Source organism: Streptomyces sp. NPDC058796 (assembly GCF_042745235.1).
Lineage (GTDB): Bacteria > Actinomycetota > Actinomycetes > Streptomycetales > Streptomycetaceae > Streptomyces.
The window spans coordinates 228,186-341,329 of sequence record NZ_JBHYOP010000004.1 but is presented as its reverse complement, the minus strand read 5'-3'; the positions used below and the strand labels follow the sequence as shown (position 1 = coordinate 341,329).

Sequence of the window (113,144 nt, the reverse complement as noted above, 5' to 3'; positions counted from 1 at the left end):
CGGGAGCAGATCGCCGCGGCCGGTGCCTCCGCGCTCTCCCTCAACGCGATCGCCAAGCGGATGGGGATGAGCGGGCCCGCGCTCTACCGCTACTTCGCCGGCCGCGACGAGCTGATCACCGAACTCGTCACGGACGCCTACCGGAGCCTCGCCGACACCTTCCGCCAGGCCGCCGCCTCCGGCGCCGACCTGGCCGGGCTGGCGCACGCCATGCGCGCGTGGGCGCTCGCCGACCCCCAGCGGTACTTCCTGGTCTTCGGCACCCCCGTGCCGGGCTACCACGCGCCCGCCGACGTCACCCGGATCGCCTCCGAGACCATGGCCGTGATCCTCGACGCCTGCGCCGCGTTGCCGTACGACGGGGACGGGGGCGGCGAGGGGGCGACGGCGTTCGACGCGCACCTCGAAGGCCACCGGCAGTGGACGGACGGGCATCCGGCTCCGCCCGCGGCCCTGCACCGGGCGCTGTCCTTCTGGACCCGGCTGCACGGCGTGCTGTCCCTGGAGCTGGCCGGTCACTTCACCGGCATGTCCTTCGACCCGGCGCTCCTGTTCGCGGCCGAACTGGACGACCTGACGGCACGCTGACCGCGGGCCGGTCGCGCCCCTAACGTGGAGTCATGACGACTCCTGCTGACGTGCACGACGTACGCGACCCCGAGCGCCCCGGGCGGCTGCTGGCCATCGAGCGGGACGAACTGGTCCCGCTGCTGCGGTCCCGGACGGACGGTGACTTCGCGCTGCCGGTGGCCGCGTGTCCCGGCTGGACCGTGCGGGACGTGCTGGCGCACTGCTCCTCCGCGCTGATGCGGGCGGTGGAGAAGCGCTTCGAGGACGGCGTCTTCTCGCCCGAGTCCAACGACCGCGACATCGCCGAACGCGCCGACTGGCCCAACGCCCGGGTCATCGACGAGCTGGAACGCGGCATGACCGAGGCCGGTCCGGTGATCGGCCGCGCGGGCGGCGCCCTGGACCTGCTGGCTCTCGGCGAGTGGGTGCACGCGGGTGACGTACGGGTGGCCCTCGGCGAGCCGGGGGCGTACGCGGGGCGCGGGCTGACCGAGGCGCTGGCGCTGCTGGGCACGCTCACCCGCGACCGCGGCCACGTGCCGCTGCACGCCGACCTCGACGACGTCGACGAGCCGCTGAAGCTGGGCGGCGTGAGCGGTGAGCGGCCGCCGGGACGGTTCATCGGGGACGCGCCGACGCTGGTGCGGCTGTACGCGGGCCGGGCGGTCGAGGACGGCAACGGCTACGAGCTGGCCGGGGTGGAGGCGGAGGAGCTGAACCTGTTCCGGCGGCTGGACGGCTGAGCCGCTGACCGGCCGGGCGGCGCCGGGCGGCGGCGTGGGGGAGCCCTGGCCCGTCTGCGGGGCGTAGTCTGGATTGGACTAGACCTGTAGCAGGCCGACGAATGGGGTCCCATGAGCAAGCGTGCAGTCCTGGAGGTGATCGCCCTCGACGTCGAGGACGCGGTCGCCGCCCAGGCCGGAGGCGCGGATCGCCTCGAACTGGTCACCGACATAGCGGCCGACGGGCTCACCCCGTCGGCCGGGACCGTCGCCGCGATCCGCGCCGCCGTCGACATCGACCTGCGGGTGATGCTGCGGCTGGCGGACGGCTTCGCGGCCGGGGACGTCGAGCGGCTGGTCGGGGTCGCCGGGCGGATGCGGGAGGCCGGGGCGACGGAGTTCGTGCTCGGGTTCCTCGACGCGGACGGTGACGTCGATCTCCCGGCGGTGGAGCGGGTCGCCGCCGTGCTGGAGGGATGCCGGTGGACCTTCCACCGCGCGATCGACCGCGCCGCGAACCGGGACGCCCTGCGCAAGCAGCTCGCGGACTTCCCCGGGCTGGACACGTACCTGACGGCCGGTGCGGCCGGCGGGGTGGACGACGGGCTGACCGTGCTGCTGGCGGAGGCGCGGCGGCGGGGGGAACCGGGGTACGAGCAGCAGCTCCTGGTGGGCGGCGGGCTGCGGCTGGAGCACGTGCCGGGGCTGCTGGACGCGGGGATCGACGGCTTCCACATCGGCGGGGCAGCGCGGCCCTCCGGGTGGGGCGGGCCGGTTTCCGCGGAGGCGGTCGGGGAGTGGCGGCGGGCGCTGGGGGGCTGAGCGGTGGGTTAGTCGGTGCGGGTGCGTTGGTGCTTGCGGGGGGCAGCCCGGCGTGGCGGGGCGCCGCTGCGCCCACCCGTGCCGCCCCAGCGGCACGACTGCCCGCAGCTACCGCAGCTGCGGCGGCAGGTCCGCCCCGTGGGTCACGATCAGGCCCGACACCGCGCGGGTCAGGCAGACGTACAGCCGCCGCAGACCCGTCCGTTCGTCCGGTTCGCCGTCGACCACCGCCCTCGGCTCGTCCAGGATCACGTAGTCGTACTCCAGGCCCTTGGCCAGCGAGGCCGGGACCAGGGTCAGACGGGTGGAGCGAGTGGTCTCCTCGCCGGGGCCGACGAAGCCGATGCCCGCCGACCCGAGGGCCGCCGCCAGCTCCGGCACCCGCGCGTCGGCGGCGATCAGGCCCACCGAACCCTCCCGCTCCAGCAGCTCGGCGCAGGCCTTCACCACGTCCGCCGTACCGGCGTCCGTCCCCCGGACGTCGAAGAATCCCGGGTTCTCACGGATCGAGGCCACCGGCGTCAGCCCCGGCGCGATGTGCGGCAGCAGCCGGGACGCGTACGCGATCACGTCCGTCGGCACGCGGAAACCGGCCGTCAGCTCCTCGACCACCGCCCCGTCCTTGCCCAGGTGGGCCAGTGCCTCGGCCCAGCTGCGGGTCGCCCACGCAGTCGTGCCCTGCGCCAGGTCGCCCAGGACGGTCACCGAGCCGGTGGAGCAGCGCCGGCCCACCGCGCGGTACTGCATGGGGGAGAGGTCCTGCGCCTCGTCGAGGACGACGTGCCCGAGGGAGTGGGTGCGCTCGATCAGGTCAGTGGCCTCGTCGATCAGCACGGCGTCGGCGGGTGACCACCTGGCGGACTTCACCGAGCGGGCCGGCTTCACCCACAGCACGGCCTTCTGCTCCTCCTCGGTGAGGACGCCGTCCGCGTGCTGGGCGAGGAAGTCCGCGTCGGTCAGCAGGCGCAGGACGAGCTTGGCGGGATCGACCTGCGGCCAGACGGTCTTCACCATCGCCTTCACGGCGGCGTTGCGCGCCACCGCGTTCTGCACCCGGTCGTCCGGCGCCTCGCCCGCCCGCTCCATCTGCACCAGCACGGCGTGCGCGACGCGCTGCGGAAGGGCCTCGCGGGCGGCGCCGTAGCGGATGTCGCGGGCGAGCAGCTCGCGGACGATCTCCTCCAGTTCGTACGCCGTGACCCGCCAGCGCCGCGAGCCGCGCACCACGACGACGCCCTCGGTGGGCAGGGTGACGTGCGAGTACAGGGCGCGCCGCAGCACCTGCGCCATCCGCGCGTCACCCTTGATCACCGCCGTCGCCGCCTCGTCGCTGCCGCGCACCTCGACGTGGGCCACCAGGTCGTCGACCGTGGCCTGGCGGACCGTCAGCTCGCCCAGCGCCGGGAGGACCTGCTCGATGTAGTGCAGGAAGGAGCGGTTCGGGCCGATGACGAGGGTGCCCGTGCGGGCCAGGCGCTCGCGGTGGGCGTAGAGGAGGTAGGCGACCCGGTGCAGGCCCACGGCGGTCTTACCGGTGCCCGGGCCGCCCTGCACGCAGACCGACCCGGACAGCCCGGCGCGCACGATCTCGTCCTGCTCGGGCTGGATGGTCGCCACGATGTCCCGCATCGGGCCGACGCGGGGCCGCTCGATCTCCTGCTGGAGCAGCTTGCTGGTGGTCTCGGCCTCGGCGGGGTCCGACAGGTGCTCGTCCTCGTACGCCGTGAGGTCGCCGCCGGTGTAGCCGAAACGGCGGCGCAGGGCGACGTCCAGCGGGTTCTTCTTCGACGCCTGGTAGAACGGCTGGGAGACCGGCGCCCGCCAGTCGATCACCATCGGGTCGCCGTCGGCGTCGTGCACGTGCCGCCGTCCCACGTAGAAGCGCTCGCCGTCCGCGCCCTCCGCCTGGTCGGCGCCGGGGGAGTGCAGGTAGTCGAGGCGGCCGAAGAACAGCGGGGTCTCGCTGAGGTCGGCCAGCGCCTTGATGCGCTCCTCGATCTGGCTCTCCAGCACGGCGGCGTTGACCCAGTTCGCGGTGACGTCGGTGATGTCGAGGGACTCGACGTCCTCCCGCATGGCGCGCAGGGCGGAGCGCGAGGCGGCGAGGTGGGCGCGCTCTTTGGCGAGGGGGTCGTCGTGGACGGGCGTGGACAAGGGGGTGCCTCCGGATGACCTGCGGTACGGCCTGCGATGGTGGGCGCGGTTTCCGCGCGCGGTGGGCCGGCCGGTTTCCGTCCGGTCGGCGGCACTCCGTGGGGAGGCGGGCAAGAGCGGAGATTCTAGGGGAGCGGCCGGGATACGGGCCAACGGTTTTCCCGCCCCCTAGGGGATCGCGTACTCCGCTCCGGGGGACGCGCTCCCCCCTCGGTCGTAGCGCGGGACGCCGGGGATTGGGCCCGCAGACCGATGCCGGCCGGGGGTGGGCAGTCGCACCATGGAGACATGAGCGCAGCAACCATCTCCCCCGCCCCGGCACCGGGCCGCGCGTCCGGTGCCACGCCCGTGGCCGGCAGCCACCGGCACCGGCTCGGCGACGCCGTGCGCGCCGTGCGGGTGTTCGCCGGTGCCGCCTTCGACGTCGTCATCCTCGGCGAGTACGGCGAGGAGGCCGGCGTCCGCCGCCGCTGAGACCGAGTACGAGGGTCAGTTCAGGATCTCGTCCGCGTCCATGATCCGGTAGGCGTAGCCCTGTTCCGCCAGGAAGCGCTGGCGGTGGGCGGCGAAGTCCTGGTCGAGGGTGTCGCGGGCGACGACCGAGTAGAAATGCGCCTGGTGGCCGTCGGCCTTCGGCCGCAGCACCCGGCCCAGGCGCTGCGCCTCCTCCTGCCGGGAGCCGAAGGTGCCCGACACCTGGATCGCGACCGTCGCCTCCGGCAGGTCGATCGAGAAGTTCGCGACCTTCGACACGACGAGGACGCTGATCTCGCCCTGCCGGAAGGACTCGAAGAGCTTCTCCCGCTGGGCGTTGGACGTGTCGCCCTTGATGACCGGCGCGCCCAGGTGCTCGCCCAGCTCGTCGAGCTGGTCGATGTACTGGCCGATGACGAGGATCTGCTGCCCGGCGAAGCGCCGCACGATCGCCTCCGTCACCTTGCGCTTGGTGTCGGTCGTCGCGCAGAAGCGGTACTTCTCCTCCGCCTCGGCGGTGGCGTACGCGAGCCGCTCGGAGTCGGTGAGGTTGACCCGGACCTCCACGCAGTCGGCGGGCGCGATGTAGCCCTGCGCCTCGATCTCCTTCCAGGGCGCGTCGAAACGCTTGGGCCCGATGAGGGAGAACACGTCCGACTCGCGGCCGTCCTCGCGGACGAGGGTCGCGGTCAGACCGAGGCGGCGGCGGGCCTGGAGGTCCGCGGTGAACTTGAAGACCGGCGCCGGCAGCAGGTGCACCTCGTCGTAGACGATCAGCCCCCAGTCGCGGGAGTCGAACAGCTCCAGGTGCGGGTAGACGCCCTTCCGCCGCGTCGTCAGCACCTGGTACGTGGCGATGGTGACCGGCCGGATCTCCTTCTTCGTGCCGCTGTACTCGCCGATCTCGTCCTCGGTCAGCGAGGTGCGCTTGACCAGCTCGTGCTTCCACTGCCGGGCGGAGACCGTGTTGGTGACCAGGATCAGCGTCGTCGACTTCGCCTGCGCCATCGAGCCGGCGCCGACCAGCGTCTTGCCCGCGCCGCAGGGGAGGACGACGACACCACTGCCGCCGTGCCAGAAGTTCTCCACCGCCTGCTTCTGGTACGGGCGCAGCGCCCAGCCGTCCTCGGCCAGCTCGATCGGGTGCGCCTCGCCGTCGACGTACCCGGCGAGGTCCTCGGCGGGCCAGCCCAGCTTCAGCAGCGTCTGCTTGATCTGGCCGCGCTCGGAGGGGTGCACGGCCACCGTGTCGGGGTCGATGCGGGCGCCCACCAGCGGCGCGATCCGCTTCGACTTCAGGACCTCCTCCAGCACCGGCCGGTCGGTGGTCGTCAGGACCAGGCCGTGCGCCGGGTGCTTGGAGAGGGTGAGGCGGCCGTAGCGGTCCATCGTCTCGGCGATGTCGACGAGCAACGCGTGCGGCACCGGGTAGCGGCTGTGCTCGACGAGCGCGTCGACGACCTGCTCGGCGTCGTGGCCCGCGGCCCGGGCGTTCCACAGGCCCAGCGGGGTCACCCGGTAGGTGTGGATGTGCTCCGGCGCCCGCTCCAGTTCGGCGAAGGGCGCGATGGCCCGACGGCATTCGCCGGCCTGCTCGTGGTCGACCTCGAGGAGCAGGGTCTTGTCGGACTGGACGATCAGCGGACCATTCACGGGCGGCACCCTTTCGCGTGCGTACGGCCGACAGCGGCTCGGCCAACAGTCCAGTGTGCCTGATCGTCCCGGCGGGCTACCGCAGAGCGATGTTGTTGATCAGCGGGCCCTCGACCGTGACCCCCTCGGTGACCAGGGACCCCACAGTGGTGGCCGGCAGCGGCAGCGGCAGGGCGGCGGCCTTGGGGGCGAGGGCGCCGAACAGTGCGGCGGCGGTGATCAGGGCGGCGACGGAGACGGCCACGGCGGAACGGGCGGCGCGGTCCGGATCGGGGAGCTTGGAGCGCATGACGTGCCTTTCGGGAGGTGGGAGGCCGGGGGAAGCGGGCCGGGACCGGGGGGCTGGGACCCGGCCCGCCGTCAGGGGGCGTGAACGCGGACTTCAGCGAGCGGTCAGAGGGTCAGGCCTCCACCCAGGTCGATGCCGACCGCGGCGGCCTCGGCGGCGAACGCCGCGACCATCGCGGCGGTGGAGGTCAGGACGGTGGCGACTCGACGAACGGCACGCATCGGGTGATTCCTTTCGGTTCGGTGTTCAGGACACCCGGTGGCTGCCCGACCGCCGAAAAGTCGATGCGGATTATGAAAAAAGCTCCCTCTCAGGTGCTAATCACCCGGCGTGGCGTGCATGATCCGGCCCGTACCCCCGAAAGAGGGGCGCGTACGAGGGCGGCGGAGGGGCGCGTCAGGGCGCGTCGTCGGCCAGTTCGGCCACGCCCGTGATCCGGTGCAGCGGGTACGTGCGCACCTCGTCCGCCGTGTGGTCGTACGCCGTCACGAAGCCGCCCTCCACCCGGATCGGGGCGATGACGCGCTGGCTGGCGGCGCCCTCCGCGTTCACGTAGCCGATCCACAGCGCCTCGCCGGTCAGCACCGCCGCCTGCACGGTGGCGAGGGTCTCGGCGGCACTCGTGCGGGGCAGCTCGCCGCCCGCAGCCGGGCCGCCGCCCGCGCCCTCTCCGGCGCCCGGCTTGCGCGGGGCCGTGGAGGCGAGGTCGCCGGCCCGGATGGCGCGCACCGCGGCCGTCAGGAGGGTGTCGTCGGGCACCGGCGGACCGTCCGGGACCGGATGGGGCGCGGTACGGGGCGGGGTGCGGTGGGCGTCGGCACGGGCGATCAGCACGTCACCGGCGGCGGACTCCGCGGCCGGCGCGAACCCCATCGAACGCAGCCCCTCCAGCAGCGCCGACGGATCGGCCTGCGCGGCCAGCACGGTCGGCGCGAGACGGCGCAGGCCCAGGCCGGCGGCCCGCTTGTCGGCGAGGATCTCGTCCAGCGTCGCGTCGTCGTCGCAGCGCACGTACGCCGAGGCCGCGCCGACCCGCAGCCGCCCGTGCCGCCGGGCCACGTCGTCGATCAGGTACGTCAGCGGCTGCGGAACCGGCGTGCGGGAGTGCCGGGCCAGGAAGGCGTGCAGGTCGGCGGCGCTCTGCCCGGCGTCCAGCGCGCGCCGTACCGAACCCGGCGTGAACCGGTAGACGGTCGCCCCGCCCTTCGACTCCACGTCCGCGAGCACCCCCAGCACGTCGGCCAGCTCCCGCTCCAGCGGCCCCGGCGCCACCGCCGTCAGGTCGGCCTGGAGCAGCACGTGGTCCAGCGGCTCGGGCAGCAGCGGCGCGAGCAGCCGCGCGGCGGCCGCGGTGGCTGCGGCCTGCTCGGCGGGGTTCGCGGGGGCGGGCACGGGGGCCGTGCGGTGGTGGTGGACGGGAAGCTTGTCGCCGGGGCCCTCGGACTCGGGCTCCGCCGCCGGGTGGTGCGCGGGCTCGGGCGCGCCGATCAGCGCCCGGCCGGGTGCCGCGAGCGCGCCGCGCCCGGTGACGCCCAGCAGCTCGGCCTCGGACAGGGTCCACCGGGCGAGCCGGCCGCGCAGGTCGTCGTCCCGCTGCTGGGGCCCGCGCAGGGGGCGTTCCCAGCGCAGCCGGGCCAGCACCGACTCCTCGTCGGGCGAGGCGCCCTCGGGCAGCCCCGCCAGCAGGGCCAGCACCCGGTGCCGTACCTCCGGCGCCGCCGAACGGTCCAGGTTCGGGCCCAGCGCCGAGAGCGTGCGGTCCTTCGCGTCCCGCCCGCCGACCACGCCCGGCGTCCGGGTCGCCGTCAGCCACGACTCGGCCAGCAGCGCCCACCGCTCGGCCGGCGGCAGCTCGCGCCACTCGTCGTACGCCGGCGTCGCCGCGTACCGCTCGTCCGCCTCGCCGTCGGAGGCGATCAGCCCGGCCGCGTAGGCCAGTTCCACCCAGAAGGCGGCCACCGGCTCGGGCACGTCCAGGGCGACGGCCGTCCGCTTCAGGTCGCGCACGCTCAGCCCGCCGGCCCGCAGCACCGCCGGGCCGCCCTCGTCCCACTCCTTCAGCAGCTCGTCGACGGTGGCCAGTGCCGCCAGCGCCTGTCCGGCCGCGGTGGCGTCCACAACCTGTGGACGGTGCGTGGCCGCGGCCTCCACCGGCGGCGGCACCGGCTCGGGCGTCCGGTGCGCCCGCCCCGCGCGCAGGTGCAGGGCGACCTCGCGGGGCAGGACGACGGTGCCGGGCGCGGTCGGCAGCAGCAGGCCCCGGTCCAGCAGCGCCCGCAGGTGGGCCGCCGGATCGTGGGTGACCTGCCCGTACGGCGGGCCCCACATCAGCCGCTCCAGCACCTCCCGGGACTCCCCGGGCAGGGCGGCCAGCAGCGCCGCCATCCGCTCCCGGTCGGTGAACAGCTCGCCGAGCGCGGACACGGCGGAGACGGAGTCGTGGGTCGAGGCCAGCCCCGCCGCGGTGAGGATCTCCTGGATCCGCCCCGGCGACATCCCCGCGGTCGCCTCCCGCACGGTCGGCCCGAGACCCGTCGGGGACGGGTGCTGCGGGGACGGCGCGAGCAGCTCGCGGGCGGTGCGCACCAGCCGCAGCCGGTCGTCGGCGCCCCACACCAGCGCCTGCTCGCGCAGCAGCGCCACGGACCGGGGCAGGGCGGCGGTGACGGCCGGGTCGCCCTCGTCACCGGCCATGAGCCGCAGCAGCTCCTCGTACGGCGCCGGGTCCGCCGCCACGGCCAGCGCCTCGGCCGTCTGCAGCGCGAACCGGTCCAGCCGCTCCAGGGCGCGTACGACCGAGGCGCGGGTGCCGGCGCGGGTGGCGAGCTGCGTGAGGTCCGTGGGGACGGGGGTGACGAGGTCGGGACGGCTGCGCAGGAGGGCGGCCAGCGAGACGTCGTCCCTGACGCGGAGCGCCTCCGCGAGGGAGCGGGGGGCCGCGGACTTCTCCTCGGTGCTCATCCGGCCCACGGTAGCGGGTGGGTACGACGGCGGGGCGGTGCGTGCGCCGGTGACGTGCGCGGGGGTACCCGCCGGGCGGGCGGGGATTGGGTACCGTCGTCCGACGGGGCACCACAACACACCGGCCCGGAGGGGTTCGTGGGGATCGAGAGCGACCAGGTCGTCTTCGAGTATCTGAGCCGCGTCGGCGACGTGGCCCAGCAGCGGCAGCTGCCGTCGGCCACCCGCATGCGGCTGGTGTCCGAGCTGCGGGGTGAGATCGACAAGAGCCGGGCGAAGGCGGTCGTGGACAGTCCCGCCGCCGTCCGCCGCATCCTGGACCGGCTCGGCAGCCCCGACGACGTCGTGGACGCGGCGGGCGGCGCGAGCGGTGTCCGCCGCCCGCCGGTGCCGCCGCCGACCGCCGTGCCCGAACAGCCGGACGGCGGGCCGCGCGAGAAGGAGAAGCGCAGGGGCCTGCGCCGCGCCGTCCCCCGTCCCGCCGCACCCGAGGCCGCCCCAGCCCCCTCCCCGGCGTCCGCCGCCTCCCCGCCGCACCTGGCGGGCGCCCACGAGCTGGGCGACAGCGCGGCCCAGCGCGACTGGTGGCGGGTGGACAGCGGCCCGTACGGGGGCATCGGCGACCAGGTGCCCGGGTTCGTCGGCGGGGTGGAGATCCCGGACCTGCTCAAGCCACCGCCGACGGAGCGGGACGAGGCCGAGCGGAAGGAACGGGAGCGGCGGGCCGCCGAGAAGGCCGAAGCGGCCGGGGCGGTGGGGGAGGCCGCCGAGCCGGCCGCCGCGCAGGCTGCGGCGTCCCGTCGCCGCAGTCTGCCCCGCCTGTGGCCCGAGGGCGGCTGGAACAACCCGCTGCTGCTCCTGGCCGCCGCCCTGCTGATCGGCGGCGCCGTCATGGGCAGCCTGGTCCCGCTCGGCCTGGGCTGGCTGATCGCCTACCTCTCCCGGCGCCTCACCCCCGCCCAGTCGAAGTGGGCGGTACTCGGCCTGCCCGGCACGGTCGCCGCCGCCGGTGTCGTCTGGCTGTGGGGCCGCACGGAGGGCCGCTGGGGCGACCCCATCGCCGAGGGCCACATGAACGAGGCGGTCACCGAGACCTGGCCCTGGGTCCTGCGCACCGCGGCCGTGGCCACGGCCCTGTACCTCCTGTGGCGAGCCCGCCGGCCACGGGGCTGACCGGGGCTCCGCCCCTGGAGCCCGGCTCGGCCTCGGCCTCGGACCTGATCCCAGGCCTGGCCTCGGGCCTCGGGCCCGGCCGAGGACCCCGGACCCTGGCCCCGTCCCCCGAATCCCGCCCCGCCACCGTCCGCCCGGCACAATGGAGCCCATGGCCTCCACCACCCGCCCCGCGTCCGCGCCCACCGTCGGCTTCGACCTCGACATGACGCTGATCGACTCGCGCCCCGGCATCCGCGCCTGCTACGTGGCGCTGACCGAGCGGACCGGGACGTACGTCGACGCCGACCTGGCCGTCACGCGGCTCGGGCCGCCGCTGGTGGAGGAGCTGGCGCACTGGTTTCCGGCCGAGGAGATCGAGGCCGTCGCCGACCTGTACCGGGAGATGTACCCGACGTACGCCGTCGCCGCCACGCCCGCGCTGCCCGGCGCCCGCGAAGCCGTCGCCGCCGTGCGCGAGGCGGGCGGGCGGGCGATCGTCGTCACCGCCAAGTACGAGCCCAACGCCAAGCTGCACCTGGCCCACCTGGGCATAGAGCCGGACGCCGTGATCGGCGACCTGTGGGCCGAGCAGAAGGCCGTCGCCCTGCGCGAGCACGCCGCGGACGTGTACGTCGGCGACCACCTCGGCGACGTGCGCGGCGCCCGTGCCGCCGGAGCCCGCTCCGTGGCGGTGGCCAGCGGCCCGTGCGGTGCCGAGGAGCTGCGGGAGGCCGGCGCCGACGTGGTCCTCGGTGACCTGACCGAGTTCCCGGAGTGGCTCGCGGACTACTGCGGCGCCGGCTCCGGCGGGGTGGACGCCGCGCGGGCCTGACGCCGGCCCGCCGCGATCGACTGGAAGACACCCGCCCCGGCGATGAGGAAGCCGACCCCCATCAGCATGCTCAGCACGAACATGTAGGTGGGAAAGGGCGTCGTGCCCAGCAGCAGCGGGGCCACCGTGACCAGAGTGGCCACGGTGCCGACGAAGAAGACGATCGCACCGGCGCGGATCAGTCGGTCACCGGGCGCGGCGGAATTCGTTCGGGTTTTGTCACGCACCCGACCAGGGTAGTTCCCAGCCCTGAGGAACAGCCGGGGGACGTCTTGTCACCGGCTGGAAGAGCATTAGCCTGGGTACCGGCGGGTCGGAGGACCCGCCCAAGTGCTATCAAGAGCCGTTTCCGAGCAGTTTTTCCGACGAGTACGAGGACGAGGACAGACGTGCCTACCGGCAAGGTCAAGTGGTTCAACAGCGAGAAGGGCTTCGGCTTCCTCTCCCGCGACGACGGCGGCGACGTCTTCGTGCATTCCTCGGTCCTCCCCGCCGGAGTCGAGGCACTGAAGCCGGGGCAGCGAGTCGAGTTCGGTGTGGTCGCCGGGCAGCGCGGCGACCAGGCACTCTCCCTCACCCTGCTGGACCCGGCCCCGTCGGTCGCGGCCGCCCAGCGCAAGAAGCCCGACGAGCTGGCGTCGATCGTCCAGGACCTGACGACGCTCCTGGAGAACATCACCCCGATGCTGGAGCGCGGCCGCTACCCCGACAAGACCGCCGGCAAGAAGATCGCCGGTCTGCTGCGCGCGGTCGCCGACCAGCTCGACGTCTGACCGCCACGCCGCTACGGGAACGCCAGCGCGTCCGGGCCGAGGGCCGGTACCAGTCCCTCGGCCGCCGCGCGGGTCAGCAGACCCCGGACCGCCGCGTAGCCGTCCTCGCCGAGGTCGGCCGTGAACTCGTTGACGTACAGCCCGATGTGCTGGTCGGCGACGGCCGGGTCCATCTCCTGCGCGTGCTCCATGACGTACGGCCGGGACGCCTCAGGGTCGTCCCAGGCCGCGCGGACCGAGGCGCGCACGGAGTCGGCCAGCCGGGTCAGCGCCGCCTCGCCCAGCGACCGCTTGGCGATGATCGCGCCGAGCGGGATCGGCAGCCCGGTGGTCCGCTCCCAGTGCTCGCCCATGTCGGCGAGCTTGTGCAGCCCGTAGTTCCGGTACGTGAAGCGCGCCTCGTGGATCACGAGTCCCGCGTCGATCTTCCCGTCCCGCACGGCCGGCATGATCTCGTGGAACGGCATGACCACGATCTCGCCGACCCCGCCGGGCACGGTGTCGGCCGCCCACAGGCGGAAGAGCAGGTAGGCGGTGGAGGTCTCGCTCGGCACGGCGACCGTGCGGCCCCTCAGGTCCGCGTCCGCGTTCCGCGTCAGCACCAGCGGCCCGCAGCCCCGGCCCAGCGCGCCGCCGCAGGGCAGCAGGGCGTACTCGCCGAGGACGTACGGCAGTACGGCGTAGGACACCTTCAGCACGTCGAACTCGCCGCGCTCGGCCATGCCGTTGGTGATGTCGATGTCCGCGAAGGTCACGTCGAGGGCGGGGGCGCCCGGGACGCGGCCGTGGGCGAGGGCGTCGAAGACGAAGGTGTCGTTCGGGCAGGGGGAGTACGCGATCCGCAAGGGCCCGGTCGGCTCGGCGGGCACGGTCTCAGTCGTCATGTGGGTTCCAACTCGTGAGGACGGGGGCGAGCTTCCCGAAGGCGTCCGTCAGGGCCGCCAGCGCGTCGCCGATGCGCCAGGCGGCGCGGTCGCGCGGGCCGACCGGGTTGGACACCGCGCGCAGCTCCAGCACGGGCACGCCGTGCGCGGCGGCGGCCTCGGCGACGCCGAAGCCCTCCATCGCCTCGGCCAGGGCGCGCGGGTGGCGGGCGCGCAGCAGCGCGGCGCGTTCGGCGGTGCCGGTGACGGTGGACCCGGTCAGGACGGTGCCGGCGCGGGCACCGGTCGCGGCGGCGACGGCGGCGACGAGGCCGGCGGGCGGGAAGTGGGTGACGGTGCCGAAGCCGAGTTCGGTCACCGGCAGGAATCCGTCGGCGGTCTCGGCGCCCAGGTCGGCGGCGGTGATCTCGTCGGCGACGACGAGGGAGCCGACGGGCGCCTGGGGCGCGAAGCCGCCGCCGATGCCGGCCGAGACGACCAGGGCGTAGGGGGCGCCGTCGAGGGCCGCAGCGGTCAGGGCGGCGGCGGTGGAGGCGGCGGCGAGGGCGGGGCCGACGCCGGCCGCGAGGAGGTCCGGGCCGTGCGGCGGCCGGTGCAGGGTGGCCCCGGGGCGGGGCACCTCCGTGCCGGCCCCCGGGAACGCCCGGGCCACCGCGTCCCGTTCGACGGGGACCGCGGTGGCCACGAGGACGCGTACGGAGGACGTGGTCAGTCGTCCTTCTTCAGCCGGAAGGACCACAGACCGGTGGCCTCCTCGCTGTCGACCTTGCCGTCGCCGACCTTGAGGGTGACGAGCGTCGAGTCGCCCTGGGCGCCGTACTGGGCGTTGAAGAACACGCTGGCCGGAACCGTGCGGTAGGTGTTGGACGTGTCGTTGATCAGCTGCTGACCGTTCATCAGGATCGTCCAGCGCTGGTCCGCGATCTCCGGGTCCACACCGAAGCGCACGGTCTCGTCGGGGTTGACCGAGATGGACTCGACGTCGTCCTTCTCCAGGCACTTCTGGATCTCGGCGGTCTCCAGGGTCTTGCCCTCGCCGCCACAGGTGGCCTCGGAGCTGACCGAGTCACTGCCGACCGTGACCGTGGCCATGGGCGTCGGCTGGTCGCAGGCGGACAGCAGGAGCAGTCCGGCGGATACGGCGCCGGCGGCGGCGACGGCGCGGCGGCGTCGCACAGCGGATTGCAACGTGGTCATGGTGCGAAGGCTATACGGCGCCCCCGGCCCGCCCCCCACCTGGGTACGGCGTGGCGTGATCACGCCACCCGGGTCGTGCCACCCCGGTCAGGTCTCGCGTCACGCCACCCTCGGCCGGCCCGCTCCCTTGTGCCGGGCCGAGTCGATCAGCCCCCGTACGGTCGTCAGCCACCCGGCGGCGACGATCGCCGCCGCCACCGCGAGGCCCAACGTGCCGTTGAGCGGCAGCACGATGCCGACCGCGCCGCCCAGCACCCAGGAGACCTGGAGCAGCGTCTCCGAGCGCGCGAACGCCGAGGTGCGCACCTGCTCCGGGACGTCCCGCTGGATCAGCGCGTCCAGCGACAGCTTGGCCAGTGCCTGCGCGAACCCGGCGACCGCCGCCAGGCACGCGACCAGCACGGTGCTGAAGAACACCGCCGCCGTGATCCCGGCGCCCAGCACCACGGCGACGACGGTCACGATGATGATCTCCGGCGCCCGCGAGCGCAGCCACGCCCCGACCGCCGTGCCCAGCGCGTTGCCCGCGCCCGCCGCGACGCCCACGATGCCCAGCGACACGGCCGCGCTCTGCCCGGACAGCGGATGCACCCGCAGCAGGAAGGCCAGGAAGAAGATCAGGAACCCGGACAGGCAGCGGATCGCCGCGTTGGCGGCCAGCGCGTGCGTCACCGCCGGGCCCACCGTGCGAAGCCCGGGACGTTTGACGGGCTTGCGGTGCGGGCCGTGCAGGTGCCGTTCGTCGGCGGCGAGCAGCGCCCGGTCCTCGCCCCGTGCCGAGTCCACCTTCGGCGGCAGCGTGAAGGACAGCACCGTCCCCGCCACGAAGATCACGAAGGCGCCGTACAGCGGCCAGCGCGGTCCGATCGCCTGCAGTCCCGCCGCGATCGGCGCGGCCACGCCGGTGGCGAGCAGCCCGCACAGGGTCACTCTCGAGTTCGCCTTCACCAGGGAGAACCGCGGCGGCAGCAGCCGCGGCACCACCGCACTTCTGACCACGCCGTACGCCTTCGAGGCGACCAGCACGCCGAGCGCCGCCGGATACATCTCGATGCTGCCGCCGATCACCGCCCCGGACAGCACCAGCGCGAGCAGCGCCCGCGCGCCCATCGCGGCCGCCATCGCCGCGCGCCGGCCGTGCGGCAGGCGGTCCAGGAGCGGGCCGATCACCGGGGCGAGGAGCGTGAACGGGGCCATGGTGATGGCCAGGTAGAGCGCGACCCGCCCGCGCGCCTCGTCGGTCGGCACGGAGAAGAAGACGGTGGAGGCGAGGGCGACGGTGATCATCACGTCGCCGGCGCCGTTCACGCCGTGCAGTTCGATCAGCTTGCCGAGGCCGGACTCGCCGGCGCCGTGCGCGTGCGTCGCCTTGCGGATGCCGCGCGCCGTTCCGGTCACCGGCAGGCGCAGCGCCCGCCCGACCGCACGGAACCGGGAGCCGGGACCGCGCCCCCGGCTCCCGCCCTTGAACTCCGTCCGTGCGGCTGCCACCCCGTCATAGTGCCCCGAGAGCCGGGGCTGTAGCGTCCATACGGCACGTATGGCGGCCATCGAGTCGGGCGACGCCGGTCCCGCGGGCGGGCCGGGAGCACCGGGGATCGGGCGGCCGTACCCCGCCGAAGCTGCCGTCGGTGTAGGCCCAGCGCACATGAGCAGGTAGCGTGCGTAGCGCGCCGTGGCGAACGCTCTCGGCCGCGCGCCGTACGGCCATCCCGCAGAATGGATGACGTAGGTGCGCCCGAGCGCGATCGGGCGCGGACGTCGACGCGGTCCACAGGTCCGCTCCGTCCGCCCCTCGCAGGCAGTGGCGCACTCGTGAGACGGCGTATGGAGAGAAGCGATACCTGTGAGCGCAGCGACAACGCGAAGCCGCACCCCTGACCGCCTGTGCGCCGAGGCCGTCGACCTCGCCCGCGCCGCAGCCGAGGAGGCCGCCGCCCCCGGCGTCGTCGGCGAGCACGAGGGGATGGTGTCGGAGGGCGACCGGGTCGTCACCCACTACTTCGCCTGCAAGGAGCTCGGCTACCGCGGCTGGCGCTGGGCCGTCACCGTCGCCCGCGCCTCGCGCGCCAAGATCGTCACGGTGGACGAGGCGGTGCTGCTGCCCGGACCGGACGCCCTCCTCGCCCCCGAGTGGGTGCCGTGGAGCGAGCGGCTGCGCCCCGGCGACATGGGCCCCGGCGACCTGCTGCCCACCGACGCGGACGACCTGAGGCTGGAGCCCGGCTGGACCGGTGAGGACGAGCCGCCGCCGAACTCCGCCGTCTCCCACGAGATGGCCGACCTGGTGGAGGCGGAGGACGCGGAGCTGACCGCCGGACCGCCCGCCGAACTGTCGGCCGTCCCGGCCCGCGGCACGATCTCCGCGGTCGCCGAGGAACTGGGCCTGCGCCGCTCCCGGGTGCTGTCCCGGTACGGGCTGCACGTCGCCGCCGACCGCTGGGAGGAGGCCTTCGGGCCGAAGACCCCGATGGCCCAGGCGGCCCCCGCGGCCTGCGTGAGCTGCGGCTTCCTCGCCCGCATCGGCGGCTCGCTGGGGCAGGCCTTCGGGGTGTGCGCCAACGAGTTCTCCCCGGCCGACGGGCGGGTCGTGTCGCTGGCCTACGGGTGCGGCGGGCACTCGGAGGCGGCGGTGATGCCGAAGCCGCCGCGGGTGGCTCCGCCGGTGATCGACGAGACACGGGTCGACCCGTTTCCGCTGCGGCCGGCGGCGGACTCCGGGTCGGTGTCCGTGGCCGAGGACGAGGCGGCGGATCTCGGGCACTCGTAGCTGCGGCGCGGGCCGCGTCCACGGGTGAGCGGATGAGGTGTGTCGTGGCTCGCGGCGGTACCTTCGTGGTCCGTCGATGAGGAGAGTCACCGTGAGCATGTTCGTGCGGCCTGCCGCCGAGGGCGCCGATCCGTTCGGTACGGCACGTCTGCGGCGCGGGGTGCTGGACGCCTGGGCGACCAGTCCGGCCCGGTTCCGTGAGGACGCCAACGCGGAGGAGGACCTCGTCCTCGGCGGCTACCGCGACCGGCTCGTCGTCGAGCTGGCGCAGAACGCCGCCGACGCCGCCGCCCGCGCGGGCGTGCCCGGACGGCTCCGGCTCACCCTGCGCGACGGCGTCCTCGTCGCCGCCAACACCGGCGCCCCGCTGGACGCGGCCGGCGTCGAGTCGCTGTCCACGCTGCGCGCCTCCGCCAAGCGGGACGCGGGCCAGGGCGCCGTCGGCCGGTTCGGGGTCGGTTTCGCCGCCGTCCTCGCCGTCACCGACGAACCCGCGGTCGTCGGCCGGCACGGTGGCGTGCGCTGGTCCCTGGCCGAGGCACGGGGACTGGCCGGCGACACGGCCCTGCACAGCCCCGGCCTGGGCGACGAGATCCGGCGCCGCGACGGACACGTCCCGCTGCTGCGGCTGCCGTTCCCCGCCGAGGGCAGCGCCCCGAGCCCCTACGACACGGCCGTCATCCTCCCGCTGCGCGACACGGCCGCCGCCGACCTCGCCGAACGGCTCCTGAACGCCGTGGACGACGCGCTGCTCCTCGCCCTGCCGGGGCTGGAGGAGGTCGTGGTCGAGGCCGGGGACGAGACGCGCGCGCTGTCCCGCCGCGCCGAGGGCCCCCTGACCGTCGTCGAGGACTCCCGGGAGGGCACCACCCGCTGGCGCACCTGCGCCGCGCACGGCCCGCTCACCCCCGACCTCCTCGCCGACCGGCCGGTCGAGGAACGGCTGCGCCCGCACTGGTCGGTGACCTGGGCGGTGCCCGTGGACGCCGACGGCGGCCCCGCACACCCCCGTACCGGCCCCGTCCTGCACGCGCCGACGCCCAGCGACGAACCCCTCGGCGTGCCCGCCCTGCTCATCGCGTCCTACCCGCTGGACTCCACCCGCCGGCACGCCGCGCGCGGCCCGCTGACCGACTTCCTGACCGAGCGGGCGGCGGACGCCTACGCCGGTCTGCTCGCCGACTGGAGCCCGGTCTCCGCCGGACTCGTCGACCTCGTGCCCGGACCGCTGGGCAAGGGCGAACTGGACGGCGCGCTGCGCCAGGCGATCCTGGAACGGCTGCCCCGCACCGCCTTCCTGCCGCCCGCCGCCGCACCGCGGGAGGACGACCCGGACCTGCCCGGGTCCCTGCGCCCCCGGGACGCCGAGGTGGTCGAGGGCGCCGGCGCCGACACCGTACGCGTCCTCGCCGAAGTGCTGCCGACGTTGCTGCCCGCCGGTCTGGAGCGCCGCGTGGAGCTGCGCACCCTGGGCGTGGCACGGGTGCCGCTGACCGACGCGATCGACCGGCTCGCGGGTCTGGAGAAGGCCCCCGTGTGGTGGCGGAGCCTCTACGACAGCCTCGCCGGGGTCGACCCCGACCGGCTGTCCGGGCTGCCCGTGCCCCTCGCGGACGGCCGTACGACCATCGGTCCCCGGCAGGTGCTGCTGCCCTCCCCGGACGCCGCCGCCCTCGACCCGGAGGTCCTCACCCGTCTCGGCCTCAAGGTCGCCCACCCGGACGCCGCCCACCCGCTCCTGGAGAAGCTCGGCGCCCTCCCGGCCACCCCGCGCGCCGTGCTCACCACCCCGCAGGTGAGGGCCGCCGTCGCCGCCTCCCTCGACGACGAGGGCGGCACCAACTGGGAGGAGGACACCCTCGACGCCGACGAACTGGCCGACACCGTCCTCGGCCTGGTCCGCGACGCAGGTCTCGAACCCGGCGACGAACCCTGGCTCGGCGCCCTCGCCCTGACCGACGAGGACGGCGAACTCTCCCCGGCCGGTGAACTCGTCTACCCCGACGGCCCCTTCGCCCGGGTCATGCGCGAGGACGAACTCGCCGCCGTGGACGCCGAACTGGCCGAGAAGTGGGGCCCGGAGCCGCTGGCCGCCTGCGGCGTCCTCGTCACCTTCGCCCTGGTCCGCGCCACCGACGTCGTCCTCGACCCCGACGAACTGGAGCCCCGCGAGGGCGACTTCGCCGAGCCGGACGACCCGGGCCTGCTGGACGCCGTGGACGTGTGGAGCGAGGACGTCCTCGACCGCTTCCCCGACAGCCCCGTCCCGCCGGTCGCCACCGAGATCGTGGCCGTGCGCGACCTGGACCTCGTCGACGACGACCGCTGGCCCGAGGCCCTCGCCCTGCTGTCCCGGCCCCCGCTGCGCGACGCCCTGGTCCAGCCGGTGCGCGTCCTGCTGCACGACGGCACCCACGAGGTCGTACGGCCCTACACCGCGTGGTGGCTGCGCGGGCACCCCGTGCTCGGCGGACGCCGCCCGGCCGGTCTGCGCGCGGCGGGCGGCGACCCGCTGCTGCGCGGCCTGTACGACGAGGCCGACGCGTCCGGCTTCGAGGACGAGCAGGTGCTGCGGGCGCTGGGCGTACGCACCTCGGTGGCCGCCCTGCTCGACGAGCCCGGCGGCGCGGCCGAGCTGCTGGACCGCCTCGCCGACCCCGAACGGCCCGTCACGGCCGCCCAGCTCCACGCTCTGTACGGCGCGCTGGCCGACCTGGACCCCGAGCAGGTCACCCTGCCGGACGAGGTGCGGGCCGTGGTCGACGGGCGGGTGGAGGTGGTGGACGCCGCCGACGCCGTGGTCGTCGACTCGCCCGACCTGCTGCCCTTCACGACCGGCGTCCCGCTGCTGCCGGTACGCCCGGCCCGGGCCGCCGAACTGGCGGAACTGTTCCAGGTGCGTCGGCTGAGCGAATCCGTCACCGGCGCGGTGGACTCCGAGGGCACCGAGCACGACGTACCGGAGCCGGTGCGGGTGCTGCTCGGGGCACGGACCCCGGCGTCGTACGTGGAGCACGAGGAGCTGGTCGTCGACGGCGTGGAGATCGACTGGCGGGTCACGGACGACGGTGCGCTGCACGCGGCGACGCTGGAGGGGGTGGCGGCGGGGCTGGCCTGGGCGGCGGGGCAGTGGCCGCGGCGCTTCGAGGTCGCGGCGCTGCTGGAGGACGAGTCGCGCACGGAGGAGCTGGCCAGGGACCGCTGGTTCGACTAGGGGTCTCCCGCCCACGCGAACACTCGGCGTACGAATGTCCTCGGAGCGCTCAGAAGAGCGCTCCGAGGACACTTGGGGGCGAAGCGTTCACGTTCTGAGGACACCCCTCACACCGGCAGACGCCGGTCCACCCACCGCCACGTCACCTCCAGCAGACCCGCGCCGGCAACCGCGATGCCGACGGCGGTCCACGGCATCGTCACCCCCACCAGCTTCAACGCGAAGAAGTCCTGCAACCACGGCACCACCAGCACGATCACGAAACCCAGCCCCATCGCCGCCACCAGCAGCACCCGCCACCACGTGTACGGCCGGGCGATGATCGCCAGCACCCACATCGACACCAGGAACAGCGTCAGCGTCGCCGCGCTGGTCTCCGCGTCCAGCGCGCCCGGCCCCGAGTAGTGCTGCCGGGCGACGAGGTACGTCACGAACGTCGCCGCACCCGCCACCACGCCGCCCGGGATCGCGTACCGCATCACGCGCCGGACGAAGTGCGGTCTGGCCCGTTCCCTGTTCGGGGCGAGGGCCAGGAAGAAGGCCGGGACGCCGATGGTGAGCGTGGAGAGCAGGGTCAGGTGCCGGGGCAGGAACGGGTACTCGACCTGCGAGCAGACCACGAGGATCGCCAGCAGCACCGAGTACACGGTCTTCACCAGGAACAGGGTCGCGACCCGCGTGATGTTGCCGATGACGCGGCGTCCCTCGGCCACCACCGACGGCAGCGTGGCGAAACTGTTGTTCAGCAGCACGATCTGCGCGACCGCCCGCGCGGCCTCCGAACCGGAGCCCATCGCCACGCCGATGTCGGCGTCCTTGAGCGCGAGGACGTCGTTGACGCCGTCGCCGGTCATCGCGACCGTGTGCCCGCGTGACTGGAGGGCGCCCACCATGTCCCGCTTCTGCTGCGGGGTGACCCGGCCGAACACCGTGCCCTCGTCCAGCGCCCCCGCCATCTCCTCCCGGCCGACGGGCAGCCGGCGCGCGTCCACGGTCGCGCCGGACAGCCCGAGTCCCGCGGCCACCGCGCCGACCGACACCGCGTTGTCCCCGGAGATGACCTTGGCGCGGACGTCCTGGTCGGCGAAGTAGCGCAGGGTGTCGGCGGCGTCCGGGCGCAGCCGCTGCTCCAGGACGACCAGGGCCGTGGGCGTCACGTCCTCGGCCACCGCGGGGTCGTCCAGCTCCCGCCGGGCGCGGGCCAGCAGCAGCACCCGAAGCCCCCGCTCGTTGAGCCGCCCCGTCTCCGCGAGGGCGGGGGCGTCCTCGGCCAGCAGGACGTCGGGCGCGCCCAGCAGCCACGTGCCGGTGGCGCCGTCGGCCTCACTGAGGGCGGCGCCGCTGTACTTGCGGGCGGAGGAGAAGGGCAGCGACTCGGTGCAGCGCCAGTCCTCGGGGGCCGGGTATGCCGCGATCACGGCCTGGAGGGACGCGTTCGGGCGGGGGTCGGACTCGCCGAGGGCGCCGAGCACCGTACGGACGTACGCCTCGTCGGCGCCGTCGAGCGGGCGCAGTTCGGTGACGTCCATGCCGCCCTCGGTGAGGGTGCCGGTCTTGTCGAGGCAGACCGTGTCGACGCGGGCCAGGCCCTCGATGGCGGGCAGCTCCTGGACGAGGCACTGCTTGCGGCCGAGGCGGATGACGCCGATCGCGAAGGCGACGGAGGTCAGCAGGACCAGGCCCTCCGGGACCATGGGCACGATGCCGCCGACGGTCCGGGCGACGGAGTCGTCCAGCTCGTTGTCCTTGGCGAGCAGCTGGCTGAGGATCAGGCCGAGCGCGGTCGGGACCATCATCCAGGTGACGTACTTCAGGATCGTGGAGATGCCGGAGCGCAGCTCGGACTGGACCAGGGTGAAGCGGGAGGCCTCCTCGGCGAGCTGGGCGGCGTACGCCTCGCGGCCGACCTTGGTCGCCTGGAAGGCGCCGCCGCCCGCCACCACGAAGCTGCCGGACATGACCTGGTCCCCGGGCCGCTTGACGACCGGGTCGGCCTCGCCGGTCAGCAGCGACTCGTCGATCTCCAGCCCGTCCGACTCGACGCACACCCCGTCGACGACGACCTTGTCCCCCGGCCCGATCTCGATCACGTCGTCCAGCACGATCTCGGAGGTGCTGACGGCGGAGGCCGTCCCGTCCCGGCGCACGGTGGGCCGGACCTCGCCGATCAGGGCCAGCGAGTCCAGGGTCTTCTTCGCCCGCCACTCCTGGACGATGCCGATACCGGTGTTGGCGAGGATCACGAAGCCGAACAGGCTGTCCTGGATCGGGGCGACGATCAGCATGATCACCCAGAGCACACCGATGATCGCGTTGAAGCGGGTGAAGACGTTGGCGCGGACGATGTCGGTCAGCGAGCGGCTGCTGCGTACGGGCACGTCGTTGACCTGGCCGCGCGCCACCCGTTCGGCGACCCCGGCCGCCGTCAGGCCGGTCGCCGGGGTCGGGGGGTGAACGGGGTGCGCGGAGTCGAGTCGGTCGTCCGCGTCGAGATGCGTCATGCATTCGACGGTACGTGCGGTTTTGGGGCGTCACCCGCCGAATGCGTGGAAGTTCCGACCTGGGGATGACGGGAGGCGGGGACGGATGATGCCCTGGTACTACGGGGTGTGGGCGGCACCACGCAGGTCGCCCAGATCGCGCCGGAAGGTCAGCCCGGCGCGCCCGTCGAGCCGCGTCTCGCCGGTGTGGACGAAGCCGGTGCGGGTGAGCACGGCCCGCGAGGCGGCGTTGTCGACGGTGGCGGCCGCCCGCAGCGCGGTCAGTCCGTAGCTCCGGGCGGCGAGGGCGCACACCTCCCGCACGGCCCTGGTGGCCAGGCCCTGCCCGGCGGCCCGTTCGGCGATCCGGTAGCCGAGGTCGGCGACGCCCTGCTCGACGTCCACGAGGTTGACCCGGCCGAGTATCCCGCCGTCGGTACCGACCAGCACGTGGAAGTGGCAGACACCGGCCTCCTGCTCGGCCAGCAGGGCGCGGAGCCGTTCGTTGAAGTCGGCGAACCAGTCGTCGCCCCGGTCGGGTACGGAGGCGGCGAACCAGGCCCGGTTCTCCCGCTCGAAGGCGAGCAGGGCGGGCGCGTGGTCGGCGCGCAGGCGTCGCAGTCCGGGCACGGGCGTCAGCCGGCGTCCCGTGCCGCCCGCTTGAGGGCCGCGTCGCGCTTGCGCACGTACCAGATGCCGATCAGGCCGAGGCCGGCGCCGGCCAGGCAGGTCCACACCCACCAGGTGTGCCCGTGGTCGTCGAACCAGCCGTAGAAGGGCAGCTGCACCAGGAAGAGGACGAACCACAGGACGGTGCCGCCGACGATGGTCGGAACCACGGGGCCCTCCAGGGGCTCCGGTGCCTCGTGCGTGGGTGTCCACTTCGTCATGCGTACAGCTTACGAGGCGCCCGGCCGCGGTCCGAGGGGGCGCCGCCACCCGGGGTCTACGCGCGGAGATAGCGATCAGGGGCTCATACGTTCATACTGAACCCGTTTGTCTCTGACCGCTTTCATTCGTAGGAAACACCAACAAGGCCGTGGGGGAACCTGTTGGTGATGAGGTCCACCCATGCCCACCTCGGCCTCCGCCAAGGTCCCCCCGTCCCCCGAGTCGCCGGAAGACCGGCGGCCCCCGCAGAACGGCCTCGACCGCTACTTCAAGATCTCCGAGCGCGGCAGCACCCTGTCCCGTGAGATCCGCGGCGGCTTCGCCACCTTCTTCGCGATGGCCTACATCATCGTGCTGAACCCGATCATCCTGGGCAGCGCGAAGGACATGTACGGCAACCAGCTGGACAACGGTCAGCTGGTCACCGCGACCGCCCTCACGGCGGCCTTCACCACGCTCCTGATGGGCGTCATCGGCAACGTCCCGATCGCGCTCGCCGCCGGTCTCGGCGTGAACTCCGTCGTCGCCCTCCAGCTCGCCCCGCGGATGTCCTGGCCGGACGCCATGGGCATGGTGGTGCTGGCCGGCTTCGTCGTGATGCTGCTGGTCGCCACCGGCCTGCGCGAGCGGGTCATGAACGCCGTGCCGTACGGCCTGCGCAAGGCCATCGCCATCGGCATCGGCCTGTTCATCCTGCTGATCGGCCTCGTCGACTCCGGGTTCGTCACCCGGATGCCGGACGCCGCCCAGACCACCGTCCCGCTCCAGCTGGGCACGGGCGGGCACCTGCTCGGCTGGCCCGTGCTGGTCTTCGTCCTCGGTGTGCTGCTCACCCTGGCGCTGATCGTCCGCAGGACCCCCGGCGCGATCCTGATCTCGATCGTCGTGATGACCGTCGTCGCGATGGTCATCAATCTGATCGCCGACGTCCCCTCCTGGGGTCTGACCACCCCCGAGTGGCCCGGCAACCCGGTCGCCAACCCGGACTTCGGCCTGGTCGGCGAGGTCAGCCTGTTCGGCGGGTTCGAGAAGGTCGGCATCCTGACCGGGGTGCTGTTCGTGTTCACCGTCCTGCTCTCGTGCTTCTTCGACGCGATGGGCACGATCATGGCGGTCAGCGACGAGGCGAAGCTGACCGACGGCGAGGGCCAGATGCCGGGCATCAACAAGGTCCTGTTCGTCGACGGCATCGCGGTCGCCACCGGCGGTGCCAGTTCCGCGTCGGCGACGACCTGCTTCGTGGAGTCCACGGCCGGCGTCGGCGAGGGTGCGCGCACCGGTTTCGCGAACATCGTCAGCGGCGGGCTGTTCGCCCTGGCCCTGTTCCTCACGCCGGTCGCCACGATGGTGCCGTCCCAGGCGGCCACCCCGGCGCTGGTCGCGGTCGGCTTCCTCATCCTGGCCGGCTCGATCAGGGAGATCGACTGGAGCGACTTCACGATCGCCATCCCGGCCTTCCTGACGATGCTGATGATGCCGTTCACCTACTCGATCACCAACGGCATCGGCATGGGCTTCATCGCCTTCTCCGTGCTGCGCCTGGCCGTCGGGCGGGGGCGCGAGGTCCCGGTCACGATGTACGCGGTGTCGGCGGTCTTCGCCTTCTACTACCTGATGCCGGCCCTGGGCCTGACGTGATCAGCGCGGGGCGCACTCACGTGACCCCGTAGAACCGTTCCGTCTCCTCCACGGCGGACTGGAACCGCTCGTCGAAGTCATCGCGGATGAGCGTCCGGACGACATAGTCCTGGACGCTCATTCCTCTTTTCGCCGCATGGTGCCGGAGCCGGTCGAGCAGCTCCCCGTCTATCCGCAGGCTGAGCACGCTGGTCCCCATGGGCACGAGGGTCGCCCCCGTCCACCGGGTGATGCTCCGATTTCCGGAAACGACTCACTCGTACGGGTGAACTGCGGGTTTCAGTGGCGGGCGTCACGGGCACGCGGGCGGTTGTGCGGTGGTATTTCGCCAGACTAATGAGTTACGCTAAGGAACATGCCGGACCTCAAGCATGGCGACGACGCCGCCGCCGTGAACTCCCTGCGCTCCGCCGTGATGCGGTTGTCCCGTCGCCTCAAGCACCAGAGGGTCGACGAGTCGCTCAGTCCGACCGAGATGTCGGTGCTGGGCACCCTGTCCAACTGCGGCAGCGCGACCCCGGGCGAGCTCGCCCGCAAGGAACACGTCCAGCCGCCGTCGATGACCCGCATCGTGGCGCTGCTGGAGGCGAAGGGGCTGGTCCGGCTGGAGCCGCATCCCGAGGACCGGCGCCAGAAGGTCGTGACGCAGACCGAGCAGGCCGTGGTGATGCTCGAGGAGAGCCGCCGCAAGCGGAACGCGTTCCTGGCCACGCTGGTCGAGGGACTCGACGAGGAGGAGTGGGCGGCCCTGCGTGCCGCCGCCCCCGTGCTCGAGAAGCTGGCGCACGTGTAAGCAGCACCGACGAGGAGGCGAACCCTTTTGAGTACGGGACCCGGAGCAGCTTCCGCCCCCGCACCCGACGGCCACGACGACCCGACCACCCCCGACACTCCTCGCAAGACGTCGATGTTCGCCTCCTTGAAGGTCAGGAACTACCGCCTGTTCTTCACGGGCCAGGTCGTCTCCAACATCGGCACCTGGATGCAGCGCATCGCCCAGGACTGGCTGGTGCTGAGCCTCACCGGCTCCTCGGCCGCCGTCGGCATCACCACCGCGCTGCAGTTCCTGCCGATGCTGCTCTTCGGCCTCTACGGCGGTGTCCTCGTCGACCGCCTGCCCAAGCGCCCCACGCTGCTGGTCACGCAGTCCTCGATGGCGGTGACCGCGCTCTTCCTCGCCGTGCTCACCCTGACCGGCCACGTGCAGGTCTGGCACGTCTACCTCGCCGCCTTCGCGATGGGCCTGGCCACCGTGGTCGACAACCCGGCCCGCCAGTCCTTCGTCGCCGAGCTGGTCGGCCGCGACCAGCTCCAGAACGCGGTCAGCCTCAACTCGGCGAACTTCCAGTCCGCCCGCCTGGTCGGCCCCGCCGTCGCCGGTCTGATGATCACCGGGGTGGGCACCGGCTGGGCGTTCCTCGCCAACGGCCTGTCCTTCGTCGCGCCGCTCAGCTGCCTGCTGCTGATGCGCGCCCGCGAGCTGCGTGCCGTCGAGCGCACGCCGCGCGGCAAGGGCCAGCTGCGGGAGGGCCTGCACTACGTCGCCGGACGCCCCGAGCTGATCTGGACGATCGTGCTGGTCGGCTTCATCGGCACCTTCGGCTTCAACTTCCCGGTCTTCCTGTCCGCCTTCGCCGACGACGTCTTCCACGCCGGAGCCGGCGCCTACAGCCTCTTCAACACCCTCATGGCCGTCGGCTCCCTGGCCGGCGCCCTGCTCGCCGCCCGGCGCGGCACGGCCCGCCTGCGCGTCCTGATCGCGGCGGCGCTCGCCTTCGGCACCCTGGAGATGGTGGCGGCGACGGCACCCGAGCTGTGGCTGTTCGCGCTGCTGATGGTCCCGATCGGTGTCTTCAGCATGACGGTCAACGTCACCGCCAACACCAGCATCCAGATGTCCACCGACCCGGCCATGCGGGGCCGCGTCATGGCCCTCTACATGATGGTCTTCCTCGGCGGCTCCCCGGTCGGCGCCCCGATCGTCGGCTGGGTCACCGACACCTACGGCGCCCGGGCGGGCTTCGCCGCGGGCGGCGCGGTGGCGGCGACGGCCGCGCTCGTCATCGGCCTGGTCCTGGCCCGCGTCGGCAACCTGCGCCTGTCGGTGGGCTGGCACCGGGGACACCCGCAGGTCCGCTTCGTGCCGCGGGAGCGGCGGGAGGAGCTGGCGCGGGCGGCGTAGGGGCCGGGCGGTACGGGTCTGACAGGGTGCCGCCATGAGACTGTTCGCCGCCGTACTGCCCCCCGAGGACGTCACCGCCGCCCTCGCCGCCGAGGTCGCGGTGCTGAAGAGGCTGCCCGGCGCGGAGGGGCTGCGCTGGACCGGCCGCCCCGGGTGGCACCTCACCCTCGCCTTCTACGGCGAGGTCGACGACGGCCTCGTGCCGGACCTGTCCGCCCGCCTGGAGCGGGCGGCCCGCCGCACCGCGCCCTTCCGGCTGGCGCTGCGCGGCGGCGGTCAGTTCGGGCACGGGCGGGCCCTGTGGGCGGGGGCGGACGGTGACCTCGCGACGCTGCGGCTGCTCGCCGACCGCGCGGAGTCGGCGGGGCGCAAGGCGGGCGTCGGGACGGGGGAGCACCGGCGCTACAAGCCGCACCTGACGGTGGCTCGCAGCAGGGAGGCGTACGACGTGCGGCCGTACGCCGCTGCCCTGGACGGCTTCACCAGCCGTACCTGGACGGTCACCGACCTCGCCCTGGTGCGCAGCGACCTGCCGAGGTCCGGGGTGCCGGGCGAGCAGCCCCGTTACGAGACGGTCGCCCGCAGCCCGCTCGGCGCGTCCGGTTAGGCTCGGGGTCGTGGACCCGAAGACCCGTAACCGGATCATGGCCGGTGTGCTCGTGCTGATGCTCGTGGTGGTGGCGGTGGCGGCGGCCCTCGGCTGACCGGGCCGGTGGGCGGCCGCCGCCCCGCTCACCACACGTCACCGTGCCGCCCGCTCTGCTACCAGGCGAACGCCTCCGGCGAGGGCCCCGGCCCCGGGAAGATCTCGTCCAGCCCGGTCAGCAGCTCGTCGGACAGCTCCAGCTCCACGGCCCGCAGCGCCGACGTGAGCTGCTCGGCCGTGCGCGGGCCGACGATCGGGCCGGTCACGCCGGGCCGGGTCAGCAGCCAGGCCAGCGCGGCCTCGCCGGGCTCGACGCCGTGCTTGTCGAGCAGGTCCTCGTACGCCTGGACCTGCGCCCGCTTCGCCGGGTCGGCCAGGGTGTCGGCCGCCCGGCCGGAGGCGCGGCGCCCGCCCTGGACCTCCTTCTTGATCACGCCGCCGAGCAGTCCGCCGTGCAGCGGCGACCACGGGATGACGCCGAGGCCGTAGTCCTGCGCGGCCGGGATGACCTCCATCTCGGCGCGGCGCTCGGCCAGGTTGTACAGGCACTGCTCGCTGACCAGCCCGATGGTGCCGCCGCGCCGGGCGGCGGTCTCGTTGGCCTGGGCGATCTTGTAACCCGGGAAGTTCGACGACCCGGCGTACAGCACCTTGCCCTGCTGCACCAGCGTGTCGATGGCCTGCCAGATCTCGTCGAAACCGGTGGCGCGGTCGATGTGGTGGAACTGGTACAGGTCGATGTGGTCGGTCCGGAGCCGCTTCAGGCTGGCGTCGACCGCCCGCCGGATGTTCACGGCGGACAGCTTGTCGTGGTTGGGCCACGCCTCGCCGTCGGCGCCCATGTTGCCATACACCTTGGTGGCGATCACGGTCCTGTCGCGCCGGTCGCCGCCCTTGGCGAACCAGTTGCCGATGATCTCCTCGGTGCGGCCCTTGTTCTCGCCCCAGCCGTACACGTTGGCGGTGTCGAAGAAGTTGATGCCGGCGTCCAGCGCCGTGTCCATGATGGCGTGGCTGTCGGCCTCGTCGGTCTGCGGACCGAAGTTCATCGTCCCGAGGACGAGCCGGCTGACCTTGAGTCCTGTGCGTCCCAGCTGCGTGTACTTCATGGTTCCCAAGCCAACGGCTTGGAGTGCGCTCCAGGCAAGCGGGTTCGGCCGGTCAGTCGCGGGGGAAGGTGTCGGTCCGAAGGGTGAGGCCGAGGACGGTGTCGGTGAGGTCCAGGTCCTGTCCGAAGGCGACGCGGGTCTCGGTGGTGCAGTCGCCGTCCTTGGGGTGCGTGAAGATGTGGCAGCGGCCCTGGTACGGGTCGGCGATGAGGCAGAGGGGGACCTCGGCGGTGGCGTAGGCGAGCTTCTTGGGGCCGTAGTCGTTGGCGGCGGTGCCCTGGGAGACGACCTCGGCGACGAACTCGACGTCCTGGTATCGCCAGTGGCCCGTGTCGTCCTGCTTGTCACACGCGATCTCGAAGATGATGTCCCAACGGGTGCCGCGCTGCGGTGTCGTGCAGACGGTGCCCCCGACGATCTCGGCCCTGAATCCTTCGGGGACAGGCATCCGTTCAAGCCGCTCGAACCACGCGTCCGAGCGCTCCGTACTGATGTCGGCCATGGCGATCCTGTCGTATACGACGGTCATCGTGGCGCTCCTCCCGGCTGCCCCAACGACGGTTGCAGCCGCGCGGTACAACGATACGCACGGCGACCTGGACACGGGAGGACGCGCATATGCCAGAGCGGGACCGGGACCGCACCGATCACCTCGTCACCCTCGTCCGGCACCACCTCGGCGACGACGACGTGCTCGGCGTCTACGCGCACGGCTCCGCCACCCTCGGCGGCCTGCGCCCGCACAGCGACCTCGATCTGCTCGTCGTCGTACGGAACCCCACGACGTACGCGCGACGCGCCGCGCTCACGCGGGAGTTGCTGAAGGAGTCCGGCGTCGGAGGGCGCCGCCCGGTCGAGCTGATCGTCGTCGTCCGGGACGACGTCCAGCCGTGGCGCTACCCGCCCCGCCGCGACTACCTCTACGGCGAGTGGCTGCGCGACGCCTTCGAGCGCGGCCACGTCCCCGAGCCCGAGGACGACCCCGACCTCGCCCCGCTCCTGACCATGGTGCTCCGCGCCGACGCCCCGCTGCACGGCCCGCCGCCCGCCACCCTCCTCGGCCCAGTGCCGCACCCGGACCTGCGGCGGGCGATCGTCGCCGGGGTGCCGGAGCTGATGGCCGAGCTGGAGTCGGACACCCGCAACGTCCTGCTCACCCTCGCCCGGATCTGGAGCACGCTGGCCACCGGTGAGATCCGGTCGAAGGACGCGGCGGCCGGCTGGGCGCTCGGGCGGCTGCCCGCCGGGCACCGGGGGCCGTTGGCCCACGCCCGCGCCGTGTACCTCGGGCGGGAGCGGGCCGAGCGCTGGGACGACGGCGTGCGCCCCTGCGCCGACCACATGGTCCGGGCGCTCCGGGAGGCCTACGAGGAAGCGGCCGAGTAGGGCCCGCCCAGCCCCCACCCCTCGTCCATCGCCTCGGCGAACGCGCCCGCGACGCGGTGTTCGCCGCTGTCGTTGGGATGCGTGCCGTCGTAGGTGTCCACGTGGAAGTCGTACGACTCGGGCGGCGGGACCAGCAGCAGGGAGGAGCCCGGTTCGTCGAGGTCGGTGATCGTCTTCGCCAGGAGGTCGTTGAAGTGGGCGACCTGCCCGGCGAAGGTCTCGTCGGCGTCCACCCGGATGTTGTGCAGCACCGGCATCACGGCCATGCGGACACGCGGGTTCGCCGACCGCGCGTTCGCCACGAAGGCGCGGACGTTGCCGGCGGTCTGCTCGGCGTTGGTGTAGAAGCCGAGGTCGATGAGGCCGAGCGAGACGAGGAGCACGTCCGCGCGGCAGGCGCGTACCGCCTCGGCGATGACCGGCGTCATGTGGTGCCAGCCCTCGCCCCAGCCCGCCAGGTGGGCGCGGGGGAAGTCCGGGTCGGCGTAGGCGTACGAGGTCGGCTCGTCCGTCGACGGGTCGTGCAGCGTCTCGCGCGGACCCACGAACGTGAAGGGGCGGCCGTGGGAGTCGCGCAGGTGCTGCCACAGCCGGTAGCGCCACGTGTGTTCGCCGGCGCTCCCGATCGTCATGGAGTCACCGACGAACATGAACCTGAGCATCCGCTCATCATGGACGATCGGCCTGACCGGCGCGATGTGAGTCCGGCCACGCAGCGTGACGGCCGGGGTGAACGGCCGCACGGGATGGCAGGCTTGGCGCATGCGCCGATCTCTCGCCCTTCTCGCCTCGGCCCTCCTCGTGGGCGCGTTCGCCGTGCCCGCCTCCGCCGCCGACGGGGACGACGGGAGCGACGGCTTCACGATCAAGGACCCGCGCATCACCGAGTCCAGCGGCCTCGCCGCCTCCCGCCTCCACCCCGGCGTCTACTGGACGCACAACGACCAGGACAACGGCCCCTACCTCTACGCCGTGGACGGCGGCACGGGGGAGACCGTCGCCCGCGTCGCCCTCTCCGGCGTGGGCACGCCCCGGGACGTCGAGGCGATCTCCATCGGCCCCGGCAACAAGATCTTCGTCGGTGACATCGGCGACAACCTCGGCGGCACCTGGCCGTACGTGTGGATCTACGAGCTGCCCGAGCCGGCGGAGCTGAAGGACCAGACGGTCGAGGCGACCCAGTACGTCGTGAAGTACGCGGACGGCGCCCGCGACGCCGAGTCGATGGCCGTCCACCCGAAGACCGGGCGGGTCTACATCATCGACAAGAACGAGGACGGCGGGCACCTGTACGAGGGACCCGAGAGGCTTTCCGCCTCCGGCACCAACGTCTTCCGGCCCACCGTCCCCGTCGAGCTGTGGGCCACCGACGCCGCCTTCTCCCCGGACGGGAAGACGCTCGCCGTGCGCGGCTACCTCGGGGGCGTCTGGTTCGACTGGAACGGCGGGAAGCTCCAGCGCAAGGGGCGGATCAGCGTGCCGTTGGGGCAGGGCGAGTCCGTCACCTACACCCCCGACGGGAGGAAGCTGCTGCTAGGCATGGAGGGGGCGAACAGTCCGGTCAAGGCCGAGGACGCGCCCGGCGGGAGCGGCGGGTCGGGCGGAGGCGGCTCCGACGCCTCGGGCGGGGGTACCGACGGGGCCGACGGTCCGGGCGGGGACACGCTCAAGGTCGGGGCGGTCGGGCTGCTGGTGGCGTGCGCCGTCCTGTTCGGCCTACGACGGGTGTTCCGCCGCCGCTGACCCGTCGGCCGGCGGCCCGTCCGCCGCGCGTCGCGCGGCCACCAGCACCTCGAGCCCGTCCAGGATGCGCTGCAGCCCGAAACCGAAGTGGTCGAAGCCGGTGCCGAAGGCGTCCTCGGAGAGGGAGGCCAGTACGGGGTAGCGCCCGCTGGTCATGGCCTGCGCCAGCACCGGTTCCTGGGCCTGCCAGAACTGCGCGTCGGTGAGCCCCGAGGTGCGCTCCGCCTCCTCCTGGTACACCTGCGTGCGGGCCGCCCCGACGACGTACCCGTCGATCAGGATGATCGCCGAGACCAGCTCGGGGTCGGTCAGTCCCATCGGCCTGATCCGGGCCAGCACCTTCTCCATGCCGTCCAGCGCGCTCGGGCCGAGGATCGGGCGGGACTGGTTGACCTCCAGCAGCCAGGTGTGGCGGCGGTAGAGGGCGAGGGTCGCGTGGCCGAGCGCCTCCAGCGCCGAACGCCAGTCGCCGTCGCCGGGGTCGCCGGGGTCCTCGGAGGGGCGCTGCACTCGGTCCAGCATGAGGTCGAGGAGTTCGGCCTTCCCGGGGACGTAGCGGTACAGGGACATCGTGCCGGTGCCCAGCTCCGTGGCGATGCGGCGCATCGAGACCGCGCCGAGCCCGTCCCGGTCGGCGACCTCGACGGCCGCCTCCACGATCCGCTCCAGGGTCAGCCCCGGCTTGGGCCCACGGCTGGGCCGCCGGCCGGTGTCCCACAACAGTTCCAGGGTGCGGTTGACGTCACCGCTGCCACTGGTCTCCGTACCGCTTGCCATGAGGTCAGTCTAGGTCCGCGCCCAAAAACTGGGTACGGTGTACGCGCAATCGGGTACGGTGTACTCAGTTAGGGAGTGAAAGGGGGACCACCCATGAGCGAAGGACACGCGGTACGGGCCGAGGGGCTGGAGAAGCGGTACGGCGGCAAACCCGCCCTCGACGGCTTCGACCTGGCCGTCCGCGAGGGCACCGTGCACGGGCTGCTGGGGCCGAACGGCGCGGGCAAGACCACGGCCGTGCGCATCCTGTCCACGCTGATCCGGCTGGACGGGGGGCGGGCCGAGGTCGCCGGCCTCGACGTCGCCCGGCAGGCCCGTGAGGTGCGGGCGCGGATCGGCCTCACCGGCCAGTACGCGGCCGTGGACGAGGTGCTCACCGGCCGGCAGAACCTGGAGATGTTCGGGCGGCTGTTCCACCTGGGCGGCAGGCGCGCCCGCGCCCGTGCCGTCGAGCTGCTGGAGCAGTTCGACCTGACCGACGCCGCCGACCGGGGCGTCGGCAAGTACAGCGGCGGCATGCGGCGCCGCCTCGACCTCGCCGCCTCGATGATCCTCGCCCCGTCCGTGCTGTTCCTGGACGAGCCGACGACGGGACTCGATCCGCGTAGCCGGGGCGAGGTCTGGGACTCCGTTCGGGCCCTGGTGGCGAGCGGCACGACGGTGCTGCTGACCACGCAGTACCTGGAGGAGGCCGACAAGCTGGCCTCCCGCGTCACCGTCATCGACCGGGGCCGGGCCATCGCCGACGACACCCCGGACGGGCTGAAGAACCTGGTCGGCGGCGACCGGATCGAGGTCGTGGTGGCCGAGCGGTCCGAGATCCCGCGGGCGGTGAAGACGGTCGCCCGGGTCTGCGAGGGCGAACCCGAGACCGACGAGGAGACGCTGCGCGTGCACGCCCCGGTCGTCGACCGGGTGGCCGCGCTGACGGAGGTCGCCCGCACCCTCCAGGACGAGGGCGTCGCCGTCGAGGACATCGGGCTGCGCAGGCCCAGCCTCGACGACGTGTTCCTGCGCCTAACCGGACACCGCACGGACACCCCGGAGAAGGAGGCGGTGGCGGCGTGAGCGCCCTCGACCCGACGACGGCCCCGCCCGAGCGCGGCCGGCTGTACTGGCTCCTCGCCGACTGCGGCAACATCGTCCGCCGCGGCCTGACCCACTACCAGCGCCAGCCCGTCAACATCGCCTGGCAGCTGGGTTTCCCGATCCTGTCCGTCCTCCTCTACGGCTATGTCTTCGGCAGCGCGATGACCGTGCCCGGCGGCGGGGACTACAAGGACTTCCTGATGCCCGGCATGTTCGTGATGACCATGGCCTTCGGCTTCATCAACACCGCGACGGTCGTCGTCTACGACTCCACGAAGGGCGTCATCGACCGGTTCCGCTCCATGCCGATGTCGTCGTCGGCGGTGGTGGCCGGGCGGGGGGTCACGGATCTGGTCGTCGCCTGCGCCGAGCTGGCCATCATGATGCTGACGGCGCTGGCCATGGGCTGGCGGCCGGACGGCGGCTGGGGGTTCCTGGCCGCGTTCGGACTGCTGCTGTGGCTGCGGTTCGCCCTGATCTGGATCGGCGTGTGGCTGGGCCTCCTGGTCCCCAACCCGGAGGCGGCGGGCGGCCTGTTCGCGGTCGCGTTCCCGCTGACGATGATCTCCAGCATCTTCGTCGCCCCGCAGCTCATGCCGGACTGGCTGGGCTGGGTTGCCGCCTGGAACCCGATCTCCTCCACGGCCGCGGCCGCCCGCGAGCTGTTCGGCACGCCCGTCGGCGGCGGCGGCTCCTGGGTCGAGCAGCACGCGCTGCTGATGGCGGGGGTGTGGCCGGTGATCCTGACGGCGGTCTTCCTGCCGCTGGCGGTGCGGAGGTTCCAGCGGCTGAGCCGGTAGGCGCGGGGGAGCAGGAGCCCGGACGTACCCAGGGGCGCCCGGCGGACCGCCGGGCGCCCCTCACGTCGTACGACGGTTGTCGTCAGAGCTTCTCGATCACGTGGTCGACGCACTTCGTCAGCGCCTCGACGTCCGCCGGGTCGATCGCCGGGAACATCGCGACGCGCAGCTGGTTGCGGCCGAGCTTGCGGTACGGCTCGGTGTCCACGACGCCGTTGGCGCGCAGCACCTTGGCGACGGCGGCGGCGTCGATGTCGTCGGAGAAGTCGATGGTGCCGATGACCTGGGACCGCTTGGCCGGGTCCGAGACGAACGGGGTGGCGTACTTGGCCTCCTCCGCCCAGGCGTACAGCCGGGACGAGGAGTCCTTGGTCCGGCCGGTGGTGAAGTCCAGACCGCCCTGGCCGTTCATCCACTCCAGCTGCTCGTTGAGGAGGAACAGGGTGGCGAGCGCCGGGGTGTTGTACGTCTGGTTCTTGCGGGAGTTGTCGATCGCGGTGGGGAGGGAGAAGAACTCCGGGACGTGACGGCCGGACGCGTGGACGCGCTCGGCGCGCTCGATCGCGGCCGGGGAGAAGACGCCGATCCACAGGCCGCCGTCGGAGGCGAAGGACTTCTGCGGGGCGAAGTAGTAGACGTCGGTCTCGGCGATGTCCACCGGCAGACCGCCGGCGCCGGACGTCGCGTCGACCAGCACGAGAGAGCCCTCGTCCGCACCGGCGACCCGCTTGATCGGCATGGCGACACCGGTCGAGGTCTCGTTGTGGGTGAACGCGTACACGTCCACGCCGGCCTCGGCCCGCGCCTCGGGGTGCGTACCCGGGTCGGAGGAGACGACGGTCGGCTCGGCCAGCCAGGGCGCCAGCTTGGCGGCCTTGGCGAACTTGGACGAGAACTCGCCGAAGGTGAGGTGCTGCGACTTGTTCTCGATCAGGCCGTGGGTCGCGATGTCCCAGAACGCGGTGGAGCCGCCGTTGCCGAGGACCACCTCGTAGCCGTCGGGGAGCCGGAACAGCTCGGAGATGCCCTCACGGACCTTGCCGACCAGGTTCTTGACGGGGGCCTGGCGGTGGGAGGTGCCGAGCAGGGACGTACCGGTGGCGGCCAGGGCGTCCAGCGCCTCCACCCGCACCTTGGAGGGACCCGCGCCGAATCGACCGTCCGCGGGCTTGATGTCAGCAGGAATCTGGATCTCAGCCACGTGCCGGAGCGTATCCCGTCGGCCAAACCGGACGGAGACATGTCCGTCCGATGAGACGAGATCTCCGTCTTGCGGACCTGTGCCAAACCACAAGCGCTCATGCTGGACGCATGACCGATCTGGAGGCAGCACTGCGCAGGGCCGTCGGCGGCGAGGTCGGATTCGACGTCACGTCCCGGGCGCTGACCACGATGGACGCGTCCAACTACCGCCGGGTGCCGCTCGGCGTGGTGGCGCCCAGGGACGCCGACGACGTGGCGGCCGTACTGGAGGTGTGCCGGGCGCACGGGACGCCGGTCGTCGCGCGAGGCGGCGGCACGTCGATCGCGGGGCAGGCGACGGGTACGGGCGTGGTCCTCGACTTCACCCGGCACATGAACCGGCTGCTCGCCCTGGACCCCGGGGCCCGCACGGCCGTCGTCCAGCCCGGCCTCGTCCTCGACCGCCTCCAGGAGGCCGCCGCCCCGCACGGCCTGCGCTTCGGCCCCGACCCGTCCACCCACAGCCGCTGCACGCTCGGCGGCATGATCGGCAACAACTCGTGCGGCTCCCACTCGGTGGCGTGGGGCACGACGGCGGACAGTGTGCGCGAGCTGTCGGTGCTCACGGCGCGGGGGCGGCCGTCGCGGCTCGGACCCGGCTGGGCCGGGGCGCCTGAGGGCCTGCGCGCGCTGGTCGACGGCGACCTGGCGCGCCTGCGCACCGGCTTCCCGGACCTCCCCCGCCGCATCTCCGGCTACGCGCTGGACGCGCTGCTGCCGGAGAACGGCGCGGACGTGGCCCGCTCCTTCTGCGGCTCGGAGGGCACGCTGGGCGTGCTGACGGAGGCGGTGGTCGGGCTGGTCGAGGCGCCGGGGGCACGTGCGCTGGCGGTCCTCGGATACGCCGACGAGGCCGGGGCGGCGGAGGCGGCCGCCGGGCTGCTGCCCCTCGGACCGCTGACCGTGGAGGGCATGGCGGTGGACCTGGTCCCGTCCACGGAGGGGCTGCCGAGGGGCGGAGCGTGGCTGTTCGTGGAGACGGGCGGCGACTCGGAGGCGGAGGCACGGGCGGCCGCCGAGGCGGTCGTGCGGGCGGCGGACGACGCCGTGGACGCGCTGGTGGTGACCGACCCGGCCGGTCAGCGGGCGCTGTGGCGTGTCCGGGAGGACGCGAGTGGCACGGCGACGCGGATGCCGGACGGTTCGGAGGCGTGGCCCGGCTGGGAGGACTGCGCGGTGCCCCCGGCGCGGCTGGGCGGTTACCTGCGGGACTTCAGGGCGCTGCTGACCGCCCACGGCCTGCGCGGCACGCCGTACGGACACTTCGGCGACGGCTGCATCCACGTACGCATCGACTTCGACCTGCTGACGGACGCCGGGGTCGCCCGTTTCCGCCGCTTCTCCCAGGAGCTGGCGGACGTGGTCGTGGCGCACGGCGGCTCGCTCTCCGGGGAGCACGGGGACGGGCAGGCCCGGGCGGAGCTGCTGCCGAGGATGTACGGCGAGGAGACGGTGGCGCTCTTCGAACGCGCGAAGGGCGTCTGGGACCCGGACGACCTCCTCAACCCCGGGATGCTGGTCCGTCCGGCCCCGCTCGACACGAACCTCCGCTTCTCCGTCCTGCCGCGCGAGCCGGTGGACGTGGAGTTCGGCTACCCGTCCGACGGCGGCGACTTCTCGGCGGCGGTGCGCCGCTGCGTCGGCGTCGCGAAGTGCCGTACGACGTCGGTGACCGGCTCAGGGGTGATGTGTCCCTCCTTCCGGGCCACGGGGGACGAACAGCACTCCACGCGGGGCCGCGCCCGCCTGCTGCACGAGATGCTCGCCGGTGAGGTGGTGACGGACGGCTGGCGTTCGACGGAGGTCCGGGACGCCCTCGACCTGTGCCTGTCCTGCAAGGGCTGCCGCTCGGACTGCCCGGTCGAGGTCGACATGGCCACGTACAAGGCGGAGTTCCTGCACCACCACTACGCCGGCCGCCGCCGTCCGGCCGCCCACTACACGATGGGCCGGCTGCCGGTGTGGCTGCGCTGGGCGGCGCGGGCGCGGGTGGCTCCGGTCGTCAACGCGCTCGCGTCCGTGGGGCCGTTGACGGCGGTGGCGAAACGGCTGGGCGGGATCGCGGAGGAACGGGACGTGCCTCGGCTGGCGGCGCAGACGTTCAGCCGGTGGTGGCGCGGACGCGGAGGACCCGCCGGCGGGGGCGACTTGGTGGTCCTGTGGCCCGACACCTTCACCGAGCACCTCTCCCCCTCCGTCGGCCGGGCGGCCGTACGCGTGCTGGAGGCGGCGGGGCTGCGGGTGGTGCTGCCGCCCACCTTGCGGGGGCGTGCCGTGGTCGGCGACGGTACGTCGAGGTCGGCGGCCTCGCTCCTGACCGTCCGCCGGGGCCGGGTCTGCTGCGGTCTGACGTACGTGTCGACGGGCCAACTGGACCGCGCACGCACGGTGATGCGCCGCACACTGGACCTGATGGCGCCGGTACTGGAGACCTCGGCGCCGGTCGTCGTGCTGGAACCGAGCTGCGCCGCCGCCCTGCGCACGGACCTGCCCGAGCTGCTGCACGACGATCCGCGAGCCGCCCGCCTCGCCTCCCGCGTCCTGACCTTCGCGCAGGCCCTGGATCGCCACGCTCCCGACTGGACCCCGCCGGTCGTGAACCTCCCGGCGGTCGGCCAGACCCACTGCCACCAGCACGCGGTGCTGGGCGACGCGGCCGACCGCCGCCTGCGCGAGGCGGCGGGCCTGACCGGTGAGCTGAGCGGCGGCTGCTGCGGTCTCGCGGGGAACTTCGGTTTCGAGGACGGCCACTACGAGGTGTCGGTGGCGTGTGCGGAGGACCAGCTGCTGCCCGCGGTGCGCCAGGCGCCCGACGGGGCGGTGGTCCTGGCGGACGGCTTCTCGTGCCGGACGCAGCTGGAGCAGCTGGGCGGGGTGCGGGGGCGGCATCTGGCGGAGGTGCTGGCCGAGGGGCTGGAGGAAGCGTGAGGCGGGTCACGGCCGGTGGAACTCGACCTCGGGGCGGGATGCCGTGGGGCCGTCGAGCAGGGGCTGGGGGATGCCGCGCAGGTGCAGGTCGAAGAAGGCGGCGACGTAGTCGCGGGTGATGTGCCAACTCCGCTCACCCGACAGCGGCGCCTCCGGGTCCGGCGGCAGTCCGAGCCGGTCGGCGAGCCAGGGGAAGTCGGTGAAGGAGAAGTGCCCGGCCCCTTCGACGGTCAGCCAGCGCTTCCAGCCGTGCAGACGGTCCCAGGCGCCGTCCCAGTCGGTGATGTCGCCGCCGGGGCTGTGGACGTTCTCCGCGCCGAGCATCATGAAGGGCCGCCCGCCGAGCCCTGCCCCGGCGTCGTCGACGAAGAAGTTGCCGTCGAGATCGGCGCCGGCCCGCACCCGGCGGTCGGCGGCCATGGTCGCCGCGGCGGTCGCCCCGCCGATCGAATGCCCGGCTGCCCCGATCCGCCGGGCGTCGATCGTGCGGGCCAGCGCCCCGGCCCTGCGGCGGTCCGTCAGCTCGTCGAGCACGAACGACAGGTCGGCCGCCCTCCCGCGCACCACGGCGGCCAGCTCCGAGCGCCCGTCGACCTCTTCGCAGGCCACGCAGGGCGGAATCCGGCCCCCGGGGAACTCCGTGGCGAGCGATTCGTGGGCGTGGTCCACGGCGGCGACGACGTAACCGCGACTGGCCAGGTCGTCGGCGAGCGAGGTGAGCGTGGTGCGCGGCATCCCGAATCCGGGGGACAGCAGCACCAGCGGGAAGCGTCCCGGCGCCGGGGCGGCGCCGACCCGCGCGTGCGTCCGGGTGCCGGCCAGCGTCTCGGCCGGCACGACACCGGTCAGGTTTCTGGCCTCCAGCAGGAGCCGTGCCTCGTCGGTCGTCACATACGGCGCCGGTGACCCGGCTCCCGCCCGGCGGGCCGGGTACGACACGGACACCAGCAACTCCCGCCCCCGCGCCGTCGGCACCCAGGGGTCGGTGCGGTGCCGGTCGACGAGGTGCAGGGTGCGGCGCCCCACCGGGTGCGGTCCGGCGGGGCGCGGCAGCTCGGGTGTGACGGTGGTGCGCGTCCCCGGCACCGAGTACGGCGCCTGCGCGTGCGCCTGCTGAGAGGCCGTCGCGGGCCCGGCGCCCAAGAGGGGGACGGCCACCGCGCACGTCAGCAGGGCGGCCACTGCGGTTCTGCGTGATCTTGTCGGCATGCGATGAAACTAGGTCCCCGACTGCGCTCGGCACATCATCCTGAGCGCTGCTTCGGCCTACGACCAGGGGGCGACGCCGGAGGGCGGGGTGGTACCGCGGGGCGACGGGAGAGGGGCGGCCCGGGTCGTTCCGTGAGCCGAGCCTGTTCGAGTCCGTCCTCACCGCCGCCCGCCCGCCCTAGTCCCGTACCACCCGATGACGGAGGTGGACGACTCCCGAGCCGAAGCGGCGGGTCTCGACGAGTTCCAGATCCACTCGGCGTTCGCTCCTGGGGAAGTACGGGATGCCGCCGCCGACCAGCACCGGGTAGACCATCGTCCGGTACTCGTCGATCAGGCCGGCCTCGGCCGCCTGGGCGGCGAGGGTCGCGCCGCCGATCGCGATCTCGCCCTCCCCGGGTTCGCCCCGCAGCCGCTCGATCTCCTCCGCCACCCCGCCGGACGCCAGGCGGGCCCGGCCCCGCACCGTCGGCAGCGTGGTGGAGAACACCACCTTGGGGAGCGGGTTCCAGAGCGCGGCCCATTCCAGCTCGGCGTCGGCGAGCGCGCCCTCCTGCTCGGCGTCCTCCCAGTACAGCATCGTCTCGTACAGCCGCCGTCCCATGAGATGGACGCCGACCTGCCGGATCTCGTCGATCCAGAACCGGAAGACGTCCGGATCGGGCGCCCCCCAGGCGAAGTCGCCGTCCGGCCCGACGACGTAGCCGTCGAGCGAGACGTTCATCGAGTAGGCCACGTCGCGCATCAGCAGTCCTTCTCGGTACGACGGACGGACGGGTCCGACCGTACGCCCGTCCGCCCCGGTCACTTCCCGAAGCGGTACTTCAGGTGTGTCGCCAGGGAGGTGTGGACCACCCGGACCGGTTCGAGGCCGCTGCGGACCGCGCCCGGTCCCTCGAAGAGCCGCAGGCCGGCGCCGAGGAGTGTCGGCACCACGTGGAGCTGGAGCTCGTCGATGAGGCCCGCCCCGAGGTACTGGCGCACCGTGTCCGCGCCGCCCGCGATGTCGACGTTGCGGTCCCCGGCGGCGGCCTTGGCCTGCTCCAGGGCGCTGTGGATGCCGTCGGTGACGAAGGTGAAGGTGGTGCCGCCCTCCTTGACCAGGGCGGGGCGGGGGCGGTTGGTGAGGACGAAGACCGGGGTGCGGAAGGGCGGGTTGTCGCCCCAGAACGCCTCGCCCGTGTCGTACATCGTCCGGCCCATGACCACGGCTCCGGTGGCGTCGAACCACTCGCGGACCAGTTCGGAGTCGCGGTTCTCCACGCCACCGGTCATGCCCTGGCGCTCGCGCCAGCTCGCCAGGGTGTGGATCCAGTCGAAGATCGGCTCGCCGCCGTCGCCGCCCGGGTTGTCGAGGGTGACGTTCGGGCCGGCGAGGCAGCCGTCGAGCGTGATGGCCAGGTCCGCGGTCACGGTGGCGGTCATGGGGGTGCTCCTCGGGTGGTGGTGTGCGCTGTCTTCACCCTTGCGTCGATCGGGGGCCGGCGCTTTCGACACGTCCCGCGAAGACGGTTCAGGGAGCCGTCTCGCCCCGCACCAACGGGCGGCACACCGGCTGTACGTCCTCGGGCAGGTCGTCCGGGTGGCACCAGCGGGCCTCCAGGATCTCGAGCGGGTCGAGGCGCAGTTCCCCGCCCAGCAGGCGTGCCTCGTACGCCACCTCCAGACGGGTGCGCAGGCCGCTGTTCAGCATGACGAGGCGGCCCGTCTCCACGTCCAGGCCGGTCTCCTCCTTGACCTCCCGGACCACGGTGTGGCGGAAGTCCTCACCCTTGTGCGCGAAGCCGCTCGGCAGGCCCCACTGACGGCCCGGGGCCCACATCCGGTGCTTCAGCATCAGCACCCGCCCCTCGTCGTCCCGCACGACACCGGTCACGCCGACCACGAACTTGGCGTTCACCAGCCACATCACGCGGCTCTGCACGGGTCGCAGCAGGCGCCAGAGGCGGGTCAGGAGTCGTCTCACGCTGCGGACGGTACCCGGTCGTCCCGCGGCCGGGGGCGGGCGGCCCCGCTCGCCTGACGGACATGCGTTGACAGGCGTACGCCCCGGACCTGACAGTTGCGTAAAAGAGTTACGTGCCTGACAGAGTCCATTACTCTGGACCGTGCCGTACAGCGTGATGAACGACGTCCACCCGCACACCGTCCCGGAGCCCCCGTGAGCACCCCCAGCACCGACCCCGGCACCTCGTCCCCGGCCGTCGCGGCACCCGTGGCCGCCCCCGCGGCCTCCCCCGACGCCGCGCAGGGCGGCGGCCGGTGGGGTTCCCTCGGGCCGGTCGGACTCGTTCTCGCCGGCGGGCTCTCCGTGCAGTTCGGGGCCGCGCTGGCGGTGAGCCTGATGCCCCGGGCCGGTGCGCTCGGCGTGGTGACGCTGCGGCTGGCCGTGGCCGCCGCCGTGCTGCTGATCGTCTGCCGGCCCCGGCTGCGCGGGCACTCGCGGGCCGACTGGGGCACGGTCGTCGTCTTCGGCATCGCCATGGCCGGCATGAACGGCCTCTTCTACCAGGCCGTCGACCGCATCCCCCTCGGCCCCGCCGTCACCCTGGAGGTGCTCGGCCCGCTCGCCCTGTCCGTCTTCGCCTCCCGCCGCGCCGTCAACCTGGTCTGGGCCGGCCTCGCGCTGGCCGGCGTCTTCCTGCTCAGCGGCGGCGGCTTCGACAGCCTCGACCCGGCCGGTGCCGCCTTCGCGCTCGGGGCGGGCGTCATGTGGGCGGCGTACATCGTCTTCAGCGCCCGTACCGGCCGGCGCTTCCCGCAGGCCGACGGGCTGGCCCTGGCGATGGCGGTCGGCGCGGTGCTGTTCCTGCCGCTGGGCATCGCCGAGTCGGGCACGAAGCTCTTCGACCCGACGACGCTGGCGCTCGGCGCCGGGGTGGCCCTGCTCTCCTCCGTGCTGCCCTACACCCTCGAACTGCTCGCCCTGCGCCGCCTGCCGGCGCCGACCTTCGCCATCCTCATGAGCCTGGAGCCCGCCATCGCCGCGGCGGCCGGTTTCCTCATCCTCGACCAGGCCCTGTCCGCCACCCAGTCCGCCGCCATCGCCCTGGTGATCGCGGCGAGCATGGGCGCGGTGCGGACCCAGGTGGGGCGCGGGCGGCGGGTGAAGGCGGTCCCGGACCTGCCGTAGGGGCGGTCTTCCGCCGGGCCCCGGCCCGGGGGACCGTCCCCCGTACCGCATAGGCTGCGGACCTGGTCATCTCATCGGGATCATGGGGAGGGAACCGATGAACCACGCGGCCGAGGTCTTCCAGCCTTTGCAGGACGACGATCCGCGCGCGGTGGGCGGCTACCGGCTCGCCGCCCGGCTCGGGGCGGGCGGCATGGGGCGGGTCTACCTGTCGCACACCCGGGGCGGCCGGCCCGTGGCCATCAAGGTCGTACGGTCGGAACTGGCCGACGACCACACCTTCCGGCGGCGCTTCGGCCGCGAGATCAAGTCGGCCCGGAAGGTGAAGGGCGCCTACACCGCCGAACTGATCGACGCCGACGCCGACGGCACCCCGCCCTGGCTGGCCACGCTGTACGTGCCCGGGCCCTCCCTGTCGGGCGCCGTCGCCCGGAGCGGGCCGCTGCCGGTGCCGGCGGTGCTGTGGCTGATGGCGGGGGTCGCCGAGGCGCTGCAGGCCATCCACGGCGCGGGCATCGTGCACCGGGACCTCAAGCCGTCGAACGTCCTGCTCGCCTCCGACGGGCCCCGCGTCATCGACTTCGGCATCTCCGTCGCCGCCGACAGCACCGCGCACACCGCCACGGGCTCCGCCATCGGCACGCCCCAGTACATGGCGCCCGAGCAGGCCTCCGGGGGCGACGTCACGGCGGCGACCGACATCTTCTCGCTCGGGCAGACGGCCGCGTTCGCGGCGCTGGGCAGGCCGCTGTACGGCGACGGGCCGGCCGCCACCGTGCTGTACCGGATCGTCCACTCGCAGCCCGACCTGTCCGGGCTGCCCGAACGCCTGCGCGACCTGCTCGGCCGGTGCCTGGCCGCCGACCCCGAGGACCGGGCCACCCCGGTCGAGGTCGTCGAGTGGTGCCGCCGGGAGCTGGGCCGGGACGGCGAGGAGGAAGCCGGTTCGGCCGTGTGGCGGGAGATCGCCGGGCCTGCGGTGACCGTTCCGCCGCCGGTCGCGGCCACGGGGCCGGCGACCGCCGCGGTCCCGGTCCCGGCCCCGGGCACCACCGCGGCGCACACGCGGCCGTGGACGGCTCCGCAGCCGGCCGTCGCGCAGTGGCCGGGCGCCGCCCAGTGGCCCGCCGGTCCGTACGGCACCACCGCGCCGCAGCGGCAGGACGGCCCGGAGGAGCGCAAGCGCCGCCGGAGACGCGTCGCGCTGATCACGGGCGCGGCCCTGGCCGCGGGCGCGCTCGCGGTCACCGCGGCGTGGACGGTCCTCGACGCGGCGTGGGACGGCGTACGGGACCGCACCCGGGACACGGCGGCGTCCGCGTCCGGGACGCCGGGTACGGGGGCGGGCGGGTCTTCGACGCCGGGGGGTGCGAAATCCGGGGGCGCGGCGTCCGGCGCGGCGGCGCAGGAGGGTTCCGGTTCGGAGGACGAGTCGGAGTCGGCGGCAGGGCCCGGAGGCGGCGCGTCCGACGCGTCGGGAGTTCCGGCCGACGGCTCAGTCGCCGGATCCGCAACGCCAAAGGCCCGGGCCCACACGGGTGTGTGGCTGGACGCCGAGCGCTCGGTCACGATCAGGGACGGGAAGCGCCGCAAGCCCTCCGACGGAGACTTCCGCTTCGGCTGCGCGGAGGTCGGCTGCGAGCTGGAGAGCGACACCAGCGTGCTCATGCTGATGTACCGCGAACCGGGCACCACTTACGACGACTGCCGGCTCATGACCGCCAACCACGAGAACCGCAGTGTTCCGTTGGCCGCAGTGGCGGCCGGTAGCGAGATCTGCGTCAGGCACCGCAACGGGGACATCGCCCTGCTCGTCGTCCAGACGAAGTCGACCGCGATGCCGGACCTCGCCTTCCTGACTGCGGACATGACGGTCTGGCGCGCGGACTGAGGTCGCGGCACCACCACGAGGGAGCCTGGCGCCCCTCACCGTGGAGCAAAATCATGCAAGCATGCTTGATTGTTACTCCGGCCCCTGCCATGCTCCCCTCACCGCGCCGCACACCGCCGTGCCCGAGGGGAGCGCCCCGTGTCCGACCCGACGCCCGTGATCGACGACCTGCGCGAGGAGAGCGAGGAACTCGACGCGCTGGTAGCCGCGTTGAGCCCGGATCAGTGGCGGCTCGTCACGCCGGCGCCCGGCTGGACGATCGCCCACCAGATCGCGCATCTGCTCTGGACCGACCGCGCCGCCCTGGTCGCCGTCACCGACGAGGACGGCTTCGGCACCCTGGTCGAGCAGGCCCTCGCCGCGCCCGGCCGGTACGTCGACGACGGTGCCGAGGAGGGTGCCCGGCAGGAGCCGGCCGCGCTGCTGGCCGCCTGGCGGGACGGACGCACCGCCCTCGACAAGGCGCTGCGCGCGTCGGCCCCCGGCGCCCGCTTCCCCTGGTACGGCCCGCCCATGGCCGCCGCCTCCATGGCCACCGCCCGCCTGATGGAGACCTGGGCACACGGCCTCGACATCGCCGACACCCTCGGCGTCACCCGGCCGCCCACCGACCGCCTGCGGCACGTCGCCCGCATCGGCGTCCGCGCCCGGGACTTCGCCTACGCCGCCCACGGACTCACCCCGCCCGCGGAGCGGTTCCGCGTCGAACTCACCGGGCCGGGCGGGGACGTGTGGGCGTACGGCCCCGAGGACGCCCCGCAGCGTGTCACCGGCCCCGCCCTCGACTTCTGCCTCCTCGCCACCCAGCGTGCCCACCGCGCCGACCTCGCGCTCACCGCCGAGGGCCCGGACGCCGACCGCTGGCTGGACATCGCCCAGGCCTTCGCCGGACCGCCCGGAGCCGGACGCCCGCCGGGAGCCGGACGCCCGCCGAAGAGGGAGTCCCGGTGAACGTGCTCCGTGTCGGCAACGCCTCCGGCTTCTACGGCGACCGCTTCGGCGCCATGCGCGAGATGCTCGCCGGCGGGCCCCTGGACGTCCTCACCGGTGACTACCTCGCCGAGCTGACCATGCTGATCCTCGGCCGGGACAGGATGAAGGACCCCGGCGCCGGGTACGCCCGCACCTTCCTGCGGCAACTGGAGGAGTGCCTCGGCCTCGCCCGGGAGCGGGGCGTGCGCATCGTCGCCAACGCCGGGGGCCTCAACCCGGCCGGTCTCGCCGACGCCGTACGCGCCCTGGCCGGCCGGCTCGGCATCCCCGTCCGCGTCGCGCACGTCGAGGGCGACGACCTGACCGCCGCCCACCCGGGAGCGCTGGCCGCCCACGCCTACCTGGGCGGCTTCGGCATCGCGGAGTGCCTGCGGGCCGGCGCCGACGTGGTCGTCACGGGCCGCGTCACCGACGCCGCGCTGGTCACCGGGCCCGCCGCCGCGCACTTCGGCTGGGGGCCCACGGAGTACGACCGGCTGGCGGGCGCGGTCGTCGCCGGGCACCTGCTGGAGTGCGGGGCGCAGGCCACCGGCGGCAACTACGCCTTCTTCCGGGACGGCGACGTACGGCACCCCGGCTTCCCGCTCGCCGAACTGCACGCCGACGGCACCTGTGTCATCACCAAGCACGACGGCACCGGCGGCTTCGTCGACGCCGGCACCGTCACCGCCCAGCTGCTGTACGAGACGGGCGGCGCCCGGTACGCCGGGCCCGACGTGACCGCTCGGCTCGACACCGTGCGGCTCACCCAGGACGGCCCCGACCGCGTCCGCGTCGAGGGCGTGCGGGGCGAGCCACCGCCCCCCACCCTCAAGGTCGGCCTGAACCGCCTCGGCGGCTTCCGCAACGAGGTCGCCTTCGTCCTCACCGGCCTCGACGTCGAGGCCAAGGCCGCGCTGGTGCGGGCCCAGATGGAACCCGCCCTCGCCGGGGTCGCCGACGTCCGCTGGGACCTGGTCCGCACCGACCGGGCCGACGCGCCGACCGAGGAGACGGCCGGCGCGCTGCTGCGGCTCGTCGTCCGGGACGCCGACCAGCGGGTCGTGGGGCGGGCGTTGAGCGGCGCGGCGATCGAACTGGCCCTCGCGAGCTACCCCGGGTTCCATGTGCTCGCGCCGCCCGGGAAGGGCGCGCCCTACGGCGTGTTCGAGGCCGCCCACGTCCCGCAGGACACCGTCGACCACGTCGCCGTCCTCCCGGAGGGGCGCCGGGTCCCGGTGCCGGCCGCCCGGGACACCGCCGTACTCCGCCCCGTACCCGGACCACCTCTGCCCGAGCCCCTCCCGCCCGGCCCCGTCCGCCGCGCCCCCCTCGGCCTCGTCGCCGGCGCCCGCAGCGGCGACAAGGGAGGCGACGCCAACGTCGGCGTGTGGGCGCGGACCGACGACGCCTGGCGGTGGCTCGCGCACGAGCTGACCGCCGACCGGTTCCGCGAACTGATCCCCGAGGCCCGCGACCTGCCCGTCACCCGGCACCAGCTCCCCAACCTGCGCGCCCTCAACTTCGTCGTCGAGGGCATCCTCGGCGAGGGCGTCGCAGCCCAGGCCCGATTCGACCCGCAGGCCAAGGCGCTCGGCGAATGGCTGCGCGCCCGGCACCTGGACATACCGGAGACTCTCCTGTGACCGTCAGCCCGGAGGTACAGCCGTGACCGTCCTCGCCTCCGCCCTCGACCCCACCGCCCCCGACCACCGCGCGAACCGCGAGGCCATGCTCGCCAAACTCGCCGACCTGGACGCCGAACACGCCAAGGCCCTCGCGGGCGGCGGCGACAAGTACGTCGCCCGGCACCGCGAGCGGGGCAAGCTGCTGGCCCGCGAGCGCGTCGAACTGCTCCTCGACCCCGACACCCCCTTCCTCGAACTGTCCCCGCTCGCGGCCTGGGGGAGCGAGTACGCCGTCGGCGCCTCCCTCGTCACCGGCATCGGCGTCGTCGAGGGCGTCGAGTGCCTGATCACCGCCAACGACCCGACCGTGCGCGGCGGCGCCAGCAACCCCTGGTCGCTGAAGAAGGCCCTGCGCGCCAACGACATCGCCCTCGCCAACCGGCTGCCCTGCATCAGCCTCGTCGAGTCCGGCGGCGCCGACCTGCCCTCGCAGAAGGAGATCTTCATCCCGGGCGGCGCGATCTTCCGGGACCTGACCCGGCTGTCGGCGGCCGGCATCCCCACCGTCGCCGTCGTCTTCGGCAACTCCACGGCCGGAGGCGCCTACATCCCCGGCATGTCCGACCACGTGATCATGGTCAAGGAGCGGGCGAAGGTGTTCCTCGGCGGGCCGCCGCTGGTCAAGATGGCCACCGGCGAGGAGAGCGACGACGAGTCGCTGGGCGGCGCCGGGATGCACGCCCGCACCTCGGGCCTCGCCGACTACTTCGCCGTGGACGAACCGGACGCGCTGCGGCAGGCCCGTCGCGTCGTCGCCCGGCTGGGCCACCGCAAGGCGTACCCCGATCCACCGCTCGCCGAGCCCCCGAAGTACGACCCGGAGGACCTGCTCGGCGTCGTCCCCGCCGACCTCAAGGCCCCCTTCGACCCGCGCGAGGTCATCGCCCGCGTCGTCGACGCCTCCGACTTCGACGAGTTCAAGCCCCTGTACGGGACGAGCCTGACGACCGGCTGGGCGAGCCTGCACGGCTACCCGGTCGGCATCCTCGCCAACGCCCAGGGGGTGCTCTTCAGCGAGGAGTCGCAGAAGGCCGCCCAGTTCATCCAGCTCGCCAACCAGCGTGACATCCCGCTCCTCTTCCTCCACAACACCACCGGCTACATGGTCGGCAAGGAGTACGAGCAGGGCGGCATCATCAAGCACGGCGCCATGATGATCAACGCGGTCTCCAACTCCCGCGTCCCCCACCTCTCCGTCCTCCTGGGCGCCTCCTACGGCGCCGGCCACTACGGCATGTGCGGCCGCGCCTACGACCCCCGCTTCCTCTTCGCCTGGCCCAGCGCCAAGTCCGCCGTCATGGGGCCGCAGCAGCTCGCGGGGGTCCTCTCCATCGTCGCCCGTCAGTCCGCCGCCGCGAAGGGGCAGCCCTACGACGACGAGGGCGACGCGGCGCTGCGCGCCATGGTGGAGCAGCAGATCGAGTCCGAGTCGCTGCCCATGTTCCTGTCCGGGCGGCTCTACGACGACGGCGTCATCGACCCGCGCGACACCCGCACCGTCCTCGGCCTGTGCCTGTCCGCCGTCCACACCGCGCCCTACGAGGGCGCGCGCGGTGGCTTCGGCGTCTTCCGGATGTGAGGAGCCACGTGATTACTTCCGTCCTCGTCGCCAACCGCGGCGAGATCGCCTGCCGCGTCTTCCGCACCTGCCGCGAGTCGGGCATCCGGACCGTCGCCGTGCACTCGGACGCCGACGAGAACGCCCTCCACGCGCGCGTGGCCGACGCGGCCGTACGGCTGCCGGGCACCGCCTCCGCCGACACCTATCTGCGCGGCGACCTGATCGTGAAGGCCGCGATCGCCGCCGGCGCGGACGCCGTCCACCCCGGCTACGGCTTCCTCTCCGAGAACGCCGACTTCGCGCGCGCCGTACGGGACGCCGGGCTGGTGTGGATCGGGCCGCCGCCGGAGGCGATCGAGGCGATGGCGTCCAAGACCCGCGCCAAGGAACTGCTGGGCATCGCGCCCCTCGCCGCCGTCACCGAGGCGGACCTGCCGGTGCTGGTGAAGGCGGCGGCCGGTGGCGGCGGGCGCGGCATGCGCGTCGTACGGCGCCTCGCCGACCTCGACGCCGAACTGACCGCCGCCCGCGCGGAGGCCGTGAGCGCGTTCGGCGACGGCGAGGTGTTCGTCGAGCCGTACGTGGAGGGCGGCCGCCACGTCGAGGTGCAGGTCCTCGCGGACGCCCACGGCACGGTGTGGGCGCTCGGCACCCGCGACTGCTCCCTCCAGCGCCGCCACCAGAAGGTGATCGAGGAGGCCCCGGCACCGGGACTGAGCGCGGCACTCACTCAGGAGCTGTACGAGCAGGCGGTCCGCGCCGCCCGCGCGGTGGACTACGTCGGCGCCGGGACGGCCGAGTTCCTGGTCGACGCCGGCGAGCGGGCGCACTTCCTGGAGATGAACACCCGCCTCCAGGTCGAACACCCGGTCACGGAGGCGGTCTTCGGCGTCGACCTCGTCGCCCTCCAGCTCCGGATCGCCGAGGGCCACGCCCTGGAGACCGACCCCCCGCCCGCTCGCGGTCACGCCGTGGAGGCCCGCCTGTACGCCGAGGACCCGGCGAACGCCTGGGCCCCGCAGACCGGCCGCCTGCACCGCCTCGCCGTCCCCGACGGCGTCCGCCTCGACACCGGCTACACCGACGGCGACGACATCGGCGTCCACTACGACCCGATGCTGGCCAAGGCCGTCGCCCACGCGCCCACCCGCGCGGAGGCCGTCCGCCGCCTCGCCGGTGCCCTGGAACGGGCGGCGATCCACGGCCCGGCCACCAACCGGGACCTGCTCGTCCGCTCGCTGCGGCACGAGGAGTTCACGTCCGCCCGCATGGACACCGGCTTCTACGACCGCCACCTGGCCGGCCTGACCTCACCGGCGCCGGACCCCCTCGCCCCGCTCGCCGCCGCCCTGGCCGACGCCCACGGCCGCTCCCGGTTCGGCGGCTGGCGGAACGTCCCGTCACAGCCGCAGGTCAAGCGGTACACCATGGCCGGCGAGGAACACGAGGCCCGCTACCGCCACACCCGCACCGGTCTCACCGCCGACGGCGTACGCGTCGTCCACGCCGACGCCCACCTCGTCGTCCTCGAATCCGACGGCGTACGGCGCCGCTACGAGGTCGCCCGCTACGGCGACCGGATCCACGTGGGCGCCACCCGCCTCACCGCCCTGCCCCGCTTTCCCGACCCCACCGCCCAGCACGCCCCGGGCTCCCTCCTGGCCCCCATGCCCGGCACGGTCGTCCGCGTCGCGGAGGGCCTGACGGAGGGGGCTGCCGTGGAGGCGGGCCAACCCCTGCTCTGGCTGGAGGCGATGAAGATGGAACACAAGATCACCGCCCCGGCCACCGGCACGCTCACCGACCTGAAGGCCGTACCCGGTCAGCAGGTCACGGTGGGCTCTGTGCTGGCGGTGGTGCAGGCCACCTAGGGGCCCCGGGGCCGCCTCGAGTATGCGGCTCCGCCGCGTGGGCGCGACCGGCCACGACGAAACCCGCACCCGAAGGAGCACAGTGACCACCCTCATCGAATCCGAAGAGCACAAGTCCCTCCGCGAAGCGGTGTCCACCTTCGCCAGGAACCACCCCCGCACCCTCGGCACCGACAACAAACACTTCTGGCAGGCCGCGGCCAAGCTCGGCTACATAGGCGTCAACCTGCCGGAGGCGTACGGCGGAGGGGGCGGCGGCATCACCGAACTCTCCCTCGTCCTCGAAGAGATGGGCGCCTCCGGCAACCCCCTGCTCATGATGATCGTCTCCCCGGCGATCTGCGGCACCGTCATCTCCCGCTTCGGAACCGAGGAACAGAAGCGCGTGTGGCTCCCGCCACTCGCCGACGGCACCCGCCTCATGGCCTTCGGCATCACCGAACCCGACGCCGGCTCCAACAGCCACCGCATCACCACCACCGCACGCCGCGACGCCGCCACCGGCGACTGGCTCCTGACCGGCCGCAAGGTCTTCGTCTCCGGCGTCGACATCGCCGACGCCACCCTGATCGTCGGCCGCACCGAGGACGCCCGCACCGGCAAGCTCAAGCCCTGCCTGTTCATCGTGGACCGCGACACCCCCGGCTTCGAGCGCCGCCCCATCGACATGGAACTCAACGCCGCCGAGAAGCAGTTCGAGCTGACCCTCGACGAGGTCCGGCTGCCCGCCGACGCGCTCGTCGGCGACGAGGACGCCGGTCTCCTCCAGCTCTTCGCCGGGCTCAACCCCGAGCGCATCATGACGGCGGCGTTCGGCATCGGCATGGGCCGCTACGCGCTCTCCCGCGCCCTGGAGTACGCCCGTGAGCGCACCGTCTGGAAGACCCCCATCGGCGCCCACCAGGCCATCGCCCACCCCCTCGCCCAGGCCCACATCGACCTCGAACTGGCCCGCCTGATGACGCAGAAGGCCGCCCACCTCTACGACGCCGGTGACGACATGGGCGCCGGCGAGGCCGCCAACATGGCCAAGTACGCCGCCGGAGAGGCCTGCGTGAAGGCCGTCGACCAGGCCGTGCACACCCTCGGCGGCAACGGCCTCACCTGCGAGTTCGGGCTCGCCCAGCTGATAACGGCCTCCCGCGTGGCCCGCATCGCCCCCGTGAGCAGGGAGATGATCCTCAACTACGTCTCCCACCAGACCCTGGGCCTGCCCAAGTCGTACTAGACCGCGTTCTGGACCTGTTGGAGGAACCGTGTTCCGCAGTGAGTACGCAGACGTCCCGCCCGTCGACCTGCCCATCCACGACGCCGTGCTCGGCCGGGCCGCCGGGTACGGCGACGGCCCGGCGCTGATCGACGGCACCGACGGCACCACCCTCACCTACGAACAGGTGGACCGGTTCCACCGGCGCGTCGCCGCCGCCCTCGCCGAGGCCGGCGTGCGCAAGGGCGACGTACTCGCCCTGCACAGCCCCAACACGGTCGCCTTCCCGCTCGCCTTCTACGCCGCCACCCGCGCCGGTGCCTCGGTCACCACCGTGCACCCGCTCGCCACGGCCGAGGAGTTCGCCAAGCAGCTGAAGGACTGCGCGGCCCGCTGGATCGTCACCGTCTCACCCCTGCTGGACACCGCCCGCCGGGCCGCCGGACTCGCGGGCGGCGTCCAGGAGATCCTCGTCTGCGACAGCGCGCCCGGCCACCGCTCGCTCGTCGACATGCTGGCCTCCACCGCGCCCGAACCGTCCGTCGGCATCGACCCCGCCGAGGACGTCGCCGTACTGCCGTACTCCTCCGGCACCACCGGCACCCCCAAGGGCGTGATGCTCACCCACCGGCAGATCGCCACCAACCTCGCCCAGCTCGAACCGGCGATCCCGGCCGCCCCGGGCGAACGGGTCCTCGCGGTGCTCCCCTTCTTTCACATCTACGGTTTGACGGCCCTCGTGAACGCGCCGCTGCGGCTCGGCGCCACCGTCGTCGTGCTGCCCCGCTTCGACCTGGAGCAGTTCCTCGCGGCCATCCAGAACCACCGCATCACCGGCCTGTACGTCGCCCCGCCGATCGTGCTCGCCCTCGCCAAGCACCCTCTGGTAGCCGACTACGACCTCTCCTCCCTGAAGTACGTCATCAGCGCCGCCGCCCCCCTGGACGCGAACCTCGCCGCCGCCTGTTCGCGCCGGCTCGGCCTGCCGCCCGTCGGCCAGGCCTACGGCATGACCGAACTGTCCCCGGGCACCCACGTCGTCCCCCTCGACGCCATGCACGCCGCCCCGCCCGGAACCGTCGGCAAGCTCATCGCGGGGACCGAGATGCGCGTCGTCTCCCTCGACGACCCCGGCAAGGACCTCCCCGCCGGCGAGTCCGGCGAGATCCTCATCCGCGGACCCCAGGTCATGAAGGGCTACCTCGGCCGCCCCGACGCCACCGCCGCCATGATCGACGAGGAGGGATGGCTGCACACCGGGGACGTCGGGCACGTGGACGGTGACGGCTGGCTCTTCGTCGTCGACCGCGTCAAGGAACTGATCAAGTACAAGGGCTTCCAGGTCGCCCCCGCCGAACTCGAAGCCCTCCTGCTCACCCACCCCGGCATCGCCGACGCCGCCGTCATCGGCACCCGCAACGACGACGGCAACGAGGTCCCGCACGCCCACGTGGTGCGCAGGACCACCGCACCCGCTCCGACCGAGGCGGAGATCATGACGTACGTCGCCGAGCGCGTCGCCCCCTACAAACGCGTCCGCGCGGTCACCTTCGTCGACGACGTGCCCCGGGCGGCCAGCGGCAAGATCCTCCGCCGGGAACTGCGGGGCCGCGCATGAGCCTCGTCGCCCGCGCCCGGGAGCGGGGCGTCGAGACCCTCACCCTCGACTCCCCGCACAACCGCAACGCCCTGTCCGCCGCCCTCGTCACCGAACTCACCGACGCCCTCACCGCCGCAGGCGAGGACACCGACGTCCGCGCCGTCCTGCTCACCCACGCCGGCAACACCTTCAGCGCCGGCGCCGACCTGCGCGACCCGCCCGACCCGGACGCCCTGGTCGCACTGCTGAGGGGGATCGTCGAACTTCCCAAGCCCGTCGTCGCCCGCGTCGACGGTCACGTCCGCGCGGGCGGCCTCGGCCTGCTCGGCGCCTGCGACATCGCGGCCGCCTCCACCGCGTCGACGTTCGCCTTCACCGAGGTCCGCATCGGCGTCGCCCCCGCCGTCATCTCCCTCACGCTCCTGTCCCGCGCCGACCCCCGCGCCCTCGCCCGCCACTACCTCACCGGCGAACGCTTCGACGCCGCCGAGGCCGCCGTGACCGGCCTGGTCACGGCGGCGGGCGGCGACGTGGACGCCGTACTCGCACCCGTCCTCGACGGTGTGCGCCGCGCCTCACCGCAGGGCCTGGCCGAGACGAAACGGCTGCTCACGGCTAGGGTGCTGGAGGCCTTCGACCGGGACGCGGACCGCCTGACCGCACTCTCGGCCCGGCTGTTCGCCTCCCCGCAGGCCCGCGAGGGGATGACGGCCTTCCTCGAACGACGGGATCCACAATGGGTGGTGTGAGCGGCGCCGTGCACGCGGCCGACCGCGCGGAACGCGTCCCCAAGCAGGACCGCAGCCGGGCCACCCGGCAGCGGCTCCTGGAAGCCGCCGTGGCCTGCCTCGCCGAACACGGCTGGGCCGGCTCCACGGTCTCCGTCGTCGCCGAACGCGCCGGCGTCTCCCGGGGCGCCGCCCAGCACCACTTCCCGACCCGCGAGGACCTCTTCACCGCCGCCGTCGAGTACGTCGCGGAGGAACGCTCCGTAGCGCTGCGCGCCCTCTTCCCCGAGGGCGCCGGCCCCGGCGACCGGCACGCCGTCGTCGCCGCGCTCGTCGACCTCTACACCGGCCCCCTCTTCCGGGCCGCCCTCCACCTGTGGGTGGCCGCCTCCAACGAGGAGCAGCTGCGCGGCCGGGTGACCGAACTCGAGGCCCGCGTCGGCCGTGAGACCCACCGCATCGCCGTCGACCTCCTCGGCGCCGACGAGACCCGCCCCGGCGCCCGTGAAACCGTCCAGGGCCTCCTGGACATGGCCCGCGGCCTCGGCCTCGCCAACCTCCTCACCGACGACACGGCCCGCCGGGAACGGGTCGTGGAGGAGTGGGCGCGGCTGCTGGACGGCGTACTGGACGGGACGCCGGGCCGCCGCCATGGGTGACCGGTTCCAGGTGATCGTCGACCTCGACGCGGGCGGGGCCGACGCGGGGCGGCTGGCCGGCCGGGCGGTGGAGTGGCTGGTCGGCGAGGGCGTCGTCCTCGCCGAACGCACCCGGTGCGTACCCGGCCGGCCCCTCGGGCACCCGCCCGGCCCGCACTGGGAGCTGGCGGTCACCGCCGACTGGGACCTCGCACCCACGGACGGACTCGCCGTCCACACCCGGCGCACCGGGTTCACCAGCGGCGCGGACCTGCCCGGCGCGGCCCTCTGCCCGCACTGCGCGGCACCCACCCCACTGGACGACCCGGGCGACGACGCGGCGTGGCAGCGGTTCAGCACCGCCATGCGGACCTGGTACGACACGGGCGCCGCGACCGTCGACTGCCCCGCCTGCGCCACGGCCGTCCCCGTCCAGGACTGGACCTGGGACGAGGCACCCGTCGCCCTCGGCCACCTCGGCTTCGAGTTCTGGAACTGGCCCGACCTCACCGACGACTTCCGCGCCCGCCTGACCGCGCTCCTCGACGGCCACCGCACCGCGTACGTGTGGGGGAGGTACTAGGAGGGGCCGGGGGAGGGCGGCCTCACGGAGCGAGCCGTTCCACCCGCCACTCCCCGTCCGGCCCCGCCACGTACCGCAACCGGTCGTGCAGCCGGTTCTCCCGCCCCTGCCAGAACTCCACCGCGTCCGGCACCACCCGGAACCCGCCCCAGTGCGGCGGCACCGGCACCTGCTCGCCCTCCGGATAGCGCGCCGCCAGCCCGGCGTAAGCGGCGTCCAGGGCGTCCCGGTCCGCCACCACCGACGACTGGGCGCTCGCCCAGGCACCCAGCTGGGAGCCGTGCGGCCGGGTCCGGAAGTACCCGGCGGTCTCGTCCCGCCCGGTCCTGAGGGCCGTCCCCGTCACGATCACCTGCCGGGCCATCGGATGCCACGGGAACAGCAGCGACACGTGCGGGTTCCCGCTCAGCTCACGGCCCTTGCGCGACTCGTAGTTGGTGTAGAAGACGAAGCCCCGCTCGTCGAAGTGCTTCAGCAGCACCGTGCGGGAGCTGGGCCGGCCCTCGGCGTCCGCCGTGGAGACGACCATGGCGTTCGGCTCGAACAGCCCGCCCTCCGTCGCGGCCTGCTTGAACCAGCGCGCGAACTGCTCCAGGGGCGTGGCGGCCAGCTCGGACTCGGAGAGCCCTTCGGCCCGGTACTGCTTGCGCATCGAGGCGAGATCGAAGGGGACGGCATCGCGGTCGGTCACAGCGGCCATCCTGCCGCATCCACCGCGCTCCCCACTGCGTCCTTCGTCACGAAGTGGCACTCAGTGCCGCGACCTCTCCCCAAAGGTGGCACTCGGAGATATCGTGCTGATCCCGTCCCGGTTGGATGACCCGGGGCCGAACGGGGCATCACAGGGATGACCGAAGACCAGGACCGCGAGTCGTCGACCGACCGTGGATCCCACAGGACCCGGTCACCCGGTGTTCCGAGACGGCCGGTCGCCACACACACGATCACGAGGAGCCGCCTGATGTCCGACTTCGTACCCGGGCTCGAAGGAGTCGTCGCGTTCGAGACGGAGATCGCCGAACCCGACAAGGAGGGCGGCGCCCTCCGCTACCGCGGCGTCGACATCGAGGACCTGGTCGGGCACGTCTCCTTCGGGAACGTCTGGGGCCTGCTCGTCGACGGCGCCTTCAACCCCGGCCTGCCCCCGGCCGAACCCTTCCCGATCCCCGTCCACTCCGGCGACATCCGCGTCGACGTGCAGTCCGCGCTCGCCATGCTCGCCCCCGTCTGGGGCCTCAAACCCCTCCTCGACATCGACGCCGAGCAGGCCCGCGCCGACCTCGCCCGCGCCGCCGTCATGGCCCTGTCCTACGTCGCCCAGTCCGCCCGCGGCCAGGGCCTGCCCATGGTCCCGCAGCGCGAGATCGACAAGGCCCAGTCCGTCGTCGAACGCTTCATGATCCGCTGGCGCGGCGAGCCCGACCCCAAGCACGTCGCCGCCGTCGACGCCTACTGGACCTCCGCCGCCGAGCACGGCATGAACGCCTCCACCTTCACCGCCCGCGTCATCGCCTCCACCGGCGCCGACGTGGCCGCCGCCCTCTCCGGCGCCGTCGGCGCCATGTCCGGCCCGCTGCACGGCGGCGCGCCCTCCCGCGTCCTGCACATGATCGAGGAGATCGAACGCACCGGGGACGCCGAGGCCTACGTCAAGAAGACCCTCGACGCGGGCGAGCGCCTCATGGGCTTCGGCCACCGCGTCTACCGCGCCGAGGACCCCCGCGCCCGCGTCCTGCGCCGCACCGCCCGCGAACTGGGCGCCCCGCGCTACGAGGTCGCCGAGGCCCTGGAGAAGGCGGCCCTCGCCGAACTCCACGCCCGCCGCCCCGACCGCGTCCTGGCCACCAACGTCGAGTTCTGGGCCGCGATCATGCTGGACTTCGCCGAGGTCCCGGCCCACATGTTCACGTCGATGTTCACCTGCGCCCGTACGGCCGGCTGGTCCGCGCACATCCTGGAACAGAAGCGCACCGGCCGCCTGGTCCGCCCCTCGGCCCGCTACGTCGGCCCGGGCCCCCGCGACCCGCGCGCTATCGAGGGCCACGCGGACATCGCGGGCTGACGCAACGGGCCGTACACGCAGACGACCCGCGAGTCTGGTTCCTCCGGTGGAGGAGCCGGCCGGACGTACCGGCGACTCGCGGGTCGGGTGACTGCTTGGGATTGGGCCGGCTGCGCGCGTCTGTCGCGCACTGGTCCGGCACCGCACTGGGTGTGGCGGCGGGCCGCTAGCCCGCAGTCACCTCACGCGTCCGGTAGTCATACATCTGCCGAACCACCTCCCTTCCGTGTGCTCCCCACCATAGGAAGTGGCCGCCCGCTCATCAACGCCTTTTTCCGGGTTACCGTTCCGCCCATGACGAGGCACCGAGGGGGACCGCCGGTCAGGCGGGCGACAGTCAGCGGGTCGACGTTCGAGGAGCGCATCGGGTACGCCCGGGCCGTCGTCGACGGCGACCGGGTGCACGTGTCGGGGACGACCGGGTTCGACTACGCGTCGACGACCATCTCCGACGACGTGGTGGAGCAGGCCGGGCAGTGCCTGCGGAACATCGGGGCGGCGTTGGCCGACGCGGGGTGCACGTTCGCGGACGTCGTGCGGGTGCGGTACCTGCTGCCCGCGCGGGAGGACTTCGAGCCGTGCTGGCCGGTGCTGCGGCGGGCGTTCGGCGAGGTGCGGCCGGCCGCGACCATGATGGTGTGCGGGCTCGCGGACGAGCGGATGCGGATCGAGATCGAGGTGGACGCGCGGCGCGGGCCGGTCGGTCCGGACGCCGGGCTGCGCGTCGAGCCCGTGGCCGGGGACGCCATGGTGGAGGAGTGGCGGCACGTCCACAACGAGGTGGTGCCGCCCGCCGCGTTGAGCCCGGACGAGGCGTGGGAGCGGGCCGGGCGGTACCGGCTGGCCAACGCGTACCTCGGGGACGTGCTCGTCGGGTGTTCCACGGTGCGGCCGCCCGAGGGCGAGGAGCGGGTGGCGACCGTGATCGCCCGGGTGCTGCCCGCGTTCCGGGGGCGCGGGATCGGCACGGCGCTCTACGAGGCGGGCATGGCGGAGGCGGCCGCGCTCGGCGCCGAGGCGGTGGAGACCGTGGTGCTGGCGGCAGGCGGTGACGGTTTGCGGTTCGCCGAGGGGCGTGGGTTCGTGGAACGGGAGCGGTACGTGTTGGATGGCGAGAGCGACGAGTGGGTCGATCTGAGACTCGCCGCGCACCCGTCATGACGGGGGCGTATGCCGGGTTTCCGCAGTACAACGATTTCCGCAATCTTGCGGGAACTCGGTGTGTGCTGCATCACGTTCGAGTTGAATGAAGGCCAGTGACGCAGCCTGCAGGGGGTCCAGGTGAGTGCTTCCCGGCGTAGTGGGACCACCGACGAGCTGGGGCCGGACGAGCCGGAACAGCCCGAGCGGGACGGCGCGGACCTGTTGGCCGCGCTGCTCGACGGCATGGACGCGGCCCTGTGCGCCTTCGACGCGGACGGGGTGGTCACCCATTGGAACCGCGAGGCGGAGCGGATCCTGGGCTGGAGCGCCGCCGAGGCCGTGGGGCGGCAGGGGTTCGCCGGGTGGGCCGTGCGCCGGGCGGACGCCGGGGAGGTCGAGGAGCGGCTGCTGTCCGCGATGCGCGCCCCGGGCCGGCAGGTGCACGAGTTCGCGCTGCTGACCAAGGACGGCGGACGGGTGCTGGTGCGCACCCAGTCCGCGGCCGTGCGCGGTCCCGACGGCCGGCCCGCCGGGGTGTACTGCGCGTTCAGCGAGGTGCACGCGCAGATCGACCTGGAGCGCTCCATCGCGCTGAGCGAGGCCCTGCTGGAGGACGCGAGCTGGGGCGTCGTGCTGGTGGACGTGGATCTGCGGCCGGCCGTGGTGAACGCCCACGCGGCGCGGGCCCTGGGGGCCGGGCGTACGTCGGTACTGGGACGGCCGCTCGGTGACCTGCTCGCGCAGGGCGTGGAGGAGCTGGAGAGCGCGCTGACGCACGTGCTGGCGGAGGGCGCGCCGCCCGGCCCCGCCGAGGTGTGGGTGAGCGTGCGCACGCCGGAGGGCGAGCGGCGCCGGTGCTGGCGCAGCGGGTTCGTGCGGCTGGCGTCGCCGCTGGCGGAGGAGCCGGTGCCGTTGGGCGTCGGCTGGCTGTTCCAGGACATCACGGAGGGCAAGCAGGCCGAGCAGGAGGCGGCGCTGCTGCGCTTCCGCACCAACCAGCTGCACCGCGCGGCGCGGGCGGCGGCGGAGTGCGAGGACCCCGCGGAGGCCGCGGTCGTCCACCTGGACTTCGCGCTCGCCGGGTTCGCCGACCACGCCCTGATCGACCGGGTGGTGGGCGGGGCGGGACCTAGGGCGGGCGAGTCCGAGGCGGTGGAGCCGGAAGCGGCGGGGCCGGTGCGGCTGATGCGGGTCGCGGCGACGCCGTCCGGCGCGCCGGGGCCGAGCATGCCGGCGGGGACGTCCGGCATGCCGGTGCGCTACGGCGAGGGGCACCCGGCGGTGCAGTGCGTGGAGCGGGCGGGCTCGGTGCGGGCCAGTGCCGGTGTCCGGGCCGTGCCGGCGGAACGGGCGCGGGAGTGGGCGACGGCCCGGCAGTGGCCGGCGGACACGGTGCACGGCCTGTGCGCGGTCCTGCGCAGCCGGGGCCGGACGCTGGGCGTCGTGACGTTCCTGCGCGGCTCGGGGCGCACCGCGTTCGAGCGCTCGGACGCGGTGTACGCCGAGGACGTGGCGGTGCGCATCGCGGCGGCGCTGGATCTGGCCGGGGCGGTGGAGGGGCGGTAGCGGCCGGGGTCCTGGCCGGGTGTCCGCTCAGCGCCGGTAGAAGATCCGGTCCCCGTACTGGTCCAGTACCCGCCCGTTCCACTCGTGGCCGCCGTCGACGTTGCCCGAGCGCAGCAGGGGCGGTTCGATGCCGCGGTCGGCGAGGGCGGCCGCCGCCGTGGCCGTCATGGCCTGCATCAGGGCGCTGGTGACGACCGTGGAGGCGGGTGCGAAGGGCGCGGGGACGGTGTCGAGCGTGAGCTCCGCGTCGCCGACGGCGATCTTGGAGTCCAGCACGATGTCGCAGTGGTCCTTGAGGAAGGTGCCGGAGGCGTGCCGCGACTTGGTCTCGGAGGCGTACGCCACCGAGGTCACGCCGATGACGCGCACGCCCAGGGCGCGGGCGTTCATGGCCATCTCCACGGGCAGCGAGTTGCGCCCGGACAGGGAGATGATCACCAGGGCGTCGCCCGCGCGGATCGGCGAGGAGTCCAGTACGGCGCTCGCGAGGCCGTCCACCCGCTCCAGCGCGGAGCCGAGCGTGGCCGGCATGACGTCGACGCCGACGACGCCGGGCACGGAGAGCAGGTTCATCAGGGCGAGGCCGCCGGCGCGGTAGACGACGTCCTGGGCGGCGAGGGAGGAGTGGCCGGCGCCGAAGGCGAAGAGCCGGCCCCCGTCCTGCACCGTGTCGGCGAGCAGCGTGCCGGCCGCCTCGACGGAGTCGGCCTCCTCGTCGCGGATCCGTCGCAGGAGATCGATCGCGGCGTCGATGAACTGGCCGGCCGGCTTGCGGTCGCTCATGCGGGGCCCCTTCGGTGTGGCTGCGTCGCGGATCACCGTGCGGTCTGGACCACTGCGGTGTCAATACGGCGTCGACACCGCCGGACGGCCGCGCGGGCCCCGGTTTCCGCGGCGCGGCACGGTTGTCGGTGGTATGCGTCAGAATTGGGTGCAGGGCCAGCGCACGCGCCGGTGGGCCGTAGCCTCCGGCAATCTCATCAAGGGGCACGTATGTCCGGACTGATCGACACCACGGAGATGTACCTCCGCACCATTCTGGAGCTGGAGGAGGAAGGTGTGGTCCCGATGCGCGCCCGGATCGCCGAGCGGCTCGACCAGAGCGGTCCGACGGTCAGCCAGACGGTGGCGCGGATGGAGCGCGACGGTCTGGTGTCCGTGGCGGCCGACCGGCACCTGGAGCTGACCGACGAGGGCCGCCGGCTGGCCACGCGGGTGATGCGCAAGCACCGGCTCGCGGAGTGCCTGCTCGTCGACGTGATCGGCCTGGAGTGGGAGCAGGTGCACGCCGAGGCCTGCCGCTGGGAGCACGTGATGAGCGAGGCCGTCGAGCGCCGCGTGCTGGAGCTGCTGCGGCACCCGACCGAGTCGCCGTACGGCAACCCGATCCCGGGCCTGGAGGAGCTGGGCGAGACGGACGGCGCCGACCCGTTCCTGGACGAGGGCATGGTGTCCCTCGCCGACCTGGACCCGGGCGTGGAGGGCAAGACGGTCGTCGTGCGCCGGATCGGCGAGCCGATCCAGACGGACGCGCAGCTGATGTACACGCTGCGCCGGGCGGGCGTGCAGCCCGGGTCGGTGGTGAGCGTGACCGAGTCGGCCGGCGGCGTGCTGGTGGGCAGCGGCGGCGAGGCGGCGGAGCTGGAGTCGGAGACCGCCTCGCACGTGTTCGTCGCCAAGCGCTGACCGGTCCTCGCCGGTGCGGTGCGCCGAATCTCAGCGTCCGGCCACCGCGCGTGCAAGGCTGTCGCGTGAGGCGTATGACGTGAGGTCTCTGGGCCGTGGTGTGACAGCGATGTCGTCCCGGCCGGAGAGGGGGAGGGGCGTGTTGCTGAGACGGAGAGGGCCCCGGCGCCGTGCGGCGCCGGGGCCTGTCCTCCCCTGTGCTGACCCGGAGCCCCGAGCTCTCAGGGTCAATCCCCTCGGACCGTTTTCCCCGAGCGGCCCGCCTCCCGTTGAAGATCTCCCCTCGGCGACGGCGATCAATCCCTGAGGGGGGTCACTCGAACGAGGGGTGTTGCTGGCCGGAAGAGCACTTTCGAATAAGCATTCGATACTCTGCGAGCGTCGGACGGCCGTGAGAGGCGGCGGCCCGTCACGGCGAGAACGACAGGCACGGCAGGCAGGACACGGTTCACAGGACCGGCCGGCCCGGCGGGGCGGGCGGTCCGAGCGGAGCTTGGGGGTGCCAGGACCATGGCGCGACGGATCGACGTGACCGGCGCGGGCGGCGTACGCCTCGCGGCCTGGGAGTTCGGCGACCCTCCCAAGACGGACCGGACCGACCACACGGCCCCCGTGGACCGCAGTGGCCACTCCGCCGGCCCGGCCGGTGGGCTGCCGGGTGTGCTGTTACTGCACGGGCTGATGGGCCGCGCCTCCCACTGGGCCCCCACCGCCCGCTGGCTCGCCGCCCGTCACCGGGCCGTCGCCCTCGACCAGCGCGGCCACGGCCGCAGCGACAAGCCGCCGGGGGGCGCGTACACCCGGGAGGCCTACGTGGAGGACGTCGAGGCCGCCCTGGAGCAGCTCGGTCTCGGCCCGGCCGTCCTGATCGGCCACGCCATGGGCGCGCTGACCGCCTGGCAGCTCGCTGCCAAACGTCCCGACCTGGTCCGCGGTCTGGTCGTCTGCGACATGCGGGCCTCCGCCCTCGGCGCCGCGTCCCAGCACACCTGGACCGAGTGGTTCCGCGCCTGGCCGGTCCCCTTCGCCACCCTCGCCGACGTACGCAAGTGGTTCGGCGAGGACGATCCATGGGTGGAGCGCCCGAATCCGGCCCGGGGCGAGTTCTACGCCGAGGTGATGGCCGAGTCCCCGGACGGCTGGCGGCCGGTCTTCGACCCGGAGCAGATGCTGCGCTCCCGCGAGACCTGGGTCTACGACGCCCACTGGGAGGAGCTGGCCCAGGTCCGCTGCCCCACCCTGGTCGTCCGCGGCCTCGACGGCGAACTGGGCCGCGCCGAGGCCCAGGAGATGGTCCGCGTCCTGCCGCACGGCCAGTACGCGGAGGTCGCCGACGCCGGCCACCTCGTTCACTACGACCAGCCGGAGGCGTGGCGAGCGGCCATCGAGCCGTTCCTCGACGGCCTCCGCGACGGCTGACCGGGCCGGGTGCCGTCAGCCCTTGCTGACCGCCGTGAGGATCTCCGGCAGCCGCCCGGCCGTGCGCGGCGCGGCCAGCCGCAGACCGGCCAGCGTCAGGACCGCGCCGTACACCGCGCCCACGGGAAGCAGCAGCGGACTCCCGTCACCGCGTACGTTCAGCCAGATCGTCAGCGCGATCACGGGTGCGCACAGCAGGGCCGCGCCGACCATGCCGCCGAAGACGGAGATCCAGGCCAGCCCGACCTGACCGGGGGCGACGTTCTTGTAGCCCTCCTGCGGGATGGAGTACGGGAAGCGGGCCGAGGTCCACGCGCCGGTCGCCAGCATCGCGCCGAGCAGCGCGAAGGACAGACCCAGTGCCTCGGGCAGGGTCCGCCAGTCGTCGAGCATCGCCGTGGTCAGGACGGTGACCAGGGTGGCGTACGGCAGGGTGATCAGCAGCAGGGCCAGCGCGCGGGCGCGCAGCTCCACGTAGGCGTCCCTGGTCGAGGAAATGGTCAGCGCCACCATCCAGAAGGCGGACGTGTCCTGCCCGAACTGGTTGTACATCTGGATGCCGAGCATCCCGGCGGCGAAACAGGCGAAGTACACCGAGCCGGTGCCCTGCCAGGCGTTGAAGACCGGCACGATCAGGCCGATGGCCAGCGAGGTCACCCACGCCGCCTTCGTCTTCGGGTCGCGCCACACGTAGCGCAGGGTGCGCTCCATCGTCGTACCGGTGCGGCCGGCGGGCAGCAGCCGGGCGAGGCCCGAGGCGCCGCGCTCGCGGACCGGACGCGTGTCGCCCGGGAGGGTGGACCCGTCCGGCGCGGTCATCAGCCGCGTCAGGTGCCGCTCCCACACCCGCAGCAGGAGCACCAGCGCCGCCGCCGTCAGTGCCAGCTGCGCCAGCGCGGTGCCGTAGGCCCCGTCGCTCGCCGAGCCCATCGCGCCGACCGCCGAGGCGGGCGGCACCCAGCGCAGCACGTCGGCCGCCGGGTCGAGCTGCTCCAGCCCGGACGAACCCAGCCGCTGCGCCCCGAAGTTGACGACCTGTGCCCCGACCGCGACGACCAGCCCGCTCAGCACCGCCAGGTCGCGGCCCTTGCGGCTGGTCAGCAGTCGTACGTTGGCGGCGGCGACGGCCCGCGCGAGGGTCACGCACACCAGCAGCGCGAGGACACCGCCGACGATGCCGACGACGTACGCCGCCCCGCCGTGCGCGACCGCGACCACCGAGCCGGCGAACAGGCACAGGGTGAACAGCGGCCCGATGCCCACCAGCGACGCCGTGAGCAGGGCCCGGACCAGCGGGCGGGGCCGCAGCGGCAGCATCACCAGCCGGGTCGCGTCCAGCGTCTCGTCACCGCCGGGGAAGAACAGCGGCATCACCGCCCAGCCGAGCCCCAGCACCCCCGCCAGCAGGACGACCAGCGAGTCCACGTGGCCGTACCCGCGCAGGGCGATCAGGCCGATCAGCTGGAGCGCGGCGAAGAGCAGCACGGCGACGGCGGAGGCGATGTAGGCGGCCCGCCGCCCGCCGGACTGCCGCAGCCCGTTGCGCAGGAGCGACAGTTTCAGCCGTACGAAGACGGAGGTGACCGACGCGTTCACCGGGACCCGCCGCCCAGCCAGTCCAGGTCCGACCCGGCGTCCAGGCCGCCGGCGCCGACGAGTTCGAGGAACGCCTGCTGGAGGGAGGCCGCGTCCCCGCGCACCTCGGCGAGCGCGCCGGTGGCGCGGATGCGGCCCGCGGCCATGACGGCCACCCAGTCGCACAGGGACTCCACCAGCTCCATGACGTGGGAGGAGAAGACGACGGTGGCGCCGGAGGCGGTGTAACGCTCCAGGACGCCCCGGATCGTCTGCGCCGACACCGGGTCGACGCCCTCGAACGGCTCGTCCAGGAAGAGCACTTCGGGGTTGTGCAGCAGGGCGGTGGCCAGCCCGATCTTCTTCCGCATGCCGGTCGAGTAGTCGACGACCAGCTTGTGCTGGGCCCCGGCCAGGTCCAGTACGTCCAGCAGCTGGGCCGCCCGCCGGTCCACCTCGTCACCGGGCAGGCCCCGCAACCGCCCCGTGTAGCCGAGCAGTTCCCGCCCGGACAGCCGCTCGAACAGCCGCAGTCCCTCCGGCAGCACCCCGATCCGCGCCTTCACCTCCACCGGGTCGCGCCACACGTCGTGCCCGACGACCTCGACCGTCCCCTGATCCGGCCGCAGCAGCCCGGTCACCATGGAGAGGGTCGTGGTCTTCCCGGCACCGTTCGGCCCGACGAGCCCGATGAACTTGCCCGCGGGCAGCTCCAGATCGATCCCGCCCACGGCGACCTGCTGCCCGAACCGCTTCCAGAGCCCTTGTACGCGTACGGCACTCGCACCCACGACGTCTCCCTCCGCCAACTTCGCACCCTACGGGGGAGAAGCGCCCTGAAGGGGCGCGGGACTGTGTCGATATGCGGCTCCGCCGCGCGGGCGCGACCAGCCCGGGACAAGCCGCACTCGCCGGAATACGGCAACCCGGCAGACGAGAAGGCGTCCCCTAACGATCCCTGCCGCACGCATACGCCAACGGCGACACCAACTCCTCCACATCCGGCAGCCACCGATTCGCCGGCGTCGGCCGACAGGCCCACTGCACGGCCCCCCGAGTCCCGTACCGCGTCGGCGGCGCGGCCACATACGCCCCCTCCCCGAGCGCCGTGAGGTCGAGCAACCGCGGTGCCCAGCCCAGCTTCCGCACCAGCTCCGGCACCTTCGCGGCGGCCCCCGGAAGGACGAAGAACCGCATCCGCCGGTCCGGCGTCAGCGTCACCGGGCCGAGTGTCAGCTCCATCCGCTCCATCCGCGCCAGCGCCAGGAACCCCGCGGTCTCCGGCACGTCGATCGCGTCGAACGTACGCCCCGTGGGCAGCAGGATCGAGGCCATCGGCTGCTTCTGCCACATCCTGCGGGCGACGGTCGCGCTGCCCGTCGCCTGCGTCGCCCAGTCCTCGCGCGCCGGGTGCGCGCCCGGGGCGGCGCACGCCGGGTCCCCGCAGGAACAGCGCTGCTCCCCGTCGGCTGCTTCCAGCCAGGTGCCGGGGAACACGTCCCAGTGGCGCTCCTCGGCGTAGCGTACGGCGGTCTCCAGCAGCGACGCGCCGCGCTGCTGCGGGATCTGGATGGCTTCGGTGCCGGGGATGGTCTCTGTCACGTGGAACTCAACTCCCGGGCTCACCGGGGGTTACGGCGGTTGCGCGCGCGGGGGAGGAGCATCGATTCCGCATCCGGGGCGCATGGGTGCATGTACGGGGGCGCGCGGGAGGATTCGCCGCCGGAGCCGGGTAGCCACGTGTGGGGCCGACGCCGGCCGGCGTCGGCTGTCATCCCGGCAATCCTCGCAAGCTTCGCAAGTCTCGCATTGTCGGCACATCGACTGGGCATTGATCTTCACGGCCGGATCTTTTCGTCCGCCGGGACAGCATCGAGACCGTATGAGACCGCATGAGACCGCATGGGGGTTACGCCATGGCCGCAAGGCCTCTCGTCGCGCGGCAGCCGAACGAACGACTGCAGGCGCTCATTCAGGAAGCGGGCTGCTCGAACGCGGGCCTCGCCCGCCGGGTCAACGTGTGCGGGGTCGAGCACGGACTCGACCTGCGGTACGACAAGACCTCGGTGGCCCGCTGGCTGCGCGGGCAGCAACCGCGCGGCCGGGCACCGGCGATCATCGCCGAGGCGCTCGGACGCAAGCTCGGCCGCACGGTCACGATCGACGAGATCGGCATGGCCAACGGCAAGAACCTCGCCTCGGGTGTCGGCCTCCAGTTCTCGCCGACGGTGCTGGGAGCCATCGAGCAGGTCTGCGAGCTGTGGCGCAGTGACGTCGGGCGGCGGGACTTCCTGTCCGGGTCGTCCGTCGCCGCCTCGGCGCTCGTCGAACCCAGCCGGGACTGGCTGATTTCCGCCCCCGACTCACAGGTGTCCCGCTCGGCCGGGCCCCGGGTGGGGCCCTCCGACGTGGCGGCGGTGCGGGCGATGACGCAGGCCCTGGTGGACCTGGACCACCAGTACGGCAGCGGGCACGTGCGCCCGGTGGTCGTGCACTACCTGAACAGCGTCGTCTCCGGACTGCTCGCGGGCTCCTACCGGGAGGCGGTGGGACGGGAGTTGTTCGCCACGGTGGCCCGGCTGACCGAGCTCGCCGGGTACATGGCCGTCGACACCGGCCAGCCCGGACTCGCCCAGCGGTACTACATCCAGTCGCTGAGGCTCGCGCAGGCGGCCGGTGACCGCGGCTACGGCGGGTACGTGCTCGCCGCCTCCATGAGCCACCTCGCCGCGCAGCTCGGAAACCCCCGGGAGATCGCGCAGTTGGCGCGCGCGGCGCAGGAGGGGGCGCGCGGGCGGGTGACGCCGCGAGCGGAGGCGATGTTCCACGCGGCGGAGGCCCGCGGGCACGCGCTGCTGGGCGACGTACGGGCGGCCCACACGGCGGCCGGGCGGGCGGTCACCGCGATGGAGGCGGCCGAACCGGCGGCCGGGGACGACCCGGTGTGGATCGCGCACTTCGACGAGGCCTACCTGGCCGACGAGTTGGCGCACTGCCACCGGGACCTGGGGGAGTCCGACGCGGCGGCGCGGTGCGCCCGGCAGTCGCTGGACGGGCACCCCGAGTCGCGGGCGCGCAGGCGGGCCATCGGCCATGTGCTGCTGGCCACGGCCCAGGTGCAGCAGCGCGAGATCGAACAGGCCTGCACGACGGCGACGAAGGCCGTGGAACTCCTCGGGACGCTGCGGTCGAACCGGGGCGCCGAGTACCTGGAGGACTTCCAGGCGCGGCTGGAACCGTACCGGGAGGAGGCGGTGGTGAGGGAGTTCGGGGCGCGGCTGGACCTGCGGGCCGCCGCGTGAACGCCGGTGCGGTGTGAGCCAAGTGCCATGAACAGCGTGGGGCGGCGCGGTTTTGTTACCGCAGTCACAGGGAAGGAGTTCACGCCCCATGCGGCGTGGCAGCGGGCTCCGGGGACCCGGTAGCGTGAGCCGACGATTCCGAAGGTCCCCCATTCACAGGAGTCCCGGTGACGCAGAGTGGACAGGGCGAGGAGCCCTCGCCGCGGCAAGCGCGCGAAGGCATCGTGCTGCCCTCGGACGGTGGCGAGCCGCTGGTACCGGGCCTGACCGGCGCGGGCGCGCCGGCCGGTCCCGCACCCGCGCCCGCCTCGGCGCCACCCGGCGGCCAGGCCTGGGACCGGCCGTGGGGGCCCGAGCAGCAGAGCCCGGCCCCCGAGCAGGGCTGGTCCACTCCTCCCGCCGCCCAGCCCTGGGGCTCCCCGGAGCCCGGCGTCCAGCCGTCCGCCGCGCCCGCCTGGCCGGCGCAGAGCGGCCCCGCCCAGCCGCCCGGAGCCCTGCCGCCCCAGGCGGGCCCCGGCCCACTGCCTCCGGAGGGCGCGCAGGCGACCGCCGGGTACGGCGGGCAGGCGTACGGAGCGTCGTCCCACGGGCAGGCGTACGGCGGTTCGGCCGACGCGCAGACCTACGGCGGACCGGCCGGTGGCCAGGCGTACGGCTCGGGGCCGTCGTACGGGCAGCCGGGGCCGCAGGGTCAGCACGGTCAGTCGGGGCAGCCCGGCCACTACGGTCAGCCGGGTCCGTACGGCCAGCAGTCCGGTCAGTCCGGTCAGCACGGTCAGGCCGGTCCGCAGGGGCAGCCTGGTCAGTTCGGCCAGCAGGGCCTCCACGGCCAGGCGCCCGCGCCGCTCCCCGCGGCCGACGACGGCGCCACGCAGTACCTGCCGCCCGTCGCGTCGCCCGCCGACGAGGGGGCGACGCAGTACCTGCCCCCGGTGCCCCCGGCCGGGAACCCCGCCGACGAGGGCGCCACGCAGTACATACCCCCGGTCTCTCCGGGTGCCCTGCCCCCGGAGAGACCCGCCCAGCCGCACGCCGAGTCGACGCAGTTCCTCGGCACGGCGGCACCGCAGTACTCCGCGCCCGGCCCCGACGCCGAGGCCACGCAGTTCATCGCGCCCGTGCCCGGCGGCCCCGCCGCCCCGGCCCCGTACGGCGGGGCGCCCGGCGGTGACGAGGGACGGCAGCCCCCCGCCGAATTCGACAACCTCTTCCGCAGCGCCCCGGGCGCCGACGGCCCGGCCTCGGCGACCCAGCAGCTGCCCGCCTTCGACGAGCCGCAGGCCGCCCACCGCGGCGGCCCCTCCGCCTACGCCGGTGGCGGCCGGCGGCGCGGCGGCCACGACGGCGGCGGCCGGGCCGGCGGCGGGCGCACCGGTTCGCGGGTGCCGATGCTCGCGGCCGTGGGCGTCGGCATCGCCGTCGTCGGCATCGGCGCGGGCGCGATGCTGGCCGGGGGCGGTGGTGGCGAGGAGGACAAGGGCGGCAACCAGCCCGTGTCCGCGACCGCCCCCGTCTCCGAGTCCGCGTCGGCGTCCGCGTCACCGTCGCCGTCGGTCGACCCGGTCCGCCAGCAGGCCGTCGAGCTGGACAAGCTGCTGGCCGAGAGCGGCACCAGCCGCACCACCGTGATCAACGCCGTGGCCGACGTGAAGTCCTGCGACAACCTGCCCCAGGCGGCCAAGGACCTGCGCGAGGCCGCCAAGCAGCGCACCGGGCTGGTCACCAGCCTCTCGCAGCTGTCCGTGGACAAGCTGCCGCGGCACGCCGAGCTGACCACCGCCCTCACCAAGGCGTGGCAGGCCTCCGCGTCGGCCGACAACCACTACGCGGCCTGGGCCGACCGCACGGCCGGGAAGAAGGGCTGCAAGAAGGGCAAGGCCGCCACCCAGCCCAAGGAGGCCAACCGGGCGAGCGGCACGGCGAGCAAGGAGAAGACCAAGGCCGCCGCCCTCTGGAACGCCATCGCCAAGCAGTACGGCCTCACGGAGCGCCGGCCCACCCAGCTCTGAGAGGGGGGCCGACGGCCCCGGCCCGGCCGGGGTCCGCTCAGGCCGCGTGGGCGTTCCGCAGGAGGCGGGTGGTGTCCATGGTGCCCTGGTGGGCGGAGACCAGCCGGCCCTGCCGGACGACCTGGAGGGTGACCTCGGTGTTGACCAGGCGCGGGAAGCCGACCGAGGCCAGCTCGGCGGCGAACGTCCACCGGAGGGTGGGGGTGAGTCCGCCCGTGCCGACCTCCAGGCCGCCGTCCAGGGCCCGCCGTACCGTGCCGGCGCTCACCTCGCCGTCGCCGAGCGACTCGACGACCTTCTTGAAGACCGTGTAGGCGATCCAGGTGGTCTGCACCCCGGCGTCCGCCGCGTCGATGTCGTTGTCGCCGAACGCCTCCTTCTCGATCACCTTCTTCATCCCGTTCCAGGCCGGGTCGTCCACCTCCGGGTACCAGCCGGTGACGTACGCCCCCTCGTAGGGCCCGGACGCCCCGCCGCTGGCGTTGACCGTGGTCTGGTCGACGCTGCCGAGCACGGTCGCGGTCCGTACGCCGGGATAGTCCTCGCGGGCCCGGCGGAAGGAGTCCATGAAGGTGCCGGTGCGGTCGCCGAGGACGGGCACCACGCATCCCGGGTCCGCCGTGTCGCCGGTCGTGCTCTCCAGGGCCCGCTCGGCCCGGCCGCTGTATTCGGTGGCGTCCTCCGCCGCCCGCTGGTCCTCGGCGCGCTCGTGCCCGCCCGAGGTGAGCCCCGAGTCGAGCAGGACGGGGAGCTGGTCGCCCGCGATGGTGTCGGGACGGACGAGGGCGACGGGTCCGCAGGAGTCGGCGAGCGCGCTGCCGAGGCCGGCGAGCAGCGCGGGCTGGCCTCCGTTGACCGGGTAGGACAGGGGGCTGGTGAACTCGGCGTTGGTGATGCCGTAGCCGCCGATGTAGGGGATTCCGGCGCCCTCCAGCACGGGGAAGAAGGAGTCCGCGTGCTGACTGTAGGAGCCGACGACCGCGACCGCCTTCTCGTTGACGGCGCGGCGGGCGCACTTGGCCGCGGCCACGCTGTCGTTGTGGTCGTTGCAGGTCAGCACGTTGAGTTCGCGGCCGCCGATGCCGCCGTTCGCGTTGACCCAGCGGGCGTAGGCCTGCGCGAAGGCGGGCATGCCCGGCTTGTTGGTCGCGCCCGTCTCCTGCGGCGCCCAGGTCATGACGGTGATCGGGTCGTCCCCGGAACCCCCCGTGGTACCGGGGACGACGCCGCAGCCGACGGCGAGCGACACGCACGCCACCAGCGCGCCCGCCGACAGTGCGCCGGTGCGGGTGGCCCGGGAGCGGCCGCTCGGGCGGCGGAGGAAGCTGCTGCGGATGGGTCGCCTGCCGGTCATGTGCCCGCACGATTCCGTCACACGGCCAACCCGGAGGTGACCTGTGGTCAATGCGCGGTGACACGGAGGTGAATTACGGGGGCCGGTGAGGAGTGTCGGGAGGGGAACGTACGATCGATGACCGTGCAAGGTTCGGAGAACTCTTCCCGTCGCGGCCGTCGCTCCTCCACCATGGGCGGCATGCCCCTCAACGACATGCCGTGGTGGCGCTGGCGCACCAATGTGCGCTCCGCGCTGCACATGCTCTCCGCCCCCGCCTTCCAGCGGGACGTCTGGCTGGCCGGCGTCGACGGCTACGGCGACGTCACCGACGCGGTGTACCGGCTGGTGGAGGACACCTGGCTGGACCACTGGTCCGCGGAGAAGTACGTGGGCACGGTCTTCAGGGACTCGCAGGAGGCGGCGCTCGTCGACACCGCCGTGCTGCGCGTACTGAGGATCATGCACCAGGTGGGGCCGGACGCGCCGGTGACCGCGTACCTCGACCACCCGGACTGGCCGGACGCGGTGCGGGCGGCGCGCGACGCGCACGTGCGGCTGGCCACCAGTGACGGCGAGGACCCGGAGGCGGCGCCGCGCACGCTCGAGCTGCTGCAGATCCTGACCCGGTCCGCCTGACGGGACGGCGCTCGGGCGGCGGGCCCGGATATGGGACCCTGTCCTGCATGAACGAGCAGTCCTCCGCCGCCGTCCCGCCGGCCGCCGCCCAGGCCGACCAGTACGTCCTCACCCTCTCCTGCCCGGACAAGCAGGGCATCGTGCACGCCGTGTCGAGCTACCTGTTCATGACCGGCTGCAACATCGAGGACAGCCAGCAGTTCGGCGACCACGACACGGGACTGTTCTTCATGCGGGTCCACTTCTCGGCCGACGATCCGGTGACCGTGGACAAGCTGCGGGCCAGCTTCGCGGCGATCGGTGACGCCTTCCAGATGGACTGGCAGATCGACCGGGCCGACCGGAGGATGCGCATCGTGCTCATGGTCAGCAGGTTCGGGCACTGCCTGAACGACCTGCTCTTCCGGGCCCGGATCGGCGCGCTGCCGGTGGAGATCGCGGCCGTGGTGTCCAACCACACGGACTTCGCCGAGCTGGTGGGGTCGTACGACATCCCCTTCCACCACATCCCCGTGACGAGGGACACGAAGGCGGACGCCGAGGCGCGGCTGCTGGAGATCGTGCGCGAGGAGAACGTCGAACTCGTCGTCCTCGCCCGCTACATGCAGGTCCTCTCGGACGACCTGTGCAAGCGGCTGAGCGGCCGGATCATCAACATCCACCACTCGTTCCTGCCGAGTTTCAAGGGCGCCAAGCCCTACCACCAGGCGCACGCGCGGGGCGTGAAGCTGATCGGCGCGACCGCTCACTACGTGACCGCGGACCTCGACGAGGGCCCGATCATCGAGCAGGAGGTCGAGCGGGTCGGCCACGACGTCACGCCGGACCAGCTGGTCGCCGTCGGACGGGACGTCGAGTGCCAGGCACTGGCGCGGGCGGTCAAGTGGCACGCGGAGCACCGGATCCTGCTGAACGGCCGACGGACCGTCGTCTTCGCCTAGGGGCTGTCGGGCAGGCCCTGGGCGAGGACGACGGTCGTCCCGGTCGTGCACCTCACTTCGGGTCGTTGTTGAACTTGGCGGTCGCCCAGGAGTAGCCGAGTGCGGTGAGGGCGACGCTCCAGACGAGGGCGAGCCACCCGTTGTGGCCGATCTCGGTGCCGAGGAGCAGGCCGCGCAGGGTCTCGATGGCGGGCGTGAACGGCTGGTACTCGGCGACGGGCTGGAACCAGCCGGGCATGGAGCCGACCGGGACGAAGGCGCTGGAGATCAGCGGGAGGAAGATCAGCGGCATCGCGTTGTTGCTGGCGGCCTCGGCGTTCGGGCTGACCAGGCCCATCCCGACGGCGATCCAGGTCAGCGCCAGTGTGAAGAGCACGAGGAGTCCGAAGGCCGCCAGCCACTCCAGGGCGGTGGCGCCCGCCGGGCGGAAGCCGATGGCGACGCCGACGGCGCCGACGAGGACCACGCTCATGACCGACTGGACCACGCTGCCGATGACGTGCCCGACGAGTACGGAGCCGCGGTGGATGGCCATGGTCCTGAAGCGGGCGATGATGCCCTCGGTCATGTCGTTGGAGACGGAGACCGCGGTGCCGATCGTGGTGGACCCGATGGTCATCAGGAGCAGGCCCGGCACGATGTAGGCGATGTAGTCGGAGCGGTCGCCGCCGCCGGTGCCGGCGCTCATCGCGTCACCGAAGACGTAGACGAAGAGCAGCAGCAGCATGACCGGCGTGAGCAGCAGGTTCAGGGTGAGCGAGGGGTAGCGCCGGGCGTGCAGGAGGTTGCGGCGCAGCATCGTGGACGAGTCGCGCACGGCGAGGGCGAGGTTGCTCATCGGACGGTCTCCTTCGGCTGGTCGGTCTGGACGGGGACGGCGGCGGCGCCGGTGAGGGCGAAGAAGACGTCGTCGAGGTCGGGGGTGTGGACGGTCAGCTCGTCGGCCTCGATGCCGGCCGAGTCCAGCCGGTCCAGGACCGTGCGCAGTGCGCGCTGGCTGCCGTCACTGGGGATCTGCAGGGTCAGTGAGTCGTCGTCCCCGGTGACCTCGCGCAGGGCGGAGGCCGCGGACCGGTAGGCGGCGGGGTCGGTGAAGCGGAGGCGGACGTGGCCGCCGGGGATCATCCGCTTCAGCTCCTCCGCCGTGCCCTCGGCGGCGATCCGGCCGCCGTTGAGCACGGCGATGCGGTCGGCGAGTTCGTCGGCCTCCTCCAGGTACTGGGTGGTGAGGAAGACGGTGACGCCGTCGGAGACCAGTTCGCGGATGATCTGCCACATGTTGTGGCGGGAGCGCGGGTCGAGGCCGGTGGTCGGTTCGTCGAGGAAGATGATCCGCGGGGTGCCGACCAGGGTCATGGCGATGTCCAGGCGGCGCTTCATGCCGCCGGAGTAGGTGGAGGCGGGCTTCTTCGCGGCCTCGGTGAGGTCGAAGCGCTCCAGCAGCTCGGCGGCGACCCGCCGGCCCTCGGGGCGGGGGAGATGGTGCAGGTCTGCCATGAGGAGCATGTTCTCCTCGCCGGTGATCAGTCCGTCGACGGCGGAGAACTGGCCGGTGACGCCGATCGCGGCCCGTACGGCCTGCGGGGCGGTGGCGAGGTCGTGCCCGCCGACGCGGAGGCTGCCGGCGTCGGCGGTCACGAGGGTGGAGAGGATCTTGACGGCGGTGGTCTTGCCGGCGCCGTTCGGGCCGAGCAGGGAGAAGATCGTTCCTTCGGGGACGGCCAGGTCGACACCGTCGAGGACGGTCTTGTCGCCGTAGGACTTGCGCAGTCCGTTCGCCGCGATGGCCAGGTCGGTCATGGCTGTTGCTCCTCAGAGGCTGCGGGCGGTGATGTCGCCGTGGGCGGTGGTCGCGCGGATGGTCAGGGCGGGGGTGCCGCCGGTGTTCCTGAGCGCGTTGTCGATACGGCCGTAGGAGGTGCCGGCGTCGAGGGAGGCGGAGACCCCGGTGGCGGCGCCGACCGAGACGTCGCCGGACTGGGTGCGCAGCACGAGCGCGCCGCGCGCGGCCTCGGCGATCCGGATGCCGCCCTTCTGGGTGCTGATCTCGGCGGACCCGCCCAGGCGGCCGACCGTGACGTCGCCGGCGGCGGTGGTGAGCCGGACGCTCGCGGCCTCGTCGAGCTTGACCGGGCCGTGCGCGCCCTCGAACTCGACGTCGCCGAGCCGTCCGACGCCCCGGAACTCGGTGGCGGCCGTCCTGGCCTCGACGCGGGAGCCGGCCGGCAGCCGGACCGTCACCTCGACGGATCCGGAGGCTCCCATGATCTGGCTCTTCTCCGGCGCCTCGATCCGCAGGACGCCGTCGCCGAACTCGACCCTGGTCTGCTCGGCCACCCGCACGTCGCGGCCCTTCGAGGCGTTCGCGGGCAGGACCTCGACCGTGGTGTCGGTCCGGTCGGCGGCGATGAACTGGATGCGTCCGGCGGGGATGGCGAGGACGGCGGCGATCGGGGTGGGGGTGTCGAAGGTCTGCATGCTGGTCTCCTGTGCTCGTCGTTCTTTCTTACAGGAGAAACGCTACGTTGCCTTCACGTTTCCATCAATAATGTTGTTGCACGTAGAAGCTCAATTTGCAGGTCAACTGCGCTATTTCGTTGCAACGGATCTGCGAGGTAATGCAACGTCAACCGTTCATTCGTTGCAATGAAGTGAGGGTGAACGCTATAGTGGCGGCACCAAGGGAGCGCGCGAAGGAGACCACGGTGCCGGGAGGCAGGCTCACCCAGCAGGAACGTCAGCAGATCGCCCTGGGGCTGGCCGACGGCCTCGCCTACGCGGAGATCGCCAGACGCCTCGACCGCCCCACCTCGACGATCACGCGCGAGGTGATGCGCAACGGCGGCCCCACCGCGTACCGGGCCGACCTCGCCCACCGGGCCACCGAGCGCCGCGCCCACCGGCGCAGGCAGGCCGTGCCCCGGGGACCCCAGGCGCTCCCGCAGGCCCACGGGCGCGACGCCGAGGCGGTGCGCGAGTACGAGGAGACGCTGACCACCGTCTTCATGCAGTCGGGCACGCCGAAGATGATGGCCAGGGTGATGGCCTGTCTCTTCGTCAGCGACACGGGCAGCCTCACCGCGTCCGAACTCGTCCGGCGTCTCCAGGTCAGTCCGGCGTCCGTCTCCAAGGCGGTCGCGTTCCTCGACGAGCAGGGCCTCGTCCGCCGGGAACGCGACGAGTCCCGCCGCGAGCGCTACGTCATCGACGACGACGTCTGGTACCAGTCCATGGTCGCCAGCGCCCGCGGCACCCTGCAGATCGCCGAAACCGCGCGCCAGGGCGTCGGCGTCCTCGGCTCCGGCACCCCGGCCGCCGCACGCCTGGAGAACATGGCCCGCTTCCTGGACTTCATCTCCGAGAGCATCGTCCGCGCCGCGGACCAGGCCCGCGAGGTCCTCCACACGGCACCCGCCACGCCCCCGGACGGCGCCGGGTGAACCCGGGACGGACCCGGCCGGGCTCGGTGGCCGGAATCCGCCCTACATCCGGCTCAGGCTGGCCGCCGCGAACAGGACGTCCCTGATCGCCTCGCGGTCGCCCACCTGTCCGGCCGCCGCCTCCGCCGGAGGCACGTGACCCGCGGCGAGCCGGCAGAACTCCACGCCGTCCAGGGCGACATGGGCCACCTCGTGGTCGGCGGAACCCTTGGCGCCCGGCGAATCGAGCGGGATCAGCCACTCGCCGCCGCCCGAGCCCTCGATCTCCAGACGCAGGCTGCGCCCCGGCTCACCCGCGGTCACCAGGTGCGGGCGGGTGCCCGGCGCGGCCAGCCCGGCCCGGCGGCGCTGGGCCAGGACGCCCGGCAGCATCCGGGCCGCGAGGTCGATCATGCGGTTCAGATGGCGGGCGGAGGGCGGCTCGTACGGGTAGTCCACCGCCTCCGCGATGTCCTCGGCGTGCACCCAGCATTCGAACGCCCGGTCCAGCATGGCGTCGTGCAGCGGCAGCTCGAAGTCGCCGTACGACACGGGCATCCCGCCCGTGTCGCCGGTGAACGACACGGTCCGCACGATGCCGTGGCTCTGCTCGCGCCAGGGCGCCCGCACCGCACGGGTGGGCGGGTAGTGCGAGGCACGCCAGTACGCCTCCGTGCGGCTGCCCGGCGCCGAGGCGGGCGCGGCGATGTCCCCCAGCGGATCGGCGAGGCCCAGGGCGACCGCGACCAGTCCGTCGACCGTCAGCAGGTGCGCGATGACCCCGGCGACGGTCGTACGGCGGCTCGCGGCACCGTCGGCCTCGAACCAGCGCAGCCGGACCGGGGCGTGCCACTCGGCGTCCCCGATGTCCTGCAGCAGCGCGTCCAGCCTGGCGGTCTCGGCGTCGTACGGCGTCGCCCACTCGGGCACGGGGATGCGCGGCGGGCGCCGCTCCAGGCACCCCTCCAGGACGCGGGTGCGCAGCGCCGGGTCCAGGTCGAGGCTCTCCGGCCGCTGGAGCAGGGTGACGGCGTCCCGTAGCCGCAGAGCTTCGTCGGCACAGGGGGCGCACGCGCCGATGTGCTCCTCGACCGCCGCCTCCTCCTCGGCCGAGCAGGCGGCCAGCGCCCACGCCCCGAGGAGCGACGTCAGCACGTGGTGCTCCAGCACGGCCGGCCCGCCCGGCGCCACGTCGGGCAACACCCGCCCGGTGTCTTCGACGGAGACGCGGGGGAGCGGTATCCGCGGGGCGGGGCCGCCCGGCTCGTCGTCGCGCGCCTGGCCGCCTTGACCGCGAGGCTCGCCGTCGCGCGCCGGCCCGCCCGGCCGGTGGGGGCCTGATGGCCCACGGGGTGAGCTCGGCCGCTCGCTGCCTGCCGCCCTGTGGGGCGCGCCACGCCCGTCGTCCCCTGCCGGCCCGTGAGGGGTGCCTCGCTCGTAGTCCCCTCCCGGGCCGCGGGCCGCGCCCGGTTCGCCGTACTCCGTCGGTCCGTCCGGTCCGCCCGGTGGTGCGTCGCGCAGCGGGCCCCGGGGCGCGCCGGAGGGAACGCCGGGGGGACCCGGCGAGGCGGTGGTGGTGCCGTCGGCCGCGGGTGCGCCGGGCGCGCCGGGGTCGGCCGGGCGGTCCGGCCCGGCCGGTGCGTCGTGGCCGCCCCGCGGCTGCGGGCCGTCGTCCCCGGGGCCTCCGCTCTCCCGAGCGCCCGCGCCCCCGTCCTCGTCGTGGGCCCCCTTCACGCCGCACCCCCGTATCCCGGCGGGGCTCCCGGGGAGCCGGCGTCGCGGGCCGTGGACAGGAGCTGGAGGCCCAGGCGCAGGCGGCGGCGGGCCTCGTCCTCCGTGACGCCCAGGTCGGCGGCGGTCTGGCGGTAGTCGCGGCGCTGGAAGTAGGCCAGCTCCAGGGCGGCGCGCAGCGGGGCCGGCATGGACTGGACGATGTAGTCGGCGCGCGCGGCGACCGAGGCGTGCCGCACCTTGGTCTCCAGCTCCTCCACGCTCCCGGAGCCGCCGCGGGCCAGGGCGGCCGTCTCCGTGGCCCGCAGCCGCTGCACGGCCAGTCGGTGGGTCAGCGCGGCGATCCAGGTGCGCAGCGGGCCCTGCCGGGGGTCGTAGGCGTCCGGATGCTCCCAGACGTGCGCGAAGACGTCGCGCGTGAGGTGGTCGGCGGCGCGCTCGTCGTCGAGCACGCGGTGCGCCAGACCGTGCACCAGCGAGGCGAACCGGTCGTACAGCTCACCCAGGGCGGCGGCCTCGCCGCGTGCCAGCCGCTGCTGCATCTTCCGGTCCCAGCGCGGCGGTGCGTCGCTCTTCGCCATGCGGCCTCTTCACCCCCTGTACCTGTGCGTACCCGTACGTCGCACTCCAGCCTGCGGCCGACGTCTCCCCGAATGTAGTCGGCACGTCCGACACCGCACGCCCCTTTGTGTCAATGCGCGCCCCCGGTGGCCCGCACGTGCTAAGCGCCTCCCCTACCCTCTATCGTGCGACCGGAACCGATCGAACAGGATCGAAACCGTCTGAAACAAGCCTTTTCCGATCGTTCCCCGTTTCCGGGGCGGCGTTTGCGGGAACGGCCGGTGGGCAGGCGCGCGCCCAAGAAGCGTAAGCATGGCTTCCGTTTCGGGTGAATTTCGGGTGATTCCGGACGTCCGATGAACCGGCGACTGAAGGGCATGGTGGTGACGTTCAATGTGACCGGCGGCGAGCAGGGCGAATGGGCCGTGCTCCAGGTGTCGGGTGAGCTGGACCTGGTGACGTCACCGGTGCTGCGGCAGCGGGTGCACGACGAGGTGGCCGAGGGGCGGCACAGCCTCGTCCTGGACCTCTCGGAGGTCCTGTTCTGCGATTCCAGCGGGGTCGGCGTGCTCATCGCCTCCCGGCGGCTCATCCGCTCCTGCCAGGGCCGGCTGCGCCTGATACTGCCCGCCCAGGGAGCCGTCGACGGTTCCCACGTCAACCGCGTCCTCGGCGCACTCGGGGTGCGCCGCCTCTTCGACGTCCACCCCGACCTCGCCTCCGCGACCGGCGACAGGCCCCGCCCGCTGTCCGCCTGAACCGCGCTCCCGCCCGGCCCGTCCGCCCGTATGCCGCCCGCGGCCGCGGCCGGCGTCGTACTCTCCGAGCGGGACACAGACCACCGACACCGACGTGAGGCGGCCGGAGAGAACCATGGTCAACAGCGAGTACGAGTGCAGGATCGCCGCACGCTTCGCCACCTTCGACCAGGACGGCAACGGTTACATCGACCGTGCGGACTTCAACGCGGCGGCCAAGGCCCTGCTCGCCGAGTTCGGCAACGCCGCCCGTTCCGAGAAGGGACAGGCCCTGTACGGCGGCGCGGAGGCGCTCTGGCAGGGCATGGCGGGCATCGCCGACCGGGACGGCGACCAGCGCATCACCCGTGAGGAGTTCGTCACCGCGGCGGTCAAGCGGCTGCGGGACAATCCGGACCGGTTCGCCGAGATCGCCCGCCCCTTCCTGCACGCGGTGCTGGACGTGGCCGACACCGACGGCGACGGAGCGGCCGGCGTCGAGGACGTCGCGCGGGTCCTCACCGTGCTCGGCGTGCCGGAGGAGACGGCGCGGTCGGTCGCCGCCGCCCTCGACGCGGACGGCGACGGCAAGGTGGGGGAGGCGGAGGTCGTCCCGGCCTTCGCCCGCTACTTCACCGTCCCGGAGTAGCGCGCCACACGCCTCTGTCTCCGCCCCTCTCCGCCTGTCTCCACACGTCCCCGCGCGGGATGTCGCGGATCGTGGCACGGTGGCGTCACGGAGCGTCGATATCTGGTCGTGTCCGCCGGGTGACCCGTCACGGACCGGAGTCGGCGCCACACTCCGGTACCTTGTGTGGGATGCGAGTGGTCCTGAGCGCCGGCCGTGTCGGAGTTGCCCCTGGGGCGGGTCCGGAACCGGGAATGTGTGCCTTGCCTCGCAGGGCGGAACGGCCCTCGGCCGCCGCCTGTTCGACTCCCCGGAGCGGGCGTCGCACAGTATGCCGCAGGGGTACTCCTTCGCGCTGGAATATGCCCGAAGCGCTTGTTGGCGTGACTGTACGTCAACCATGCTGTCCCGCAAGGGATTCACGTTCCGTGATCCCTGCCCCGGCCGTTGTTCTGGCCATGCAGAGAATGGCTACGATCGTGGCCCTCATGAGGCGCGAGCCTTTGTGTCCGCCGGTTCGGATGGTGTGAGCGGTGCAGGTGCTTCAAGTGCAGCTGGAGGTCCGGCCCGACCCCTCGGAAGTGGGGCGGGCCCGGCGGTGGGCGCGCTCACGGCTCGCCGGGTCCGGGATACAGGCCGACGAACCAATCGCCGAGACGCTGGTGCTCCTCGTCTCCGAGCTCGTCACCAACGCCGTGGTGCACACCGGCCGTTCGGCCGTACTGCGGCTGGTGCTCCCGGGGGCGGTGACGGAGGAGGCCGGGGAGGCCACCGTCCGCCTCGAGGTGGACGACGCGAGCGATCGGGCCCCGGTGCCCCGCTGCGTGGACGGCGAGGAGACGGGCGGCAGGGGCCTCGCCCTGGTCGACGGCCTCGCCGACCGCTGGGGCTGGAGCCGGGAGGGCACGGGCAAGCGCATCTGGTGCGAACTGGACCGCTGCGCCGGGCGGGAGGACGGCGGGCCGGTCTGCGGCAGCGGTGACGGCACGGTCGCGTACGAGGGGTACGCGTACGAAGTGGTGTAGCGGCCGGCGCGGCAGTGCGCCGGGGCGTGCTTCCGTGCGCGTCCCGCACAAACGGGGTGTAAGTGATGAACGGCCCTTTGCGGGTTGACGGATCGTGACTGTTTCCTCACGCTTGTAGGCGACGATTCGCCGCGAGGGGACGACGAGGGCTCGGTGACGGGGCCCTCGACGAGTGTGGGTCGTGTTTCGGCGGCGGTTCCCTCGGGGGCGACGGGAGCCGGGCGGGAGCGCCGGAGTCGGGTGGCGGCGCCCGGTGCCATGCTCGGGGCGGTCGGCGCCGCGCCGCCGGCCGACGAGTTCCGGTCCGCCACCCCTCATTCTCCACAGGCTGTGGACAAGTCGGGCCGGAAGGTCCGCCGGTACGCGGTCGGGGTGACCCCGAGCGCCGCCTGCAGATGCTGCCGCATCGACTGGGCCGTACCGAAGCCCGCGTCGTGGGCCACCTGGTCGACGGAGAGGGCGGTGGACTCCAGCAGGTGCCGGGCCCGTTCGACGCGCTGCCCGGTGAGCCACTGGCCCGGACTGACACCGACCTCCTCGCGGAAGCGACGGGTGAAGGTGCGCACCGACATCGACTCCCGCGCGGCCATGTCCCGCAGCTGGATCGGTTCCTGGAGGCGGGCGAGTGCCCAGGCGCGGGCGTTGGCCGTGGAGGACTGCTGCGGATCGGGCACCGGCCGCTCGATGTACTGCGCCTGCCCGCCGTCGCGGTGCGGCGGTACGACCGTGCGGCGGGCCACCTCGTTGGCGACCGCCGTGCCGTGGTCCCGGCGCACGATGTGCACGCACAGGTCGATGCCGGCCGCGACACCGGCCGAGGTGAGGACGTCGCCGTCGTCGACGAACAGCACGTCGGCGTCCACCCGCACCTTGGGGAAGAGCCGCTGGAAGTGCTCGGCAGAGGCCCAGTGCGTGGTCGCCGGCCGCCCGTCGAGGAAGCCGGCGGCGGCCAGGACGTACCCGCCCGTGCAGATCGCCACGAGCCGGGTGCCGGGCCGGACATGGGCGAGCGCGGCGGCCAACTCCTCCGTCAGCACGCCCTCGTCGTGGACCGGGCCGAGCTCGTAGGAGGCCGGGACGACGACCGTGTCGGCGGTGGCCAGGGCCTCGGGGCCGTTCTCCACCATGATCGCGAAGTCCGCGTCGGTCTCCACGGGGCCCGGCGGGCGGACGGAGCAGGTGACGACCTCGTACAGGCGGCGCCGCCGCTCGTCGCGCGCGAGTCTGAAGATCCGCTGCGGGATGCCCAGTTCGAAGGGGAGCAGGCCGTCGAGGGCGAGCACGACGACGCGGTGCGGCCGGGGGGCGGGGAGGGGCGGGGACGTACGGTCGGACGCCATGGCCCGATCCTAGCGAATGCTGTCCTTCGGGCCACTCGATCAGCCGGGGCCCGTCCCCGAAGCTCAGTGACGTGAACCAGACAACCGACGCCGGCGCAGCAGCCGTACACGAGCCGGAGCCCGGCCGCCCGCGCCGCCGCCCCCGTGTGCACCGCGCCTGGTGGGTCGCCGCCGTCACCTTCGTGACGATCGTCGGCGCGGCGGCCTTCCGTTCCCTGCCCGGCATCCTCATCGACCCGCTCCACCAGGACTTCGGCTGGTCGCGCGGCACGATCGGCGCCGCCGTCTCCGTCAACCTCGCGCTCTACGGGCTGACCGCGCCCTTCGCCGCGGCGCTCATGGACCGCTTCGGCATCCGCCGCGTGGTCGCCGTCGCCCTGACCGTGATCGCGCTCGGCTCGGGCGCGACGGTCTGGATGGAGTCGGCGTGGCAGCTGATCCTCTGCTGGGGCCTGCTGGTGGGCCTCGGCTCCGGCTCCATGGCGCTGGCCTTCGCCGCCACCGTCACCAACCGCTGGTTCACCGAACGCCGGGGCCTGGTCACCGGCGTCCTCACCGCCGCCTCCGCCTCCGGGCAGCTGATCTTCCTGCCGCTGCTGTCCTGGATCGTCGAGACGTACGACTGGCGCCCCGCGGCCGTCACCGTCGCCCTGGCCGCCCTCGCCGTCGTCCCCTTCGTCTGGCTCCTCCTGCACGACCACCCCGCCGACGTGGGTCTCAAGCCGTACGGCTCCGACGAGTTCGTTCCCAAGCCCGCCCCCGTGCCGGGTGCCGCCCGCCGCGCCCTCACGGTCCTCTTCTCCGCCGCCCGGACCGGCCCCTTCTGGCTGCTCGCCGGCACCTTCGCGATCTGCGGCGCCTCCACCAACGGCCTGATCCAGACCCACTTCATCCCCGCCGCCCACGACCACCACATGCCGCTGACGACCGCCTCCGCGCTGCTCGCCGTCATCGGGATCTTCGACGTGGTCGGCACGATCGCCTCCGGCTGGTTCACCGACCGCTTCGAACCGCGCCGCCTGCTCGCCGTCTACTACGCCCTGCGCGGCATCTCCCTCCTCTTCCTCCCCCTCCTGCTCGCGCCCAGCGTCCACCCCCCGATGGTCTTCTTCATCGTCTTCTACGGCCTCGACTGGGTCGCCACCGTCCCGCCCACCCTCGCCCTGTGCCGCGAGCAGTACGGCGAGGACAGCGCCATCGTCTTCGGCTGGGTCCTCGCCTCCCACCAGGTCGGCGCCGCCCTCGTCGCCTTCCTCGGCGGCGTCGCCCGCGACAGGCTCGGCTCCTACGACGTCGTCTGGGTCGCCAGCGGCGCCCTGTGCGCGGCGGCGGCCCTGATGGCCCTGGTGATCCGGCGGCGTCCGGCTGCGGTGCCCGGCGGCACCGCCTAGGCCCTGCCCGGCAGCCGCGACACCCGCCCAGCCTCCTTCTTCGCCACCGCCCTGGCGATCCGCTCCGCGTCGATCGCCAGCTCGCGGAGCATGCCGCTGATCGGGTTGGTGAAGCCGGTGAAGTACAGGCCGGGGGCGTCCGGCGGGGTGTGGGCGCCCCGGGCGGACGGCCTGCCGTGCGCGTCGAGTACGCCCAGGTGGCCGACCAGGCCCTCCAGTCCCCGGCGGTAGCCGGTGGCGGCGAGCACCGCGTCCGGGGCGGTGCGGGTGCCGTCGGCGAGGACCACCTTGCCGTCCTCGAAGCCGTCCACGGCGGCCACGACCTCCACCCGCCCCTTGCGCACCGCGTCGATCAGGCCGACGTCCTGGACCGGTATCGCGCCCTCGGCGACCCGGGTGAGCAGGCCGGTCTCCGGGCGGGGCAGCCCGTGCGCCGACAGGTCGGGCGTGCTGATCCGGGCCAGCGGCCGGGCGAGCCGGTCCACGAGGCCGGCGGGCAGGCGCCGGGCCAGGACACCGTTGTACTGCGCGGGCCAGCCCGCGGTGGAGCGGCGGACGATGTGCGGCGCGGTGCGCACCGACAGCCGCACCCGGGAGGCCCCGCCCTCCACCAGGTCCACGGCGATCTCGGCGCCGGTGTTGCCGGCACCGACGACCAGGACGTCGAGGCCCGCGTAAGGGGCCGCGTTCCGGTACTCGGCGGCGTGCCGGAACTCGCCGGTGTACGTCTCGCGCCCCGGCCAGTCCGGTACGCGCGGGGTGTGGTTGTAGCCGGTGGCGACCACGACCGCGGCGCCGGTCAGCTCACGGCCCCCTGAGGCGTGCAGTGTCCAGCCGGCGCCGTCGGACGCGCGCGCGACGCGGAAGACCTCGACGCCGGTGACGATCTCCAGCTGGTGGACCTCGGCGTACTTCTCCAGGTACCGCACCACGTCGTCCCGGGCGACCCACCGTCCGAAGCGGCGCGGCATCGGCAGGCCGGGCAGCGCCGACAGGCGGCGGGTGGTGTGCAGGCGCAGCCGGTCGTAGTGGCGCCGCCAGGAGGCACCGACGTGGTCGGCGCGCTCCAGGACGACGGCCCGTATGCCGCGGGCGCGCAGCGCGTGGGCGACGGCGAGGCCGCCGGGGCCGGCGCCGATGACGTACACGGGGCGCTCCGCGGGGTGGGCGGGCTGCGGCTGAGCGGACGCTGTGGAGTCGGCCATGCCGCGAGCGTAATCAAGGCTCGGCTTGATGGGTCTCGGTCAAGACCGGAATCGGTTGCGGAACGGTCACGACCGTCGGGACCGGCCGTCGCCGTGCCCGCGGCAGGTCGGCTTCAATGGGCCGATGGCCTCCACACGCATGCCCACCCTGTTCCCCTCCCTGCCCCAACCCCGCGGCCACGGCCTGCACTTGCGCCCCTGGGACGCCGGGTCCGACGCCGACGCGGAGAGCTGGCTGCGCGGTTGTCTGGATCCCGAGTTCCAGCGCTGGAACACCCCGCTCAAGCTGTGGACCGACCTCGCCGGCGCCCGCGAGTCGCTGCGCGCACGGGCCCAGGAGGCCGGGGAGGGCAGGGCCGCGTCGTTCCGGATCACGGACGGGGAGGGCGGTACGACGCTGGGCCACATCGGCGTCAACGAGATCAACCTGCCGCTGAAGGTGGCGCGGGTCGGCTACTGGGTGCTTCCCGAGGCCCGCGGCCGGGGCGTCGCCACCCGCGCCCTGCTCCTCGCCTCGCGCTGGGCCTTCGCGGAACTCGGCCTGCACCGCCTGGAACTGGGCCACGCGCTGGGCCACGGTGCCTCCTGCCGCGTCGCCGAACGATGCGGGTACGCCCATGAGGGCACGATGCGCGGCGCGATGTTCGAGACCGGCCGGCACGACGTGTTCCGGGACGCCCACCTGCACGCCCGGCTGGCGACGGACGAGGAGCCGGCCCCGCCGCGCGGGCGGTGCTGAGTGCCGCGCGCGGATGCGCGGCCGCCGGGGGAGGCCGGTCCGCCTCGCCCGGTACACGTTGACTGCGGTGGACGGCGGGGTGCCGCGCCGTTCCTGACCCGCTCTTCCTGAGCGTGCCTGCCGTGGCCGACGGGCGTCCCCGGCACCCGGTGGCCGCCGGTCAGGGCCACAGCAGGCCGGTGTGCCAGGCGCCCCCGGCGTCTTCCGTCCGCCGGTAGACGAGCCGTACGTGGCGGCGGTGGGGGTCGCCCTGGAAGAACTCCACCTCGTCGGGGAGCAGCCGGTACAGCGTCCAGGACGGGGCCGGGGCGTCCGGTTCCCGGCCGGCCCGTTCCCAGGCCGCCTCGGAGGCGCGGGCCAGTTCCTCCAGCGATCCCAGGTCCTCGCTCTGCCGCCCGGTGAGTGCCGCGGCCAGGGCGCCGGTCGACCGCGCGTGCAGGTCGGCCCGCGCCTCCTCGGCCGGGGCGACGGTGACCGGGCCGCGCACCCGGACCTGGCGGCCCAGGACCGGCCAGTGGAAGACGAGCGCGGCGTACGGGCGGGCCGCGAGGTGCCGGCCCTTGCGGCTGCCGGCGTGCGTGGCGAAGGACCAGCCGTCCTCGTCGGCCCCGTGCAGCATGACGACCCGTACGTCCGGCAGCCCCTCCGCGTCCGCGGTCGCCAGCGACACCGTGTGCGGTTCGCGCTGCCCGGCCGCCACCGCCTCGGCGAACCACCCCGTGAACAGGTCCAGCGGGTCGCCGGGCGCGTCGGCCGGGTCGAAGGGCGGCAGTTCGGTGACCGCGGGGTCCCACACCCGCAGCGACCTCAGCAGCCCGTGAAGTTCGGTCGGCTCGGTTTCCATGCCCCGATTGTCACGTGCGCTCACACCGAGCCGAGGTCCGAGGACACCCAGCGCTCGGGACGCATCCGGACGATGACCTGTTCGCCGTGGTTGGCGGAGGCGAAGGCGACGTAGCCGTCGACCTTGTCGGCCGGAAGGTAGCGGGCGGAGATCTCCCGCAGGTCCTCCTCCGTGGCGGTGACCGTCTCGACGACCGGCCCCTCCACCGACACGTACCGGATGGTGGGCTCCAGCCGGTCGACCATCAGCGAGAACCGTCCGGCCGCCTTGATCAGTTCGTTCTTGCGGCTGTCCAGCCCGGTCATGATCCAGACGTCGCCGCCGGGCTCGTACTGGTACCAGATCGGCACGGTCAGCGGTGCGCGGCCCGCTCCCGCGTCCACCGCGAGCGCGGCGATGTGGGGCTCGGCCAGGAACTTCTCACGCTCTTCGCGGGTCAGGGCCATTCCGGTCTCCATCCAGCGGGTAGGGAATCGGTCGCTTCCTCGGTACCGCCTCAACGCCCGTCGGGGCGGCGGCTGTTCCCCCTGCGCCGGGCGGCCGACGGGATCAGGACAGTGCCAGGCGCTGCACCAGCAGGAACGCGCCGATGCCCAGCATCGCGGCGCCCGACGTACGGGTGACCGCACGTGCGGCGGCCGGCCGGGCGCCCAGGACGGCACGGGCGGCGAGGCCCACCGTCAGGTACACGGCGGCACAGCACGCCATGTGCAGCAGCCCCAGGACGACAGTCTGCACGGGCACCGGCAGGTGCGCACCCCGGGTGACCAGGAACTGCGGCAGCACGGAGAGGTAGAGCAGCAGGCCCTTGGGATTGAGGCCGCTGATCGTCGCACCGCGCAGGAAGACCCGGGCGCGGGAACCGCCCTCCACGGCGGCCGGGCCCTCCGCGCCGGCCGGGCCCTCCTCCCGCGCGGCACCGGGAGTGCCCGGCCGCCGCAGCACCCCCCACCCCAGCCACACCAGGTACGCCGCGCCCGCCACCGTCAGCGCCGTGAGCAGCCCCGGCGACCCGGCGACCAGGACCGCCAGCCCCGCCGCCGCCAGCAGCGTGTGCAGCGCGTACCCGGCGACCAGGCCGCCCACCGCCCACGTCACCGACCGTTCGCGCAGTCCCGCCGCGATGGCGTACGCCCAGTCCGCGCCCGGCACGCACACCAGCAGCAGGTCCAGGGCGAGGAAGGAGAGAAGCAGTGCCGAGTCCATGCCGGGAAGATTAGGAGCAGATGCCCCGAAAGTGTTCCCGAAGTTTTCCGTGCTCGCCCGCAAGAATGGAAGGATGTCCTCCATGGACGACATGGACCGGAAGATTCTTGCCGAGCTGCAGCAGGACGGGCGGCTGACCGTGACCGAACTGGCCGCGCGCGTGCGGCTGAGTGTCTCGCCGTGTCACCGGCGGCTGCGCGAGCTGGAGCGGTCGGGGGCGATCGGCGGCTACCGGGCGGTGGTGGACCCGGCCGCGGTGGGCCTGAACTTCGAGGCGCTGGTCTTCGTGTCGATGCGGCAGGAGGACCGGGAGACGGTCGCCGAGTTCGAGCGGGCGGTCAGCGAGGTGGGGGAGGTGGTGGACGCGCAGCGGCTGTTCGGGGAGCCGGACTACCTGCTGCGGGTGGTCGCCGCCGACCTGGCGGCCTACCAGCGGCTCTACGACGAGCGGCTCGCCACCCTGCCCGGGGTGCTGCGGCTGACGTCGACGCTGGTGATGAAGCACGTGGTGCGGGACCGGCCGCTGCCGGCGTAGCGCGGGCGCGGCGGAGATGACAGGCTGCCGCTTCCGGCGCCGGGCGGGCCGGCTGTGCTCGGCGGGCTGCGCGGTGGCTACTTGGCCGGCTTCTTGCCGGTGACGCCGAGGTACATCAACAGCGAGAGCGTGGGCTTGAGTTCGGCCTGCTTGACGCCCCAGGAGGAGAAGCCCTTCTGGTGCGACGCGGCGGCGGCCAGCATGACGACCAGGGAACCGGCGATCGCCGCGGGGTTCACGTCCTTGTCGACCTTGCCCTTGGCCTGCAGCTCGGCGACGGAGTCCGTGAGGGAGGAGTTCACCGAGTTCAGGACCTTCATGCGGATCTTGGAGAACCGTTTGTCCCCCTCGGCCGCACCCAGGTCGACGACCCGCAGGATCGCGTCGTTCTTCCGCCAGAAGTCCAGGAACCCGTCGACCAGTTCCTGCGCCGTCTGCCAGCCCGCCTTGCCGGTCCACGAGCGGCCCGCCGTCAGTTCGGCCAGTCCGGAGCTCTCGGCGGCCATGTGGTCGGCGAGCTCCAGGACGGCGCCCTCGACGTCCGGAAAGTACTGGTAGAAGGTCGCGGGCGAGGTGCCGGCCTTGCGGGCGACATCGATGACCTTGACATCGCGATAGGGGGAGGAGCTGAGCATGTCGCTGAGGCAGTCGAGCAGTTTCTGCCGGGTCGCCTGCCCACGTCGACCGGCCACGCGGCCGTCGACGGTACGCACTTGTCCTGTCATGCCGTCAGCTTACCGACGGGTGATCCCGGCGCGATTCGGCCGACTGCAAATGGGGTGCGCGGGCGCCAGGAGGCTGGTGTGCCTGGTCTGCGCGGTGCGGGCGGCGCGGTTACTTTGACGGCATGGCCGAAAACGGGGCATCACAGAAGACGACGTCCGCTCGTCCGGAACTCCCTCAGGGCGCACCCTGCTGGGTCGACGCCCAGCTGCCGGACGTGGAGGCCGGCAAGCGCTTCTACGGCGAGCTCTTCGGGTGGACCTTCGACGCCCCGGAGGAGGAGACCGTACGGGCGCGGCTGGACGGCGAGCCCGTCGCCGCACTGGTCCGCAAGACGGACGGCCGGATGCCCACCGTGTGGTCCGTGTACTTCCACACCCCGGACGCCGCCGCGCTGGCCGGGCGCATCCGCGCGGGCGGCGGCCAGATCGTCACCCCGCCCCACCCGGTCGGCGACCAGGGCACGACCGCGCTCGCCGCCGACCCGGACGGCGCCGTCTTCGCCCTCTGGCAGCCGGACCGCCACCGCGGCTTCGGACGCCGGCACGAGCCGGGCACCTTCACCTGGGCCGAGTTGTACACCCGGGACACCGAGGCCGCCAACGCCTTCTACGGCGACCTGTTCCACGACGCCCTCTTCGGGTCGGACGCCGCTCCCGACTTCGGCCGCGCCCCGGTCTCCTCCGTCTTCCCGGCCGAGATGCCGCCGCACTTCCTCGTGCACTTCCTGACCGGTGACGTCGAGGCCGCGCTCGGCAGGGTGGCCGCGCTCGGCGGACGGGTGCGGGTGCCTCCGTTCGAGACGTCGTACGGAGGGGTGGCCGTGGTCTCCGACGACCAGGGAGCGTCGTTCGCGCTGCTCCAGCGCTGAGCGGGGAGAGGGGCGCGAACCTTCGCCCGGAGACCTTCACCCGGGAGTTTTTGTCCGTGATCGGGATGACACACCCCGATTGTCCCCAGGTTCGCCACCAGCGCCTCGGGCAGGAAGAATCGGGGTGCGTGCCGCCACTCGGGTGCGGTGGTGAGACGCTGCACTTCGGTCGCGTGCATAAGTGGGTGGCGCGGCTCGTACGGGGAGGTGGCAGGCAAGTGGTGGATCAGCTGACGCAGCACGATCCGCGGCGGATCGGGCCGTTCGAGGTGCTGGGGCGGCTCGGCGCCGGCGGCATGGGGCTGGTCTATCTCGCGCGCTCGGCGTCCGGGCGGCGCGTGGCGATCAAGACGGTCCGCACGGAGCTCGCGGAGGACCAGCTGTTCCGCGTCCGCTTCACGCGGGAGGTGGAGGCCGCCCGCGCGGTCTCCGGTTTCTACACCGCCGCCGTGGTCGACGCCGACCCGCGCGCCGCGGTGCCGTGGCTGGCCACGGCCTACGTGCCCGCTCCCTCCCTCGAGGAGATAGTGAACGAGTGCGGGCCCCTCCCGGCGCAGGCGGTGCGCTGGCTGGCGGCGGGCGTCGCGGAGGCGCTCCATTCGATCCACGGCGCGGGCCTGGTCCACCGCGACCTGAAGCCGTCCAACGTCCTCGTCGTCGAGGACGGCCCCCGGGTGATCGACTTCGGCATCGCGTCCGGCGTCTCGAACACCCGGCTGACCATGACCAACGTCGCCGTCGGCACGCCCGCCTACATGTCCCCGGAACAGGCCAAGGACTCCCGCAGCGTCACCGGCGCCAGCGACGTCTTCTCGCTCGGCTCGATGCTGGTCTTCGCCGCCACCGGGCACCCGCCCTTCCACGGTGCCAACCCGGTCGAGACGGTCTTCATGCTGCTGCGCGAGGGCCCCGACCTCGAAGGCCTCCCCGACGAGCTGCGCCCGCTCATCGAGTCCTGCATGCAGATGGAGGCCACGGCCCGCCCCAACCCGGCCGATCTCCAGGCCCAGCTCGCCCCGCACCTGTTCGGCTCGGGCTCGGACGACAGCGGTACGGCGTCGGCGTGGCTGCCGGAGCGGGCGGTGGGCCTGATCGAGAGCCGCCGGGGCGGCCGCCCCGCGCCCAAGCTCGCCACGACCGCCGGCGGCCGGGGCGGTGCCGGAGGAGGAGCGCACGGCGGCTCCGCGGGCCCCGCCCCCGCCGTACCCGCGCCCCCGCTCCCGCCCCCGCCCTCCCACGACCCCGTCGTACCGGCACCGCCCGGGCACGCGCCGCCGGTGCCCGCGCCCGTCGGGGCCCCCGACTCCGGCCCGGTCCGGCTGGCCGGGGTCTCCGTGCCCATCGGCCCCGGGCCGCGCGTCGCCGACATGCGCGCCGCCGCCGTCGCCGCGCCCCCGCCGGAGTCCGCCCTCGCCGCGTCCTGGTCCCGCCCGCGCCCCGGCGTCAACGGCGCCGAACCCGCCGCACCGGCCGCGCCGCCCGCCCCCGCCGCGCCCCCGGAGGCGTCGCCGGCGGGCTGGCGGCCCTGGCGCTTCCGCATGTCCAACGACGTGTGGGGCACCCCCGCCGTCGCCGAGGACCTGGTCTACGTCACCTCCTTCGAGGTGCACGCCCTGGACGTCGCCACCGGCCGTCGCCGCTTCAAGACCCGGGACGTCGCCTGGTCGATGGCGGTCGCCGACGGACGTGTCCACGCCTCCGACGGCCCGACCCTCTTCGCCCTCGACGCCCGCGAGGGCACCGACCTGTGGCGCGTCCAGACCGACGCCTGGGTGTACTCGCTCCAGGCCGAGCGGGGCACCCTCGTCACCGCCACCCGGGGCGGCGGCGTGCAGGGCTGGGAGGCCTCGGGCGGCCAGAAGCTGTGGGAGATCACCGGCTGCCAGACCGACTTCGAGTCCCCGGAGGCGGGCGCCGCGCTCCACGACGGGACGGTGTACGTCTGGCACGACGCCCGGCTGCGCGCCCTGGACGCCCGCACCGGCGACGAGCGCTGGTCCTACCCGATCGGCGACGCCGCCTCCTGCGGCGGGGTCCCGGTCCGCGTCGCCCCCGCCCCCGACGGCTACGTCTACGTCTCGGCCGGCACCCGGGTCCTCGCCCTGGAGGTCGCCTCCGGCCACGTCCGCTGGCACTTCGAGGCCCCGGCGGTCTTCCTCGCCCCGCCCGCCTTCGTCCCGGGCCCCGCGGTGACCGGCGGCGGTGTCTACCTCGCCGACTACCTCGGCACCGTCTACGCCCTCGACGCCACCGACGGCCGCGACCGCTGGCGCATCGCCACCGAGGCCCGCTCCTCCACCGACCCGGTCCTGGTCGCCGCCGGCCACGTCCACGTCGGCAGCGGCAAGGGCCTCTACACCCTGGACGCGGTCACCGGCACGCCCAAGTGGCGCTTCCAGGCGGGCGGCGACATCGTGGGCGCTCCCGCGGTCGCCGAGGGCCGCATCCACTTCGGCTCCACGGACCACCTCCTCTACACCCTCAAGTCCGACGACGGCCGCCTGCGCTGGAAGCTCGCCACCGGCGGCGAGATCACCGGTTCGCCGGTGGTGCGGGACGGCATCGTGTACGCGTGCAGCAAGGACCGCTGCGTGTACGCGCTGGATGCGGAGAAGGGCACGGGGACGGCCCGCACGACATGAGTCCGGGCGCCGGCGGCATCGTCGCCGGCGCCCGGACACACGTCGGCCGCGGCGGCTCCCCTCCGCGCCGCCGCGGCCGATCCCCGTGTGGAGGAAGGTCTACTTGCCGTCGCCGTCCAGGTCCAGGGCGGGCGGGGCCGGCATCTGGTTGTCCAGCGTGGTGACGGCGTCACCCTTCGCCGGCGGGGTGGGCATCTGGTTGTCCAGCGTGGTGACGGCCTCGCCCTCCGCCGGCGGGGTGGGCATCTGGTTGTCCAGCGGCTTGGCGGGCGTGGCCTTCTGCTCGCTCATCGGTTTGTGCTCCTCTGCAATGACGAAGTCCGGGTGCGGAACGCCCGTCCGGAAGCTCCCCCGAGGGCCGCCGGACGGGCGTTCGGAGCCGAACACTAACCGGGTCGGCTCCCCAAGAGACCGTCTGCCCCCCGACGCGACGGTCTGGCGATCTGAAGCATGTCCGAGGGCGATAAACGAACGCTGAACGCCGCTGTCCGCCGTGGTGCCGGCCCGCTCAGGCGGCGTCGACCGGAGTCAGCAGACCGCGCACGTCGTCGGCCTCGGGTGCGTCGTTCTCCTCGTACAGCTTGAGCGCCTCGAGCCAGCAGGCTCGCGCCCGGTCCAGCTGCCCCAGCGTGGACAGCGCCCGCCCGAGGAGCGTGAGGACGTTGCCGCGCATGCGCTCGCCGCCGATGCAGCCGACGGCGAGGGCCTGTTCGGCGTGCCGGGCCGCTTGGGCGGGGCGGTGCGCGGCCAGGTGCGTCTCGGCGATCCGGAAGTGGGTGGTGCCCTCCCACAGACGCTGGCGGTGACCCACGAAAACGGCCAGGGCGTCGTTGAACTGGCCGAGCGCCTCGGTGTGCCTCCCCGCCTGGGTGAGGGCCATCCCGAGTGCGTAGTGACCGTTGGCGAGGCGCATCGTCCGTCCCAGCTCCGCCAGCAGGGCGAGCCCGTCCCGGGCGATGTCGACGGCCTTGCCGATGTTGCCCATGGCCAGGTGGGCGCGGGACAGGTTGAACGACGTCGTCGCCTCGCCGGCGCGGTTGCCGGCTTCGCTGAAGCCCCGGATGGCCTGGTCGAAGAAGACCTTGCCGTCGGCGTACCGCCGCTGGTGCAGCGCGATGAGCCCGCGGTCGTTGGCGGCCCAGCTGCCCGCGGCCAGGTCCTGCGCGGAGGCGGCCCGTTCCATGGCGAGCCTGGCCTCCTCCTCCGCCTGACGGATGCGGCCGGACACCAGCAGGACGTTGGTGAGGGTCGCCCGTGCCCGCCCCTCCGTGCGGTGGTCGCCGAGGGCGCGGGCGGCCTCGCAGGCCGCGCCGGCCGTGGCCTCGTACTGACGCGAGTTGGCACCCGACTCGGCCAGGTCCTTCGCGGCCCACAGGAGGTCCACCGCGCGCCGCAGCCGGTCCGTGTGCACCGACTGCCGCACACAGGCGAGGAGCGACGCCCCTTCGGTGTAGAGCCAGTCCAGGGCAGTGGTGCCCTCGGTGAAGCGCAGTCCCTGGTGCCGGGTCGGTTCCAGGTGGTCCACCAGGCGGTCCCCGGGACGCTCCATCGCGTAGATCCCCGCCGCCGTCGCCAGGTAGAAGTCCAGCAGCCGCGACAGCGCCGCACCCCGCTCGCTCGGCGGGTGCTCGTCCCGTTCCGCGCACGCACGCGCGTAGAGGCGTACCAGGTCGTGGAACCGGTAGCGGCCGGGCGCCGCCGACTCCAGCAGGGACGTGTCGACCAGGGACTCCAGCAGCTCCTCCGTGTCCTCCGCGGGAAGGTCCAGCACCGCCGCCGCGGCCGCCAGGGAGATGTCCGGGCCGTCCGCCAGCCCCAGCAGCCGGAAGGCGCGGGCCTGGGCCGGTTCGAGCTGGCCGTAGCCCAGCTCGAAGGTGGCCTTGACCGCCAGGTCGCCGGCCCGCAGCTCGTCCAGGCGGCGCCGCTCGTCCGCCAGCTTCGCGGCGAGGACCGAGACGGTCCAGGTGCGGCGGGCCGCCAGCCGGGACGCGGCGACGCGGATGGCGAGGGGCAGGAAGCCGCACGCGCCGACGACGTCGAGCGCCGCTTCCCGTTCCGAGGCCACCCGCTCCTCGCCCACGATCCTCGTGAAGAGTGCCAGCGCCTCCTCCGGGGACATCACGTCCAGGTCCACCAGGTGCGCCCCGGCGAGGTCCACCATCCGCACCCGGGACGTGACGAGCGCCGCGCACCCGTCCGTGCCGGGGAGCAGCGGACGCACCTGGGCGGCGTCACGGGCGTTGTCGAGGAGGACCAGGACGCGGCGGCCGTCCAGGACGGAGCGGTAGAGGGCGGCCCGGTCCTCCAAGGAGTCGGGGACGGCCGAGTCGGCTGTGCCGAGCGCGCGGAGGAAGGAGCCCAGCACCGTCTCCGGTTCCGCCGCCCGCGCGCCGGCGCCCTGCAGGTCGACGTAGAGCTGCCCGTCGGGGAAGGCGGCCCGCGCCAGGTGGGCGACGTGCACCGCGAGGGTCGTCTTGCCGACGCCGCCGATGCCGGCCAGCGCGGAGACCGCCATGACACGGCCCGACGGACCGTCCCCGGACGCCGAGGCCAGTACGTCGCTCAGCTCGCGGACGAAGGCCGCCCGGCCGGTGAAGTCGGGCACCGTGGCGGGGAGCTGGGCCGGGCGCACCGGAGCGGTCGCCGTCTCCGCCACCGGCGCCGGCGGTTCGGCGAGACCCGGGTCCGCCCGGAGGATGCGCTGCTGGAGTTCCTGGAGGCCGGGGCGGGGGTCGACGCCGAGTTCGTCGGCCAGCAGGCGGCGCGTGTCCGCGTAGACGGCCAGCGCCTCCGCCTGGCGTCCGCTGCGGTACAGGGCCAGCATCAGCAGCTCGCGCAGGCGTTCGCGCAGCGGGTGGGCCGCGGTGAGTGCCGTCAGTTCGGAGACCGCCTCGGCGTGGCAGCCCTGCTCCAGATCCATGTCGAGGCAGGTCTCGAGGAGTTGGAGCCGCCATTCCTCCAGGCGTACGCGCTGCTGCTCCGCGTACGGGCCCGGAACGCCCGCCAGCACCTCGCCGTCCCACAGCGCCAGCGCCCGGCGCAGCACGTCACGGGCGTGGCACAGGTCTCCGGCGCCCCGGGCCTTCTCGGCCTCGGCGGCGAGGTCCTGGGCCGTCCCCAGGTCCAGGGCGCCCTCGCCCGGCAGGCGCACCGCGTACCCGCCCGACTCGCTCACCAGCACGCCGGGGTCCAGAACCTTGCGCAGCCGGGACGCGTACGTCCGCACCGCCGCCAGTGCCTGCGACGGCGGTTCCTCGCCCCACAGGGCGTCGATCAGCTCGGCGGCGGTGGCCGTCCGGCCCTCACGGAGCAACAGGGCGGCCAGCAGCGCCCGTTGCTGGGGCGAGCCGGTGGCCAGCGGTTCCTCGCCGCGCCAGGCGCGTACCGGGCCGAGCACGCCGAAGCGCAGCGCGGCCGATCCTTCGGGTTCCGCCGGGGTTCCCGGGTGCCGCTGCTCCGGAACCCGCGGTACACCGTCCATGCCGTCCCCCTAGACATCCTGAGCAACCAGGCCAGTTTGCCTTGTTCATGCCGACCGCGTCAGCCGTGGGAGACGCCGATCACAGGTCCCTCACCTGCTTTCTCCCTCCAGGTCCACCCGCACCGTCAGGTGACCCGTACCGACGCCCATGGCCCGCACCGCCAGGCTGTTGAGCCGGGGGAGGCGCCTGAGGCGTGCGACCGGGTCGTCGTCGGGGAGAAGGTGGGCCGTGCCCGTGTGCCAGCGGCCGCGCAGGCGTACCCGTACCCGCGGGTCGGCGCGGATGTTGCGGACGTACTGGGAGCGTTCGCCGAACTCCGACACCAGCCAGAAGGAGTCCCCGACCCGCCGTCCGCCCACCGGGGTGCGGCGGGGCAGGCCGGAGACGCGGCCGGTGGTCTCCAGCAGGGTCTGGGCGGGCAGGCGGCGCATCACCGCGTTCAGCCGGCGCTGGACGGCCGTGACGGCCCGGTACTTGCGCTCGGCGGAGGACGGCTGCCCGGCGGGCGGCTCCCCGGGGCTGGGCGGCATCGACATCGTTCGTTCACGCTCCCGTCTCGTGTGCCTCCATGTTCCCTGGAAAACCTCACGGAGGAAGCGTGGGCGGGCAGGGAGGCGGGTGGTGCGGTCGTGCGGGTCGTGACCTGGAATCTGTGGTGGCGGTTCGGGCCGTGGGCCGACCGGCAGAAGGCGATCCTCGCCGTGCTGCGGGAGCTGCGGCCCGACGTCGTGGGCCTCCAGGAGGTCTGGTCCACCGACGACGGCGGCAACCTCGCCGCATGGCTGGCGGACGAACTCGGCCTGCACAGCGCCTTCGCCGCCTGCGAGGCCCCCGGCCGGTGGCAGCGGCGGATCGGGGACGACACGGTCGGCATCGGCAACGCGGTGCTCAGCCGCTGGCCGGTGACCGGGCGGGCGACGCTGCGGCTGCCCGCGCCGACGGAACTGGACGACGGGCGGCTCGCCTTCCACGCCCGGCTGGACGCGCCCGGCCACCCGGTCCCGTTCTTCACCGCCCACCTGAACTCCGGCGCCCGCGCCGGTGCCGTACGCCGCGAACAGGCCGCCGCCCTCGCGGCCTTCGTCGCCGCGCACCGGCACGGCACCGGCTTCCCGCCCGTCGTCACCGGGGACCTCAACGCCCGCCCCGAGTCGCCGGAGGTGCGCCTCCTGCGCGCGGGGCGGCTGCACGACGTCTGGGAGCACGCCGGCCCGGCGGCCCCGTCCGCCACCTGGGACCCGGCCAACCCGTACATCCCCGACCCGCCGGTACCGGGCGCCCGGATCGACTACGTCCACGTGGGACCGCCGGGGCCGGGCGGCCTCGGCCGGGTACGCGCCGTGCGCCGGGCCGGCGACGGCCCCGTGGACGGTGTGTGGCCCTCCGACCACGCGGCGGTCGTCGTGGACCTGGACGACGGCCGGACGGTCAGCGCCCCAGGAAGATCGGGTTCGTGAACGCCGCCAGCGCACCCGGCAACGGCCCCGCCGCCGCCTCGTGCCGCAGCTCCGCCCGCACGTACGCGGCGTAGGACGCGGTCGTCCGCCACTCGACGACGTCCGCGCCGGACACCGGGAGCGGAGCGCTGGTGAACAGCACGCCCTGGTCGGTGACGAACCGGACCGTGCAGCGCGGGGCGCCCGTGACCTCCAGGCGGACGGTGACCGGCGCCTCGTCGTCCACGCGCAGCCGCTCACCCATGCCGGCGTGCTCGCCCCGGCCGCCGGAGGCGGTGAAGGCCAGCGACAGCTTCGCCGACTCGGCGACGTACGACCGCCCGGCCCGGATGCCCTCCTGGATCGCCTCCCGGGTCAGGTCGTCGGCGAGGACGACGGTCTGCGGGCGTCCGATGACGTCGGGGGAGCGGTGGGAGTCGCTGCTGCCCATCGCCGGGATCCAGTCCCCGCCGCGCCGTCCGCCGCGCCCCTCCCGGACGGCGGCGGCCAGCATGCCGTCCCAGTCGGCGAGCGCCACCTCGTCGTCCGGCGTGTAGGCCCCGTTCCACACCTCGACCGCGTCCGCCTCCCCGAACCCGAACTTCCAGTTGCAGCCGATGCAGGTGGCGTGCGGGTGGGCCGGGACGACCAGGCCCCCGGCGCGGCGGATCTGGCGTGCGAAGCGCCCGAAACGGTTGTCCCGGGCCCGGTAGCGCCAGTCGACGAAGGTGCCGGGGTCGGTGCCGAGGGCGACGACGTGCCCGTTGCGGGTCGTCACCTCCTCGCCCAGCATGATCAGCAGGTCGTCCCCGGCCTGGGGCGCCCAGTGCGCGTGCGCCGAGTGCGTGTTGTGCTCCGAGGAGTTGATGAAGTCCAGCCCGGCCGCCCGCGCCAGCTCCGCGATCTCGGCGAGGGTGTAGCGGCCGTCGGAGTACACGGAGTGCAGGTGGCAGTCGCCCCGGTACCAGGCGCGGCCCCGCCCCTTCGCCCGTTCCGGCGGATACACCGGGCGCGGGGTCTCGCCCTGCTCCCCGTACGTCAGCGTGATCGTGATCTCGTACGACAGGCCCTGCGGCGCCACCGTGTACGGACCGAGCGCGATGTTCCACGTGCCCGGCCGCACCGGACCCGGGACGTACCCGGGCGTCGCGTCGTCCGCCCGCACGAAGAACTCGGTGCGCGCCCCGCCCGACCAGCCCCTGAAGCCCCGGCCGCCCAGCTCGGTGCCGCGCTCGTCGAAGAGGCCGATGTCGAGGGCGTTGCCCGCGGTGCCGGCGGGGACGGCGGGCCGGTCGTAGGTGTAGGAGACGTGGAGTTCCCGGACCCCGGAAGGGACCTCGACGGGGACGTACACGAAGTCGGGCGAGCCGGTGGGCAGCGTCCCCCGCACCGTTCTCGTCCGCCGCTGACGTGGTGCGGCCGATGCGAAGCTCACGGTTCCCAACGTAAGCGCGGCGGCGGTTCCCGTCACGAACACCGCGCGCCTGCCGATTCCTGCGTGGTCGTCCTCGCACATGCTGCTGCTCCCAAGGTGTCGTCAGTGACTGGCACGGGCGGTGCAGGGGTGGTGCGTGCAACCCTCGTATTGAGCCGTGAACTCCCGGGCAAGAAAAGGGGGTACGCGCATAGCGGGCCGGAAACCGGAGGGTGTGGGCGTACGGGCCGGGAGCGGGACGGCCCCCGCGCTTCGATCATGCCGCTCGTATGCTCGAAGGATGACGACTTCCGCGACCCCCGGAACCGGCTCGACGGGCCCCACCGAGAACTCCCTGCGTCGCGCCCTCAAACGCGCCCGGGACGGCGTCGCCCTCGACGTCTCCGAGGCCGCCGTGCTGCTCCAGGCGCGCGGTGAGCACCTGGACGACCTCACCGCGTCCGCCGCCCGGGTCCGGGACGCCGGCCTCCAGGCCGCCGGCCGCCCCGGCGTCATCACGTACTCGAAGAGCGTCTTCGTCCCGCTGACCCGTCTGTGCCGGGACAAGTGCCACTACTGCACCTTCGTCACCGTCCCCGGCAAGCTGCGCCGCGCCGGCCACGGGATGTTCATGTCGCCGGACGAGGTCCTCGACATCGCCCGCAAGGGCGCCGCCCTCGGCTGCAAGGAAGCCCTCATCACCCTCGGCGACAAGCCCGAGGACCGCTGGCCGGAGGCCAGGGAGTGGCTCGACGCGCACGGCTACGACGACACGATCGCCTACGTCCGCGCCGTCTCCATCCGCATCCTGGAGGAGACGGGCCTGCTGCCCCACCTCAATCCGGGCGTCATGACCTGGACGGACTTCCAGCGGCTCAAGCCCGTCGCGCCCTCCATGGGCATGATGCTGGAGACCACCGCCACCCGCCTGTGGTCCGAGCCCGGCGGCCCCCACCACGGCTCCCCGGACAAGGAGCCCGCCGTCCGCCTGCGCGTGCTGGAGGACGCCGGCCGCTCCTCCGTCCCCTTCACCTCGGGCCTGCTGATCGGCATCGGCGAGACCTACGAGGAGCGCGCGGAGTCCCTGTTCGCCCTCCGCAAGGTCTCCCGCGCCTACCACGGCATCCAGGAACTGATCATCCAGAACTTCCGCGCCAAGCCCGACACCGCGATGCGCGGCATGCCGGACGCGGAGCTGGACGAACTGGTCGCCACGGTGGCCGTCGCCCGGCACATCATGGGCCCCGCCGCCTGTCTCCAGGCCCCGCCCAACCTGGTGGACGCCGAGTACGAGCGGCTGATCGGCGCCGGCATCGACGACTGGGGCGGCGTCTCCCCGCTCACCATCGACCACGTCAACCCGGAACGCCCCTGGCCGCAGATCGACGAACTCGCCGCCAAGTCCCGCGCCGTAGGCTTCGAACTGCGCGAACGGCTCTGCGTCTACCCGGAGTTCGTCCGCCGCGGCGAACCCTGGCTGGACCCGCGCCTGCGCCCGCACGTGACGGCCCTCGCCGACCCGGCCACCGGCCTGGCCCGCGAGGACGCGGTGGTCGAGGGCCACCCCTGGCAGGAACCGGACGAGGTGTTCACCGCCACCGGCCGCACCGACCTGCACACCGCCATCGACACCGAGGGCCGTACCTCGGACCGCCGCGACGACTTCGACGAGGTGTACGGCGACTGGGGTGCCCTGCGCGAGGCCGCGGCACCCGGCATGGCCCCGGAGCGCATCGACACCGACGTACGCGCCGCGCTGACGACGGCGGCCGACGACCCGACGAAGCTCACCGACGACGAGGCCCTGGCCCTGCTGCACGCCGACGGCCCGGCCCTGGACGCCCTGTGCGAGGTCGCCGACGACGTGCGCAGGTCGGTCGTCGGCGACGACGTCACCTACATCGTCACCCGCAACATCAACTTCACCAACGTCTGCTACACCGGCTGCCGCTTCTGCGCCTTCGCCCAGCGCCGTACGGACGCCGACGCCTACACCCTCTCCCTGGACCAGGTCGCCGACCGCGCCCAGCAGGCGTGGGACGTGGGCGCCGTCGAGGTCTGCATGCAGGGCGGCATCCACCCCGACCTGCCCGGCACGGCCTACTTCGACATCGCGAAGGCGGTCAAGGCCCGGGTCCCCGGCATGCACGTGCACGCCTTCTCGCCGATGGAGGTCGTCAACGGCGCGACCCGCACCGGCCTGTCGATCCGCGAGTGGCTGACCGCCGCGAAGGAAGCGGGCCTCGACTCGGTCCCCGGCACGGCGGCCGAGATCCTGGACGACGAGGTCCGCTGGATCCTGACCAAGGGCAAGCTGCCCGCGGCCACCTGGATCGAGGTCATCGAGACCGCCCACGACCTGGGCATCCGCTCCTCGTCCACGATGATGTACGGCCACGTCGACCAGCCCCGCCACTGGCTGGGCCACCTGCGCACCCTCGCCGGCATCCAGCAGCGCACCGGCGGCTTCACCGAGTTCGTCACGCTCCCCTTCATCCACACCAACGCGCCGGTGTACCTGGCGGGCATCGCCCGGCCGGGACCCACCCTCCGGGACAACCGCGCGGTGACGGCGATGGCCCGCCTCCTCCTCCACCCCCACATCCCCAACATCCAGACGAGCTGGGTGAAACTGGGCACGGAGGGTGCGGCGGAGATGCTCCGCTCCGGGGCGAACGACCTGGGCGGGACCCTGATGGAGGAGACGATCTCGCGGATGGCGGGCTCGTCGTACGGCTCGTACAAGTCGGTCAAGGACCTGATCGCGGTCGCCGACGCGGCCGGCCGCCCCGCGAAGCCCCGCACCACGCTGTACGGCCCGGTACCGGAGGAGAGGCAGCGCGCGGCGACGGCCTCCGACGGCCACCTGCCCGAGCTGCTGCCGGTCCTGGACTGACCGACCGTACGGGCAGCGGCAGCGGGGGCCCGGGTACGCGCGCAGTACGATGATCGGGCCCCCGGTGTGTTCGGGGTTCTCGTAGCTGAGGAGATGCGTGCCCGTGCCAGCCCGACTTCCCTCATGGGCCTGGGTCTCCGGTCTGACCGTGGGGGCGATCGCGGCGGTGAGCGTCCTGGCCGTACAGGCGGACCAGGGCCCCCACCCCACCGCCGCGGCCGCGAAACCCCGCCCGTCGGCGTCGGCGGACGCGAAGCCGACACCGACGGAGACCGCACCGGCCCCGGTGCCGGACGGCTCCGGCACCGGCCGGCGCATCGTGTACTCCCTCGACCAGAAGCGGGTCTGGCTGGTCGACGCGAGCGACGCCGCACGGCGGACGTTCGAGGTGTGGCCGGGCACGGTCGACCCCGGCCCGGGCACCTACACGGTCGGCAGCCGCAGCAAGGGGGCCACGACCGGCTCCGACGGCGTGCGGATCGAGCAGATCGTCTACTTCGCCCTGGAGGACGGCGTCTCGGTCGCCTTCTCCAACGCCGTCGACGGCTCCTCGCCCCCTCCGCCCGCCTCCGGTGCGAAGACGGGCGGCATACGGCTGACCAAGGCGGACGGCGCGGCGGTCTGGGCCTTCGCGACGTCCGGCACGAAGGTCACGGTCGTCGGGTAGCGTCCGCGTCACCGGGCGTGAGCTGGGCGACGATCAGCACGATGCCGCTGATCAGGAATATCCGGGTGGCGGCGTCCAGCCCGTTCCAGTCCTCCGACTGCCACATCGAGAACCACTCGCCGCCGATCCCGATGAACCCGGCTCCGAAGAGCAGCATCAGCATCAGGGCGCCGTACGTGGTCATGCGCCGCCCGGCCGCGTGGTCCCGGCGTATCCACAGCCAGGTCGCGTAGACCAGTACGAGCGCGGCCACCGTCTCCCACACGATGATCGCGACGTACGCGGCGTCCTGCACGCCCTCGTTCGTGACCGCCCGCCACATCAGGTCGTCGTCCTTGAACGTCGTGTCCATCGCGAGGACGTGGCGCACGAACTGCTGGTTGGTGCCGAAGTCGGTGATGTTCCCGAAGGCGACGAGGGCGATGTAGAGGGCGAGGACGCCGGTGAGGACGGTGGCTGCCAGAGGCAGGGTGCGTTGGGTGTTGGCCATGGGAGCACTATGGCGAAGTGCGGTGAGGCCTCGGCGGGTAGGGTCCGGGAACGTTCCGCCGACCTCGGCAGGGGCGGCTGCCGCCAGGTCCGCGCCTACGCGTGTTCAGCCGGCGCCGGACGGTGACGCGACTGCCTGAGCTGTCCGCCTCGGCACACGTTGCCGCGTAGAAGGCGCGAACACTCGGCCGGAAACCGTCCTCCGCCCCCTCACATGAGCGTCCGGAGGACGGATCCGGCCCAAGTGCTCGCGCTTTTCCACTCACGCGGCCACCAGGGCGAGCGCGGCCGCGTTCAGAGCCAGGTACCCGGCGGGGAACGCGATGTTGTGGAAGACCCGCGCGCGGACGTGCGCGGCGACCGCGCCGACGAAGAAGAGGACCAGACCGGCCGCGGCGGCGATGCCGAGGGGCCGGACGCCCAGGAGGCCGGCGAGGAGCCCGGCGGCTCCGGCGGCCTTGAGCGCCGCGAGCCCCGGCAGCCACGACCCGGGGACCGCCACCTCGGCCGAGTTGGCGAGGACGAACCGGGCCCGCATCAGGTCCGCGACGGCGATCCCGGCATTGGCGATGATCGCCACGACGGTGACGATCACGTAGGCGGTGTACACGGATGCTCCTTCCGGCCGCTCCCTCGAGCCCCTTGAGGCCAGCCTCGTCGCCGCCTTCCCGCGCCGTCCAATACCTGCACCCATAACCTGGCGGCATGGATGTCGACACGCGTCTGCTGCGGTACTTCGCGGCCGTGGCGGAGGAAGGCAGCGTCACCCGGGCCGCCCAGCGGTTGTTCGTGTCCCAGCCCGCGCTGACCAAGCAGATCCGGCGGCTGGAGACCGCGCTGGGCACGGACCTGTTCGTCCGCTCGCGGAACGGGGTGACGCTCACCGGGCCGGGCCGGGTGCTGGCGGACGGGGTCCCCGCCCTGCTGGCCGGGTGGGAGGCGGCGCTGCGGGAGACGAGGGCCGTGGCGAGCCGGGCGGCCCGCGTCCTGCGGGTCGGCTTCCTCGCCAGCGCCGCCAACGAGGCGACGCAGCCGATCATCGCCGAGTTCTCCCGGCGCCGGCCGGGCTGGCGGGCCGAGATGCGGCAGGCCGCCTGGTCGAACCCGTCCGCCGGGCTCGCCGGCCCGGACGTCGACGTCGCCCTGGTGCGCCTGCCGTTCCCCGGCCAGGAAGCGCTGCGGGTGCTGCCGCTGTTCAGCGAAGCGCGCTGTGTGGCGCTGGCCGGGTCCCACCCCCTGGCGGCCCGCGGGACGATCGCCTTCCACGAACTGCGCGACGAGCCCTTCGTGGCCGCCCCGCCCGAGACGGGCCGTTGGCGGGAGTACTGGCTGGCCGCCGACGAGCGCGACGGCCACCCGGTGAGCGTCGGCGCCGTCACCGAGCACCCGGACGACTGGCTCACCGCGATCGCCAACGGCTACGGAGTCGCCCTCGCGCCGGAGTCCGCCGCCCGCTTCTACACCCGGCCCGGCATCGTCTACCGACCCGTCACCGGAGTCGGCCCCAGCGAGGTCGCGGTCGCCTGGGCCCCGGCCGACGACGACGATCCCGTCGTCCAGGACTTCGTCCGCTGCTGCCGCCAGGCACTCCGTCCCCGGCCCTGAACCGACCGCCCTCGTTTCGAATACAGTGCTGGACGTCGTACGTACGGACCGTGTCGGTGCCGAAGGGAGGGTCCGGGTGGGCGCGACGACCGGTGCCGTCTGGGGACGTGCCGAGCAGCAGGACTTCCGCAGCCGGGTCCGCGGGACGCTGCTCGGCGTGGCCGTCGGCGACGCCTTCGGCGCCCCCGTCGACGGGCTGGACCTCGACGGCATCCGCCAGGAGCACGGCGCGGAGGGCCTGGCCGACCCGGCCCCCGCCTACGGCCGGCGCGGCGCCGTCACCCACCTCACCCAGCTCACCCTGTTCTCCGTGGACGGGCTGATCCGCGCCCAGGTACGCCGGGACACCGGCGCCTGGCACCCGCCTACCGACCTGCACCGGGCGTACCGGCGCTGGGCCGCCACCCAGCGCGACTGGGGCCCCGACCTGCGGCGCAAGGACGACGGCTGGCTGGCCCGCGAGGAGTGGCTGTACGCCCGCCGGGACGCGCCCCGGGCCCTGCTGCTCGGACTCGGCGACGAGACGATGGGCACGCCCCAGGCGCCGAAGAACCCGGGTGAGCGCGGTGCGGAGGCCGCCGCCCGCTCGGCGCCGTTCGGGCTGCTGGTCGGCTGGGAGCCGCAGTTGGTCGACCAGCTCGCCGTGGAGTGCGCGGCGCAGACCCACGGCCACCCCGGCGGCTACCTGGCGGCGGGCGCGTACGCCGTGATCGTGCACGGGCTGGCCCGGGGCGACAGCCTGGACGCGGCGGTGCAGCGGGCGCTCGCCCTGCTCGCCGCCCGGCCCGGACACGAGCCCGTGGCGGGCGCCCTCCAGCACGCGCTGGGCGCGGTCCGGCAAGGGCTGCCGACGGCGGAACGGGTGACCGAGCTGATCGGCGAGGGGGCCGCGGAAGGGCTCGTCGCGGCCGCCGTGTACTGCTCCCTCGTCGGCGAGGACGTACGGCACGGGCTGCGGCTCGCCGTCAACCACGGCGGTCGCTCCGCCGCGGCCGGCGCCCTGACCGGCGGGCTGCTCGGCGCCCTGCACGGCGAGACGGCGCTCCCGCCCGCCTGGCTGGCCGAACTGGAGGGCCGCCCGACCATCCTGGAACTGGCCGACGACTTCGCCATGGAGATGACCCAGGGGCCCGCCCTGCACGGCCCGGCGGGGTCGTCCCCGGGCTGGCTGGCGCGCTACCCGCGCGGCTGACGGCGCGATTCCCGGCAGAGGTCAGGAATCGCGAAGCACCGGCCGCGGGCCGCCGCTAGCGTGAAGGCCATGGACCTCAGCATTCACACCACCGTCCTCCCGCACGACGACCCTGACGCGGCGGTCGCCTTCTACCGGGACGCCCTCGGCTTCGAGGTGCGCAAGGACGTCGGGCAGGGCAAGATGCGCTGGATCACGGTCGGGCCCGCCGACCAGCCCGACGTCTCCCTGCTCCTGGCGCCGCCGGCCGTCGACCCCGGCATCACCGACGCCGAGCGCCGCACCATCACCGAGATGATGGCCAAGGGCACCTACGGGTGGATCCTGCTCGCCACCAAGGACCTCGACGGCACCTTCGAGAAGGTGCGGGGTCACGAAGCCGAGATCGTCCAGGAGCCGACCGAGCAGCCGTACGGCGTCCGCGACTGCGCCTTCCGCGACCCCGCCGGCAACCAGATCCGCATCCAGGAACTGCGCTGAGCCCGGACGGTGCCCCGGCCCCGCCCGGGACACCGTCCGCACCCACGGAGCGCACTCTCCTAGTCACCCACCCGGGACCGCGCCACCGACTCCTCCGCGCCGCCCGCCGGCGTCGGGATCGCGGCCGCCGTACCCGAGGCGTCGCCGTCGGTGTTGACCTTCTCGATGATCGCGAGCCGTTCCGGCGTGTCCTCCGGCTTGAGGTAACCGATCAGGACGTACAGGACCAGCGACACGGCCAGCGGGATCGACACCTGGTACTCCAGCGGCACCCCGCCCGCCACGTTCCAGTGGATCGGGTAGTTGACCAGCCAGAAGGCGAGCAGACCGGCCGCCCAGCTGGTGAGCGCCGCCGTCGGGCCGGAACGGCGGAAGGGCCGCAGCAGACCGAGCATCATCGGGATCGCGATCGGGCCCATCAGTCCGGCCACCCACTTGATGACGACGGTGATGATGTCCTTGAACGTCGGCGAGTCGACCTGCGTGGCCACCGCCATGGACAGCCCGAGGAAGACCACCGTGGTCAGGCGGGCCGCCAGCAGCCCGGACCGGGTGCCCCAGGCCCGCGCCCGCGCCGACAGCACCGGCGCCACATCGCGGGTGAAGACGGCGGCGATGGCGTTGGCGTCCGAGGAGCACATGGCCATGGTGTGCGAGAAGAAGCCGACGATGACCAGTCCCAGCAGCCCGTGCGGCAGCAGCTGCTCGGTCATCAGGGCGTAGGAGTCGGAGCCGTCCGGTTTCTGCGACTCCACCAGCAGCGGCGACATCCACATCGGGAAGAACAGCACCAGCGGCCAGACCAGCCACAGCACCGCCGACAGCCGCGCGGAGCGGGTGGCCTCGCGGGCGTTGCTCGTGGCCATGTAGCGCTGGGCCTGGTTGAGCATGCCGCCGTTGTACTCGAAGAGCTTGATGAAGAGGTAGGCGAGCAGGAACACCGCCCCGTACGGGCCGACCAGCGGTTCGGCGTGGCCCTGGAGTTCGGGCTCGTCCCAGACGCCGAAGAAGCCGCCGTGGTCGCCGAGCTTCACGACGACGGCGACGAACATCGCGACGCCGGCCAGCAGCTGGATGACGAACTGGCCCAGCTCGGTCAGCGCGTCCGCCCACAGGCCGCCGATCGTGCAGTAGACGCCCGTGACGACACCGGTGATCAGGATGCCCTGGTTGAGGGAGATGCCGGTGAAGACCGACAGCAGGGTGGCGATGGCCGCCCACTTCGCGGCCACGTCCACGATCTTCAGCAGCATCCCGGACCAGGCCAGGGCCTGCTGGGTGGGCAGGTTGTACCGGTTCTTCAGGTACTCCAGGGGAGAGGCCACGTGCAGCCGGGAGCGCAGCCGGTTGATGCGCGGCGCGAACAGGGTGGAGCCGATGGCGATGCCGAGGGCGATCGGGAAGGACCACGTCACGAACGACGTCACGCCGTAGGTGTAGGCGATGCCCGCGTACCCGGTGAACATCACCGCGCTGTAACCCGACATGTGGTGCGAGATGCCGGACAGCCACCAGGGCATCTTGCCGCCGGCCGTGAAGAAGTCGCTGACGTTGTCCACGCGTTTGTGCGACCAGACGCCGATCGCCACCATGACGGCGAAGTAGCCGATGAGCACGGACCAGTCGAGACCGTTCATGTGCCCCCTTCCGGGGTCCGCCTTGTGAACACCGCTCAGCCGGTTGGCACTTCGCACGAGCGGGGTAGGGGCGTGACAGGCCGCGAAGTGCCCGCTCATCGTGGGTGCGACGACGCGGGCACGACAAGAAAGGGGAGGGTCAAGAGCGGGTAAAAAGGTTCGACTAGCTGACCTCGGTTCATCTACATGAACGAATGCCGGGGTTGACGGGCTACTTCAGTTCGTCGGGGCAGGGCGTGCCGCGCTTGAGCCCGTACGGCGAAGCCAGCCGGTACGTGCCCGCCTCGGGAGCGATCAGCGTGGTCCACTTGTCGCCCTCGGCGGTCTCCTCCGTCTCCATCAGGCAGCCGTTGACGTTGTCGTACGTCTTCGGCGTGCCCTCCGGAGCGTTCTTGGAGGCCTCGGTCTCCTGGGGCGGCTCCAGCTTGTTGCCCTCGTCGTCGACGAGGCTCAGCCACGGCGAGTACGGCATCCGGATCAGGATGCGTCCCGGCTCCTTCACGTCGATCGTCCACTCGTCCTGCCCGGCACTCTGGACGACGGCGTTGGGCTCGGCCAGCGGTGTCGGGTCGAGCACCTGGAACAGCTGCCAGTTGGCGTCGCCCCAGATCTGCTTCAGGTACGGCAGGCCCCGCTGCAGCAGCTCCCGCTCGCGCTTGCCGCCGTCACCGTCCGGCTCGCCCTTGGGCAGCACCACGTAGTGCACGGCCCAGCGCTTGAGCCACTCGTGGTAGTTGGCCGAGTTGAGCGTGTCGTCGTAGAAGAGCGGATTGCGCTCCATGTCGGCCTGGCGGGTCCAGCCGCGGGCCAGGTTCACGTACGGCGCGAGCGCCGAGGCCTCCCGGTGGGAACGGGCGGGTACGGCCTCCACCCGGCCCTTCTCGGCGCCGGCCTCCTGCAGTTCGTTGAGGAGCGGCGCCAGCTCGCGCGCCCAGGAAGCGGTCGGCTGGGTGTGGACGACGTCGTCGGCCGACTTGAAGCCGATCCAGCCGACGAAGCCGGCGAGCGAGACCACGAGCGCGTACCACTTGCGGGACTTCGGCACCGTGAACGGCAGCGCGGCCACCAGCACCACCCCGGCGAAGAGCATCGCCAGGCGTGTGATGTTGGAGCCGATCTGGGAGCTGATCAGCCAGACCAGCAGCACGGACAGGCCGTAGACCGCGGACGTGATCCGCACGGTCGTCCAGGTGCCCGGCACGAACCAGAACACCAGCCCCGCGAACAGGACCGGCAGGACCGCCGAGCCGAAGGCCATCGGCTGGGTGCCGGAGAAGGGGAACAGCACGGCCGACAGCGCCACGACCGCGGCCGGCGCCAGCCCCAGCGACCAGGCGCCCGGACGGCGCTTCTGCAGGAACAGGGCGACCGCCACCAGGCCCACGAAGAGGCCCGCGACCGGTGACGCCATGGTGGACAGCGCGGCCAGCGGAGCCGCGCACAGCCCCTTCGCCCAGCGCTTGTGCCGCCAGCGGTGCGGCCAGCAGAACACCGCGGCGACCGCGCCCAGCCCGAACATCATGCCCAGCCCGAACGTCACCCGGCCCGACGCGGCGTTGCCCATCAGTCCGAACAGGCCCGCCAGCGACGCCCACAGCGGATTGCGGACCACCCGGCTGCGGATCAGGATCATCGTCAGCAGCCCGGCCGACACCGTCCCGGCGATCATCATCGTCGTGCGCACGCCGAGCACCGACATCAGGTACGGAGAGACCACGCTGTACGACACCGGGTGCATGCCGCCGTACCAGGCGAGGTTGTACGCCGAGGCCGGGTGACGGCCGACGAACTCCGCCCACGCGTCCTGCGCCGCGAGGTCGCCGCCACTGTTCGCGAACGTGAAGAACCAGGCGATGTGGAGGGCCCCGGCGAGGGCGGTGACGGACAGCACGGGGTGGCGCAGCATGCGTTCGCGCAGGGCCCAGAACGCCCCCTTCACCGCGGACGGCGCTTCCGGCTCGCGACGCCCGCCACCGCCCCCGGTGCGGTCCGCGTCACGACCGCCGTCCGTGCGGGGCGCGGGTACGCGTGGTCGCGGGCCGGCTCCCGGGCCCGGTTCGGCGTCGTCGGCGCGTGTCGGCTCCGCAGTGGCCACCTGAAGGCACTCCCCGTGTCCCGTCTTCTGATTTCGGCCGTGTCCCGTTCCCGCGACCGGCGACCTGCCCCGTTTCGTGACGCTAGCACGCACGCCCGCACCGTGGCTTGTTCCCCTGTGGAAAGCGAACACCCCCGCGGCCGGGCGGCCGCGGGGGCTTCACATCGCCATGTCCCGGGTGGGCCGGGCCGTCAGCCCAGCCGGGTCAGCTTGTCCGTGAAGGCGGGCTCCACGAGATCCTTCTGGAGGGCGACGGGAACCTTCACCGCGCCCGCCGCGCCGCCGTCGCCCACGGTCAGGGTGCCGACCTTCGTGCCGGCGGCGGCCGTGTGCGGCACCTCGTCCGCCTCGAACGTCAGCTTCACGGTCAGGCCCGGCCAGCCGACGGCCTTGACGTCCTGGGTGGCGACGACCGGGGTCCGGCCGCCGAGACCGTCGTCGACGTAGCCGACGACGTCCCCCTTCTTCAGGATCGTCGACGACTCCAGGACGTCCTGCGCGGCCCGGATCAGCTTGTCGCTGGAGTCGAGCGCGGCACCGAGGATGGTGTTGTCCTTGCCGCCCGCCGGCTGGCGCACCACGGCACCGATGATGGTGCGGGTCTCGCCGCCGACCTCCTTCTTGGCAGCGAAGACGAGGTTGCCGAGAGCGGAGGTGGTGGTGCCGGTCTTGATGCCGACGACGCCGTTGTGACCGACCAGGTGGTTCCAGTTGGAGTGGTTCACGCCCTTGTAGTCGTCGTACGACATCTTCTGGGCCACCTCGCGGAACGCGACCGACTTCATCGCCTCCTTGGCCAGCTTCACCTGGTCCACGGCCGTGCTCACCGTCGTGTTGTTCAGGCCCGACGGGTCGGTGTACGTGGTGTTGGTCATGCCGAGGTCCTTCGCGGCGGCGTTCATCTTCTCCACGAACGCCTCCTCCGACCCCGCGTCCCAGCGGGCGAGCAGCCGCGCCACGTTGTTCGCGGACGCGATGAGGATGGCGTCCAGGGCCTCGCGCTGGGAGATCTTGTCACCCGCGTACACGTGCACGGTCGACTCGTCGCCGGCCTCCGACTGGTCCTCGGCCGCCTGGTCGATCTCGATCATCGGACCGTCGGCACCGCTCTTGAGCGGGTGGTCGCGCAGGATGACGTACGCCGTCATGACCTTGGCGACACTCGCGATCGGCACGGGCTTCTGCTCGCCGGACGAGCCGAAGGTGCCGATGCCCTGCACGTCCAGCGCCGCCTGCCCGCTGGACGGCCACGGGATCCCGGGCTTGCCGCCCTCGAACGTGAAGCTCTCCCGCGCCGTGAGGTCCAGCTCCGGCGCGGGCAGCGGGCGCATGGACTGCACCACGCCGAGGATGACCACCAGGAGCAGGACCAGCGGCGTCCAGATCTTGACCCGGCGCACCGTCGTGCGCAGCGGGGTCTCCGGCGGCGGGGGAGTGTTCGTCAGCTCCGCCAGCAGATCCAGCGGCGGCTTCGGCGGCAGCGGCTGCTGCGTGGTCCGCTCGGGCCCGACGTGCGGTACGGCGGTGGTGGTTCCGGTACGGGGGGCCTGCGGTGCCTCGGGAGGCGTGGCCGGTGCCTTCTGCGGGGGCTTGCGGGTCGCCGGGTCGTCCGGCTGCCGGAGCGCCACGAACTTGCTGGTCCGCTCGGCGTCGCTCTCGGCGGGCTTCCCCGGCGCGGCGGCGTCGCCCAGCTTCAGCATGGTCGTCGGCTGGTCGACCTCACGCGCGGAGGGCCGCAACGCCTTGAAGACAGCGGTCGGCTGATCACCACCGGGCTCCTTGCCGGAGCCGGCGCCCGCGTCCGCGGCGGCACCCACGCCCGAGCCCCGGGGGCCGTCGCCGCCCGCCCCGTCCTCGCCGTCCGAGTCGGCGCCCTCGTCGTCGGGCGCCTTGCCGTCGCGGGGTGCGTCAGTACTGCCGCGGGGCTCCCCGTCGGCGTCCGAGTCGGTGCGCTCGTCCCCGGGCGTCTCGCCGTCGGTCTGCTGCCCGGCGGTGGCGACCGCGCCGGAGTCCCGGG

At 73.5% G+C, this 113,144-nt stretch carries 101 protein-coding genes (2 of these 101 cut by a window edge); 53 read left to right on the top strand and 48 right to left on the bottom strand.

From position 1 onward, the window contains the following. From ACFW47_RS13395 to ACFW47_RS13385, 3 genes are all read left to right on the top strand, one after another. A protein-coding gene (locus ACFW47_RS13395; protein WP_386280699.1) for a TetR/AcrR family transcriptional regulator crosses the window boundary here: on the top strand, positions 1–588 show its 3' portion. 75 nt of this gene lie to the left of the window's left edge; the window shows 588 of its 663 coding nt (coding positions 76–663); its start codon lies off the left edge, out of view; the stop codon is at positions 586–588. A gap of 32 nt (positions 589–620) precedes the next feature. Beyond that, positions 621–1,313 carry a maleylpyruvate isomerase family mycothiol-dependent enzyme gene (locus ACFW47_RS13390; protein ID WP_386280701.1) on the top strand — a complete coding sequence of 231 codons (693 nt, stop codon included), beginning with the start codon at positions 621–623 and terminating at the stop codon, positions 1,311–1,313. A gap of 111 nt (positions 1,314–1,424) precedes the next feature. Beyond that, positions 1,425–2,114 (top strand): copper homeostasis protein CutC, encoded by a 690-nt coding sequence (locus ACFW47_RS13385; RefSeq protein ID WP_386280704.1) that lies wholly within the window; start codon positions 1,425–1,427, stop codon positions 2,112–2,114. A gap of 108 nt (positions 2,115–2,222) precedes the next feature. Here ACFW47_RS13385 and ACFW47_RS13380 read toward each other — a convergent pair whose 3' ends face one another. Next, positions 2,223–4,268: a HelD family protein gene (locus ACFW47_RS13380; protein ID WP_386305864.1), complete on the bottom strand. Its 2,046-nt coding sequence runs from the start codon at positions 4,266–4,268 to the stop codon at positions 2,223–2,225. 288 nt (positions 4,269–4,556) lie between these two features. On the opposite strand from ACFW47_RS13380, the gene ACFW47_RS13375 reads away from it, so the two are divergent. Further along, positions 4,557–4,742 carry a hypothetical protein gene (locus ACFW47_RS13375; RefSeq protein ID WP_007390268.1) on the top strand — a complete coding sequence of 62 codons (186 nt, stop codon included), beginning with the start codon at positions 4,557–4,559 and terminating at the stop codon, positions 4,740–4,742. 15 nt (positions 4,743–4,757) lie between these two features. Here ACFW47_RS13375 and ACFW47_RS13370 read toward each other — a convergent pair whose 3' ends face one another. The 3 genes from ACFW47_RS13370 to ACFW47_RS13360 form a co-directional block, all read right to left on the bottom strand. Next, positions 4,758–6,395 carry a DNA repair helicase XPB gene (locus ACFW47_RS13370; protein WP_386280710.1) on the bottom strand — a complete coding sequence of 546 codons (1,638 nt, stop codon included), beginning with the start codon at positions 6,393–6,395 and terminating at the stop codon, positions 4,758–4,760. Positions 6,396–6,471: 76 nt separating this feature from the next. Beyond that, positions 6,472–6,684 carry a hypothetical protein gene (locus tag ACFW47_RS13365; protein ID WP_386305862.1) on the bottom strand — a complete coding sequence of 71 codons (213 nt, stop codon included), beginning with the start codon at positions 6,682–6,684 and terminating at the stop codon, positions 6,472–6,474. Positions 6,685–7,080: 396 nt separating this feature from the next. Further along, positions 7,081–9,645, bottom strand: coding sequence for a helicase-associated domain-containing protein (locus tag ACFW47_RS13360; RefSeq protein ID WP_386305861.1), 2,565 nt, complete (start codon positions 9,643–9,645; stop codon positions 7,081–7,083). A gap of 138 nt (positions 9,646–9,783) precedes the next feature. On the opposite strand from ACFW47_RS13360, the gene ACFW47_RS13355 reads away from it, so the two are divergent. Together ACFW47_RS13355 and ACFW47_RS13350 are read left to right on the top strand one after the other, a co-directional pair. Next, positions 9,784–10,818: a hypothetical protein gene (locus ACFW47_RS13355; RefSeq protein ID WP_386280716.1), complete on the top strand. Its 1,035-nt coding sequence runs from the start codon at positions 9,784–9,786 to the stop codon at positions 10,816–10,818. A gap of 151 nt (positions 10,819–10,969) precedes the next feature. Further along, positions 10,970–11,632, top strand: coding sequence for an HAD family hydrolase (locus tag ACFW47_RS13350; RefSeq protein ID WP_386305859.1), 663 nt, complete (start codon positions 10,970–10,972; stop codon positions 11,630–11,632). On the opposite strand, the gene ACFW47_RS13345 is transcribed toward ACFW47_RS13350, so the two are convergent. Further along, positions 11,587–11,859 (bottom strand): hypothetical protein, encoded by a 273-nt coding sequence (locus tag ACFW47_RS13345; protein WP_386280720.1) that lies wholly within the window; start codon positions 11,857–11,859, stop codon positions 11,587–11,589. The two genes, ACFW47_RS13350 and ACFW47_RS13345, sit on opposite strands and share 46 nt — an antisense overlap. Positions 11,860–12,021: 162 nt before the next feature. Between ACFW47_RS13345 and ACFW47_RS13340 the strand changes: the two genes are divergently transcribed. Continuing rightward, positions 12,022–12,405, top strand: a complete 384-nt coding sequence (locus ACFW47_RS13340; protein ID WP_073729623.1) for a cold-shock protein — start codon at positions 12,022–12,024, stop codon at positions 12,403–12,405. Positions 12,406–12,416: 11 nt separating this feature from the next. On the opposite strand, the gene ACFW47_RS13335 is transcribed toward ACFW47_RS13340, so the two are convergent. The 4 genes from ACFW47_RS13335 to ACFW47_RS13320 all read right to left on the bottom strand — a co-directional run bounded on the left by ACFW47_RS13335 (position 12,417) and on the right by ACFW47_RS13320 (position 15,977). After that, the gene (locus ACFW47_RS13335) at positions 12,417–13,289 is read right to left on the bottom strand and encodes a 1,4-dihydroxy-6-naphthoate synthase (protein ID WP_386280722.1); all 873 of its coding nucleotides are present in this window, start codon (positions 13,287–13,289) and stop codon (positions 12,417–12,419) included. Further along, entirely contained in the window at positions 13,279–14,028 is a 750-nt protein-coding gene (locus ACFW47_RS13330; protein ID WP_386280725.1) for a futalosine hydrolase, read from the bottom strand. Before ACFW47_RS13330 ends, ACFW47_RS13335 begins: the two co-directional genes overlap by 11 nt. Next, positions 13,998–14,465, bottom strand: coding sequence for a DUF2771 domain-containing protein (locus tag ACFW47_RS13325; RefSeq protein WP_386281250.1), 468 nt, complete (start codon positions 14,463–14,465; stop codon positions 13,998–14,000). Before ACFW47_RS13325 ends, ACFW47_RS13330 begins: the two co-directional genes overlap by 31 nt. Positions 14,466–14,585: 120 nt before the next feature. Beyond that, on the bottom strand, positions 14,586–15,977 hold the full coding sequence (locus ACFW47_RS13320) for an MFS transporter (RefSeq protein WP_386280728.1): 1,392 nt from the start codon (positions 15,975–15,977) through the stop codon (positions 14,586–14,588). Positions 15,978–16,332: 355 nt separating this feature from the next. Between ACFW47_RS13320 and ACFW47_RS13315 the strand changes: the two genes are divergently transcribed. Beyond that, positions 16,333–17,256 (top strand): DUF3027 domain-containing protein, encoded by a 924-nt coding sequence (locus ACFW47_RS13315; RefSeq protein WP_386280730.1) that lies wholly within the window; start codon positions 16,333–16,335, stop codon positions 17,254–17,256. A gap of 76 nt (positions 17,257–17,332) precedes the next feature. Continuing rightward, complete coding sequence (locus ACFW47_RS13310; protein WP_386305858.1) at positions 17,333–20,470, top strand: sacsin N-terminal ATP-binding-like domain-containing protein; 3,138 nt, start codon at positions 17,333–17,335, stop codon at positions 20,468–20,470. Between the two features lie 107 nt (positions 20,471–20,577). Here ACFW47_RS13310 and ACFW47_RS13305 read toward each other — a convergent pair whose 3' ends face one another. The 3 genes from ACFW47_RS13305 to ACFW47_RS13295 all read right to left on the bottom strand — a co-directional run bounded on the left by ACFW47_RS13305 (position 20,578) and on the right by ACFW47_RS13295 (position 23,840). Next, a complete protein-coding gene (locus ACFW47_RS13305; protein WP_386305856.1) occupies positions 20,578–22,971 on the bottom strand; it encodes an HAD-IC family P-type ATPase in 2,394 nt (797 codons plus the stop codon). 99 nt (positions 22,972–23,070) lie between these two features. Next, positions 23,071–23,580: a GNAT family N-acetyltransferase gene (locus tag ACFW47_RS13300; RefSeq protein WP_386305855.1), complete on the bottom strand. Its 510-nt coding sequence runs from the start codon at positions 23,578–23,580 to the stop codon at positions 23,071–23,073. Positions 23,581–23,585: 5 nt separating this feature from the next. Continuing rightward, positions 23,586–23,840, bottom strand: coding sequence for a DUF2530 domain-containing protein (locus tag ACFW47_RS13295; protein WP_386305853.1), 255 nt, complete (start codon positions 23,838–23,840; stop codon positions 23,586–23,588). Between the two features lie 181 nt (positions 23,841–24,021). On the opposite strand from ACFW47_RS13295, the gene ACFW47_RS13290 reads away from it, so the two are divergent. Further along, positions 24,022–25,479, top strand: a complete 1,458-nt coding sequence (locus tag ACFW47_RS13290; protein WP_386305852.1) for an NCS2 family permease — start codon at positions 24,022–24,024, stop codon at positions 25,477–25,479. A gap of 16 nt (positions 25,480–25,495) precedes the next feature. On the opposite strand, the gene ACFW47_RS13285 is transcribed toward ACFW47_RS13290, so the two are convergent. After that, the gene (locus ACFW47_RS13285; RefSeq protein ID WP_198941424.1) at positions 25,496–25,678 is read right to left on the bottom strand and encodes a ribbon-helix-helix protein, CopG family; all 183 of its coding nucleotides are present in this window, start codon (positions 25,676–25,678) and stop codon (positions 25,496–25,498) included. 156 nt (positions 25,679–25,834) lie between these two features. Here ACFW47_RS13285 and ACFW47_RS13280 point away from each other — a divergent pair, with 156 nt between their 5' ends. The 3 genes from ACFW47_RS13280 to thpR are packed head-to-tail and all read left to right on the top strand — an operon-like array spanning position 25,835 to position 28,268. Next, a complete protein-coding gene (locus ACFW47_RS13280; RefSeq protein WP_073729613.1) occupies positions 25,835–26,272 on the top strand; it encodes a MarR family winged helix-turn-helix transcriptional regulator in 438 nt (145 codons plus the stop codon). A gap of 27 nt (positions 26,273–26,299) precedes the next feature. After that, positions 26,300–27,661 (top strand): MFS transporter, encoded by a 1,362-nt coding sequence (locus ACFW47_RS13275; RefSeq protein ID WP_386305850.1) that lies wholly within the window; start codon positions 26,300–26,302, stop codon positions 27,659–27,661. A 34-nt stretch (positions 27,662–27,695) separates the two neighbouring features. After that, positions 27,696–28,268, top strand: a complete 573-nt coding sequence (thpR, locus tag ACFW47_RS13270; RefSeq protein WP_386280744.1) for an RNA 2',3'-cyclic phosphodiesterase — start codon at positions 27,696–27,698, stop codon at positions 28,266–28,268. 155 nt (positions 28,269–28,423) lie between these two features. On the opposite strand, the gene ACFW47_RS13265 is transcribed toward thpR, so the two are convergent. Both ACFW47_RS13265 and ACFW47_RS13260 read right to left on the bottom strand, forming a co-directional pair. Next, positions 28,424–29,416 (bottom strand): aldo/keto reductase, encoded by a 993-nt coding sequence (locus ACFW47_RS13265; protein ID WP_386280747.1) that lies wholly within the window; start codon positions 29,414–29,416, stop codon positions 28,424–28,426. 52 nt (positions 29,417–29,468) lie between these two features. Continuing rightward, positions 29,469–29,945: a Uma2 family endonuclease gene (locus ACFW47_RS13260; protein WP_386305848.1), complete on the bottom strand. Its 477-nt coding sequence runs from the start codon at positions 29,943–29,945 to the stop codon at positions 29,469–29,471. Positions 29,946–30,034: 89 nt separating this feature from the next. Between ACFW47_RS13260 and ACFW47_RS13255 the strand changes: the two genes are divergently transcribed. Next, positions 30,035–30,802: an aminoglycoside adenylyltransferase family protein gene (locus ACFW47_RS13255; protein ID WP_386305846.1), complete on the top strand. Its 768-nt coding sequence runs from the start codon at positions 30,035–30,037 to the stop codon at positions 30,800–30,802. On the opposite strand, the gene ACFW47_RS13250 is transcribed toward ACFW47_RS13255, so the two are convergent. Next, positions 30,781–31,464 (bottom strand): GDSL-type esterase/lipase family protein, encoded by a 684-nt coding sequence (locus tag ACFW47_RS13250; protein WP_386305844.1) that lies wholly within the window; start codon positions 31,462–31,464, stop codon positions 30,781–30,783. The two genes, ACFW47_RS13255 and ACFW47_RS13250, sit on opposite strands and share 22 nt — an antisense overlap. Before the next feature lie 100 nt (positions 31,465–31,564). Here ACFW47_RS13250 and ACFW47_RS13245 point away from each other — a divergent pair, with 100 nt between their 5' ends. Beyond that, a complete protein-coding gene (locus ACFW47_RS13245; RefSeq protein ID WP_386280758.1) occupies positions 31,565–32,545 on the top strand; it encodes a WD40 repeat domain-containing protein in 981 nt (326 codons plus the stop codon). Here ACFW47_RS13245 and ACFW47_RS13240 read toward each other — a convergent pair. Beyond that, on the bottom strand, positions 32,519–33,322 hold the full coding sequence (locus ACFW47_RS13240; RefSeq protein ID WP_386280760.1) for a TetR/AcrR family transcriptional regulator: 804 nt from the start codon (positions 33,320–33,322) through the stop codon (positions 32,519–32,521). The genes ACFW47_RS13245 and ACFW47_RS13240 overlap by 27 nt on opposite strands. Positions 33,323–33,415: 93 nt before the next feature. Between ACFW47_RS13240 and ACFW47_RS13235 the strand changes: the two genes are divergently transcribed. Together ACFW47_RS13235 and ACFW47_RS13230 are read left to right on the top strand one after the other, a co-directional pair. After that, a complete protein-coding gene (locus tag ACFW47_RS13235) occupies positions 33,416–34,390 on the top strand; it encodes an ATP-binding cassette domain-containing protein (RefSeq protein WP_386305842.1) in 975 nt (324 codons plus the stop codon). Beyond that, the gene (locus ACFW47_RS13230) at positions 34,387–35,211 is read left to right on the top strand and encodes an ABC transporter permease (protein WP_386280765.1); all 825 of its coding nucleotides are present in this window, start codon (positions 34,387–34,389) and stop codon (positions 35,209–35,211) included. The genes ACFW47_RS13235 and ACFW47_RS13230 overlap by 4 nt, the downstream gene beginning before the upstream one ends. 82 nt (positions 35,212–35,293) lie before the next feature. Here ACFW47_RS13230 and serC read toward each other — a convergent pair whose 3' ends face one another. Continuing rightward, the gene (gene serC / locus ACFW47_RS13225; protein WP_386280768.1) at positions 35,294–36,412 is read right to left on the bottom strand and encodes a phosphoserine transaminase; all 1,119 of its coding nucleotides are present in this window, start codon (positions 36,410–36,412) and stop codon (positions 35,294–35,296) included. A 110-nt stretch (positions 36,413–36,522) separates the two neighbouring features. Between serC and ACFW47_RS13220 the strand changes: the two genes are divergently transcribed. Beyond that, positions 36,523–39,381, top strand: coding sequence for an FAD-binding and (Fe-S)-binding domain-containing protein (locus ACFW47_RS13220; RefSeq protein ID WP_386305841.1), 2,859 nt, complete (start codon positions 36,523–36,525; stop codon positions 39,379–39,381). Between the two features lie 6 nt (positions 39,382–39,387). On the opposite strand, the gene ACFW47_RS13215 is transcribed toward ACFW47_RS13220, so the two are convergent. The 4 genes from ACFW47_RS13215 to ACFW47_RS13200 form a co-directional block, all read right to left on the bottom strand. Beyond that, the gene (locus ACFW47_RS13215; protein WP_386305839.1) at positions 39,388–40,590 is read right to left on the bottom strand and encodes an alpha/beta hydrolase family protein; all 1,203 of its coding nucleotides are present in this window, start codon (positions 40,588–40,590) and stop codon (positions 39,388–39,390) included. Between the two features lie 178 nt (positions 40,591–40,768). Then, entirely contained in the window at positions 40,769–41,335 is a 567-nt protein-coding gene (locus ACFW47_RS13210) for a dihydrofolate reductase family protein (protein ID WP_386280774.1), read from the bottom strand. A 59-nt stretch (positions 41,336–41,394) separates the two neighbouring features. Continuing rightward, on the bottom strand, positions 41,395–42,015 hold the full coding sequence (locus ACFW47_RS13205; RefSeq protein WP_386280776.1) for a dihydrofolate reductase family protein: 621 nt from the start codon (positions 42,013–42,015) through the stop codon (positions 41,395–41,397). Positions 42,016–42,103: 88 nt separating this feature from the next. Next, complete coding sequence (locus ACFW47_RS13200; RefSeq protein WP_386280778.1) at positions 42,104–42,556, bottom strand: NUDIX hydrolase; 453 nt, start codon at positions 42,554–42,556, stop codon at positions 42,104–42,106. A gap of 195 nt (positions 42,557–42,751) precedes the next feature. On the opposite strand from ACFW47_RS13200, the gene ACFW47_RS13195 reads away from it, so the two are divergent. The 11 genes from ACFW47_RS13195 (at position 42,752) to ACFW47_RS13145 (ending at position 56,462) form a co-directional block, all read left to right on the top strand. Next, positions 42,752–43,723: a DMT family transporter gene (locus tag ACFW47_RS13195; RefSeq protein WP_386305837.1), complete on the top strand. Its 972-nt coding sequence runs from the start codon at positions 42,752–42,754 to the stop codon at positions 43,721–43,723. A 97-nt stretch (positions 43,724–43,820) separates the two neighbouring features. Further along, complete coding sequence (locus ACFW47_RS13190) at positions 43,821–45,614, top strand: protein kinase (protein ID WP_386305835.1); 1,794 nt, start codon at positions 43,821–43,823, stop codon at positions 45,612–45,614. Positions 45,615–45,752: 138 nt separating this feature from the next. Further along, positions 45,753–46,565: a TIGR03084 family metal-binding protein gene (locus tag ACFW47_RS13185; RefSeq protein WP_386305833.1), complete on the top strand. Its 813-nt coding sequence runs from the start codon at positions 45,753–45,755 to the stop codon at positions 46,563–46,565. After that, positions 46,562–48,232, top strand: coding sequence for an acyclic terpene utilization AtuA family protein (locus ACFW47_RS13180; protein WP_386305832.1), 1,671 nt, complete (start codon positions 46,562–46,564; stop codon positions 48,230–48,232). Before ACFW47_RS13185 ends, ACFW47_RS13180 begins: the two co-directional genes overlap by 4 nt. 22 nt (positions 48,233–48,254) lie before the next feature. Then, positions 48,255–49,853, top strand: coding sequence for an acyl-CoA carboxylase subunit beta (locus ACFW47_RS13175; protein WP_386280790.1), 1,599 nt, complete (start codon positions 48,255–48,257; stop codon positions 49,851–49,853). 8 nt (positions 49,854–49,861) lie between these two features. Then, entirely contained in the window at positions 49,862–51,706 is a 1,845-nt protein-coding gene (locus ACFW47_RS13170) for a biotin carboxylase N-terminal domain-containing protein (protein WP_386280792.1), read from the top strand. An 82-nt stretch (positions 51,707–51,788) separates the two neighbouring features. Beyond that, positions 51,789–52,934, top strand: a complete 1,146-nt coding sequence (locus tag ACFW47_RS13165) for an acyl-CoA dehydrogenase family protein (RefSeq protein WP_386305830.1) — start codon at positions 51,789–51,791, stop codon at positions 52,932–52,934. Between the two features lie 28 nt (positions 52,935–52,962). Then, positions 52,963–54,531 (top strand): 4-coumarate--CoA ligase family protein, encoded by a 1,569-nt coding sequence (locus ACFW47_RS13160; RefSeq protein ID WP_386305829.1) that lies wholly within the window; start codon positions 52,963–52,965, stop codon positions 54,529–54,531. Then, a complete protein-coding gene (locus ACFW47_RS13155; protein WP_386280799.1) occupies positions 54,528–55,262 on the top strand; it encodes an enoyl-CoA hydratase family protein in 735 nt (244 codons plus the stop codon). The genes ACFW47_RS13160 and ACFW47_RS13155 overlap by 4 nt, the downstream gene beginning before the upstream one ends. Next, positions 55,250–55,900, top strand: a complete 651-nt coding sequence (locus tag ACFW47_RS13150; RefSeq protein ID WP_386280802.1) for a TetR/AcrR family transcriptional regulator — start codon at positions 55,250–55,252, stop codon at positions 55,898–55,900. Before ACFW47_RS13155 ends, ACFW47_RS13150 begins: the two co-directional genes overlap by 13 nt. Further along, positions 55,893–56,462, top strand: coding sequence for a hypothetical protein (locus tag ACFW47_RS13145; RefSeq protein ID WP_386305827.1), 570 nt, complete (start codon positions 55,893–55,895; stop codon positions 56,460–56,462). Before ACFW47_RS13150 ends, ACFW47_RS13145 begins: the two co-directional genes overlap by 8 nt. 22 nt (positions 56,463–56,484) lie before the next feature. Here ACFW47_RS13145 and pdxH read toward each other — a convergent pair whose 3' ends face one another. After that, positions 56,485–57,162: a pyridoxamine 5'-phosphate oxidase gene (pdxH, locus tag ACFW47_RS13140; RefSeq protein WP_386280807.1), complete on the bottom strand. Its 678-nt coding sequence runs from the start codon at positions 57,160–57,162 to the stop codon at positions 56,485–56,487. Between the two features lie 261 nt (positions 57,163–57,423). Between pdxH and ACFW47_RS13135 the strand changes: the two genes are divergently transcribed. The 3 genes from ACFW47_RS13135 to ACFW47_RS13125 all read left to right on the top strand — a co-directional run bounded on the left by ACFW47_RS13135 (position 57,424) and on the right by ACFW47_RS13125 (position 61,233). Further along, on the top strand, positions 57,424–58,524 hold the full coding sequence (locus ACFW47_RS13135) for a citrate synthase 2 (protein WP_217246256.1): 1,101 nt from the start codon (positions 57,424–57,426) through the stop codon (positions 58,522–58,524). Between the two features lie 294 nt (positions 58,525–58,818). After that, a complete protein-coding gene (locus tag ACFW47_RS13130; RefSeq protein ID WP_386305825.1) occupies positions 58,819–59,685 on the top strand; it encodes a GNAT family N-acetyltransferase in 867 nt (288 codons plus the stop codon). Between the two features lie 120 nt (positions 59,686–59,805). Then, positions 59,806–61,233 (top strand): PAS domain-containing protein, encoded by a 1,428-nt coding sequence (locus ACFW47_RS13125; RefSeq protein ID WP_386280815.1) that lies wholly within the window; start codon positions 59,806–59,808, stop codon positions 61,231–61,233. Between the two features lie 27 nt (positions 61,234–61,260). Here the strand turns inward: ACFW47_RS13125 and ACFW47_RS13120 are convergent, their stop codons facing one another. Beyond that, positions 61,261–62,016: an SIS domain-containing protein gene (locus ACFW47_RS13120; RefSeq protein ID WP_386280818.1), complete on the bottom strand. Its 756-nt coding sequence runs from the start codon at positions 62,014–62,016 to the stop codon at positions 61,261–61,263. 210 nt (positions 62,017–62,226) lie between these two features. Here ACFW47_RS13120 and ACFW47_RS13115 point away from each other — a divergent pair, with 210 nt between their 5' ends. After that, positions 62,227–62,919, top strand: a complete 693-nt coding sequence (locus ACFW47_RS13115; RefSeq protein WP_100046119.1) for a metal-dependent transcriptional regulator — start codon at positions 62,227–62,229, stop codon at positions 62,917–62,919. 510 nt (positions 62,920–63,429) lie between these two features. Next, positions 63,430–64,338 carry an alpha/beta fold hydrolase gene (locus tag ACFW47_RS13110; RefSeq protein WP_386280822.1) on the top strand — a complete coding sequence of 303 codons (909 nt, stop codon included), beginning with the start codon at positions 63,430–63,432 and terminating at the stop codon, positions 64,336–64,338. 15 nt (positions 64,339–64,353) lie between these two features. Here the strand turns inward: ACFW47_RS13110 and ACFW47_RS13105 are convergent, their stop codons facing one another. The 3 genes from ACFW47_RS13105 to ACFW47_RS13095 form a co-directional block, all read right to left on the bottom strand. After that, a complete protein-coding gene (locus ACFW47_RS13105) occupies positions 64,354–65,934 on the bottom strand; it encodes a transporter (protein WP_386280825.1) in 1,581 nt (526 codons plus the stop codon). Continuing rightward, entirely contained in the window at positions 65,931–66,722 is a 792-nt protein-coding gene (locus ACFW47_RS13100; protein WP_386280827.1) for an ABC transporter ATP-binding protein, read from the bottom strand. Before ACFW47_RS13100 ends, ACFW47_RS13105 begins: the two co-directional genes overlap by 4 nt. A gap of 139 nt (positions 66,723–66,861) precedes the next feature. Then, on the bottom strand, positions 66,862–67,515 hold the full coding sequence (locus ACFW47_RS13095; RefSeq protein WP_386305824.1) for a bifunctional DNA primase/polymerase: 654 nt from the start codon (positions 67,513–67,515) through the stop codon (positions 66,862–66,864). Positions 67,516–67,829: 314 nt separating this feature from the next. On the opposite strand from ACFW47_RS13095, the gene ACFW47_RS13090 reads away from it, so the two are divergent. Together ACFW47_RS13090 and ACFW47_RS13085 are read left to right on the top strand one after the other, a co-directional pair. Continuing rightward, positions 67,830–69,215, top strand: coding sequence for a transcriptional regulator (locus tag ACFW47_RS13090; RefSeq protein WP_386280831.1), 1,386 nt, complete (start codon positions 67,830–67,832; stop codon positions 69,213–69,215). Between the two features lie 167 nt (positions 69,216–69,382). After that, a complete protein-coding gene (locus ACFW47_RS13085) occupies positions 69,383–71,224 on the top strand; it encodes a hypothetical protein (RefSeq protein WP_386305822.1) in 1,842 nt (613 codons plus the stop codon). A gap of 37 nt (positions 71,225–71,261) precedes the next feature. Here ACFW47_RS13085 and ACFW47_RS13080 read toward each other — a convergent pair whose 3' ends face one another. Continuing rightward, positions 71,262–72,578 carry an ABC transporter substrate-binding protein gene (locus tag ACFW47_RS13080; RefSeq protein WP_386280835.1) on the bottom strand — a complete coding sequence of 439 codons (1,317 nt, stop codon included), beginning with the start codon at positions 72,576–72,578 and terminating at the stop codon, positions 71,262–71,264. Positions 72,579–72,695: 117 nt separating this feature from the next. Between ACFW47_RS13080 and ACFW47_RS13075 the strand changes: the two genes are divergently transcribed. Together ACFW47_RS13075 and purU are read left to right on the top strand one after the other, a co-directional pair. Further along, a complete protein-coding gene (locus tag ACFW47_RS13075; protein ID WP_386280838.1) occupies positions 72,696–73,196 on the top strand; it encodes a hypothetical protein in 501 nt (166 codons plus the stop codon). 47 nt (positions 73,197–73,243) lie between these two features. After that, positions 73,244–74,137, top strand: a complete 894-nt coding sequence (purU, locus tag ACFW47_RS13070; RefSeq protein ID WP_386280841.1) for a formyltetrahydrofolate deformylase — start codon at positions 73,244–73,246, stop codon at positions 74,135–74,137. Between the two features lie 52 nt (positions 74,138–74,189). Here the strand turns inward: purU and ACFW47_RS13065 are convergent, their stop codons facing one another. The 3 genes from ACFW47_RS13065 to ACFW47_RS13055 are packed head-to-tail and all read right to left on the bottom strand — an operon-like array spanning position 74,190 to position 76,615. Then, on the bottom strand, positions 74,190–74,975 hold the full coding sequence (locus ACFW47_RS13065) for an ABC transporter permease (RefSeq protein ID WP_386305821.1): 786 nt from the start codon (positions 74,973–74,975) through the stop codon (positions 74,190–74,192). After that, positions 74,972–75,937 carry an ATP-binding cassette domain-containing protein gene (locus ACFW47_RS13060; protein WP_386280847.1) on the bottom strand — a complete coding sequence of 322 codons (966 nt, stop codon included), beginning with the start codon at positions 75,935–75,937 and terminating at the stop codon, positions 74,972–74,974. Before ACFW47_RS13060 ends, ACFW47_RS13065 begins: the two co-directional genes overlap by 4 nt. 12 nt (positions 75,938–75,949) lie before the next feature. Further along, complete coding sequence (locus tag ACFW47_RS13055; protein ID WP_386280849.1) at positions 75,950–76,615, bottom strand: DUF4097 family beta strand repeat-containing protein; 666 nt, start codon at positions 76,613–76,615, stop codon at positions 75,950–75,952. A 227-nt stretch (positions 76,616–76,842) separates the two neighbouring features. Between ACFW47_RS13055 and ACFW47_RS13050 the strand changes: the two genes are divergently transcribed. Then, complete coding sequence (locus tag ACFW47_RS13050) at positions 76,843–77,577, top strand: helix-turn-helix domain-containing protein (protein ID WP_386280852.1); 735 nt, start codon at positions 76,843–76,845, stop codon at positions 77,575–77,577. A gap of 42 nt (positions 77,578–77,619) precedes the next feature. On the opposite strand, the gene ACFW47_RS13045 is transcribed toward ACFW47_RS13050, so the two are convergent. Both ACFW47_RS13045 and ACFW47_RS13040 read right to left on the bottom strand, forming a co-directional pair. Further along, entirely contained in the window at positions 77,620–79,077 is a 1,458-nt protein-coding gene (locus ACFW47_RS13045; RefSeq protein ID WP_386305930.1) for a maleylpyruvate isomerase N-terminal domain-containing protein, read from the bottom strand. A 209-nt stretch (positions 79,078–79,286) separates the two neighbouring features. Continuing rightward, a complete protein-coding gene (locus ACFW47_RS13040; protein WP_386280855.1) occupies positions 79,287–79,868 on the bottom strand; it encodes a sigma-70 family RNA polymerase sigma factor in 582 nt (193 codons plus the stop codon). 357 nt (positions 79,869–80,225) lie between these two features. Here ACFW47_RS13040 and ACFW47_RS13035 point away from each other — a divergent pair, with 357 nt between their 5' ends. The 3 genes from ACFW47_RS13035 to ACFW47_RS13025 all read left to right on the top strand — a co-directional run bounded on the left by ACFW47_RS13035 (position 80,226) and on the right by ACFW47_RS13025 (position 82,238). After that, positions 80,226–80,606 carry an STAS domain-containing protein gene (locus ACFW47_RS13035; RefSeq protein WP_073729810.1) on the top strand — a complete coding sequence of 127 codons (381 nt, stop codon included), beginning with the start codon at positions 80,226–80,228 and terminating at the stop codon, positions 80,604–80,606. Between the two features lie 115 nt (positions 80,607–80,721). Beyond that, positions 80,722–81,234: an EF-hand domain-containing protein gene (locus ACFW47_RS13030; protein ID WP_386305819.1), complete on the top strand. Its 513-nt coding sequence runs from the start codon at positions 80,722–80,724 to the stop codon at positions 81,232–81,234. A 527-nt stretch (positions 81,235–81,761) separates the two neighbouring features. Continuing rightward, positions 81,762–82,238 carry an ATP-binding protein gene (locus ACFW47_RS13025; RefSeq protein ID WP_386281253.1) on the top strand — a complete coding sequence of 159 codons (477 nt, stop codon included), beginning with the start codon at positions 81,762–81,764 and terminating at the stop codon, positions 82,236–82,238. A 314-nt stretch (positions 82,239–82,552) separates the two neighbouring features. On the opposite strand, the gene ACFW47_RS13020 is transcribed toward ACFW47_RS13025, so the two are convergent. Then, entirely contained in the window at positions 82,553–83,578 is a 1,026-nt protein-coding gene (locus ACFW47_RS13020) for a GlxA family transcriptional regulator (protein ID WP_386280860.1), read from the bottom strand. Positions 83,579–83,649: 71 nt separating this feature from the next. On the opposite strand from ACFW47_RS13020, the gene ACFW47_RS13015 reads away from it, so the two are divergent. Then, a complete protein-coding gene (locus ACFW47_RS13015) occupies positions 83,650–84,969 on the top strand; it encodes an MFS transporter (RefSeq protein ID WP_386280862.1) in 1,320 nt (439 codons plus the stop codon). Here ACFW47_RS13015 and ACFW47_RS13010 read toward each other — a convergent pair. Continuing rightward, on the bottom strand, positions 84,966–86,174 hold the full coding sequence (locus ACFW47_RS13010; protein WP_386305817.1) for a flavin-containing monooxygenase: 1,209 nt from the start codon (positions 86,172–86,174) through the stop codon (positions 84,966–84,968). The genes ACFW47_RS13015 and ACFW47_RS13010 overlap by 4 nt on opposite strands. Positions 86,175–86,298: 124 nt before the next feature. Here ACFW47_RS13010 and ACFW47_RS13005 point away from each other — a divergent pair, with 124 nt between their 5' ends. Continuing rightward, complete coding sequence (locus ACFW47_RS13005) at positions 86,299–86,913, top strand: GNAT family N-acetyltransferase (RefSeq protein WP_386280866.1); 615 nt, start codon at positions 86,299–86,301, stop codon at positions 86,911–86,913. A 160-nt stretch (positions 86,914–87,073) separates the two neighbouring features. Here ACFW47_RS13005 and ACFW47_RS13000 read toward each other — a convergent pair whose 3' ends face one another. From ACFW47_RS13000 to ACFW47_RS12990, 3 genes are all read right to left on the bottom strand, one after another. Continuing rightward, positions 87,074–87,757, bottom strand: a complete 684-nt coding sequence (locus ACFW47_RS13000; protein ID WP_386280868.1) for a pyridoxal 5'-phosphate synthase — start codon at positions 87,755–87,757, stop codon at positions 87,074–87,076. 20 nt (positions 87,758–87,777) lie between these two features. Continuing rightward, on the bottom strand, positions 87,778–88,203 hold the full coding sequence (locus ACFW47_RS12995; protein WP_386280870.1) for a pyridoxamine 5'-phosphate oxidase family protein: 426 nt from the start codon (positions 88,201–88,203) through the stop codon (positions 87,778–87,780). 103 nt (positions 88,204–88,306) lie between these two features. Beyond that, positions 88,307–88,963, bottom strand: a complete 657-nt coding sequence (locus tag ACFW47_RS12990; RefSeq protein WP_386280872.1) for a LysE family translocator — start codon at positions 88,961–88,963, stop codon at positions 88,307–88,309. 82 nt (positions 88,964–89,045) lie between these two features. Here ACFW47_RS12990 and ACFW47_RS12985 point away from each other — a divergent pair, with 82 nt between their 5' ends. After that, on the top strand, positions 89,046–89,498 hold the full coding sequence (locus ACFW47_RS12985) for an Lrp/AsnC family transcriptional regulator (RefSeq protein ID WP_361211367.1): 453 nt from the start codon (positions 89,046–89,048) through the stop codon (positions 89,496–89,498). 77 nt (positions 89,499–89,575) lie between these two features. Here ACFW47_RS12985 and ACFW47_RS12980 read toward each other — a convergent pair whose 3' ends face one another. After that, a complete protein-coding gene (locus ACFW47_RS12980; protein WP_217244895.1) occupies positions 89,576–90,211 on the bottom strand; it encodes a TetR family transcriptional regulator in 636 nt (211 codons plus the stop codon). A gap of 134 nt (positions 90,212–90,345) precedes the next feature. Between ACFW47_RS12980 and ACFW47_RS12975 the strand changes: the two genes are divergently transcribed. Then, complete coding sequence (locus tag ACFW47_RS12975) at positions 90,346–91,092, top strand: VOC family protein (protein ID WP_386305816.1); 747 nt, start codon at positions 90,346–90,348, stop codon at positions 91,090–91,092. 218 nt (positions 91,093–91,310) lie between these two features. Continuing rightward, the gene (locus ACFW47_RS12970; protein WP_386280878.1) at positions 91,311–93,734 is read left to right on the top strand and encodes a PQQ-binding-like beta-propeller repeat protein; all 2,424 of its coding nucleotides are present in this window, start codon (positions 91,311–91,313) and stop codon (positions 93,732–93,734) included. A gap of 99 nt (positions 93,735–93,833) precedes the next feature. Here the strand turns inward: ACFW47_RS12970 and ACFW47_RS12965 are convergent, their stop codons facing one another. The 3 genes from ACFW47_RS12965 to ACFW47_RS12955 all read right to left on the bottom strand — a co-directional run bounded on the left by ACFW47_RS12965 (position 93,834) and on the right by ACFW47_RS12955 (position 97,752). Further along, complete coding sequence (locus ACFW47_RS12965; RefSeq protein ID WP_386305814.1) at positions 93,834–94,025, bottom strand: hypothetical protein; 192 nt, start codon at positions 94,023–94,025, stop codon at positions 93,834–93,836. Positions 94,026–94,242: 217 nt separating this feature from the next. Then, on the bottom strand, positions 94,243–97,215 hold the full coding sequence (locus ACFW47_RS12960) for a BTAD domain-containing putative transcriptional regulator (RefSeq protein WP_386305813.1): 2,973 nt from the start codon (positions 97,213–97,215) through the stop codon (positions 94,243–94,245). A 90-nt stretch (positions 97,216–97,305) separates the two neighbouring features. Continuing rightward, complete coding sequence (locus ACFW47_RS12955) at positions 97,306–97,752, bottom strand: nitroreductase family deazaflavin-dependent oxidoreductase (RefSeq protein WP_386305811.1); 447 nt, start codon at positions 97,750–97,752, stop codon at positions 97,306–97,308. 93 nt (positions 97,753–97,845) lie between these two features. Here ACFW47_RS12955 and ACFW47_RS12950 point away from each other — a divergent pair, with 93 nt between their 5' ends. Further along, on the top strand, positions 97,846–98,673 hold the full coding sequence (locus ACFW47_RS12950; RefSeq protein WP_386305810.1) for an endonuclease/exonuclease/phosphatase family protein: 828 nt from the start codon (positions 97,846–97,848) through the stop codon (positions 98,671–98,673). On the opposite strand, the gene ACFW47_RS12945 is transcribed toward ACFW47_RS12950, so the two are convergent. Further along, positions 98,645–100,168, bottom strand: coding sequence for a CehA/McbA family metallohydrolase (locus ACFW47_RS12945; protein WP_386280888.1), 1,524 nt, complete (start codon positions 100,166–100,168; stop codon positions 98,645–98,647). The genes ACFW47_RS12950 and ACFW47_RS12945 overlap by 29 nt on opposite strands. A 199-nt stretch (positions 100,169–100,367) precedes the next feature. Here ACFW47_RS12945 and ACFW47_RS12940 point away from each other — a divergent pair, with 199 nt between their 5' ends. Both ACFW47_RS12940 and ACFW47_RS12935 read left to right on the top strand, forming a co-directional pair. After that, the gene (locus tag ACFW47_RS12940; RefSeq protein ID WP_386305808.1) at positions 100,368–102,962 is read left to right on the top strand and encodes a bifunctional FO biosynthesis protein CofGH; all 2,595 of its coding nucleotides are present in this window, start codon (positions 100,368–100,370) and stop codon (positions 102,960–102,962) included. A 103-nt stretch (positions 102,963–103,065) separates the two neighbouring features. After that, the gene (locus ACFW47_RS12935; RefSeq protein ID WP_386305806.1) at positions 103,066–103,629 is read left to right on the top strand and encodes a hypothetical protein; all 564 of its coding nucleotides are present in this window, start codon (positions 103,066–103,068) and stop codon (positions 103,627–103,629) included. Here the strand turns inward: ACFW47_RS12935 and ACFW47_RS12930 are convergent. Next, entirely contained in the window at positions 103,613–104,119 is a 507-nt protein-coding gene (locus ACFW47_RS12930) for a DUF2165 domain-containing protein (RefSeq protein WP_386280895.1), read from the bottom strand. The two genes, ACFW47_RS12935 and ACFW47_RS12930, sit on opposite strands and share 17 nt — an antisense overlap. Before the next feature lie 261 nt (positions 104,120–104,380). Then, positions 104,381–104,728 (bottom strand): DoxX family protein, encoded by a 348-nt coding sequence (locus ACFW47_RS12925; protein ID WP_386280897.1) that lies wholly within the window; start codon positions 104,726–104,728, stop codon positions 104,381–104,383. A 95-nt stretch (positions 104,729–104,823) separates the two neighbouring features. Between ACFW47_RS12925 and ACFW47_RS12920 the strand changes: the two genes are divergently transcribed. The 3 genes from ACFW47_RS12920 (at position 104,824) to ACFW47_RS12910 (ending at position 107,395) form a co-directional block, all read left to right on the top strand. Then, positions 104,824–105,723 (top strand): LysR family transcriptional regulator, encoded by a 900-nt coding sequence (locus tag ACFW47_RS12920; protein WP_386280899.1) that lies wholly within the window; start codon positions 104,824–104,826, stop codon positions 105,721–105,723. A 76-nt stretch (positions 105,724–105,799) separates the two neighbouring features. After that, a complete protein-coding gene (locus ACFW47_RS12915; RefSeq protein ID WP_386305804.1) occupies positions 105,800–106,915 on the top strand; it encodes an ADP-ribosylglycohydrolase family protein in 1,116 nt (371 codons plus the stop codon). A 69-nt stretch (positions 106,916–106,984) separates the two neighbouring features. Beyond that, positions 106,985–107,395 (top strand): VOC family protein, encoded by a 411-nt coding sequence (locus ACFW47_RS12910; RefSeq protein WP_386280903.1) that lies wholly within the window; start codon positions 106,985–106,987, stop codon positions 107,393–107,395. 59 nt (positions 107,396–107,454) lie between these two features. On the opposite strand, the gene ACFW47_RS12905 is transcribed toward ACFW47_RS12910, so the two are convergent. The 3 genes from ACFW47_RS12905 to ACFW47_RS12895 all read right to left on the bottom strand — a co-directional run. Continuing rightward, positions 107,455–109,032, bottom strand: a complete 1,578-nt coding sequence (locus ACFW47_RS12905) for a sodium:solute symporter family protein (RefSeq protein ID WP_386305803.1) — start codon at positions 109,030–109,032, stop codon at positions 107,455–107,457. Between the two features lie 211 nt (positions 109,033–109,243). Next, positions 109,244–111,127, bottom strand: a complete 1,884-nt coding sequence (locus tag ACFW47_RS12900) for an MFS transporter (RefSeq protein WP_386280908.1) — start codon at positions 111,125–111,127, stop codon at positions 109,244–109,246. Positions 111,128–111,318: 191 nt separating this feature from the next. Further along, positions 111,319–113,144, bottom strand: partial view of a D-alanyl-D-alanine carboxypeptidase gene (locus ACFW47_RS12895; protein WP_386305802.1) — the 3' portion only. It continues 709 nt past the right edge of the window; 1,826 of the gene's 2,535 nt are visible here — the last part of the coding sequence; the start codon falls outside the window, past its right edge; the stop codon is at positions 111,319–111,321.

What these genes read in the sequence shown, in the direction of transcription:
- ACFW47_RS13055 (WP_386280849.1), bottom strand. Translation starts at nt 76,615, where the DNA reads ATGCAGACCTTCGACACCCCCACCCCGATCGCCGCCGTCCTCGCCATC.
- ACFW47_RS13235 (WP_386305842.1), top strand. Translation starts at nt 33,416, where the DNA reads ATGAGCGAAGGACACGCGGTACGGGCCGAGGGGCTGGAGAAGCGGTAC.
- ACFW47_RS12920 (WP_386280899.1), top strand. Translation starts at nt 104,824, where the DNA reads ATGGATGTCGACACGCGTCTGCTGCGGTACTTCGCGGCCGTGGCGGAG.
- thpR (WP_386280744.1), top strand. Translation starts at nt 27,696, where the DNA reads ATGAGACTGTTCGCCGCCGTACTGCCCCCCGAGGACGTCACCGCCGCC.
- ACFW47_RS13375 (WP_007390268.1), top strand. Translation starts at nt 4,557, where the DNA reads ATGAGCGCAGCAACCATCTCCCCCGCCCCGGCACCGGGCCGCGCGTCC.
- ACFW47_RS13210 (WP_386280774.1), bottom strand. Translation starts at nt 41,335, where the DNA reads ATGCGCGACGTGGCCTACTCGATGAACGTCTCGCTCGACGGCTACGTC.
- ACFW47_RS13090 (WP_386280831.1), top strand. Translation starts at nt 67,830, where the DNA reads ATGGCCGCAAGGCCTCTCGTCGCGCGGCAGCCGAACGAACGACTGCAG.
- ACFW47_RS13335 (WP_386280722.1), bottom strand. Translation starts at nt 13,289, where the DNA reads ATGACGACTGAGACCGTGCCCGCCGAGCCGACCGGGCCCTTGCGGATC.
- ACFW47_RS13135 (WP_217246256.1), top strand. Translation starts at nt 57,424, where the DNA reads ATGTCCGACTTCGTACCCGGGCTCGAAGGAGTCGTCGCGTTCGAGACG.
- ACFW47_RS13190 (WP_386305835.1), top strand. Translation starts at nt 43,821, where the DNA reads ATGAACCACGCGGCCGAGGTCTTCCAGCCTTTGCAGGACGACGATCCG.
- ACFW47_RS13075 (WP_386280838.1), top strand. Translation starts at nt 72,696, where the DNA reads ATGACCGTGCAAGGTTCGGAGAACTCTTCCCGTCGCGGCCGTCGCTCC.
- ACFW47_RS13030 (WP_386305819.1), top strand. Translation starts at nt 80,722, where the DNA reads ATGGTCAACAGCGAGTACGAGTGCAGGATCGCCGCACGCTTCGCCACC.
- ACFW47_RS12985 (WP_361211367.1), top strand. Translation starts at nt 89,046, where the DNA reads ATGGACGACATGGACCGGAAGATTCTTGCCGAGCTGCAGCAGGACGGG.
- ACFW47_RS13150 (WP_386280802.1), top strand. Translation starts at nt 55,250, where the DNA reads ATGGGTGGTGTGAGCGGCGCCGTGCACGCGGCCGACCGCGCGGAACGC.
- ACFW47_RS13065 (WP_386305821.1), bottom strand. Translation starts at nt 74,975, where the DNA reads ATGAGCAACCTCGCCCTCGCCGTGCGCGACTCGTCCACGATGCTGCGC.
- ACFW47_RS13360 (WP_386305861.1), bottom strand. Translation starts at nt 9,645, where the DNA reads ATGAGCACCGAGGAGAAGTCCGCGGCCCCCCGCTCCCTCGCGGAGGCG.
- ACFW47_RS13285 (WP_198941424.1), bottom strand. Translation starts at nt 25,678, where the DNA reads ATGGGGACCAGCGTGCTCAGCCTGCGGATAGACGGGGAGCTGCTCGAC.
- ACFW47_RS13390 (WP_386280701.1), top strand. Translation starts at nt 621, where the DNA reads ATGACGACTCCTGCTGACGTGCACGACGTACGCGACCCCGAGCGCCCC.
- ACFW47_RS12945 (WP_386280888.1), bottom strand. Translation starts at nt 100,168, where the DNA reads ATGTGCGAGGACGACCACGCAGGAATCGGCAGGCGCGCGGTGTTCGTG.
- ACFW47_RS13145 (WP_386305827.1), top strand. Translation starts at nt 55,893, where the DNA reads ATGGGTGACCGGTTCCAGGTGATCGTCGACCTCGACGCGGGCGGGGCC.
- ACFW47_RS13120 (WP_386280818.1), bottom strand. Translation starts at nt 62,016, where the DNA reads ATGAGCGACCGCAAGCCGGCCGGCCAGTTCATCGACGCCGCGATCGAT.
- ACFW47_RS13130 (WP_386305825.1), top strand. Translation starts at nt 58,819, where the DNA reads ATGACGAGGCACCGAGGGGGACCGCCGGTCAGGCGGGCGACAGTCAGC.
- ACFW47_RS12910 (WP_386280903.1), top strand. Translation starts at nt 106,985, where the DNA reads ATGGACCTCAGCATTCACACCACCGTCCTCCCGCACGACGACCCTGAC.
- ACFW47_RS13350 (WP_386305859.1), top strand. Translation starts at nt 10,970, where the DNA reads ATGGCCTCCACCACCCGCCCCGCGTCCGCGCCCACCGTCGGCTTCGAC.
- ACFW47_RS13010 (WP_386305817.1), bottom strand. Translation starts at nt 86,174, where the DNA reads ATGGCCGACTCCACAGCGTCCGCTCAGCCGCAGCCCGCCCACCCCGCG.
- ACFW47_RS13365 (WP_386305862.1), bottom strand. Translation starts at nt 6,684, where the DNA reads ATGCGCTCCAAGCTCCCCGATCCGGACCGCGCCGCCCGTTCCGCCGTG.
- ACFW47_RS13280 (WP_073729613.1), top strand. Translation starts at nt 25,835, where the DNA reads ATGCCGGACCTCAAGCATGGCGACGACGCCGCCGCCGTGAACTCCCTG.
- ACFW47_RS13060 (WP_386280847.1), bottom strand. Translation starts at nt 75,937, where the DNA reads ATGACCGACCTGGCCATCGCGGCGAACGGACTGCGCAAGTCCTACGGC.
- ACFW47_RS13255 (WP_386305846.1), top strand. Translation starts at nt 30,035, where the DNA reads ATGCCAGAGCGGGACCGGGACCGCACCGATCACCTCGTCACCCTCGTC.
- ACFW47_RS13385 (WP_386280704.1), top strand. Translation starts at nt 1,425, where the DNA reads ATGAGCAAGCGTGCAGTCCTGGAGGTGATCGCCCTCGACGTCGAGGAC.
- ACFW47_RS13260 (WP_386305848.1), bottom strand. Translation starts at nt 29,945, where the DNA reads ATGACCGTCGTATACGACAGGATCGCCATGGCCGACATCAGTACGGAG.
- ACFW47_RS13295 (WP_386305853.1), bottom strand. Translation starts at nt 23,840, where the DNA reads ATGACGAAGTGGACACCCACGCACGAGGCACCGGAGCCCCTGGAGGGC.
- ACFW47_RS13305 (WP_386305856.1), bottom strand. Translation starts at nt 22,971, where the DNA reads ATGACGCATCTCGACGCGGACGACCGACTCGACTCCGCGCACCCCGTT.
- ACFW47_RS13115 (WP_100046119.1), top strand. Translation starts at nt 62,227, where the DNA reads ATGTCCGGACTGATCGACACCACGGAGATGTACCTCCGCACCATTCTG.
- ACFW47_RS13205 (WP_386280776.1), bottom strand. Translation starts at nt 42,015, where the DNA reads ATGACCGCCACCGTGACCGCGGACCTGGCCATCACGCTCGACGGCTGC.
- ACFW47_RS12995 (WP_386280870.1), bottom strand. Translation starts at nt 88,203, where the DNA reads ATGGCCCTGACCCGCGAAGAGCGTGAGAAGTTCCTGGCCGAGCCCCAC.
- ACFW47_RS13035 (WP_073729810.1), top strand. Translation starts at nt 80,226, where the DNA reads ATGGTGGTGACGTTCAATGTGACCGGCGGCGAGCAGGGCGAATGGGCC.
- ACFW47_RS13265 (WP_386280747.1), bottom strand. Translation starts at nt 29,416, where the DNA reads ATGAAGTACACGCAGCTGGGACGCACAGGACTCAAGGTCAGCCGGCTC.
- ACFW47_RS13245 (WP_386280758.1), top strand. Translation starts at nt 31,565, where the DNA reads ATGCGCCGATCTCTCGCCCTTCTCGCCTCGGCCCTCCTCGTGGGCGCG.
- ACFW47_RS13240 (WP_386280760.1), bottom strand. Translation starts at nt 33,322, where the DNA reads ATGGCAAGCGGTACGGAGACCAGTGGCAGCGGTGACGTCAACCGCACC.
- ACFW47_RS12930 (WP_386280895.1), bottom strand. Translation starts at nt 104,119, where the DNA reads ATGGCCAACACCCAACGCACCCTGCCTCTGGCAGCCACCGTCCTCACC.
- ACFW47_RS13080 (WP_386280835.1), bottom strand. Translation starts at nt 72,578, where the DNA reads ATGACCGGCAGGCGACCCATCCGCAGCAGCTTCCTCCGCCGCCCGAGC.
- ACFW47_RS13020 (WP_386280860.1), bottom strand. Translation starts at nt 83,578, where the DNA reads ATGGCGTCCGACCGTACGTCCCCGCCCCTCCCCGCCCCCCGGCCGCAC.
- ACFW47_RS12905 (WP_386305803.1), bottom strand. Translation starts at nt 109,032, where the DNA reads ATGAACGGTCTCGACTGGTCCGTGCTCATCGGCTACTTCGCCGTCATG.
- ACFW47_RS12975 (WP_386305816.1), top strand. Translation starts at nt 90,346, where the DNA reads ATGGCCGAAAACGGGGCATCACAGAAGACGACGTCCGCTCGTCCGGAA.
- ACFW47_RS13040 (WP_386280855.1), bottom strand. Translation starts at nt 79,868, where the DNA reads ATGGCGAAGAGCGACGCACCGCCGCGCTGGGACCGGAAGATGCAGCAG.
- ACFW47_RS13000 (WP_386280868.1), bottom strand. Translation starts at nt 87,757, where the DNA reads ATGGAAACCGAGCCGACCGAACTTCACGGGCTGCTGAGGTCGCTGCGG.
- ACFW47_RS13290 (WP_386305852.1), top strand. Translation starts at nt 24,022, where the DNA reads ATGCCCACCTCGGCCTCCGCCAAGGTCCCCCCGTCCCCCGAGTCGCCG.
- ACFW47_RS13110 (WP_386280822.1), top strand. Translation starts at nt 63,430, where the DNA reads ATGGCGCGACGGATCGACGTGACCGGCGCGGGCGGCGTACGCCTCGCG.
- ACFW47_RS12990 (WP_386280872.1), bottom strand. Translation starts at nt 88,963, where the DNA reads ATGGACTCGGCACTGCTTCTCTCCTTCCTCGCCCTGGACCTGCTGCTG.
- ACFW47_RS13215 (WP_386305839.1), bottom strand. Translation starts at nt 40,590, where the DNA reads ATGCCGACAAGATCACGCAGAACCGCAGTGGCCGCCCTGCTGACGTGC.
- ACFW47_RS13005 (WP_386280866.1), top strand. Translation starts at nt 86,299, where the DNA reads ATGGCCTCCACACGCATGCCCACCCTGTTCCCCTCCCTGCCCCAACCC.
- ACFW47_RS13220 (WP_386305841.1), top strand. Translation starts at nt 36,523, where the DNA reads ATGACCGATCTGGAGGCAGCACTGCGCAGGGCCGTCGGCGGCGAGGTC.
- ACFW47_RS12955 (WP_386305811.1), bottom strand. Translation starts at nt 97,752, where the DNA reads ATGTCGATGCCGCCCAGCCCCGGGGAGCCGCCCGCCGGGCAGCCGTCC.
- ACFW47_RS12965 (WP_386305814.1), bottom strand. Translation starts at nt 94,025, where the DNA reads ATGAGCGAGCAGAAGGCCACGCCCGCCAAGCCGCTGGACAACCAGATG.
- purU (WP_386280841.1), top strand. Translation starts at nt 73,244, where the DNA reads ATGAACGAGCAGTCCTCCGCCGCCGTCCCGCCGGCCGCCGCCCAGGCC.
- ACFW47_RS12940 (WP_386305808.1), top strand. Translation starts at nt 100,368, where the DNA reads ATGACGACTTCCGCGACCCCCGGAACCGGCTCGACGGGCCCCACCGAG.
- ACFW47_RS13250 (WP_386305844.1), bottom strand. Translation starts at nt 31,464, where the DNA reads ATGCTCAGGTTCATGTTCGTCGGTGACTCCATGACGATCGGGAGCGCC.
- pdxH (WP_386280807.1), bottom strand. Translation starts at nt 57,162, where the DNA reads ATGGCCGCTGTGACCGACCGCGATGCCGTCCCCTTCGATCTCGCCTCG.
- ACFW47_RS13155 (WP_386280799.1), top strand. Translation starts at nt 54,528, where the DNA reads ATGAGCCTCGTCGCCCGCGCCCGGGAGCGGGGCGTCGAGACCCTCACC.
- ACFW47_RS12960 (WP_386305813.1), bottom strand. Translation starts at nt 97,215, where the DNA reads ATGGACGGTGTACCGCGGGTTCCGGAGCAGCGGCACCCGGGAACCCCG.
- ACFW47_RS13310 (WP_386305858.1), top strand. Translation starts at nt 17,333, where the DNA reads ATGAGGAGAGTCACCGTGAGCATGTTCGTGCGGCCTGCCGCCGAGGGC.